Consider the following 109745-nt stretch of genomic DNA (forward strand, 5'->3'; position numbering starts at 1 on the left):
TGTCGGGCGGGCCATTTTTTGCAACCGACATTGGTGGTTTTTACAAAGACACCCGCGACGCAGAACTTTACGTGCGCTGGGCACAAGCCTCGGTATTTAGCGCACATATGCGCTTACATGGTATTGGTCCTCGCGAACCTTGGTCTTACACAGAGCAAGCAAGTGATGCGGTATTTGCAGCACTTAAATTGCGCTACCAACTTATTCCTTATTTAGAGCAAAGTGCCATACAAGCACAGCAAACTGGCTTACCAATTCAGCGTGCAATGGTTTTAGCATTTCCTGATGATGTGCTAGCGCATAGTTTTGATCAGCAATTTATGTGCGGTGAAAAATTGTTAGTAGTGCCGTGTGTCGTGCCAAACGGTAAAGTGAAGTTTTATTTACCACAAGGCAACTGGATTCGCTTTCCTGATAAACAATCTTACGAAGGTGGTAAGTACTACGAACACACACTCGCACTTGAAGAAATGGCAGTATTTGTACGCGAAGGCGACAGCCTAATGCTTGGCCCAGAGGTTCAACACACAGAACAAGACATGAGCCAATTAACAGCATGGCCTAAATAAATCTCGGCTTAATAAAAAACACACACTACACACATACAACACACAATAATAAAGATATTAGCTTACTTTTTACCGAGTAAAGTGAGCTAAAAGGGGCGCAAGATGGAAGGTATGAACATTACCATGACACTGCTATCGTGCTTGGCGTTTATGGCGCTGGTGGGATATATCTCGTACCAAAAAACCAAAGGGGAAGTTAACACCCAAGATGGCTACTTTTTAGCGGGTCGTGGTTTAACGGGTACGTTTATAGCAGGGTCGATGATCCTCACAAATTTATCAGCAGAGCAACTAATTGGCCTCAATGGCTCAGCCTATGGTTACAACCTAAGCTCAATGGCTTGGGAAGTAACCGCGGGAGTATCAACCATCATTATGGCGTTGATCTTTTTGCCTCGTTATTTAGCGGGTGCGTTTTCTACCTTGCCTGAATTTTTACGAGATCGTTTTGACGATACCGTACGCCGCATGACGGTGATCTTATTTATGGTAGGGTATTGTTTTATAACGATCCCTTCGGTTTTGTACTCAGGATCAATAGCCGTACTTAGGCTGTTTGATGTTCCTACCTTATTAAATATGAGTTACGAAGCAAGCCTGATTGTGACCATTATTACAGTGGGCTCAGTTGGCGCTATATACGCTGTTTTTGGCGGTTTAAAGGCGGTTGCGGTATCAGATACCATTAACGGTGTTGGGTTATTAATTATTGGTATTCTAGTGCCCACACTAGGTTTGATAGCACTAGGCGACGGTAGTTTTTCAGAAGGGTTAAGCACCCTTGTAAACACCGATACAGAAAAACTCAACGCTATTGGTAGCGAGGATGATCCCGTGCCATTTGGCACTATTTTTACAGGTATGATCCTCGCTAATTTGTTTTATTGGGGTACTAATCAGTACGTGATCCAGCGTACGCTGGGCGCTAAAAACTTAGTAGAAGGGCAAAAAGGCGTGTTGTTTTCAGGGTACTTTAAAGTGTTAGTACCGTTTATGATGATGATCCCAGGCGTTATTGCTTACCATCTTTATAAACACGAAAGCCTACCCACTATCGATTTAGCTTACCCACATTTAGTGAAAGAAGTGCTTCCACAGTATTTATCTGGGTTCTTTTTGGCCGTATTGCTAGGTGCTGTATTTAGCTCATTTAATTCACTGCTCAATAGCGCGGCAACCTTATTTTGCTTAGACGTTTATAAGCCGATGAAAAAAAATAAGGTAACAGACAGCCAACTTATAAAAGTAGCCAAAATTACTAGTATTGTTATTGCCATATTGTCGTTTATAACTGCGCCATTATTGATGTTTGCGCCTGAAGGTTTATGGCACATAATTCGTGTGTTTACAGGCTTTTACAACATTCCGGTCATCACAATTGTATTGGTAGGTTTGTTTACTCGAAAAGTGCCTGCACTGGGCGCTAAAGTCGCGATTATATTCCATATTATTGCCTACACCTTGCTTAAATTTGTATGGGATGTAGACATTAACTTTATTCATATTTACGCCATTTTGTTCTTAATTGAATTGGCGATAATGCTGGGTATTGGTTACTACAAACCACTTAAAACACCATGGCAATTTACACGCAAAGCTGAGGTAGACCTTAATCCTTGGAAATATGCATTACCTTGCGCAATTGTATTAGTAAGCTTGATTGTTAGCTTATATATATTATTTTCGCCACTCGGATTGGTTGGTGGAACCAGTGTGTACTTTGCACCAAGTTTAGCTGCTGTATGGTCTACAGCCTTAGTGCTTAGCTGGTGGAGTGTACGTCGTTGGCAGGTTCGTTACGAAAATAGCTTAGCGCGTATTGGTGCTAAAAACGCCGCATAACCTGCGGCTATATTCTGTATTCCAAACTTAAATCACATTTAATTCACATAATGTTTGCATTAGTAAGATAGTTTGTTTAAATTTAAAGCTCTTATATAAGATATAAGAGCTTTAAGGAAAGTACCACACACTGACACCGCTTTATTAGCAACACACACAATTGCTAGCGCGGTACCACACAGCACACACGCACAATATGGAGAATGACATGAGAGCTAAAAAGTCCGTCTTAAGCTTGGCAGTCACGTTAGCAATGACAACCGGTTTAGCGCTTAGCGCGCAGGTACATGCGCAGCAAGAGCAAACCGAACAAGAACAACAAAAAACAGAAACAGCTAAAAACGATACGTTTGAAAAAATAGTCGTTACTTCACAAAAAAGAACGCAAAGTTTAAACGAAGTACCTGTTGCGGTATCGGTACTTAATAGCGATCAAATTAATTCAGCTTTTGCTAATAACATGGAAGGCTTACAGTCACTTGTTCCTTCGGTTAGCTTTAGAAAAGGCACCACAACCCGTAACTCAGCGCTAACAGTGCGCGGTATTGGTACTATTTCATTTAGTATTGCTGCCGAGCCAAGTGTAGCAACTGTTGTTGATGGCGTGGTGCTTGGGCGCTCGGGTCAAGCATTTGCCGATTTATACGACGTAGACCGCATTGAAGTATTACGCGGGCCACAAGGTACATTGTTTGGTAAAAACGCCTCAGCAGGTGTGGTAAACATAACAACAAAAGATCCCTCGTACGACACAACAGGCAGCGTAGAAACCTCGTTTTATCAAGATAACGAATACCGTTTTAAAGGCGTTATAAGCGGCGGTTTAACCGACGACCTAGCGGCAAGCCTAACGGTATTTAAAGGTAAATTTGACGGTTACATTGATAACGTTTACAACAACGAAAAAGTAAACGGTTACGACCGTGAAGGTGCACGTGCTGTATTTAAATACGAGCCAGAGGATGACTTAAGCGTAAAATTTATTGCTGAATTTTATAACGCTGACGATGATTGTTGTGCCGACTTAGAAGCACTACCAAGTGGCCGTAATCCAGATTCAAAATCAGTACCAAACAGTAACGGTATAGTTGATGGCGCAGCCGATATTGATTTAGACCAACGCAGCGTTGATCACGATTACGAGTCGCGCACAATTGACGAACATAGCGCGTTTTCGGTACAGGTTGATAAAACAATTGGCGACTATACATATACTTCAATTACAGCGCAGCGTTCGTGGGATAATACAGAGTACCGTGAAGGCGACTTTACCTCTATTGCAGGCGACAGCAGCGAGCCGGTATTTGACGCGCCGTTTCAATTACACGATTTAGGTGCACAGCAATGGGATCAGTTTTCGCAAGAATTTAGAGTTACATCAAACCTAGCTGGGCCATTTAACTATGTTGCTGGCTTATTTTATTGGAACATGGATTCACAACGTAACTTTACTCGCGATGCTAGTTGTCAAAATAATGGTGGCCAGCTTGATAGCGCAATGGTTTTTTACGCGCAAAATAACTTATCGGGCGCTGAACTTGATACAGCGCTTGCTGATTTAGAAGGTTACACACAAGGCCTAGGTGTTAGCTGTAACGCAAACGATATTGTATCGGCCACTGCTTTTATGAGCACAGAATTTAACAACTGGGCCGCTTTTGCCGACGGTACTTACGATTTATCTGAAGATTTACGCGTATTATTTGGTATTCGTTACACCGACGATGAAGTGTCGTACACGCATCGTCGTGTAAGTAATGATGTATATGGCCGCACCGGTGTAGGCGTGCGCCCAGCAACACTTAATACAGATGATGAAGGCAAAGCCGAAGAAACCAACGTATCGGGTCGTTTAGGTATGCAATACGATTTAGGCGATGGCCAAATGGTATACGGCACTTACTCGCAAGGCTACAAAGGCCCTGGTTTTAATATTTATTATAACTTTAATCCAGACACCGACAGCCGCGAAATAGCACCTGAAGAGTCTGACGCTTATGAAATAGGCTACAAATACGCAAGCCGCGAATTTGTATTTAACATGGCTCTTTTCAGAACCGAAATTGAAGGCTTTCAAGCTAACAACTTTGACTGTTCAGACGGCACTTGTATTACGCGCTTAACCAATGCGGGTGATGTAAGTACGCAAGGTGTTGAAGTTGACTTTATGTGGGCTGCAACAAAGTCGCTAACACTTACCGGTGGTGTTGCTTACATTAAAGCTGAAATTGACGAGTTTAATTGTCCGGCAGAGGTAGCCGCAGGTTCATGTACTGACCGCTCAGGTTTAGATGTACCATTTTCGCCAGATTTAAAATACTCACTAACGGCTGACTACTTTATTGAAACCGACCATGGCTTTAACGTACATATAAATGGCTCTTACATTTACACCGACGAGCAATACTCAGACCTACCAGACAACGTAGGCGAATTTAACCCAGCCGCTTTGTTACCAGATTACGGTATTTTAAATGCAAGTGTGGGTTTATCGTTTAAAGATGACGCGTTTAGAGTGTCGCTTATTGCTAAAAACTTAACCGACGAAAGCTACGTAACTACCTACAGTGGCGATAACTTCCGTTACCAAATCCCACGTGATGCAGAGCGCTACTTTGGGGTATCGTTTAAAGCACGTTTTTAATATTTAAATAATTCTCTTAATAATTTCCCTACAAGCGCAACGTTTTACACGTTGCGCTTTTTTTGATTAAAACAATCCTTTTGTATGCTTTTTAGGTTTTTTTGTAAATTAATTGTACAATTAGGTGTTGCTGTTCTATCTTTTTTGTACCTATTTAGGTTCAATTATTAAGGACAAAAAATGAAAACTATATTAATTTCAACAGGTATTGCTTTAGCGTCTATGTATTCTGTGCAAGCAAGTGCGGACCAAATGGAATGCTATGTTGACACTCAAGCATACGATCAATTTACAGCGAATCATTGTACAGCTCTTATTTATGGTAAAAGAGAGGCAACTGCAGTATTTAGAGTGGTAGGTGATGGTTCTGATATTGACAGTGTGATTTGGTCTAATGCAGCGTCTTCATGTGGTACATCAGGAACATCTTGTTCTTTTAAGATAAGATCTTTTAGAATCAATAAAGCTGAGGCAACGATCTTATACACTGATGGGCGTTGGAGCAAAGTTTCTGCAACAGCTTCGTTTGAAGATGGTCGTTAATAAAAATAATAACGTTTATTGAATGAATAAGCGCAACGTTTTACACGTTGCGTTTTTTTTGTGACTTATCTTTGTAATAGTTTAGTCATTTTACTTTCATTAAAATTACCTTTATCAGTCACATCTGTTTTCTATAGTGCAGCGGTTGATCTTTTTTGTGTTTACACATTTCAAAAAAATAACCACTAAACAATGGGAATTACGGATGAAAATTAAAAAAGTCGCTGCGGCAATCGCGCTAACGTTAACGTTTAGCGCAGTGAGCCATGCTGATGTACTACCGCAAAGCCAAACAGACAGCAGCTGGTATAGCGCTGCGCAAACTAAACTAACAACAAAAACAGCACAAGCGCAGGCTACACAAGCCACTAAAGCTAAAAACGTCATTTTATTTGTGGGCGATGGTATGGGTATATCTACTCTTACTGCCGCGCGCATTTTGCAAGGGCAGCGTAATAACCAATCTGGCGAAGAAGGTTATTTAAGCTTTGAAGAGTTCCCATACTCTGCACAAGTTAAAACGTATAACGTAGATGCTCAAACGCCAGATTCAGCAGGCACGATGACGGCTATTATTTCGGGTGTAAAAACCGATGTGGGCGTTATTGGTGTAGATGAAGATATTGAACGCGGCGTGTGTTCAACAGTAGCAGGTAATGAGCTAATTACCGCGACCGAATTAGCTGAAATTAAAGGGCTATCTACCGGTATTATTTCTACAGCACGTATTACTCATGCAACTCCTGCTGCAACGTATGCTAAATCGGCTGACCGTAACTGGGAAGACGTATCAGATATGCCAGAAGATGCCGTAACGGGTGGCTGTGAAGACATTGCATCGCAACTGGTTAACTTTGAAAAAAACCTAGAAGCACGATTTGTAGGTACCGACGTAGACGGTCTGGATTTTGTAATGGGTGGCGGTCGTCGTCACTTTTTACCAAAAGACGAAACAGCTAACTCAACAGACGCAGTAAGTGCTATAGAAGGCGACCGTACTGACGAGCGCAACTTAGTAACTGAGTGGCAAACACAATACCCAGATGCTACGTACGTAATGGATCAAACAGGCTTTGATTCAATTGCAGATGACGCAACTAAAGTATTTGGTTTATTTAACGAATCCCACATGCAGTACGAAGCTGACCGCGCAAACGATGTAGCGGGCGAGCCTTCGCTTACCGATATGACCACTAAAGCAATTGAAGTGCTTGGTAAAAACGATAATGGATTTTTCTTAACGGTTGAGTCGGGTCGAATTGACCACGCGCACCATGCGGGTAATGCATACAACGCGCTTAACGACACCATTGAGTTTGCTAAAGCCGTGAAAGCAGCGGTAGATAACACCAATCCAGAAGAAACCCTTATTTTAGTAACCGCCGATCACAGCCATGTATTTACTATTGCAGGCTACCCTAAGCGTGGCAATCCAATTTTGGGTCAAGTAGTTGCAGTAGGCGAAACGACACCAAGCCTAGCTGCCGACGATATGCCGTACACCACAGTAGGTTACGCAAATGGTTTAGGTTTTAGAAACTTGGGCAGTGAGACTGATGCGGATGCAAGTTACACAAGTGCTGCTGTTGCAGGGCGTGTTGAGCTAAATGGCGTTGATACAACGACCCCAGGTTTTCACCAAGAAGCAACTGTACCAATGGGCTCAGAAACACACGCGGGTGAAGATATTTCACTGCATGCAAAAGGCCCCGGTGCTCAGCTAGCACAAGGCGTAATTGAACAAAACGTAGTGTTTCATCTAATTAATCAAGCTCTTGAACTAACTCAGCAATAATGGCGGCTAACATGAACAAATTAACGGTACTTTCTTTGGCAGTAATGGTCGCGCTAGCAGGTTGCTCGAGTGACGATAACAAAAATGAAAATAATATTATCGCAGTAGATAACGCTATTGCAGTGGGCTCTGAGCAGTGCATTAATGGCGGTGTAGAGACTCAAGTAGGCGCAGATACCAATAATAACGACGTGCTAGACAGCGACGAAGTTAACTCAACTAATTTAGTGTGTAATGCACCTGCAACGTCGCTCACAAACGAGCAATTAGCCTCGCTTACTAGTAATGCATGGTTTAGTGAAGCACAAACAAAATTAGGTGCTGCACAAACAGCAAGTAGCAACATTGTTACTGAATCAGGCAAAGCTAAAAACGTTATTTTATTTGTGGGCGATGGTATGGGTATTTCTACCATAACCGCAGCACGTATTTTAGCGGGTCAGTTAGAAGGCGAAATGGGTGAAGAGCACCAGTTAAGCTTTGAAACTATGCCTTTTTCGGGCTTTGTAAAAACATACAACGTAGATGCGCAAACGCCAGATTCGGCAGGCACTATGACCGCAATGGCATCGGGTGTTAAAACCGACGCGGGCGTTTTAGGTATAGATGAAGCGGTTGAACGCGGTAATTGTGCTTCAGGCAAAGGACACGAACTTGTTACCTCGTTAGAGCTTGCTGAAATTGCAGGCAAAGCAACAGGGATTATTTCTACAGCGCGTATCACTCACGCAACCCCAGCTGCAACGTATGCTAAATCGGCAGAGCGCAACTGGGAAGATATCTCCGATATGCCAGAAAGTGCCGCAACGTGTGAAGACATTGCATCGCAACTGGTTAACTTTGAAGCCAACCTAGAAGCACGCTTTAGTGGTGTTGATGTAGACGGTATTGACGTAGTAATGGGCGGCGGTCGTCGTCACTTTTTACCAAAAGATGCCACGTTTAATTCAGCCGATGCAGTAAGTGCTGTTGAAGGGGATAGAACCGATAACCGCGACTTAACTGCAGAGTGGAAAACGCAATATCCAAACGGCACTTACGTAATGGATCAAACCGGTTTTGATGCAATAAGTGACGACGCCACTAAAGTGTTTGGCTTATTTAACGAGTCCCACATGCAGTACGAAGCTGACCGTGCAAACGATGTTGCAGGCGAACCTTCGCTTTCACAAATGACCGAAAAAGCAATAAACGTGCTTGATAACAACGAGCAAGGTTTTTTCTTAACGGTTGAGTCGGGTCGAATTGACCACGCGCATCATGCGGGTAACGCTTATAACGCGTTAAACGACACTATTGAGCTTGCTAAAGCCGTTAAAGTGGCGATGGAAAACACCAACCCAGAAGAAACTTTAATAGTTGTAACAGCCGATCACAGCCATGTATTTACCATTGCCGGTTACCCTAAACGCGGTAACCCAATTTTAGGTAAAGTGGTTGCCGTGGGCGAAACTGAGCCAAGCCTCGCCGCCGACGATATGCCTTATACAACTGTTGGCTACACTAATGGTTTAGGTTACAGAGATTTAGGCGATGAAACCAATGCCGATGCATCTTACTTAGCCGCACCGGTAACAGGGCGTGTTGACTTGAGCGATGTTGATACAACAACACCGGGTTTTCACCAAGAGTCGTTAGTACCACTTGGCTCAGAAACACATGCCGGTGAAGATGTTGGCGTTTATGCAATGGGACCAGGTGCACACTTGGTAACAGGCACAAACGAGCAAAGCTTTTTATTCCATGTAATGGACTTTGCAGCTGACTTTGTAAAAACAGCAGACGAAAAACTAGCGCAATAAATACGGGCTAGTTATAAATTTAGTTAAATATATCTAAATAAAAAACCCCGCCTACTTTGCGGGGTTTTTGTCATTAAACTGACATTTATAATCGTTATGTTATTGCCATAAACTTGAAATATAAATAAGAGATAGCTAAATGAAAAAAGCGTTATTAATAATTGCCACGCTTGTAAGTACAAGTAGCTTTGCCTCGCAATGTGATATTGATGCCAAGCATTTAAAAGCGGATTATAAAATTACCAACAGCCATAAAGCGCAGCAAAGTAGCGAGTCACTTACCCTTTGGCGAAACAACCAGCAAGTAGCGCATCAAAGTGAAGTAATAACCGAACTTTGGCAGCACTTAGCTAATAATCAAATACGACCAATACGTTACTTTAACGCCCAGCAACGCGGTATTGAATACCAACCATCTGAGGTACGCGGCGTACAAAACTGGAGTGCTAAAAACCAGCTGGTGGATAACCACCTAATCGAAAAAATGACCCTAGTAAGCACACAAGGCACAGGCTGTGATGAGGTAAAAAACTATACACTGAGCGAAAATGGCAACGACTTTAACCTTGCCTTTTTTACGCATTCAAAATTAGTAAAAACATTTAGTATTAGTAACAAAAAAAGCCAAACAACTACCTTACTTAGCCTTAATAATGTAAGCACTGAGATGCCATTAATTACTGCTCAATTTGCACAGTGGGATCGTTTTCAAACCACCGATTACGCTGACATTGGCGATAACGAAGGTGACCCATTTTTAGCTAAAATGATAAACCTTGGTTTTATAGAGCACAGCGCCACAGGTTTTTACAACCAGCAGGGCGAGGCTATTCAAGGCGGGCATCACCACTAGGTTTTAGCGTTTTTAAATGTAGTAGCTCATAGCTGAAAGAATGACAGGCTATGAGCTACAAGTAGTACTGAAAGAGCTTCCCTAAATTCCTGCCACAGATATAACCTAATCAAATACCTTTTTTCGTATTTTCAAAGTTAACATATCGCCGGAGGTTCTTTTTTGATAAAACATACGTTACTTAATATCGGTACGCGACCAAGACTTAAAGCATCTTTATAATAAAAAATAAAGCTAGAGACTCATTCATTAATTGAGTTAATGGCTTTTTGCTTCTTTAAACGGACAATCATTCAGTATCCTGTCCGTGACTATATTTAGTCAAGCATCATAATGGAAACTAATCCAATATAAAGAGGCTAATTAGTTATGGAAAAGTTGATTATGAAACTATTAAGCGTAGTGAGAGTTGAGAATGTTTCAACAGTTACTGTTTGTATTTGTCTTGTTTTATTAGTGTTTAAATTAGGGTGAAAAAATGGATATTGATGAGTTGACTGAGTTAGTTCAAGGGAAATGTTTTTTTGCAGGCGCTTATAAAAATACACTTGAAGATGTAGTGGAAGTGAGAGAAATTTTAAAAGCTTCCTATAAACATAATGAGTTTCCATACTATTCAGAGTTTGAACATAGCTGGAATATGCTTAGGGAAAACTCATCACATAATGTAATTGAGTGTGAACAAATAGATAGTAACCCGTTAAATAGTTTTTTACATCTTATAGAGTCAGGGTTCTACCCCCCTCCTGAGTTATTAATTGTTGTCGCGAGTTGTTTTAGAGCTCATATGATTAGCGGAGGAAAAACTAATTTATCTGAAGATTTCTTCGGAAAAGATAAGCAGTTCGATCATTGTATAAACGTGTCTAAGATTACTAAGTACACGGATTTTGAATTTAAATGGGTTATAGATAAAAAGGAATCATTGCAGGCCGTTGCGGAAAAATACTTACTAGAATGCTCAGAAAAAAATAATAACACATTCGGCGAAAATACTGATGCTGAAAGCTTCTTAAGAGGTTATCGTCGTTGGAAAAAGGATTTAACAAAACAAAAATATTATTAAAAATTATTTAGGGATTGAATGTTCGTCGCAGTGATAGCTACAGGCTTAATAGAGCGTTTAACAATCATATCCCAAGTTTATGTGCTGCCAGCTATTGCCAACAGCACAAATATAAAAGCCTTAACACTACTCAAGATGAGCATCATCAGGCTTTTTGGGTCTATCAGCTAGCTCTGTTAGGCCATCTTCACAATCACCGCTATCGCAGGTATTTAAATCGCTTTGTGCTTGTTTATCTTGTTGCAGCACTTGTTTTAAATCTTCCATGCGTTGGCGCACTGCTACGCCGTAGCTGGCGTCGTCGCCCCATAATGCAGCAAGTTGCAGTACTGCAGCGCGGTCGTGGTCTCTAAATAGCTTACCAGCACGCTCTGCATCTTGCTTAGTGTTACCTAGTAACTCGAGTGCTTCTACGGCAAGGTTAATAGCTGAGTCGACGGTTTCGCGGTTAAACGCATCTACTTTTAAATTAAGTAACTGATACGCATGGCGGCGGTCGATTGCGCGAGCAACTATTTTAAGCTGCGGGTAGTTTTTATGCGCGAGCTTAATTATCTCAATAGTTTTATCGGGGTTATCAATTGCAATTACCAGCATTTGCGCAGTGTGCGCGCCTGCGGCTTCAAGGAGTTCTTGGCGTGCGGCATCGCCATAAAATACGGTATTGCCAAAACGGCGTAGTAATTCTATTTGGCTAGGGCTGTGATCAAGTACGGTTATTTCGTAGCCTTGCGCGTGCAGTAAACGCCCCATAATTTGGCCAAAACGTCCGTAGCCCGCAATAATTACGTGCTTAGCGGTGCTAATTTGCTCTGGCTTATCAAACTCAGGCAGAGCACTGCTGCTGCGTTTTTGTATTTGCTCATAAACCATAAGTAATAACGGCGCTATTAGCATTGATACCGCCACAACTAAGGTAACAAGGCTGGTTTGCTCGGGCGTTAAAATACTGAGCGTAGTGGTTACGCTTAACAATACAAAGGCAAACTCACCCCCTTGGGCAAGCGCTAAGGCAAATAATAACTGCTGTTTGCTGTTAATTTTAAAGGTAACGGCAAGGGCAAATAAAATGCAGGCTTTAACTACAATAAGTAAAACTACTAAGCCTATAACGGTACTAAACTCGTTAAATAGCAGTTCAAAGTTAATTGATGCGCCTACAGTTATAAAAAATAATCCTAAAAGTAAGCCTTTAAAAGGCTCTATATCGGCTTCTAATTCGTGTCTAAATTCGCTCTCGGCAAGTACAACGCCGGCTAAAAAAGTCCCCAAAGCAGGCGATAAACCAATACTTTGCATAACCAGTGCAATAGCGACCACTAAAAACAGTGCAAAAATAGTAAATATTTCACGCATGTGTGTTTGGGCAATGTATCTAAATAACGGCGCCGATACATATTTACCGCCGGCAATAATAGCGGCAATAACCGCAACCGATACACATACTTGTTGCCATACAGGCCAGCTTGCAATAATCGAGTCGCTGATTTCTTTTGTGCTAGTTTGCGGGGCAAATGCAAGCAGTGGCAATAGGGCTAAAATAGGAATAATTGCGATGTCTTGAAACAGCAATACCGAAAACGCGTTTTGTCCGGCTTCTTGCTTTAGCCAGCCTTTTTCTTCAAGGCTTTGCAGCACAATAGCGGTAGAGGAGAGCGCGAGCATTAAACCAATGGCGAGTGCGGTTTGCCAATGCATGGCAAAAAACCAATAACAAAATGCAAATATAGCCGCTGCCGATAGCACAACCTGTAAGCCGCCAAGCCCTAAAATAGAGTGGCGTAATGTCCATAAACGCGAAGGTTGTAGTTCAAGGCCCACTAAAAACAGCATCATTACTACGCCAAATTCAGCGAAGTGCATTACATCGGTTTGATCGCCCACAATACCCAGCGCATAAGGGCCAATGAGTATACCGGCAATTAAATAACCTAATACAGAGCCAAGTCCGACTCGTTTTGCAATAGGGACAGCTACAATGGCTGCTGCTAAGTAAATTAAAGCAATTTCTAACACGCGTTTATCCTAATAACATCAAGGCTTTTAGAATGGCTTAGCTGCTTATAAAATACAATGGATTATATGGCTCAAAGTTGCTTATTTATCAGTAGTTATAACACTAATGGTTATAACTACTGGGCTAAAAATAGCACTTTATGTTGAAGGGCTTGTTGGAGACTAAATATTACAAACACTTATAATTGCTGAGCTTGGTTGGCCTGAATCAGAATGGTAAATAGTAATGTTTGAGCTTATTGTATTTTCAACGTTTGTTTCAATTACTGTTACTTCAAACTCTGCTGATGCAGGTAGGTCGATATCCAATTCGCTATCGAGGTAAGTACTTCCGCTTTTTTGTAAAGTAAGCGGTTTTGTTTGATCAAAGCTAAATTGAAAGCTATCTGACGCTAAAAGTGTATCTACCATGTTAAAGCGTAAGTTAACGGTGTCGGGGCCTGAAAACTCAGCACACACAAATACCGAAACCTCAACAGCTTGTAAAACGGGCATGCTATTTTGGCCTATATCCACAGTAAAGTTGCTTTGCGTAATTGCTACAGAGTTATATACCCCGGTTGCGAGTCTTTCGTCTGCGGTGGTTATGGTGATTTTTTCACCTTGTGCTAAATTAACCTCTTCATCAAAAAAGCCGTTTGTGTTGGTAGTGTACTGCAGTCCATTAATTGTTAGCTGTGCATTACTTATAGCCGCTTTTTGCACATTAGTGAGTAGCCCTTTAATGCGACCGGTAAGTTGTGCAGAGTTGGTTACTGTAATTGAAAATTGCACACTTTTTGAAAATCCATCAGCATCAGTTGCGACAACGGTTAACGTGTAACTACCTGTCATATCGGCGATAAATTCGGTAATACTTTGGTTTGTATTGCTTAAACTGGTGCTCGAGCCTGAAGGCGCTGATAGTGTCCAGGCGTAATCGAGAGTGGTTCCCTCAGGGTCGTAACTTTGGCTTACATCAAATTTAACTGCATTGCCCACTACATCGTAGCGTGATTGCTCCCCTGTGAAGCTAATTACTGGCAATGCGTTTTGTATTACATCAATTGTTAGGGTTTTTGTGTCGGAGTACTGCACGCCATCGTTAGTGCGTAACGAAATAACAACTTGCCCCTCGACTGATGAGCTAAACGTTGGTTTTGATATTGTATTACTGCTAAGCATTGCTTGGCCTTGCGACGAAATGATTTCCCATTGGTAGCTTAGTGGTTGGCCTTCTGGATCGTAACTAGTCGAGGCATCAAGTAAAACTTGTTCATCAACCGTTATAGAGGTTTCATAAGTTACCAAAGTGATAGGCTTTTTATTGCTACTGGCATGCAGTGCTGAGGTTGCTTGGTTTGAGCTTAATTGCCCATCAGACACTGTAAGCACTACAACGTAGTCGCCTTCTTTATCGGCAACAATAGAGGGTGTTGCTGATGTGCTGTTAGTCAGTTGTGATGCACTATTTACAGGCTTAGCTTGTAACTGCCAGTTATAGCTCAGTGTATCTCCGTCAGGGTCGCTACATTGTTGGCACTGCAAAGTGGTAGATTCGTTTAACGTAATATCACGTTCGGATTCAAGTGTTGCAACGGGGGCTTTATTACTTGTGGTAACAGTTAAAGTAACTGATGCGGTATCACTTTCGTTTTGTTGATCGGTAACAGTGAGTGAAAGCGCGTAATCTCCAGCTGTTGACGCTGAAAACCCAGCGGTATGATTTTGCATGTTTGAAAGAGCTGGCGTGCTGCCCTGGGGTTTTGCTGTAATTGCCCACGCATAATTAAGTGTATCGTTTTTATCGGGATCAGTGCTTTGGTTACCATAAAGTGTAACAACTTCATTTGGGGCAATTGTTTTATTTTCTACGTTTATAACCGCTTGTGGCGATGAGTTAGAATTAAGCGATTCACTTTTTATGAGTACGACAGTACTTGCTGTATCACCTTGTGAATCAGTAACGGTAAGCTCAACTTTAAACTCGCCTATTTCGTCGGCAACAAACTGGCTTTTTACTTGAGTCGCATTTTCAAGCGTTGCATTACTTGCTACAGGCTTAGTAATAAACTGCCATTTGTATTGATTAATTGCGCCGCTGGTTGTGCTACTTTGCGCGGCATTTAAAAGCACAACATCACCTTGCTTAACGGTTTGTGTGCTACCTGCGTTAGCTATTAGTTGGGTATTTGCAGTAACGGTGAATTGTTTTTGTGCCGGTGTGCTGGAAAGCTTACCGTCACTCACGGTTAATACTAATTGGTATTCTTGTGCATCAGATACTGAAAACTCAACGGTACTTTCGTTATTAACCGTAATCGGTATTTCTACTTGTTCGTTTTTGCTGGTTAATTGCCATTGATAGGTGAGTGCATCGCCATCGGGGTCGCTACTTTGTGCAGCGCTAAAAACGTGGGTGGTATTTACTTTAAACCCCGATTGTTCGGTGGTAATAACCGCAATAGGTTTTGTGTTAGTGCTGACCGGTTTAGCTACTGTTTTAGAGTCTGATCCTCCAGAGCCACATGCTACGAGGGTGAATAAAGCAGTAATTAAAATTAATAACTTCCATTTCATAATATCAATATCCTTTTAAAAAGTTGAATATTAATATGTACCCAAATTAGCTATTAAGCAAAAAAATAAATCAAATAAGTACTTTTGTATTGTTTTGGGAAATAGTTAATGCGAAACAGTGCTACTTTTGAATCATTTATACTTTGAGAGGAGTGTTTTATGCCCTGATTGATAGGGCATAAAGTATATTAAAGGGTAGTTGAATAACGGTTAAATAGAGTTAGTCAGCTACTTTTACTGAACCGCTAATATTATCGATACTTACATCGCCCGAGCCCGACTCAGTAATAGTCAGCCCCTTTGCATGGTTAACGCGAATATTACCCGAACCGTCTTCAATTGTTACGCTTGAGCCAATATGCTCAATAAGCAGGTCGCCAGAGTTATCATCAACATTAACTGCACCGCTTATATGGCTTATCACTAAATCACCCGATCCATCTTCAACGTTTAGCGAACCGCTTATGTTGCTCACGTGCATTTCACCCGAACCATCGTCAATAGTTGCATTGCCGCTTACGTTGTTAATATGAATACTGCCAGAGCCGTCGGTTAGTTCTAGATTACCCGCGATATTTTCAAAGTTTACTTCACCTGAGCCATCGTCAACAGTTAGGTTTTTAGCACCGCTTATAGTTAAATTCCCTGAGCCGTCTTTTACATCAATATTGCTTTGCATAGCATTTATTAAAATGTCGCCTGAGCCATCATCAATATCTAAATTTAGATTACTTGGCACAGTAACAACTAAATCAATATGTGGAGACTGACCATTGTAAAAGCTAATACCATTACGGCTTTTATTTTGGGCAACAAGCTTTGCCTGTTTACCGTCTTGCTCGAGCGTTAGCTCGTATTCGTCTTCAATATCGGCTGTGTAAATGGTGGCATCAACACTAATGCTGGTGGCTGTTTTTGAGCCTTTTATTTCAAGGCTACCCGCACCGCTTAATACGTTTAAATATTCAAGATTATTGCTTGGCAGTGATAGCTGTTGAGTTTGCTTTACTGAGGCAACGCTTGGCGATATATGAAATACACAGCCACTTAATAATAAAATGCCGCCAATAAGCGAAAGTGGTTTTGTAATGCTAGATACAGTTGATGAGCTCATGTTTAGTCCTTTGTGTTTGTTATTTATGCTTGTTTTGTATAAGCATAGTAGAGCAAAAACGAGACCAACTGTAAGTTGTTGATTTTATTGATTTGATGGGTGTGTTTAAAAAGCCGGTTTACTAATGATTGGTTAAAAACACTAAAAGTTAGCAAAAAGGATGCACATGGCATCCTTTTTAAGTGTTTGCTTTTAGGTTATTTATTAAAAGCTGTAAGTAATGTTACCGTATAGGAAACGCCCGTCTAATCCGTACGGTGCATATGGCGTGTACGGGAATATTTGGCCAAAGTCAGAGTAACCAATGTTATCCACGGTTGCTTGTGGGTACTGATCGAATAAGTTGTTTGCACCAACGGCAAACTTCCAATATTCGTCTGGACGGTATGCCACTTCTAGGTCGGTGATCCACTTAGGGTCTAGGTATTCATCGCGGTCAGCTGTAGTTGAAATATCAGCGACTTCACCATAACGTGTGGCACGCAGGGTAGTTTGCCATTCGTTAAAGTTCCACACTGCTGATAGGTTCCATTTGCTATCTGGCGTGCCTTCTTCAAAGCGACCTACTTCACGACGTGCAAACACTACGTAGTCGTCACCTAGTGAGTTTAGCTCGCTTGGGTTGTCGTTTACGTGCGTTACTTCGGTGTCGTTAAAGTTAGCTGCTACGTTTAAACGTAAATCACCTAAGTTGTCTAAATCTAGGTTATAAGTGGCAACTATATCTACACCTTGCGTGCGTGAGTCGATAGCGTTGGTAAAGTAACGTACGCTTTCGGTATTTAGCTCACCGGCATTTTGTAGTATTTCTACTACGGCATCGCCCTCTAAGTTTTCAGACAATACAATACGGTCATCAATATCAATACGGTATGCATCAACCGTTAAGCTAAAGCTGCCTTGCGTGTACATAAAGCCCGCTGTAACGTTTACTGACTCCTCAGCATCTAACGGCTGAGCACCAAGTGCTTGCGCTGCGGCTGAATCGGTCGGGAATAAACCCACTTCAAATGGTTGGTTGTTTTCAAGTACTGTTGATATTTGGCGGTACGAGCTTTGCGCTAAAGATGGTGCACGGAAACCTGTGCTAATTGCTCCGCGCAGTGATAGGTTTTCAGTAATGCTGTAACGCGAGGCAAGTTTAGAGGTAAACGTGTCACCAAAGTCGCTGTAATCTTCATAACGACCCGCTAAAACTACGTTCCATTTTTCTGTTAAGTAGGTATCAAACTCAACAAATAAAGCGATGTTATGACGGCTTTCGTCAGTCGCACTTTCTGGTCCAAAGCCAGCAAGTACTTGGGCGCCACCGGCTGCAATTGGGTTACCGTCGCTATCAAGGGCTGTGATGTAAGACGCTTCTTCGCCTTCTTCAATTTTGTAGCTTTCGTGGCGGTATTCAGTACCTACGGTAAAAAATACGTCATCAGGTAAACCTAAATCAAGTGTGGTATTGGCCGTTGCGTTTACTAAAAACTGATCGTAAACCAGTGCACCGTTGTCAAATTCGGTTGGGCTGTCGGCACCTAGTGATGTGTTAATACTATTTACAACACCGAAACCAAAGTCGTTGCGGCCGTAGTTGGTACTTACATCCCATGTCCAGTCGTTAGTTTCGCCTTGTAAGCCCAGTGCAAATGAGTAGTCTTGTACGTCTGTTTCAATTTGCGGCAAAAAGCCATCTGGGTACACTTCTAAAACGTTACGGCTGTCTTTTGCTCGGCGGTAAAAACCACCTGAATTACCTTCACGCTTTGAGTAGCTACCAAATGAATAAAGGTTTAAGCCGTTATCTAAATCGTAACCCATGTTGTAAAACAACGCGTAATCTTCAAGGTCGGCTTTACCAAAACGGTGGTTGTAACGATCGATAGTAAATTCGCGTGGGTCTAGGCTGCCATCATCAAGGCGGCTGTATTGTTCGCGTGGGTCAAAGCCAGAGCGCTGCGTTGAGTCGTTATCACGGTACTCAATTGATACGTTTACAAAGCCGTTATCAGATAACGCAAAACCAGAGTTTGCGCTAACAGTGCGTGTTGCACCGTCGTTTACTTCTCTGTCGCCACCGGTATTAAAGGCTAAGTCGCCGTTTGCATCTGCATAGGTACTTTCTAGCTGAGATACACCAGCCATTTGAGTATCGTATTTACCGTACGTTACACTTACGCTACCGCCTTCTGAGGCATCTTTAAGTACAATGTTAATTACCCCAGCAATTGCATCAGAACCGTACTGTGCGGCTGCGCCGTCACGTAGCACTTCAACACGTTTAATTGCAGAGGTTGGAATCATGTTCAAATCAACAGCTGTAGAGCCTCGACCAACAACACCCGCTAAGTTTAATAGTGCACCTGCATGGCGGCGCTTACCGTTTATAAGTACTAATGTGTGATCGGGTGCTAAACCACGTAAAACTGCTGGTTTTGCATGGTCAGTACCATCGCCCATAGTGGCGCTTGGGTAGTTAAAGCTAGGTACTTGGTTTGCTAGTATTTGGCTTATTTCTAGCTGACCCGTACTTTGCATATCACCGCTGGTAATAATGTCTACGGGTACCGTACTTTCGGCAATACTTCGTAAGCTTCTGCGAGTACCGGTAACCGAAATTACTTCGATATTCTTTTCTGCTTGATTATCTTGCTCTGCGGCAACGGCCATAGAGTAAGGTGTGCTAAGTGCAGTGGTAACGGCCAAGCTAAGTGCTAGTTTATTTGCAGATAAACGCTTAAAAGTCATTAATTGTTCCCCAAGAGCTGCTAGTCGAAAAGGAGCGCATCATATAGAAGCGACTACCCTAGTGCAAAGATAAAAACTATCTAAGATATTCTAAGTTGTTAACATATAAGGTCACTGTTTACGCGCGATATAAGCGTTTGGATCGTTGTAGTTGCAATCTTGTGTCGAATGGTTGCGAATTCAAGGGAATTTTAGATAAAAGTTAGTAAGACGTAAAAAGGCCAAGCAAATGCTTGGCCTTTCAATTTTTTAAATTTAGTAATTTAAATTATTCAGGGGCAACTTCAAGCGTTGTAAATAATGCATAACGTCCTGCATCTACGCCTTCTTCATTTACGGTAACCTTGTTAGAAGTTTCGATTAGGTATAGGCCTGGTTCTTTCCATGTAATTGTAAACATACCTTCTTTATCGGTCGTTACTTTTACTTCGCCACGGTTGTTACGGTAGCGTGTGTCGCCTTTTAAAATGCTTACTTCAATGCCTTCACCTGCAGATTTACCATCTTGTAGTAATTGAAAACGTGCTTGTTCACCTACAAATAAATCGTTTGGATGCGTTGGGCCACTAAGCTCTAAGCCTAAACCTAACTGTGCTGGCTTTGTGGTGCCATTTCGGCTTACAAATGTATCTACTGTTGAAACAACCTTTGTTGTAGTTACATCTTTAGCGTTACTAGGTAACTTAGCGTCTGTTTTTTTACCAAATACACGCTTACGCTTACCTTCTTCATTTTTGTAGAAGGTCATGTACATTGGCTTTTGGGTCATTGCAATGTGGTAAGTGCCTTGCTCTGTTAAGCTTACCGCAGCTGAGCTTTTACGTTTTAAGTAATAAGCACGGATCGTTTCAGATACTGGCTCACCATTAGGCGCAAGTGCCATTAATAACGTATCGTCGTACTCTGCGCCTTTTTCTTTAGGTTTAAAGGCTTTGTCTGGTGCAAAAATTTCGTTTGAAATACTGGCGTCAATCATTACGTAATGCGCGTTATCGCCTGATAAAGATGTATGCGAAGGTAGTAACCAACGTCCGTGTGCACTTGCTGAAGTTGACACTAAAGCAGATAAGCTCAATGCGCCGATTAATGCCGTTTTTAATAAATTAATTTTCATTGTATTTCCTTAAATTCAAATGATTAAGTAGCAGCTACTTAGTGCTTACAGTGACGAAACTTGTAGAAAATTCTTTTTTACCATCGATGATAATTTTACCTGGCTTTGTTAAATCGAGCTCTAGGCGTGTGTAATCTCTGCCGCCTTCTTCGCGTACAACTTCAATATTTAATAAGTATTTACCTGGTTTTACTGGGTTACCGTCTAAATCATTACCTTGCCAATTTATGGTGTAAGTACCCGCGCGCTTTGTTGCGCCGCTAATGCCGTCAAAGTTGGCATCGCTTTTACCGGCTTTACGCCACCATTGGCGTAAGTCTTTAAACCATTCTGCTTTTTGCACCCAAAGTGCAAGCGTAGTTACGTGTTTGCGCTCTGGTGTTTCAAGCCAAACTGCAACGTACGGACGGTGGTACGGTTGTATTTCTAAGTCGGGAAGCGTTAATTCAACCTCTAGCTGTGGTGTTTGCGCATGCGCTGATGTTTGAAAAAACGCAGCGATGAGCAGTAATGCGGCGCTTATAAATAATTTAAATTTAACCATTAAGACACTCCTTTTATTTGTGGAACCCAACATAAATAAATAACCAGTGGAGTTGCGACTCCCAGTACGGTTATCCATATTCCTGCTAAGCGTTTTTTTCTATTTTGAAACAAAATAATCATGCCGGTGATGGCAAATAAAATCATTAGTACGGCAGATATATCGATTACCCAGCTCCATACTTCACCGGTGTAGCGACCTTTATGTAAGTCGCCAATAAGGCTTAAAAAGCCGCCTGTTTGGTAATCTAGGTTTAACTCGCCGGTTGTAAAGTCGAGCTCTGCGTAGGCAAACCCTGCAGGCAATGGGTAGTCGAGCATGACGAGCGCGTCTTCTTTTTCCCACTCAATGCTTTTTACTTTTGTAAGTGCATATTGCTCGGTTAAGTAAGCTTCTATTTCTGGATAAAGCGTTGGTAGCGTATTTAGCTGTTCATTTGCTTTAGTAACTAGCTCTGCTGGAATTGTTGCAGTTACTTGGCCGTTATTTTTATCGTTTTTAAGCCAGTCAACATGGTTAAGCACAATGCCGCTAACGCAAAATAAAATAAGCAAAAAAAACAAAGCTGTAGAAATATAAATATGTAGAGCACGGCTTGTACTATACAAAGCCCGCTTATTAATAAACGACATAAAAACAGTTAATAAATTAAATTTACAACATGATAATGATTTGCATTAGCTATTACAAATTTACTTACTTATCTTTACATAAAAACTTTAAAACAAAGGTGTATGCAGGTAAAAATGAACATTTAATGCTTAGGAGGGCAGGAAGGTCTTAAAATAAGATAAATCATTACCGATACTTCTACTACTGCAACGAGGCAAATAACCCAGATAGGAGCGGCTGAGTACAGTAAAAATATAAAGCCAATTAACATGCCAATGGCGGCGTAGCATTTGGCTTTAACAGGCACTACTTTATAAGCTTGCCATTGCTTTAGAGTTACACCGTAACGAGGGTGGTTTAACAGCCATTGTTCAAGCGCGGGTGATGAGCGAGTAAAGCAGGTGAGCGCTAAAATAAAAAATATAGTGGTAGGCATGACCGGTAACACAATGCCAATAATACCCAAGGCTACAAGTATTAAGCCAAGCGCTTTAAACCATAAGTTTTTATAACAAATAAACACCGCTTTTATATTCACTTAGGCTCTTTTTAGGCGTGTTATGGTATCTCTAATTGTAGGCTAAATAGCTATTAATTCGAAGCTTAAAATCAATAAAAAAGGGCAAACTAAGTTTGCCCTTTTAAAAAATAAATGCGGTTAACAGTTTAGAAGTAGTAACCTACGTTAATGTTAAAGCGACGCTCTGTATCGCCTTCACCAATAATTGAACCGCCAATAAATGGCTGGTTACGTGCTTGAATAAAGTCAAAGTACGTAAATAATGGGCCTGCTGATACGCTCATACCGGTTACGTTCATCCATGTGTCTGCACTGTCGTCAGATTTATCGTAAATGATGCCGTAATCGTTGTAAAACTGCACGCCTGTTATTGGGCCTAAATCAACCGATAGGTCATAAGCTACGTTAAAGTTAGTCATAGTCGCTTCGCTTGATACGGTATCGTAGTAGTCAAATGCACCTACAACAAAGCGGTTGCTGTTGTCGTCTAGGTCGTAGTCGTACTCACCGTGCTGAAATTGAATATTCCAGTTATTAATTTGGCTGTTTACGTGGAACGCCCATGCGCCATAGTTACCTGCACTATCGTTACCATCATGTAGGCCACCACTTAATAGTGATACACCCACATCTGTTTTAGCGTTTTCGCCATGCTCAATTTGATACACTGTGCGGGCTGCAAACGTGTTGTATTCACCAAGGCGAGAACCTGGGGCATCATATGTGCCTTCGGTGGTTGCACGGCTACCAACAATATCGAAAGAGTAACGTTCGTTAACTTCAGAGCTGCCATCAACGCCGCCTACTTCATCATTTTTGAAAAAGCCTAGGTCTAGCTTCCAGTTGTCTTTTAGTTTACGGTTTACTGTTACACCCAAATCAAAGTCGTCTTCTAGGCCAACATAGTAGTTAGTACTAAAAAAGTAGCTGTGTGAGTTGTAAGGACCATTACCAAAAGGCACGGGAGCAATACCTGCTTGTGCTTCCCAGCCATCAGTGAATTCGTAGCCTAAATAGGCGTACTTAACCACGGTCATGTAGTCGTAAAAGCGAAAATCACCATTTACAGAAATATCGTTTATTTCGCCAGATAAGTTAATACGAAATACTTCAAAGTCTAAATCGCCGCTACGATCTTGAGTGTCTTCATCGTATGAATTAGTGCTGTAGTTAAAACGCACTGCTCCACCTACTTTAATGCCTTCATCTTTTTTCTCAGGCTCTGCTGCGGCAACTTCAACCACTTTTTGATCAGATTTTTTACTGATGTTTGCAACTTGTTGTTCGTGTTGCTTGTTAATTTGTTGCTGTTTTGTTTTTTCATCAGCTAGCTTATTCTCAAGCAACTGCATTTGTTGCTTAAGCTGTTTAAGTTGGCTTTGTAGTGTGTCTAGATCATCAGACGCATAAGAAGTGCTTGTAACACCACCTAAAACTAGTGCTAGTGTTAATTTTGAGAGTTTAGTCATAATAGCCGCTCTGCTTGTGATTAAAAAATAAAAAATTCAAGACGTCAAAAGACGCCTTACGTTTAGAGTAAGTACAAAACTATGTATTTTTTTTATTGTTTATTCTTTAGGAGCTTGAGTAAGTGCACCAACTTCTAGAAGGGGCGATGCATCTAATTTATCTGCATCCATCATCGCGGCTACACGCTGCATTGATGAGAGTAAAAGGCTCTGTTCCCACTCAGCAAGCGCAGAAAACTTTTCAATAAAGTGTTCTTGCAATGGCTGAGGTGCTTTATCAAGTAACTCTTTTCCTTTCTCGGTGAGGTATAAGCTCACTCTGCGTTTATCCATTTGACTGCGTACGCGTGTTACTAAGTTTCTGCTTTCTATTCTGTCGAGAATATTGGTGACCGTTGCTGGGCTTAAATTTACGTTTTGAGCAATACGGCTCGCCGTTATTCCATCGGTTTTTCTAACTTCTTGCATTATAAGCAATTGTGGGCCTGTTAAACCCGAAGTTTTATTTAGCTGCTTAGAATGTAAGTCAATCGCGCGGATCACTTTACGTAAAGAAACCAATAACTCGTCATATTTTTGCATTTGCTTATCTCGTCGATGGGGCGGTAGCTTGCCGTAATCGCGAAATGTTACACATCAAATAAATTGAATTCAAACAATATATTGCACATTAGGCCGCTTTTATTGGTTTTTAATAGTTAGAGCAGTAACTAATGTAAAATTATGTTGTTTAAATTATAGTAAATTTTCTTAGCATCTTGTGTGCATTAAGTTGCGCACAGTACGTATGTTGTGAATAATTGGCAAGTCTTATTGTATAGACTTTAGTATTATTCATTTACAGCTGTTAGTACAAAGTAATTGTTTGTGAGTTTACTGTATATGTATTAATCGGCAATGAACAAATTCAGCAATCAATATTTAATATCAATAGCGTATACTTTAAGCATGCATTATTGTTTCTGTACAAATATTAAAAATCTTTAGTATCAGTATTATAGGGGAAGGTATGAAATTATCGCCATCAGTTAGCATTGAGCAAAGCGAAACCGGTCTTGAGTTTATTAAAATAGCTAGTGCAAAGTGCGACGCAAAAATATTTTTGCAAGGTGGGCAAATTACCGAGTATATCCCTAAAAATAACAAGCCACTTATATGGGTATCACAAGACGAAACCTATCAAGAAGGGGTAAGTATTCGAGGTGGTATTCCTATTTGTTGGCCATGGTTTGGTACACACGCTAATGATGGGTGGCCTGCCCATGGTTTTGCGCGCACAAGCGTGTGGCAAGCTGATGAAGTACACGAATCTGATGAGCAAATTACAGTTAGTTTAAAGCTACCCATGAAGCTTGTTAATACGACGTATTGGCCACATCAGTCAGCATTAAAAGTTGAGTTTGTATTAAGCGATAAATTACAGGTTCGCTTAACTACGACTAACTTAGGGAGTACGCCGTTTAGCTTTACTCAAGCGCTGCATACCTATTTTCCTACATCAGACATTACAAATACCCATGTTGATGGTTTGCAAGGCGCGCAATATATTGAGTTTGGTGAAGGGCCATTTGTACAAAATGATGTTGTAAGTTTTGAGCGCGAAACCGACATGGTTTATACACAAGCAAATACAATTCAAACTATTAATACGCCAGAGGGTGTTATTAATGTGAGCCGCGAAAATTCAAGTTCGTGTGTACTGTGGAACCCATGGATAGAAAAATCAAAACGCTTATCTAACTTTGCTGACGATGAGTATAAAACGATGCTCTGCTTAGAGGCTGCTAACGTATTGACAGATAAAGTAACGCTTGAGCCAAAACAAAGCCACACCTTAATAACCACCATTAGTTGGTAATTAATTAAAAGCAGTAATAGGGATAAATAGTGTTTAACAATCAACAAATAATGGATTTACCAAAGCATAGTGATATTAGCTTTAAGCCATTGGCTGATAAAGCCTTACTACATGCACAGCTTAGCTCGCTTCTGTTTTATATACCGCTAATTGGTGCGCTGATTGCGGTTTGTTATTTTAATGAAGCCTTTGCTAATAATGCACAAACGTATTTGCTAATTGGTATGCCTATTTTAGTGGCCGTATCTATGCTGTACAACATGATAAGTGTGAGGTTGCGAGGTTTCGCAGTGCGAAATCATGACATTGCTTTTAAAAAAGGTGTTATTTGGCAACAAGTGACAGTATTACCTTTAGCACGTGTACAGCATATGGAAATACACCAAGGACCAATAGAGCGAAAACTCAGCCTTGCGAGCATTAAATTATTTAGCGCTGGCGGTGTAAGTGCCGATTTACAAATTAGTGGATTAACCCATGATGATTGTAAAAATATGCGCCAATTTGTACAAAACTACCGCCAAGACGACACAACACCTCAGGCAACTTTAGTCGATGAGTAATACAACTATCGAAGATCAAGTCAGTCCTATTTACTGGCAAAAAGTATCGCCTTGGGCGCTTTTATATTTTGTTGTGCACTTTAGTGTGCGCTTTGTAAAAGATGGCCTTTTAAACTTACTACCTATGTTTGTAGTGTTTGTTACTCAAGTGGAAAATAAGTTGTTTTGGGCGCAGGTGGCAGGCGGTATTGCACTAGTTTTATTATTTGTTTACTCATTTTTATATTATTTAAATTTTAAGTTTTGTATTAGTAGCGACAACGAAATATTGCTTAACAAAGGTGTATTTAAAAAAGAGCGACTTACGCTGAAATTTGGCCGTGTGCAAAACGTTAATATTGCCGAACCATTTTATTTTACCCCTGTAAACTTAGTTAATTGTATTTTTGATGCTGCTGGCAGTGTGTCACAAGAAGTTGTTTTACCAGGCGTCACCAAAGATTACGCACAGCAAATGCGTAAACAAATATTTGATTTTAAAGCGCAGCAACAAGAAAAAATACAAAATACTGAACAAAGCGAAACAGACACTATCGAAAACAAGCTAAGCATTAGCAATAAAGAAATAGCTAAATTTGGTTTAATGTCGAATATGGCTATTTTAGCAATCGCTGCTCTTGCCCCTTTTATAAACCTGATTGTTAATTTTTTAGAGAAGCAAATTATTACCAAAGTAGAAGGCTTTTATCAGCAAGAGCTGGGTATGCTGGCCAGTGCTGCTACCTTTGCAATGATCACCTTAATTATTTTGTTAGTTTTGGCTGCTGTGATGCTATCGGTGACTATGTCGCTTATTCGTTTTTACAACTTTGAGCTTTATTTTAAAGGTCAAAAGTTTAAACGTATTGCTGGCTTGTTAGAGCGCCATCAGCTTTCGATGAGCATGGATAAAGTGCAATCTATTGTTATTAAGCAAAATCTAATGGGGCGATTATTAAAGCGATTTACCGTTGAGTGTTTACAAGCAAGTAGCGGCGGAATAGCAGCNCAGCCGGTGCTGCGGCTAAAAAAAATAAACAAACCTTAGTATTACCTGTATTAAATAGCGAACAAGTTGATAGTGTATGCCAATGGATTTACCCTTGGTTTAATAGTAAAAAACTCGCTTTTAAGCGCGCAGAGCGAGCGCTTTTGTATAAAAATTTAGGCTTTTATTCACTGTTACCCAGTGCATTAGTGTTTGGCTTTTGTTTTATTGCTGATATTAATACTTTGATAAGCCTTGGTGTTTTGGTCGTATTTTCTGGCTTGGTAACTTTATCGTATCAGCGTTATGGTTATTACATGCATGAGGATAATGGCCGATTTTACATGGTTGTACGCAAAGGTATGATTGGGGTTCATTACCGTGTTTTTGAGCTTTATAAAGCGCAAAGTGCACGCAGTATAAGTACCTACTTAATGAGAAAATCAGGCTTAAAAAGCCTGTATATACAACTTGCTTCAGGCTTTGCATTTATGCCCTACATAAAGCAGCAAGATGCTGACTTTATTATTGATTTTACAATCAAACAGATTGAGTCAGATACCCGCAGCTGGATGTAAACTCCCCTAATAAAACATGTGTAAATACACATTTGCACATGCTTTATTACACTTTCTTACTGCCCATGAAAGACATTTAATAATACCCTAGATGGTATTAAGGAATTCTTTTAGGGACGCTCATGAAAAAAACACTCATCGCATCAGCTTTATTACTAGCAGCACCAAGCTTTGCAGCCGATTGGCAAACTATTCATACTGAACATTTCAACATTCACTACAGTGTTGAGCATGCTGATTTTGCTAAATCAACTGCAGCAGAGCTTGAAATAGTTCGCACCAAAGTGTTTGAGCAGCAAAACCGAGCACTTGATAAAACAGTTGATGTAGTGGTGTTTGATCCCCTAAATGCAGCAAATGGCTTTGCGCTACCTACCTCAAGTAACCCTGTGATGGCACTTTTTACTACGCCACCACAATCTGACACAGTTATATCAAACAGCTCTGGCTGGCAGCAGTTACTTGTACTGCATGAATATATTCACTTAGTGCATTTAGCACAGCCTACACGCAATGACTGGCAGCAAAAAGTACGTGGCATATGGGATCTATACGACTTAACTTACAGTGATACACCGCGCTGGGTAGCCGAAGGTTATGCCACATTGATTGAGTCTAAAATGACGGGCCGTGGGCGTTTATTTGATAACTACTCAGAGTCAATACTGCGAGAATTTGCTCAGCAAGGTGCTTTGCCAACCTATGGGCAATTAAATGGCGAGCAGGGCTTTATGGGCGGCTCAATGGCTTACTTAATGGGTAGCCGCTTTTTAAATTGGCTAGAGCAAAACTATTCAGAGCAAACACTCGATAGTGTTTGGACGCGAATGCAAGGCGTAAAAACGCGTGATTTTGATGAGGCATTTAGCGGTGTGTTTGGGCAAAGTGCAGCCAAGCTATATCGCCGATTTATAGCTGAATATACCTATAAAGCAATGCAAATAGAGCAAGGGGAGCCGTTACTTAATAGTGAACTTTGGCTTGAGCTTAACTTATATGCAAGTAACCCAGCACTTTCAAAAGATGGTAGTAAGATTGCGATTGTTGAGCGAGATATAGAGAGTAATACCAAGCTTATAATTTATAGCACGGATGACAACATTAAAGCGCAAGAAGAGTTTACTAAAGCGCAAAAAGAGCTACTCGAAAACGATGCACAAGATATTCCAGATACAGCGCCCAGTGTGTTTAAGCGCGAACAAAAACAAGTGCTTAATCAAATTAACCGAGCCGGTATTGCAAATCCTCAATGGGTAAATAGCACAACGTTGTATTTCAATGCGTACAGCAATGAAGAGTCGGGTATTTATAACAAAGTGTCTGACATATTTAGCTATAACACTGACACTGGGAATATTACACAGCTTACAGAACTTGCTGGTATACGACGATTTAGCGTAACCAGTAACGGTGAAACCTTGTATGGCGAGCAAATAAGAGATGGTTACTCTGAATTAGTGAGGGTTGATCTTAATACGCAAACCATCACACCATTATTTACAAAAAGCCTTGAGACAACTTACGATTACCCAATTCTCAGTCCTGATGAAACTAAATTGGCTTATTTATCAACGTCATTAAATGAAAATTGGCAATTGTATATACAAGGCATAAACGGCGAGCAACAGCTATCAGTACCTATGCCAAACGGGTATCAATATTTAAGTCAGCCAAGCTTTAGCCATGATGGCGAGTCACTTTACTTTGTTGCAGGTTTAAATAGCGCCACCGATATTTATAACTACAACATAGAGAGTAAAACACTCACCAAGTTAACCCAAGGGCAAGAGGCCGTTGCCCACCCAATTGAAATGGCTGATGGCTCGTTACTCTATTTTTCGATAACCGCAGATGGGCCAAATGTAAAAACACTGCCAAAAGCTATAAAAAGCACTGTAGTTACTGAGTTTGCAGCTAACAAAAAAGCACCGCTGCTAATAGTAAACGACCATACACTTCCAAAAGCTAAAATATATAAGCACGAAACTACAGAGCAAACAAATTACAACGTGCTCGACCAGCACGCTACTTTCGCGATTGGCTCTCAGTATTATTCAGCTTCTACCAGTTTGTTAGATTTAAGCATTAAAAGTAGCGACTTATTAAAGCAGCTCGACTTACAGGCGGGGTATAGCACTGATTTACACGATGGGGCATTGCACGGTGGTTATGTGCAGGCAAAATATAATGCGCTTGATGTAAAACTGAAACTTGCACTGTTTGACTATGATTTAGATACATCGCGCCAGTATGAGCAAAGTCTAAGTGCAGACATGGATGCCCGTGGTGGTTTTGCCGCAATAAGTTACCCCGTTAAATTTGGGCAGTTAAGTTTAACGCCAGAGCTTGCCTACAATTACACTGATTATAGGCAAAGCCATAAAAATTGGACGCGTTTAGGCATTGCTCAAAATTGGCAATATGATCGTCAAGATTTTGCAATAGGGCAAAGTCTTTATGCCAGTTGGTACGATGGCAGTAGTAAGAGCAATAGTTGGCAAGGTTACGATTTAGCCGCCAAACTTTTTGGTAAAGCGTTTGGTATTCCTCTTTATGCAAACTTTGATCAAAAACAACGTGATGACAGGAGCCTTGCATTAGGTGGCTTTAGCTCAAATCTTATTAATCAGCAGCAAAATAGTGAATATGTACTTTCATCTGAGCTGCCTTTTTACAGTGCAACTGCAAAGCGCTATCAAGGCTACGGTGGCGGCTTTAGCTTTAAAGAAGGTATGCCGTGGCTTTATTATAAGCAACATCAACTCGACGACACCGTATACGCACAAAGCTACGGCTTAAAATACCAAGGTGATTTTAGTTTTGGAATGGGGCCTGCAGGCGTAAATGATTTAACATTTAATATGGGACTGTCGCGAGTAGAAGGCGACAGTTTTGAAGATGAAATGCGTGCTTGGCTGAGCTTTTATTATTCGTTATAAATATTAATTGGCTAAGTTACTTATCCATTTGCAAGGATAGTAACTTAGCTTGATATACATCGAGTTTTTGATTATCACGTTCTAGTTCAATTACTTTCTCAAGTAAGGTTTGTGTTTGTTTAATATTACCTTGTTGATAGCGAACTTTTGCGAGTTCCAAGTATAGCTCAGCAATGTAAGGCGCTTTAGTAATCGCTTGCTCAAGGTGTGCTTTAGCCTGATGAGCGTGGCCAGCTTGTAAGTTGTTTTTAGCGATCACTAGTAATTCGTATGGGTCTTTTTCTTTATTAACTAATTGTGAGGTGAGCTCTTTAACAAGCTCTTTGTCGCCTAACTCTTCAGCTAAAAGCTGATAGTTGCTGATTAAATTAATATTTATTTCGTTATTACTAAGTGCTGTTTGATAGATGTTTTTAGCGCTTTGTAAATCACCAGCTCGACGATGTAAAATACCAGCTATGTTAAATAGTTCTGCATCATTTGGTGTAAATTTATTCGCTTGTAAAATAAGAGAGTAAGCAATATCAAGCTGTTTGTCTGCTAGTGCTGTGGCAGCTAAATTACTATAAAACTTAGAAACTAAATCGTTATAGTCTGCGCTGCTTGAATAAAAACTGCGATTGGTAGGGAAGTAATCAATTAAGGTACCCGCTCTGAAAAACTCAATAATATTATCATCTTTTTTCTCTACTTTTGGAGCATATACTTTTGTTCTAAAGTGATTAGCGACATAAACAACATTATTTTCTTTTGCGTATATGGGCTTACTTGTAACTTCTTGAAAGCTTGTTTCTAACCCAAGAGCTTGTGCGTAGCTTTGCGTTAAAATGGCTAAACTAATGCAATTACCTTGCGAACGCTTTAAGGTTTGAGCTGAAGTAAGTGTATCGCCATGGTATTTAAAGTTAGCTATCTGGCTTTCGAGGTAGTTGTAAATTATGCGGTCATCACGGATTTGGGATAGCTTTTGGTTTTCGGCGTAAGCTAAAAACATTTCTTTTTCAGCATCCGGTAACTCAAAAATACTGTGCTCAGAAGGTGTGTCGAGTTCATTAAACAAAGAATGATTTAATAGTTGTTCAAGTCCTACTTGTTGTTCTACTTGCTGAACTTTGGTTGTGTTACATCCAACTAAAAATAAAAAGGTAATACTAATAACTATTTTGATAAATATCATAACCCACTCCTTTGTTAATTTTTACATTACAATGTGGTGGGTTTTTAATCAAGCCCTTGCTGTGCTGCGTTTATTAAAACGGTTTTTTTGTGAATGTTTTTTACGTCTACGGCGAGTAAACCATAAGTAAAAACCAGTACCTGCTAGCCACACTGGGCTCAAACCAATTACGCACCACAGTATTTTACTTATTAGCCCTGCAAAGTAGCCAAAATGAAGTTTTCTAAAACTATCAATTGCTTGCCAGCCAATGCCTACTTCGCGAATATCCCAGTTAGTTAAATGTTCGCCTGTTTGCTTGTCGTAACTAACTGTATTAGCGTATTCGCTTGCAAGCGGGTTGCTTGTGTCTACTTCGCCAAATAAAGTAATATTTTCGTCAGGCTCGAGTGGCATAACTAAAAACGTACCGTTAAAAGTGGGTATTTGTTTTTTACTGTCATCAAGTATGTGTTGAAAAGAAATATCGCTGCTGTGTAAGTTTTTGGTTAGTACAAAGTGCTCTTCTTCAGCGTGTTCAATAACTTCGTGATACCACACCGCCCAGTTAAAGTAGCCACCTGTGATAGCTAAAATAATAATGATGGGAGATCCTATAACACCTGTCATTTTATGAATGTCGCTAAGTACTATTTGCAGTGTTGCACGCCAGCGCACACTAAATAGACGCTGCCAAAATTTACGATAAATAATAAGCCCAGTTACACCTAACACCAATAAAAACAATGCAAAAAAGAAGCCTAATACAGTACCTGTTTGCCCTGGTAGATTTTTAAAGTCGTTAAGTAAAAAGGTGTAGTGCAGTTCTAAAAACCAATCGGTAAAATAATGACTGGTACCAACAGGTTCAGATAAAATGTCACCTGTATATTGGTTTAAATGAAACTTATACCATTGCTCTGTGCCGCGTTTTACTAAGTAAACCCGATCAGCAGTATCATTGTTAAATATTTCCCAACTACCTACTACATATTCAGGGTAAGCATGCTCTGTTTTTGCAATTAACTTGTCGATTGGCATGCGCTCTGGCAGTGCTTTTACAACAAAGTGGCTGCTTGGCATAAGTAGGCCATCTATCTCACTTTTAAAAACTAATACGCTCCCTGTAATACTAATAACAATCAACGGAATGATGGCTATGAGGGCGATCCAACTGTGTATTTTAAAAAGAGTTTTTCTCATAAATAGTTTTATATAGCAGCTAATGACTTGCGCATGATAACAACTATCATTTTTATTTAATAGTTTGTGAGTGGACTTTCTATTAAATAGGTAAACTGTTAACTTAATTCTACGGTTTTTGTATACCTAGCTTGCCAGTACCTAAAACAAGAATGTCTTATTTAGTTGAGTTAAATCTACGCGGCTCTACAATGCCGCGCTCATAGTAAAAGCCTTTTAAAACAGATGTTTATTAAATGTTTTTATTTCCATATTTAATTAACATTTATGTAACGAGCGAGGTTGTTTTGGCGCATTATTTGCCTATATTGTCTTCATTTATTTTGGTTTTTAGTTTTTTACCATTACTAAGCAAAATTCGAAAAAACCGTAGTGTCTCAGGTTTATCACTATTGATGATGACGTTTGGGTTAGCACAAAGTCTTTACTTTATAACCTACAATATTTATTTTGAACGCTTTTATATTGCGCTACCATTTATAGTAACAGGCGCGCTAAGCGGACTTATTTTGTATTTTTTTGCACGTTATAACGCAGCCAAACGAGAACGCGTGCAGTTGGTTACTATGTTAGGCTTTTCGTTACTGCCTTTTTCACTGCTTTTGAATTCAACCCTCGATACTGCAATGGTATTAAGCGCCTTAACGTATGTTGGCCTGGTGATGAGTTCGGTACGTGTTATGCCACAAACCTATAAAACATTGCGTACGGGTAATGTAAGTAATTTAAGCGCGCGCTACTTTAGCTTGCAGTTTATTGCTGGTATTTGCGGCTTAGTTGTTGAGCTTACAACAGTTGCTCCAAGCACGGCGCACTTACTTATGTTTATTATGCTATTGCTTACCAATGCTGTGCAATTTGGTTGTATGCAATATTATAGAATGCGGCCTGTAATGGCTTAAAGCCAAAATAAAAGTGCTAATTTAGTTTAGATATGGCAGTTTTAAACTATTAATCATTACAAAGTTTAAACAATGCAATTAGCCATTCATCAAATAGATGCGTTTACGAATGAGTTATTTAAAGGTAACTATGCGGCAGTGATCCCACTAGAATCGTGGTTAAGCGACGATTTAATGCTAAAGATTGGCGCTGAAAATAACGTATCTGAAACTGCTTTTACCTGCCTGCAAAACGATGGAAGTTTTATTATTCGCTGGTTTTCGCCGTTAATGGAAATCGATTTTTGTGGTCACGCCACACTTGCGGCTGCTTATGTTTTATGTGAAGAGCATAATATATCGCAAATTCGCTTTATTGCTGATGCGGTGGGCGAGCTAATCGTTAATAAAAACGCTGATGGCAGCTTTGCAATGACCTTTCCAAAACAAGCACCGGTTGAAGTGCAAAATGTGCCGCAGCAACTGCTTGACGGCCTGTCTATACAACCGAGTAAAGTGCTTAAAAATCGCCAAGCCTACTTTGTTATTTATGAAAGCGGTGACCAAATACTTGAATTAAAAACTAGCTCAGAGCTTTTAAAAACGCTTTATCCACTTGATGTAGTGGCCACTGCTCCAAGTACTGAATATGATTTTATATCTCGTTATTTTTGGCCTGCAAGCGGTGGCGATGAGGATTACGTAACAGGTTCTATTCATACTGGCTTGGCACCTTACTGGGCGCAGCAGTTGGATAAAACTACGTTAAGTGCTTATCAAGCTTCAAGCCGAGGCGGGCATTTACTATGTGAAGTGGGTGATACAACCGTTACCTTAACAGGGCATGCTGTAAGGTATTTAAAAGGCACTATTTATATTTGATCTGTGAATTAGGTTATAAAAAAGGCCACGTTAAACGTGGCCTTGGTTTACTCAATTAGTAGAGTTATTTTACGCTTCTAGCGCTTTTGCTATTAAGCGGTCAATATATTTTTTATGCGCTTTAGTTGCTGTATCTGCACCCCAAGCAACACTGGTATCGGCTATTTGAGTTAGCTGATATAACGCAGCTGTTTTAGCTAAGTTATCGTATTTACTTGCTTTGCCAAGACCTGCAATTGCGATTAGCTGATTAACATACTCAATTTGTAAGTTGTGACTAATAGAATTTGCGTCTTTGCTTTTCACAAAAATATTAGCGGTTAAATCTTGCATAAACTGAGTTAGGCTATATTTATTACCGTACAACGCAGTATCAGAAATACGCAGTAATACGGCTGGGTGTAATAGCTGTGCAAGTACAGATTTTTGCATCCCTAAAATCATTTGGTGTGCTTTAGGGTCTTCATTTTTGCCATAGTGATTAAAGCCACGACGTTGCAGCTGTAAGTAGCTATAAAGAGGTTGCATGTTTTGTAGTACGTCTGGTGCAAATACAAACTTTGCGAGTATATCCATCGCTTGTGTTTGGCGCTCAAGCGATACAGGTGTAAATGGTTTATCTGCGTTTGCATCACCCACTACAGCACGCTCAACGTACACACCACCAATCTGGCGAGAAACAACACCCGCTTGAGCTCGGTACTGACCAAATAAGCTGTTAGCAGAGGTAACAAGCTGTTGGTAAGACTCACCTTTAACTGTTGCTTTATCTTTTAGCTCAGTAAATAATTTATTAATTAGCGCCATACGATCTGCGCCATAGGCCGCAGGGTTTGATGACAAATCACCAATCATTACACGTGGATCGATATGGCGACCTGGTGCGCGCATATCGTCTGCGTCGTTACCAAAGGCAAGGGCATGTTCACTTGAACGAGCAAGTATTTTTTCAAGTCTAGCTTGTTCAGCAGCTTCATCTTCAAGCGCTACGCTGTAGCCATAGTTAATTGCCCAATCATCGTAAGGACCTGGTTTTGTTTGAAAAATATCACCTTGCTGCACACCAATTGGGGCAATGTTAGCCGGTGCATAATCCATAACAGAGCCGGTTACTATGCCTTGGGTTTTGTTTTTGTCGTGTACTTCTTTTTCATCCCATAAAATAGATGATTTCATATTGTGGTTAAGACCTAAAGTATGGCCTACTTCGTGAAGTACCAATTGTGTTAGACCTTGGCGAAGCATTTCTTTATCTTCAATTTTTCCGCCGCTAGCAAGGCCTTTGGCAAGCATTAGATTTTGTTGAATTTCATGCCCTAGTGAACAATTTAACTCGCCGGTATGTGTTGTTTCACCGTGGCTCATTGTTCCTTGAGTGAAAAGTGTGTCGTAAATCCAACGGTTTTTCATAAATACAAACTCAAGCATAATGTCTGAGCCCAGTATTTCGCCTGTTAATGGGTTAGCAAGTGCAGGTCCGTATCCGCCAAATGGAGGCTTAGGTGACGAAGTCCAACGCAGTACGTTGTAATTAATATCGCCCGCATCCCAATCTGCATCATCTGGTTGTACTTTTACCTCTAAGGCATTTTTAAAACCAGCTTTTTCAAAAGAAGTATTCCATGTTAAAACAGCATCACGAATAGTATCGCGCCACTCAATTGGTGTGGTGTTTTCTATCCACCAAGTAATTGGTTTTACTGGCTCTGAAAGTGCTGCACTAGGGTCTTTCTTTTGTAGATCCCAGCGTTTTATAACATCTTCATAAGGTGCCCAATCGGTAGATGTCATTTGATCAAATTGATTAGTAAAATAACCAATACGGGCGTCGTCCATGCGCGGCTGGTAATCGTTTTTAGGTAGAGCAACAAACGAGTGCTGTACTTTTACCGATACACTACGTGGGTCGCTTACTGCATTTGAGCCACGTACCGTTGGGCTTGGGTTAGTAAATACGTAATCAACAACCACGTCTAAGTTATTAGGATATGGACGCTGTTTAATAATGCGTGATTTTTTATCGTCTAGCTTGCCTACTTTAAAGCGCTTTTTAGCGTTTTTATCAGCTGGATTTGGCGTAGGTGATACTTTATGAAGTGCTTCGCTTAAAAATAACTTATTTACGTTGAATGCTATTTTACCGTCTTCTTCTTTTTCTATTTTAATGCTCGCAAGTACCGCTTCACTAATATTGGCATCACTCGCTTTTGAAATTGCACTGTTTTCGTCAAATTTGTAGCGAGGAGTTTTGCTAATGATATCGATACGATCAAAGTATTTTCTAAATTCAATTAACTTAGTTTCGCGGTACGAACCACGATAATGGCCTGCATCTGTAACGCCATCAACGGTATGCGCAAAATATACAAACGGCGTATTAAGTTGGGACTCGTTAATCACCATAAGGTGCTTACCGGTTTTTTCGTCTTGATAAAGGTTAAATATACCGGCAAATTCGGTTTGTCCTTTGATCATTTCGCTAAGTGTTTTTGGCTCTTTTTCGTCTTTTTTATCGGCTGCAAATGCATGGCTGCCAAACGCTAAGCTAAGCGCAAGGGTGATGGTCGTTAATTTCATTTTGAGACTTTTAATATTTGTTAATTTAATTGGACTGTACGTAAATTAATTTGATTTCGCACATCTTCGCGACGAAATTTAAGTGTACAACGCTAATTAACTGATATTAATAAATAAAAGTTTGTAACAAAATATAACGAATGAGATGAACTGCATGCAAAGTTATTTTTTATAACCCGGAAAATCGGTGTTTCATATGCATTTGCAACAGTTGCTTACAAATGTCACCTTAATGTTTCATATGGCTCTGGTATTATGACGTTAATAGAATTTTGGGGATAATCGGATATGCAAACAAATTCACTTAGATGGGTTTTTCCATTTGTAGCACTAGTTGTTGGTGTTGTTGGCTTTATGGGAATAAATGCCATTGCACAAGAGCCAGAAAAAAAAGAAGTAATTGATACTCGTCCAACAGTGCAAGTTGAGCCAGTGGCTGCAAACGATCATCAAGTTATTATTAATAGCTACGGTGAAGTAAAGCCACTTGAAAATACACAACTCTCGGCGCAGGTGTCGGGTGAAGTGCTAAGTTGGCATCCTAATTTTGTAGCCGGTGGAATCGTTGCTCGCGGTGAGACGTTGTTTACTATCGAAAAAGATAACTATGAAGCAGCAGTACTTGTTGCTGAGGCCGAAATAGCTCGCGCACAGGCAGGCTTAATTGAAGAACAAGCCCAAGCCCAAGTAGCCGAAGATGAAGCAAAGCGTTTTCCAAGTAAAGCGCGTACCGACTTATTTTTACGTAAGCCTCAAGTGCTAAGTGCGCAGGCGTCTGTAAAGTCGGCGCAAGCTGCATTAAAACGTGCACAACGTGACTTAGATAATTGTGAAGTAACAGCCCCTTACGATGCATTGGTTATTAGCCGAAATGTAGGTGTGGGTCAATTTGTCACTATGGGTTCGCAAGTTGCTGAACTCAATAATATTGAAACTGCTGAAGTGATTATTCCTATAGCAGGGTTCGATAGCGTTTTTTTGCCAGAGCGTATTAAAGGTATTACCGCAACGATTATTCAAAAGGGCCTAAACAGCTTCACCCGTGAAGGTGTAATTGACCGTGACTTAGGGATTGTTGATAACGCTACACGTATGAGCAGTTTAGTAGTACGTATAGAAGACCCATACGGTCTTAAAAACATACAACCAGCCATTAAGTTTGGCAGCTACGTACAGGTAAATTTTGCAGGTGCAATGCTTAATAATATTTACCGTTTACCGCAAGCTTTGGTTAACAATCAAACTGTGTGGGTAGTAAACGAAAATCAAGAACTAGAGCCTCGCAAAGTAACGGTTATTCGTGAAGAGGGTGAGTATTTTTATATTAGCAGTGGTTTAAATGCCGATGACAAACTCGTTATTACTTTACCTGAATACCCGCAAAAAGGAATGCAGGTTAAAATTGCAGGTGTAGCTGCAAAACCAGAAAGCTCAGAAACGAGCACTTCAAACACGCAACAGCTGTAGGGTCTAATAATTATGAGCGAGTCAATACAACAAAAACAAACAGGGCTAATTGCCTACTTTGCTAATAATTCAGTAGCCGCTAATTTAATGATGTTTTTTATCATTATTATGGGGGCTATAAGTTACTTTACGATTCAGCGTCAAATGTTTCCTAATGTAGAGATTAACTACATTAATATTGAGGCTAATTACCCAGGTGCCTCTCCTCAGGAAATAGAAGAAAGTATTCTTATAAAAGTTGAAGAGTCACTTAAAGATATAACCGAAATTAAAAAAGGCGTGTATCGCGCATTTAGAAATGGCGGTACAGCCAGCCTGGAAATAAACACCGATGCAAAACTTACCGATGTGCTTGATAAAGTAAAGTTGCGTGTTGATGGTATTGCGACTTTTCCGGCGGGTATGGAACCGGTCACCATAAGTCAGGTTGAGTTTAGGCAAGACGTAATAGGTATGACGCTCGTTGCTGACTTACCACTTACAGAGCTTAAGCCTATAGCAAACCAAATAGAAGATGAGTTACTACAGTTATCTAACGTGTCGTTAGTGGTAAACGATGTTCCTCTTGATGAAATAGCAATTGAAGTAGAGCCCGATACGCTGCGCCAATATAATCTAACCCTTAGTGATGTGATGAATGCGGTACGCCGTTACTCAGCTAACTTTTCGGCGGGGCAGCTAAAAACAGACGCAGGTGTTATTTCTGTTCGCGTCGAGAATCAGTTTTACTCAGGTGATGAGTTTAGGCAAATTCCGGTAAAAATTGGCGAGTATGGCGCTAAAGTTTTACTGCAAGATATTGCAGTTATTAAAGATCAATTTACCGAAGGTGAGCGCTACTTTAAGTTTAATGGCGAAAACGCGGTGTATTTATCGGTAAAAGCAACGCAAGAGCAAAACATGATTCCCGTTGCGGATTCGGTTAAAGCGTTTATTGATCAAAAAAATAAGCAGCTACCGCCAGGTATTCGATTAGAGCCATTAATGGATATGACCTACTACCTAAATGCTCGCCTTGATATGATGAAAGCTAACCTGTTTCAAGGTGCCATTTTGGTGGCAATTATGTTGTCGTTATTCTTGCGTTTTAAACTAGCGCTTTGGGTAATGATTGGCTTACCTGTTTGTTTTTTAGGGGCCATGATGATGATGCCACTATTTGGCATTAGCATTAATATTATTTCGTTATTCGCTTTTATAATGGTGCTCGGCATAGTGGTGGATGATGCCATAGTGATAGGGGAAGCTGCCTACACCGAAGTTGAAAAAAGCGGCGGTGGTGTAGAAAATGTTGTGCGTGGCGCTAACCGAGTCGCGACCCCTGCAACCTTTGGTGTATTAACAACAATTGCTGTATTTGCACCATTCACAATGTCGAGCGGGCCAGAAAGTGCCTTCTTTTATGGTATAGCCGTTGTAGTAATGCTGTGTTTAGTATTTAGTTTGATTGAATCAAAGCTGATACTGCCAGCTCACATTGCTCATACGCACTTTTCGCCGATCAAAAAAGGTGGTTGGCGCGATCGCTTCAATACACGCTTTTTTGGTTTCGTAAATGGTCCATATAAACGTTTTATTGCTAAGTGTGTTGATTGGCGTTGGACTGTTTTGTTTGCTTTTATTGCAATGTTTATAATCAGTATTGCACTTATTACGTCTAATAAAGTACGTACAGTTCCAACTCCTAAAGTGCCGCATGACTTTCCACAAATACAAGTTGAAATGAACGACAACGTTTCTGATTTACAAACCATTGCCGCTATTCGCGAAATAGAAGCTATGGTACTTAGAGTCGATGAAGAAACAGAACGTGAATTTGGCCAAAAAATTATTCGTGATGTATTGGTATTTAACCAAGGCAGAACTGAGTCGCAGTTACTAGCTCCATTAGTTGACGAAGATTCACGTCCATACAATGCATTTGAGCTTTCTCGCCGATGGCGTGAGGCTATGCCGACTATTGCTGGTATTAAGTCGTTAACTATTCAAGACGATGTTGGTGGCGGCGGTGGTAATGGTGGCGGCGAGTTTGGCTATTTACTGTATGGCTCAGATATAGATACTTTAAATCAAGCGGGTCGTCGTTTTATTCAATTACTTCAACAGCAAAAAGGGTTGTTTGATATTAGCTCAACCATAGATCCTGCGAGCAAAGAAGTGCAAATGAGCCTTAAACCTGTTGCTTATGATTTAGGCTTAGATTTAGCAGGTATTGCAAATCAAGTGGGAGCCAGTTTTTATGGTGGCGAAGCGCAGCGCGTAATCCGAAACGGCGAAGAAGTACGCGTAATGGTACGCTACCCTAAACTGACTCGTGAGGCATTTTCATCACTTAAACACACCGTGGTTACCACCCCACAAGGGCGAGAAGTACTTCTTGGTGATGTAGTAGAATTAACAGAAACGCCAGGTATTAGCTATATACGCCGCGAAGGTGGCTACCGTACCGTGTATGTTTATGGCAATATTGATGAAGAGCAAATTGAGCCGGGCGAAGTGGTTAAGCAAGTAAAAGAAAACTTACTGCCACAGCTAATAGAAGAATTCCCAAGTGTTAAATCAGAGCTTGGTGGCGCAATAGAAGAGCAGCAAGCTCAAGCTAATGAGCAAATAATGTTTTTTATTGGCGGAATGATTTTAGTATACATACTGCTAGCTGTGCCGCTTAAAAGCTATTCACAACCGCTTATTGTAATGTCGGTTATTCCATTTAGTTTAACCGGGGCTATTTGGGGTCATTACTGGTTTGATTTAGATATGAGCTTAATGTCGGGATTTGGCTTAATTGCCGCAGCAGGTGTTGTTATAAATGATTCACTTGTAATGACCGATTATGTAAACCAAGTTCGCCGCGAAGGTGTTAGCGTTAAAAATGCGGTAATAGAAGCTGGTTGTGCTCGCTTTAGAGCAATACTATTAACGTCTATAACAACCTTTGCTGGTGTATTACCTATTATGTTTGAAACAAGCCTGCAGGCTAAGTTTGTAATACCTATGGCGGTAGCACTTGGCTTTGCTGTTATGTTTGCAACGTTAATAACGCTTATATTAGTACCGTGTTTATATATTATTTTGGGTGATATTGGTGCGATGTTTAAGCGCCCATTTAAAGGCCGAGCTGCTAAAGTCTCGTAGATAAAAAGCATAAAAAAAAGCACTGACCGTTATTAACGCTCAGTGCTTTTTTAGTATCTATTTATTGTCGTTAAACTGGCTACAACAATAATTAATCTTTAAATTGCTTATGGCAATCTTTACAGCCTTTAGCCCATGCGCCAAAAGCTTTACCAATTACGGCTTTATCGCCCGATTGAGCAGCTAACGCTAGCTTATCTGCATTTGCTGCAAAAGCATTCGCTTTTTCAACAAAGGTTGCATTTTCGGCCCAAACAGCAGCAAGTGCAGCTGTGTCGCCTTTATCTGTCCCTTCGTAAAACGCTTCCCATGGCATTTTTGAAAGTGCAGCAGCGTTGTTAGCACGCATTTTAAATTGCTCTGCGTCAAAAGGTACTTTACCTTTTAGCATTGCGCCCATGTCACCAATTTGTACTGAGATCATTGAAAACGCTGCTTGGCGGTATTCAATCGCGTCACTTGGTTCTTTAAATGCAGAATTTGCCGATACGCTAAGTGCACATGTAGCTAATGCTATACCTGCTAATACTTTTTTCAATTTCATAGTTTGCCCCCTTTAAAGTAATTGTTAATCCTGTTCTATATTAGCTTCTTTGAATGTTCAAGTTAATATATGTGCTTAATAATTGTTTCTTTAACTAAGCATACAACGATTACTCTATCGTTACATCTATTGTCTTTATTGTTAATGACTGTAAACACCTCGTTGTTATTTTTATTCCTGTTGTGTAACGTCACACCATCATAAAAATAACTAACAAAGAGAGTTTATGAAAAATAATATTTTTAAAATGTCAGCATTGTCTGCTGCAATAGTGGTTTCACTTTCTGGTTGTGGAAGTAGTGATGACGATAATAAAAACAGCGTACCATTAGTTACTGACGTAGCGCCTAAAGCGAGCGATGTAGTTGTTGTAGATTTAAAACAATGGATCCCTGTTACTGCAGAATTCAAAGCCAGTGATAACGATGGCGATGCACTTACATTTAGCTTCACTGAAAACGGTGAAGAAGTGGTTGCAGAAGATGGCGTATTCACATTTAGTCACGGTACTCTAACTGTAGAGGGAACATCATTTACTTATGTTCCAATGACGGATGATGATGCAGTTATTGATTACACTGTAAACGCAAATGGTAAAACGGCTTCTGCGCAAATAAGCATTTCAGGAGTTGTTGGTGACCCATTAGCAAATCAACAATGGCACCTAAATAATACAGGCCAAAAAGCATACTCATTAAGCGATGAAATGAAGCAGGGCTTAGTTAATTTATATGTAAATCTATTTGGCGATACAGAAGAAGAAGCGCAAGCAGATGTTGATGCTAGTTTTGCTAATGCAGAAGCTACAGGTTTGGTTGCTGGTGAAGATATGAATGTAACAGCCGCTTATGCTCAAGGCGTTACAGGAGCTGGTGTAACTGCTGTTGTTGTTGATTCGGGTATGGAAATTCGCCACGAAGATTTAGTAGATAACGTATTACCAAATCGTTCTTTAAACCTTAACGCTGAAGCGCTAGATCGTACAGACCCTACAAGTACATCAAACAGTGGTGACCACGGAACAAGTGTTGCCGGCTTAATTGCAGCAAAAGGTTGGAATGGCAAAGGCGGCCGTGGTGTTGCACCTGATGCAGGCTTAATCGGTATGAACTACCTTGGTGGAGATAAAGTAGCACAAACTGATTTACTTGCTCATGGCTTCCCTGGTAGTGGTATTAGTACGTCTGAAAATATTTCAGCCTTTAACCGTAGTTACGGTATTACGTTCCCTACGTTTATCGGTTATTCAGAGCTAGATGAAGCAATTGAGTCTTACCCTAACCTTAACCTTCGTGACGGTAAAGGTGCGCTAAATATGAAATCTAGCGGTAACTCATTTGAAGATGGTGGCGATGAAGGTTCTTTATGTGCTGACAATGGTGCAAATGACTTAGGTTTAACTTGTTATAATGGCGCTTTTGAGCCAAGCCAAGGCCACCCTTATTATTTAAGTGTTGCTGCAGTAAATGCTAATGGTAAACATACTAGCTATTCTACAGCGGGCGCTAACGTAATGGTGTCGGCTCCAGCGGGTGAGTATGGTCGTTTTGCTCCTGCAATGGTAACAACCGATCAAATGACTTGTATTAATGGTTATTCAGGTTTTAATGGTGGTTCTATTGCAGCATGGGCTGCTGCTTACGGTGAAGAGTTTGCTGCAAGTCAATATCCATTTAACTACCCAGGCCATGCAGACAATGCAAGCTGTAACTATACTTCAACGTTTAATGGTACATCATCTGCTGCGCCAAATGCATCGGGCGTGGTATCGTTAATTCTTTCGGCTAATCCAGATTTAACATGGCGTGACGTTCGCCATATCCTTGCATCAACTAGCACTTTAATAGATGCAGATAATGCTGCTGTTAAATTAACAGTTGGTGAAGGCGAATTTGTTGCTCACGACGGTTGGATTGAAAACTCTGCCGGTTATAACTTCAATAACTTATATGGTTTTGGTCGTGCTGATGCTGGAGCTGCGGTTTCTATGGCGAAGGCTTACGATGTTTCTTTAGGTGAACAAGTTATTACTCAGTGGAGCGGTGTTGGTTCAGTAATTGCTGAAGATGCACTTGCACTAGAAATTCCAGATAACAGTGCAACGGGTCTTACACAAGAAATTGAAGTGACTGAAGAGCTAAGCATTGAAGCAATGCAATTTAAGTTTGATGTAAGTAATGCTGAAATGGGCTTTGGCTTAAGCGATGGCACACAAACTTCAGCCGGAACAGATTTAGCTATAGAAGTTACATCGCCAGCGGGTACAAGAAGTGTATTACTGTCATCTAAGCAAGCTTTATTCTACCCAGCATATAGTTTCACTAGCAGTTGGAGTGTTGGCTATATACTAAAAGATGCAGTAATGCTTTCAAATGCGTTTTATGGTGAGTCGACTAAAGGCACTTGGACAGTTCGTTTACTAGATACGAGCGCAGATAGCTATGCACTTAGTAAAGGTGATGACAATGGTTTAGGTGTAGTAGGTATTAGCAATAATAGTTCAGCAAGTGTTTTAGAGGGTGTGTCTTTACGCGCATTCGGTCACGCAGGTCAAGAGTAAGGATTATGAAAATGAAAGTTAATAAATTAATCGTATTAAGTGCTGCTGCGTGTATTTCTTTAAGCGCTACGGCAAACACAAGCTTTGATAAAGAGCTTCAACTACCAAAGAAGCAAGCATCTAGCTTAAAGTATACTAAAGCTGATTTTGGTTCTTATAAAGTAGAGAGAAATTTGAGCCTAGTACCATCAAGTGTTGCTGCCGATGAGCATGTAGTTATGCAAAAAGGCGACATGGCGGTTGTTAATGTTGCAAGTACATCTGATGTAGTAACTAAAGGGTCATTAGTTCGTAATATTCTTACTAATAACTTAAGTTCTTTATCGGGTAATATTACGGTACTTTTAAAAGATGGTATTACTGCTAGCGACATTGCTGCAGCGGCTGGATTAAAAGTAGTGTCTGTATTTCCTGGTACTAAGATTGCCGTTTTAGCAGTGAATGATGGACAAGATATTTTAATTGCAGCAGAGCAGTTAAATGCTTCAGGTTATGCTAAAGAAGCTAGAATTGAAGTGCTAGAGACTATTTATACTGCACAATAAGTTATTTTATTAAATAAGCTTATTTAATAAAAACCCCGAGTAACATTAGTTGCTCGGGGTTTTTTATAAAAAATTAATCATTTATATCAATATCTGCAAATATCATCCCGCGACGCATGCTGCGGGTTGCTAAGAATACCTCACCAAGTAACGACATAAATGCACATATAAGCAATGCCATCGCTGCTACAAAACAACAAGCAATGGTCACGCTTAAGTTAATTGATTGAATGTGCGACAAGAATAAAAACATAACCACAGCACATACAAGTAAGGCGCTTAATACGCTTAAGCTGAAAGCAATATGTATACATCGAGATCTTTTTAATAAGGCGCGCAGCTCTGTTGCTAGCGACTTATTAAAATCGTCATCTGTATTTACTTTTAATCTTCGCTCAAGTAAGCGCGCTCTGTCGGTAATTCGTGCTAAGCGATTAGATAAAACACCTAAAGTTGCTGCTATACCTGTGATTAAAAATACGGGAGCAACGGCCGTTTGAATTACTTTTGCCATAGTTAAAATGTTAATTACTTCGCTATTCATTACTACCCTTAATCAGTTGAGCTTAAAAGTGATTTATATACTTACAGAGTACCTGATGTAGGCTTATTAAGAAAAGAGGAATCACGTTGATTTATTTTACATAGCTTCACAAACTAAATCACAACACAGGTTATTTTTAGGTATATTTAATTACTTAATAAAAAATAAAAATATAACAAGGACTTTGACTGATGAAACGTACCCCATTCGCACTCGCTGCACTATCACTCGCTATTTTAAGTGGCTGTAACCAAGCCCCAGAAGAAACTCAAAAAAATAATACACAAGTTAAAACAGTTCAAGTAGTCCAAGCTGTTGCCCCGGTTGCTAAAAAAGTGCCACATGAAATGACTATTCATGGTGATACACGTATAGATGATTACTATTGGCTGCGTGATGATGAACGTAAAGCGCCAGAGGTAATTAACTATTTAGAAGCTGAAAATACATACACTGATGCAATGCTTGCACATACTAAAACGCTACAAAGCGAATTGTTTGAAGAGCTAAAAGGGCGTATTCAAAAAGACGATGATTCAGTCCCAGTTAAAAACGGTGATTATTTTTACTCAACGCAAACACGTGGCGATAACGAATACACTACTTACTTACGCAGCAGCGATTTTGCAGGTACCGATCAGCAAGTTATTTTAGATGTAAATGAGCTTGCTAAAGGTCATGATTATTATGCGGTAAGTGGCTTAGATGTAAGCCCGAATGGCAATTTAATGGCTTATGGCGAAGATACTGTTAGCCGTCGTATTTATAGCATAAAAATAAAAGACTTAACTACCGGTAAATTACTCGAAGACACACTTGAAGGCACTAACGGTGGCATTGTGTGGGCAAACGATAATAAAACGGTTTACTACATTAAAAAAGATTTACAAACTCTACTAGGTTACCAAGTTTATCGTCATACATTAGGTACACCGCAAGCTGATGACGAGCTAATATACGAAGAGACTGATACCAGTTACTACATGGGTATGAGTAAAAGCAAAGATGAGTCAGAAATTTATATTTGGCACAGCAGTACGGCCGCATCAGGCGTATCGGTATTAAGTGCTGATGATACCAAAGCAATGCCTAAACGCTTAATTGAACGCGAAGCAGGGCTTGAATATGATATTTCGAAGCTAGGGAATACTTACTACATTGTAACTAACTTAGATGCTGTAAATTTTCAGCTGATGAAAGTTGATATTGATAAAGCAAGCGACAAAGCAAATTGGCAAAGTGTGATCCCAGCGCGCGATGATATTAAACTAGAAGGCATTGATTTATTTAATGACTACTTAGTTTATCAAGAACGTGAAATGGGCCAATCAAAGTTGATTGCGCGTAATTTAAAAACGGGTAAAGAGTTACCACTGAGTTTTAACGACAGCGCTTATACAATTGGTACTTATGGCAATAACGATATAGATAGCAGCACGCTACGTGTTTACTACACAAGCATGACCACTCCAAGCTCATCGTACGATGTAGATTTAACGACTGGCGATAAAACGCTTCTTAAGCAACAGGTTGTATTAGGTGATTTTGATGCTGACAATTACGCTTCAGAGCGTATTTTTGTAACAGCACGCGATGGCATTAAAGTACCAGTAAGCTTAGTTTACCGTAAAGATACGTTTAAAAAAGATGGCGCTAACCCGCTACTGCAATATGGTTATGGGTCGTACGGTGCAACCATGGATCCAACGTTCTCAAGCTCACGTTTGAGCTTGTTAGACCGTGGCTTTGTATTTGCAATTGCTCATGTTCGTGGCTCGCAAATGTTAGGTCGTCCTTGGTACGAAGATGGTAAGCTACTCACTAAAAAGAATACGTTTAACGACTTTGTTGACGTAACTAAAGCATTGGTTTCTCAAAAGTATGGCGCAAAAGATGAAATATTTGCGTTAGGCGGCAGTGCTGGTGGCTTACTAATGGGCGCAGTGGCAAACCAAGCGCCTGAGCTTTATAAAGGCATGGTTGCTGCGGTACCGTTTGTAGATGTAGTTACAACGATGCTTGATGCAAGTATTCCGCTTACAACAAATGAATACGGTGAATGGGGTAACCCAAACGAAAAGGCGTATTACGATTACATGCTGTCTTATTCGCCATACGACCAAGTATCTAAGCAAGCGTATCCTAATATGCTAGTAACGACGGGCTTGCACGACTCACAAGTTCAATACTTTGAACCTGCAAAATGGGTTGCTAAGCTGCGTGACTATAAAACTGATGACAATAAGTTATTGTTTAAAATAGATATGGAAGCAGGGCATGGCGGCGCATCGGGTCGCTTTAAACGCTTAGAAGATACCGCGCTAAACTATGCATTTATGCTTGATTTAGCGGGTATTAAAAAGTAATTAATTTATATATTTAAAATAAATAAAAAATGTAAGGTGCTTTTTAAGAAAGCACCTTTTTTTGTGGCAAGTTAAAGCTAAACATAGTGCCTTTACCAATTTCACTTTGTACGTAAATTTCGCTATCCATCAGTTTTAATAACCCTCTGCAAATAGCCAATCCTAAACCACCTTGCTGGCGCCCTTCTTTATTAGAATTACTTGCTTGGTAATGCGGGTCAAAAATAGCATTCAGCTCATCTTCTTTTATGCCTACACCAGTATCGGATACATGCACAAATAGTTGATTATCGTCACTGCGTTTTACATGTACGGCAATGCTGCCGCCGCGAGGAGTATGCCTAATTGCGTTATCAATTAAGTTGCTTAGCACACGCTCTAATTTAGCTATATCGGCAACCACAGGAAAATCACAAATCGCAGGTTCTACCGACAAACTAATGCCTTTTCTATCAACGGCTAAACTAAATTTTGCCATGCAATCGTAAATGAGTTCACCTAAATTAAAGGTTTCTTTATTTATACTTATTTCGCCATTTTCTAAGTGAGCAAGCTCAAATATTTGCTCTATGAGTAGCTTTAATTGCCCGCAATTATTAAGCGATACCTGCAAGTATTCTTGCTGCTCTTGTTTACTTAGTTGTTCACCCGACTGATTTAATACTTCTAAAAACCCCTGCAAGGAGGCAAGTGGCGTACGTAGGTCGTGCGAGAGATGAGTTAGCAACTCTTTGCGTTGTTTATCGCCTTGCTCAAGCGCTTTAAACTGCTCGTTAATACGCGTTAGCATGGCTTGAATACTTCGCCCTAAACTATGCACTTCGTTACTTTTTTGCGTTGAATAGATACTTAGCTTGGTGTCGGTAAGGCTGTAGTTTGCGGCTTCAATATTACTAACATCGCGTGCTAAACGCTGAATAGGGTTGGTAAAAAAGCGTAGCAAAATTAGCATCGCAATAAATAAAAATGCGAGTGCAGAGCCAAGCCATAAAGCGGCTAGCCATAACTTATCATTATTTTTTACAGTGCTTAGTGAGGTGTCGTAAGCCTCACCACCAATAATTACATATAAATAACCTTGTAACTTATCGTGATTAAATACTGGCGCGGCTGAAAATATTTTTTGTTGCTCTTTATTACGAGGGTTATCACCATAAATTGGTGCTGTGCTTGGGTCGTTAATCAGTCTTTTTAAAGGCGTTAAACTAATATGTGTGCGCTTAACTTTCCCTGGTTCTGCTGAATAAGTAAGAATTTTTCCGGTTTCGTCTACAAAATAAAATTCAAACGCCGGGCCTAATAACATTAAGGTATGAAAAAGATTTTCAAGCGCTTTATAGTCGTAAACACCTTCTTTTATTAATGGATTATCTTGTACTAAATGCTCAGCTAACGCTAAGTGCAGGTTTTGTTCTGCATGGTGCTTTGAAGTCAGTTCTAATTGCTTGCTCCAACCGTAAACAAGGGCGCAAATAAAACAAAAAATTACGACGAGCGATATAGCTAATTTTTGATACAAAGATAATTTCATAATAGGTGTCTTAATTGAGTTGGCTAGGGTTTAGTTTGTAACCAACACCCCAAACTGTTTCGATGATAGGCGCTTGTTGATGTTCTTCTAGCTTGGCACGTAAGCGGTTTATATGTGAATTAACCGTGTGCTCGTAACCACTGTGTTGATATCCCCATACTTTATCGAGTAATTGTTGGCGACTAAAAACATGATTAGGGTGGCGTGCAAAGTAAACGAGTAAATCAAATTCGGTGGCGGTAAGGTTAAGGGCTTGTTTGCCTAAATACACTTGGTGCGAACTAAATTCTATATTGAGTGAGCCTACATTTAGTGTTTGTTCGCTATCAACGGGAGAGTTGTCGTTATTTTGGCTAGCGAGTAGCTGTGCTCTGTGGCGTAATTGGGTTTTTACTCTGGCTTGTAATTCGCGTGCAAAAAATGGCTTACAAATATAATCATCAGCGCCCATTTCAAGGCCAATAACTCTGTCCATATCGCTACTAAGCGCGGTGAGTAAAATAACGGAGGTAGTAGGGTAATGCTCTTTTATTTTTCGGCACAAACTCAAACCATCCATTTGCGGTAAGTTTATATCGAGTAAAATAAGTCCGTAGGGATGCTTGGCTATTTTTTTTAAGGCAAGTTCTGCGCTTACAACATGATCAACATGTAAGTTAAGCGACGTTAGCTGTGTGGTAATTAATTTACCTATTTCTCTATCATCTTCTACTACTAATATTTTTTCGTGACGCATGTATTACCTCGTAAAAAGGGGGGCATCCGTGCTCCCTTACTTCCCCATTACAAGCTGGAACGTTACTGCGTGCGCGTAATTACTATTTTCGATACCGGGTTATCAAACTTATGTTCAACACCGAGTGCTGATGTTGATAATCCATCTTGATTTGAAACAATGCCTGGGTGCATTGTTATTATATCGGCAGTATCGTCACGAATTTCGTTAAATCCTTCGCCGCTAGCGGCAGGACCTGGCACAGTTTCAGCTGTTTCTGTATTTGCTTCCGTACCAGCATCATAAGCAACGGTTGTACTCATTAGCGAGTCACCTACTTCTAATGAAGATACATCTACAAGACTAAGACCGGTAAATGTGTCATTTGTATTCCCAAGCATTGCAGCAAATGACAAATTAAGCGTTTCTTGGTCTTCAACAGAGATGATTACTGTGGTTGTCTCACCAGGACCAATGCCTCCTTCAGCTGAAACAGCAGCAAGTGCACTTTCGTAACTTAGGTATTCTTCATTTGCGCCGCTTTCTGCAAGCATTTCTAAACCAACAGAGGCTGTTGTACCGAATGTCCAAGGTGCTTCATCTTCAAAAGCAATGACAGAGAGTGGTGACAAAGGCTGTCCTGCAGTTAAGTTACTAAAAGTAATAGTAAACTCATTGATTACAGGTTCTACAACAATAGGTTCAACAACGACCGGCTCTTCAACCACTGGGTCGTTATCATTATCGCTACACGCTGCAAGTGTGGTTGCAAGTGCAAGCACTAGTAGACTTTTTTTAAGGTTGTTAGCAGATAACATAGTCATGCTCCTACTTAACTGTAACGGTTAATTGCGCCACTGGGTTTAACCATCTGTGTACTGTATTACTTAAATCGCTATTGCCCGCTTCTAAATCGTCATCACCTAAGCTACCAGGGTGAATATGGATGCTTGTATTTGTATCGCCACTTAATATACCTGTACCGCCAGTGCCAGCGTCGCCACCTGGAGCCGCAGGAATACCCGGCGTACCTGGAGCCCCAGAGCCCTCAACTACAAGCTCATTGTTTTGTTCTGTGCCTGCATCGTAAGCATTTAAATTAATTGTGTAAGTGCCTGCTTCTGTTGGGATTTTCCAGCTGTTTAAACCTACAAAGCCATCATTAGTTGGCAGCATCATTGCAGTTAAAGATAAGTACTCGTTACCGTCGGTTGTTGTCAGTGTTGCCGTTGTAGATGCGGCTGGTGCAAGTAAACCTTCAGCTGGATTTGCAGCCATGTCACTACCTGCAGCAGTAGCTTGTGCAACTAGCTCTGCAATATTGCCGCCTTCAGCCATTGTTTGTAATGCTGTAGAAGCTTCTGTTGCTACTTCAAATAGTGTGTCTTCGTTGTTGTGTGCTGTAATTAATAACGGGGTAAAGTGAATACCCTTGGTTAGGTTAGTAACTTTTAAGTCTAGTTCTGCGGCCACAGTCGATTGGCTAGCNCTGCCGCTAAAAGAATTGCGATTGTTAATGTAGAAGCTTTCATTATTATTTCCTGTAAGTGATGATTCGAGCTAAGTATTGAATAATCGTCTCCAGAAACTCTCACAAACTTATCACTTTTTTATCACAAGGTTTCACGCTGTGATTTTTAAAGGTAAATACGTTGGTTGATTAGTAGACATTTGTTTAGTTAAGAGGCAACATACATAAAACAAAAAGGAGCGTGTTATGGAAGAAAATCAACAGGTTGAACCAGTTAATAAAGATGAACGCATGTGGGCTATGTTATGTCATTTAAGTGCACTGGCAGGTTTTGTTATGCCGTTCGGCTCAATTATTGGACCATTAATTGTGTGGTTAATTAAAAGAGATGAAATGCCAGTTGTTGACGTGCACGGTAAAAAGGCGCTTAACTTTCAAATAACGATGGCAATTGCATATGTAGTTTGTTTTTTACTGATGTTTGTAGCGATAGGCTTAATATTACTACCTATAGTGGCAATATTTTCGTTTGTGATGGTAGTGCTAGCAAGTATTAAAGCTAACGAAGGTAAAGAGTTTAATTACCCGCTGAGCTTAAATTTGATAAAATAAACATACAGTTTATTTTTATACCAATTGAATAAATTAGTGAGTTATTTAATACGCTAGAATGATTATGTTTTTAATAAAATTGGTATTATAAACCCAGCTATAGGCTGGGTTTTTACGTTTAGCCATAAGGGCATTATGCTTTATCTCACGTTATTTATTAGCGCATTTATATCTGCCACATTATTGCCCAGCTCTTCTGAGGTGATAATGGTGGGAATGATTGCCCAAGGTAAAGTTAACTTATGGCTTATGTGGTGCGTCGCAACGCTTGGAAACGTGTTAGGAAGCTGTGTTAATTACTGGTTAGGCACGCAGGTATTACGTTTTAAAGATAAAAAATGGTTTCCGGTATCGGAAAAAGGGCTTGATAGCGCACAAAAGCAATTTAATAAATACGGTGTGTATAGTTTGTTGTTTGCTTGGTTACCCGTTGTAGGAGACCCATTAACGGTGATTGGGGGAATATTTAAAGTACGCTTTAGTATGTTTTTATTACTAGTAACACTAGGCAAAGGCGCGCGCTATTTAGCGGTTATCGCCCTTGCCGTAGGATTCGAAAAGCTTTTTTAAATAAATTTTTAAGGCCTTATTTAGCCCAATCGAGCGTTAACGACACTGAGTCGGCAAAACGCAGTGCATGTGGTTTATCAACACGTGCTTTAGCGTAATGAACACTTGGGTGTGAGTGACAAACCGCAAGAATTTCAGCCACTAATTTTTCGAGCAGTAAAAAGTGGCCTTGTTCTACTAAGCTAATTACTTCTTTCGTGATCACTTTATAATTAAGTGCTTGGTCTACTTCATCTGTTTTACACGCGTCATCAGCAGGGTAATGAATTTCTAGATTGATCACTACATCTTGCTTTTTCTCACGCTCATCGGGGTTAAAGCCAATAAATGTACGCAGGCGCAAATTAGTAACGTTAATAATTGCATTAGCCATAGGGTTAACCTTTTATAAGCTGCAAAAATTCGTTACGTGTTTTAGGATCGCTTCTAAAGTTACCTAACATTACTGATGTACGCATGCTTGAATTTTGCTTTTCTACACCACGCATCATCATACACATGTGTTTTGCCTCAACAATAACGCCAACGCCTTTAGCGCCAGTAACTTCTTCGACTGCTTTAGCGATTTGATGAGTTAACTGCTCTTGAATTTGAAAGCGACGTGAAAACATATCAACAATACGTGCAAATTTAGACAAGCCTAATACTTTACCGTTTGGAATATAAGCAATATGGCAACGACCAATAAAAGGCAGTAAATGATGTTCACACATAGAGTAAAGCTCTATGTCTTGCACTAAAACCATATCGTCAGCATCAGACGTAAATACTGCTTTATTGGTTATCTCATCAAGCGTTTGGCGATACCCTTGTGTTAAATATTCCATTGCTTTTGCGGCACGTTTTGGCGTATCAAGTAAACCTTCGCGGTTAGCATCTTCACCTACAGCAGTAATTATTTTTTGGTAACTTTCTTTTAACTCGTCATGCATAAGTTTCTCAGTCTAGTGTGTTCTACTTTAAATGGCGTCCGCCATCAACAGGCAAGGAGCGTCCTGTGATGTAGTGGCTTTGTAATAGTAAATCAATACTATTGATAATTTCTTGGCATCCGGGTTCAATGCCCATTAATGATTTTTTAAGGGTTTTAGCTCTATATTGCTCGTCATCATGTTCATTAAAAATAATGAGTGATGGAGCAACCGAGTTTACCTTTATATTTGGTGCATATTTAGCGCTGAACGATTTAGTTAAGTTATCGAGTGCCGCTTTACTTGCTGCATAAGCTAAGTGCTTAGGGCTACCTGTTTCAACTACATAATCAGTAAGGTGAATTATATCAGCAGGTGCTTTAGCACTTTGTTGATAGCTTAAAAGCAGCTCAGCGCACATTAAATTAATTAAATACGGTGTTTTAGCATGTATACGCATCATGTTATCAAACAGTGCTGCAAAGTCAGGATTGTTAGCTTCGCAGTCCCAGCTTGATGCATTGTGAACAATAGCGCGCAGTGATGTTGTGTGCTTTTTAAGCGTATGTATAAATGTGTTTATACCGTCGTCGGTACTAAAGTCGGCATAAATACACACAGCACCTTGTTGCTCTAATGCATCAACAGCGTCGTGGCGAGTACGATACGTAATAACAACAGCTTGCCCTTGAGCCATATAATGCTGAGCAAGTGCTAAACCAATACGTTGGCCTGCGCCGGTAATTAAAATGGGCGATGTCATATAAGGCAGTGTTCTCTTTGGCGGGTAACTTATACCAATATTATTAAAACATGATCGATCTATCGCTATTTTCTTAGGGCTATAATAGATCACTAATTTAACGCAATTGGTATTATAAAATTCAAAGCGTTAATTTATTAAAATATACGCAGTTTATTAGTCTGTCGATCAAAAAAGCAATTAATCCTCAAAGGGTTAATTGCTTTTCTTATTTACTAAACATTAATCGTAAATTGTTGGAATTGGTTGGCGCTTATGTTGTGTACGCGTGTAAATACTTACAAGCTTTTGTTCAACTTCTTTAGAAACAGATTTACCTTCTAAAAAGTCATCAATTTGCTCATAGCTCAAACCAAGTGCTTCTTCATCTGTTAAGCCTGGGCGGTCACTTTCTAAATCAGCTGTAGGTGCTTTATCTACTAATAAAGCTGGAGCACCGAGCGCAGTAGCAAGTGCACGCACTTGGCGTTTTGATAAACCAAATAGCGGAGCTAAATCGCACGCGCCGTCACCAAATTTAGTATAAAAACCAGTAATATTTTCAGCACTATGATCGGTACCTACTACTAAACCTTGGCAAAAACCGGCTATTTCGTATTGAGCAACCATACGTTGGCGTGCTTTAACATTACCTTTAATAAAATCTATTTGCGCTTGCTCAGGCAGTGCCTCACCACAGCCAACTACGGCAGCTATCGCTTGCTCATGCAGTGCATCAACAGCAGGTTGTACGTTTACGGTCATACGTTTACTTGGCTGAATGAAATCAACAGCTAGTTGCGCTTCGTCTTCATCGGCTTGTATGCCGTAAGGCAGACGCACAGCAATAAACTGATACTTGTTTGTGTTTTGCTCTTTATTTAGCTCGTTTACGGCAAGTTGACATAAGCGACCGCAAGTTGATGAGTCAACACCACCACTAATACCCAGTATTAATGATCGTGAGTGAGCAGCTACTAAACGTGCTTTAATAAAAGCAACTCGACGAGTTATCTCAGCATTTACATCAATCGTTGACTGAACCTTCATTTCAGCCATAATTTCGGCGCGCATTGCCAGCTCCTTATAAAATTTAATATGTGATACGCAATAAACTTATTATGTGATTTAGTTTTAATTAATTAAAGTTTTAAATGAGCTTTTATTCTGCGAAGCTCTACTTTTAATTCTTCTACTTCTGCAAGTAAATCACTCAACTCTTTGTCTTTAATTACTTCGCTTGGTAGAGCAACAAAGGCATCAGCGGGATTATTTCGTTGTTCGCCAAATAAATGAATGTATCGGCTGTCGCGTTTACCAGCTTCTCGCTCTAATTTACGCGTGTACTCGCTTTCAATCAGTTTATTGAGTGCTGTTTCTACTTCATTTACGTTATTAAAATCAGCAAGCCTAGCGCTGCGGGTTCTTAATTCACCAGGGGTTTGGGCGCCGCGTAAAAGTAACAAACAAACAATGGCACGTTGCTGAGCAGAAAATTGCAGGTTACTAAACTCAGTGTTGCAAAAGCGGTGGTCGTATTTATTTACGCGACCAGAAAGCCCTTCATCTATAGTCACCAAACGCATGTCTATTAGTTCATCAAGTGCGTTTTGCACGTCACTATCTGTAAGATTTAACACAGGGTCGCGATTAGACTTTTGGTTACATGCGTTCACTAGAGCGTTTAACGATAGCGGATAATGCTCGGGCGTTGTGCTTTGTTTTTCTAGTAAGCAACCAAGAATACGTTGTTGATTTGCTGATAACTGCATAAATAATCTCAAATTAGTAAGCGTATTTTATTAGCTTACACCTTTATTGGATACCAAGCCATTGCTGGAGTTTAGGTTTTAGGGCAGCTAAATCGAGCGGCTTACTTAAATAGTCGTTCATGCCTGCGGCTAGGCATTTTTCTTTATCGCCCTGCATGGCATTGGCTGTAAGTGCAATAATAGTAATATTTTCATTACCCTTACCCGCATCGCCTTCTCTAATGGCTTTAGTGGCTTGGTAGCCATCCATTTCGGGCATTTGGCAATCCATTAAAACTAGCTTATATGGCTTACCTTGTTTTGCATTGAGTTTTACAATTGCCTCAAGCCCATTTTCAGCAATATCAAAAGTCACACCTGCTTGCTTTAATAGCGCCGAGGCAACTACTTGGTTTATTTTATTGTCTTCAACGAGTAGTAGTTGTGGCTCTGATGAATCGAGTACCGGTGCTTTAGTTAGTTTGTTTTGCAGCTGTGCTTGTTGCTGCTGTTGTTCAATGTATTTATCGTTCGTGAGTGAGTCAAACAAATCAGAAGGTGTGAGTGGTTTGAAAATCATACAGTCGACTTCCATACCTACTTTAGACTCCTCAGGTGAATAACTCATTGGCGCCATAAGAACTAACTTGCAACTATGCATATTTATAAAGTTTTTAAGCGCAGTTATATGCGTTTGCGGCGCTTTTTCAAAAAAGTAGTAATCAACTAAAATAGCTTCAGGGTGGGTGGTTACATTATTTAAATAATCATCAACCTCGAGATAGTCACGTAAGCAATTGACCTTTGCACCCCATACCGTGAGTTGTTTGCTGGCTGTATTTGCATTTAACGAGCACTCATCAATAATTAAAATATGTTTGTTTTTAATTAAATGACTCGGTAAATCTTGTTCTTTGCTTAAGCGAGGCTGTATTTGTATTGTGAAAGAAAATGTACTTCCTTCACCTTGCATACTGTTTACGCTTACTTCTCCGTTCATTAGCTCACACAGTTGTTTTACTATGGCAAGGCCAAGCCCTGTGCCTCCAAACTGGCGTGTAGTTGAGGTATCTGCTTGTGTAAACGAATCAAATAGCGACGCTTGTTTTTTAGGGTCAATACCAATGCCAGTATCAATAATCGAACATTGTAGGAATGAGCCATCAGTTGTTTCATCCACTTTGGCAGTAATAACGACTTCGCCATCAATAGTAAATTTAACGGCGTTGCCAATTAAGTTATTCAAAATTTGGCGTAAACGGTTAGGGTCACTAATTATTTCGCTAACTGTAATTTGAGTGGCATCTAAAATAAGTTTTGTATTGTTTTGCTCTACTTTTAAAGCAAACGATTCAACCACTTCTCCTAATAACCGAGGCAGATTAAATTGCACGTTTTCAATATCGAGTTTACCGGCTTCAATTTTAGAAAAGTCTAATATGTCGTTAATTATATTAAGTAAAGATTGGGCTGATGACTGAGCAAGTTCGATATGATGCTTTTGCTGCAGATCTAATTGAGTTTGCTTAATTATATTAAGCATACCTAAAACCCCATTCATGGGGGTGCGAATTTCGTGACTCATACTCGCTAAAAATTCACTTTTAGCTTCAACCGCTTGTTCAGCAGTTTCTTTGGCGGCAACCAGCTTTTGTTCGGTTTCAATTCGTTGCTGGCTGGAGTGCAAGCTGCCTATTAGCGCAGCAACGGCAATTAAAAAGCTTTCTTCATTTTTAGACCAGTAGCGCATAGATTGGCACTGCTCTGCAGAAACGACCCCTATGGCACCACTTCCTGCTGGAATGATTACGCACAGCATTGATTTAATCTCGAGTGGCATTAAATACTGCTCTTTAATTGGTGCAAGTATTGGGTGCTCTAGTGCATCGGGTGCATTAAACACTGCTTGATGATCTATTGCATTAAAAAAGCCGGGATTGTTTTTTCTTAGCCAAATAGAGTCAATTTTGTCACTGGGCGAATGTTTGCTATGTATAGCAAAGGGACTTAGTTGAGACTTGTCTTCGTTAAAAAACCAAATACTGGCACGTTTAATATCGAATGCTTGGCAGATTGCCTTAGTGATAATATCTTTCGATTGGCTAAGTTGGCCATTTAATATTAATTTATTAACGGTGAGAGAAGCTAAAATTTCGTTATGTAATGCGGTTTTATTGTTTTCTAATTCAATTTTTTTACGGGTATCAATATTCTGTAGTGAGCCAAAAATACGTGTGCATCGTCCATTTTTTCGTTCTGCTTCACCATGTACGAGTACCCAAACAGATTCGCCTTCTTCATCCATTACTTCTAATTCAACTTCGTAGCTTTCACCATACTTTATGGCTCGCTCAATTAAAGGCTGAATTGTTTCTCTGCTGGTGCCTTTTTTAAAGTAATTTAAATCTTTAGGCCATTCTGGTTGGTTATTTAATGGGTGTTTAAATAGTTTTTTGGTCATATCAGACCAATACACTTGTTTAGTTTCTAAGTTAAATGACCATGCGCCTATTTGGGCTAGATCACTCATTGCTTCAAGCATTTTTTCATTTTGTTGCTGACGATTAAGCATTTTTAAAAAGAATAAAAAGGCCCAAATTAATAACCCGCAAATAATAATAATCGATAACCGAAGTGGCCATACAGCTGAGTTTGGAGGGCTCCAACCTATTTTAGGTGCAACATAAAGTTGCCAGTTTCCACCTTGAAAGCTTAATGTAAACTCAAGGGGGTCTTGATCTGTTATATTTTGATCACCATAAAAAAACTCCCCTTTTTTGCCTAGCCCATGTCTGCCTTGTAAAGCGACGTTATACTCTTTTTCGAGCTCATAAATACCCGAATTTTTGTAGACTTTATCAATATTAAGAACAACTGAGAGTAATCCCCAAAAGCGATTCTCTGGAGGTACGTAAACAGGAACTCGGGCAATAAGTGCAATGTCACCTTGAATTAATTTTAATGGACCAGCCATAACTATGGTATTTGTATCGCGGGCTCTAATTGCATCAGCGCGTTGGTTTTTTTCTTCTAAGAAGTTTAAACCGAGTGCTTTTTCATTACCTTTTAAGGGGTAAGTCATGCGAATTACCATATCGGGAGCGCCACCAATATTACGAAGCTCATTTGAGGTTTTAAATAGCGGTTGAGCAATTTGTTCAAATTGTTTTTGCTTTAAATTAGGCTGTGCTGCGACGGCAACCCCTAAGCCTCGAACTAGTTGGATATTAGAAACTAAAATAGATTCTAATTGAGCACGATAGGTACTTACTTCAGAGAGTATCTGTAATCTATGTGCATCTTTTACACGATTATAGTTAATACGATCAAGAACAACACCAACTAGTACAGTTAGCGTAAGCGATAACCAAAAGGTCAGCTTAAAGTTATGAACATTTGTTTTGTTATTAGTAGACGGTGGCATTAGCTACATCGTGGCGTTAATTTAGGCAAATTAACTATAGCTAATTTATGGCATAAATGAAAACGGCGCATTAACAAATGCGCCGTTTTATTTTTATAATTAGTAGTTTAGCTATCGCTAACTTCACGCGCCCAATGATTTTGCTTTGCTACATGTAGCTTGCGGTAACCATCAAGTAGTGCCGCATGCTTTTTAAAGCCTTCAAGCGATAAACCAGGGAAAGTTAAACCGTTAAATTGTTTTTCACCTTCGGCAATTTCAATAGCGAGCGTTACGTTATTAGCGCCAAACATTAAGCCTAACGCATCTTGGTAATCAGCGTATTGGCGCTCGTCATCATATTTTATTTCTAAAATAGCTTTTAAGCAGCGAAAATGACGCATTGCATCTTCATTTACTTGGCCTGTATGAAGTATCCAATCTACCCAATCGATTGCCTCTTCACTGCCTGCAGCTAAGCAAAGGTGCGCTTTAAGCTCACCTATACGCAGTGTGTGCCATGGCGTGTCGGCATCAGTTGCTAAACCAATAAATTCTGCGGCGCGAATAATATCGCTGTGACCGGCTTCTTCAAGGCTGTCGTAAATCTCCATCCATTGCTCGGCATCGTACTGATCAAGCGATAGGAATGTTTCGCGGAATTTAGCGCCTTCATTGTTATTACGCCAAATTAGTTCATCAACAGGGTAAATGTCTGACATGCCCGGTACTAAAATACGACATGCATATACGTTTAGGTGCGTGTAATCCATGATGTAGATATCATGATCCATGCTGTGAATTAGGTCAGTACAGAAATTATATTCTTGCTCTGTTGTGCCGCTAAAGTCCCAGTGTACAAATTCAAAGTCAGGTTTTGCACGGAAAAAATCATGTGAAATCAAACCACTTGAATCAATAAAGTGCAGTTCAATGTTCTCTGGTGTTGCTACTTCATCGTTATCAAATGTTGCTGGTTGAAATACATCTAACTGATCTAAACGGCGACCTTGTAGTAACTCGGTAACGGTACGCTCAAGTGCAACTTCAAATGATGGGTGAGCACCAAAAGAGGCAAATACAGAACCATCTGTTGGGTTAATAAGCGTTACGCTCATTACAGGGTATTTGCCACCAAGTGATGCATCGGCAATACGTAAATGAAAGCCATGGCTGCGAAGTTCTTCACACGCTTCGTGAATTTTAGGGTATTGCTTAACAACATCTTCAGGCACGATTGGTAAACAAATACCTTCGGCGATGATGCGGTTTTTAATAGCGCGTTCAAATACTTCTGATAAACCTTGTACGCGTGCTTCAAATTTTGTGTTACCTGCACTCATACCGTTAGATACAAAAATATTACCAATAACATTTACTGGAATGTATACGTCTTGGTTATCGCGTTGACGCGTGTACGGCAGGGTACAAATGCCACGATCAATATTGCCTGAGTTAAAATCAAAAAGGTGTGATGCGGTAAGTTCGCGCTCTGGGTCAAAGTAATCCCATAAGCTCTCGTCCATAATGCCTTGTGGTACTTCATCGCCTTCAACTTTAAACCATTTTTCGGTTGGGTAATGAGTAAACTCGCCATTGGCAAATTCTTCACCTAAATAAAAGTCTGCAAAAAAGTAGTTACAGCTTAAACGCTCAAAGTATTCACCTAGCGCTGAGGCAATAGAGGCTTTGTCGGTTGCGCCTTTACCATTGGTAAACATAACACCGCAATCACTGTCTTTTATATGAACCGAATAACAGTTAGCTACAGGGTTAAGCCAAAGCGCTTCTTCAACATTAATGTTTAGGGCTTTAAGCTTGTTTTGCATGGTAGAGATTGACGATTCTAGGTCGCGGTCTTTACCTTTGATAAATGTTTTTTCAGTCATATTTTACTCAACTAGTTCTGCACGATGTGTGGAGCAGACATTATCGTGGATTTTGATGTTTATTTCACCCTTTGCGAGCAAGAACATTATTATTTAATAAAACTATGGTTATTATATGCCCTTAACGCTTGGTCAAAAACGTGCAAAGGAAAGGTTGATGTTTAAAGTAATCAAACGCTTGTTGTTATTAATTGTGATTTTAGGACTGGCAAGTACCGCCGTTGTTTATGGTGTACTTACTTTAAGTTTACCCGCCCTTGATGGAAACGGACGTAGTAACGCAGTAGTAGAGCCTGTAAAAATTTCGCGCGATGCACTAGGGCAAGCAGTAATAAACGCAAATAGCCGAAACGACGCCGCCTATGGTTTAGGTTATGCGCATGGGCAAGACCGCTTTTTTCAAATGGATTTATTAAGACGTAATGCCGCAGGCGAGCTAAGTGAATTATTTGGTGAAGCGGCGCTGGGGCTTGATAAAAAAATGCGTTTTCATCAATTACGTAAACGCAGCCACACTATTTTACAAACGCTGCCTGAATCCGATAAACAATTACTTAAAAGTTACGCTCAAGGTGTAAACGAAGGATTGGCGCAAGTAGGGTATTCAAGCTTTGAATATTTACTAACAGGTGCAACACAAAAGCCATGGCAAAGTGAAGACAGCCTATTAGTTATATTTAGCATGTACCTTGATTTACAAAGCGCCACATTTGAGCGTGACCAAGCACTTATTCAAATTGAGCAAGCGTATGGTAAGCAAATGGTTGATTTTTTAACGCAACCAAGTCAATACCAAGCCGCGCTTGATGACAGCAAATTAGCGGCTTATAACGGCGGCATACCTACTTTGCCAACTCAAACAAAACAGACAGTTAAAAGCATTGACGCTAACCAAGAGCGCGGCAGTAATAACTGGGCAGTTACGGGGGCGCTTACTAAAACAGGTGCGGGTATGGTGTCGGATGATATGCACTTATCGATGGCAGTGCCTGTAATTTGGTACAGAGCGCAGTTAAATTATATAAAAAATGGAGAGCCTGCTCAGGTAACCGGTGTATCGCTGCCCGGAGCGCCCGCCATTGTAGTGGGCACTAACAATAATGTTGCATGGGGATTTACTAACGGTTATTTAGATACCGCCGATTGGATTGCATTAAACGATAACAGTAAAACATGGCAAGTTGATGAGCCAATTGCATTACCCGATGGGGAGGTCGAAAACTACTCATTAATACTCAGCGAATACGGTCCTGTAAAATACATTAACGAAAAACCTTATGCACTTAGTTGGGCGGCACACCAGCCTTATGCCGTTAATATGCAGTTATTAAAATTAGAGCAAGCCAAAACAGTAGAAGATGCACTTGCTGTCGCAAGCGATGTGGGAATACCGGTGCAAAATCTAATGGTGGTCGACAGCCAAGGCAGCGCAGCGTGGAAGCATATGGGCGGTATACCAGCGCGTAAAACGCCTAGCGAACTTGGCGTAAATGCCGATGACTACTCAGCGCTTTGGCAGCAAAGCGAGTTACAACGCCCATTTGTTAAAAACCCACAAAGCGGGCGATTATGGACTGGTAATTCTCGCGTGGTGTCGGCTGAAGATAATACCCGTTTTGGTAATGGTGGTTATGCACTTGGTGCGCGTTCGAGTCAAATTCGTGACAGATTATTTGAAAAACAAACATTTGCAGAGAGCGACTTTTACGCACTACAGCTCGATAACCAAGCTCGCTTTTTAATGCCTTGGCATGCTCTGTTATTAAAGCAATTAAACACCGAGCAAACTAAAAATCAGCAATATATAACCGCGCTCGAAAATTGGCAGCAATGTGCGTGTTCAACCTCCATAGGGTATACCTTAGTTAAGCGCTACCGCGATGAAGTGATTAATATTTTATTTAGTAATATTGAAAGCCAACTAAATAAACAACAAGGCACACTAAAATACGTAAAACGAGATTTAGAGCCCGCAGTTTGGCAGCTTATTAACAACAAACCCGACACATGGTTAAACCCACAATTTAAAAGTTGGGATGCGCAATTACTCGGTGCATTTAGCCAAACTGTTACTAAGCTTACCGAGCAATTTGGTAATAACGTACAAAGTTGGCAGTGGGGCAAGGTAAACGAGCTAGTAATAGAGCATCCGTTTGCAAAGCAAATTCCCTTACTTGCTAAGTTTTTAAATATGCCTACAGCACAAGGTTTTGGCGATAGTTACATGCCCGCCGTACAAGGGCGTAGTTTTGGCGCATCGCAGCGCTTTATTGCTCAACCAGGTCATTTAGAACGTGCAATTTTAGCTATTCCGGGAGGGCAATCGGGGCATCCGTTATCTGAATTTTATAGAGCGGGTTTTAGTGACTATGTAGAGGGCAAACATACGCCTTTATTACCTCAAGAATTAATACATCAAATAGTAATAGAGCCTACGCGATGAACTAAAGTATAGCTAAACACGTTCTATATAATCACTAATAAAACAACAGAGAACTAAAATGAAAAAAATACTACCCGCATTAATAACAGGTTTATTACTAAGCACTACAGCGCAAGCCGATGAAGGCCCAGTAACAGCACAAAAATTAAGTGACCATGTATACGTACTATTTGGGCAAGGCGGTAATATTGCAGCAAGTGTAGGCGATGATGGCATTTATATTATTGATGATCAGTTTGCCAAGTTATCAGATGATATTAAAAAAACGATTAGCGATTTAAAACCAGGCAGCGCAGAGTTTGTTATTAATACGCATCATCATGGCGATCACACCGGCGGCAACGAAAATTTTGCTAAAGCGGGTGCGCACGTTATAGCACACGACAATGTACATAAACGTTTAGAAGAGCAGCATGGAGAAGGGTCAGACTTTTTACCGCGCATTAGTTTTGGTCACGATTTAAAACTGCATTTTAATAACGAACACGCCCATGTGGTGCATTATGAGCATGCACATACCGATGGCGATTCAGTTATCTTTTTCAGTAACGACAACATAGTACACATGGGCGACATTTACTTTAATTTTGGTAGCTTACCGTTTGTTGATGTAGATAGCGGCGGTAGCGTTAATGGTATTTTAGCGGCAGTAGACGATGTAGTTAAACAAATTGACGACAACACTAAAGTAATACCAGGACACGGTAAGGTAAGTGACCGTTCAGGACTAATAGCGTATGGTAAGTTAGTTCAAAGCGCGAAAGATGTGATGCTAAAAGCAATGCAAAATAATGCAAGCTTAGAGCAAGTACTTAAAGCCGATCCATTGGCTGAACTTGGTCTTGAATACGCTGGCTGGTTACCAAAAGAGAAAGTAACCACACTCTTTTACCGCAGCTTAAAGTAGTACATCTAAAGTAAAAAACATGATACAAAGCTGAGTGTATTCTTGATTTAATCGAGCGTACATTCGGCTTTTATTTTCTTATGCCTAAAGGAGTTGTGTATGTCGGCAGAAAAAACCCATCTTGAAATTTGTAACTTAACCAGAGAGCAATATCCGCAAATTAAAACCTTGATGGATCAAGCGTATCCCGACTTAGGTGGTGCGTGGCCAAGTCATACCATTTTTAGATTAATAGACCAATTTCCTGAAGGACAAATAGGTATTGTAGATGACGGCGTGCTGGTGGGCTTAGCGCTGAGCGTGCAAGTTGATTACACACGCTTTTCAAACCCGCATACCTACGAAGATATTGCAGATGGCCACGACCGTGTATTTAGCGATACCGACGGCGATGCGCTATACGGCTTAGATGTTGCTATTAGCGAAACTCACAGAGGCATGCGCTTAGGTCGTCGCCTTTATGATGCCCGTAAAGAACTGTGCCGCCAATATAACCTACGCGCTATTTTAGCGGGTGGGCGTATTCCACGTTATTTTAATCACAGTAGTGAAATGACGCCAATGGAATATATTGCAAAAGTAGATCAGAGAGAGTTGTACGACCCTATTTTAAGTTTTCAGTTATCTAACGATTTTCAGGTAAAGCGTTTACTTAAAAAGTACTTACCGGAGGATCAAGAGTCAGTTGGTTACGCCACTTTACTTGAGTGGAATAACATTATGTATGAACCAACCGACACGGTACTTGAGTCAACTAAATCAATCGTGCGTGTAGGTGCTGTGCAATGGCAAATGCGCTGCGTTGAATCGGTTGAAGAAATGCTAAAGCAGGTTGAATACTTTGTAGATACCGTATCTGACTACAAAAGTGACTTTATATTATTCCCTGAGTTTTTTAACGCACCACTAATGGGTTTAGGAAATCAAAGCAACCAAACTGAAGCGATTCGTTATTTAGCCGAATACACCGAAACGTTTAAAAACGCGATGTCGCGTATGGCAATAGAATACAACGCCAATATAATTACCGGCTCTATGCCACTTGCCGAAGACGATAAAATTTATAACGTGAGTTATTTATGCCACCGCAGCGGTAAAATAGACGAGCAACGTAAAATACATATTACCCCGCATGAACAAAACGATTGGGTTATTCAAGGCGGCGACAAAATTGCCGTATTTGAAACCGATGCTGGGCGTGTAGGTATTCAAATTTGTTATGACGTAGAGTTTCCTGAGCTTTCACGCATATTAGCAAAACAAGGGCTCGATATTTTGTTCGTCCCATTTTGGACGGACACTAAAAATAGCTACTTACGGGTTCGCCATTGCGCGCAAGCGCGTGCAATCGAAAACGAATGTTATGTTGTTATTGCAGGCTCAGTGGGTAACTTACCTCAAGTAGAAAGCCTTGATGTGCAGTACTCACAATCGGCAGTTTTAACGCCATCAGATTTTTCATTCCCGCACGATGCAACACTTAACGAAGCCACACCTAATACAGAAATGCTATTATTTAGCGATCTTGATATGGATAAGCTAAAAATTCTTCACAGCGAAGGCACGGTGCGTAACTTAAAAGATCGCCGTGAAGATTTATACGACGTAATTTTGAAAAAGAGAGATGCTTAATGGCGTGGATGTACTTAATTATTGCTGGTTTACTTGAAATTGGCTGGCCGATTGGCTTGAAAATATCGCAAAACCCAGAAACCCGATGGCAAGGCATAGTAATAGCGGTGGCATTTTTAGTTGCTAGTGGTTTTATGTTGTGGCTCGCCCAAAAGCAAATATCTATGGGCACCTCATACGCCGTATGGACAGGTATTGGCGCTGCAGGTACGTTCTTAGTGGGTATATTGTTTTATAACGATGCCGCTACGTTTGGTCGTATTGCGGGAGTATTAATGATTATTAGTGGTGTGATAACGCTAAAAATCAGCTCTTAGAATCAGTTATTAAAACTATAAAAAATTATAACAGCGCAGGTGTAAAAGCCTGCGCTTTTTTATGCTGCCATTAATACGGTAACATTACCAAAATAGCGGCAATAGCAATGAGTATTAAGCCTGCAGTATCTTGTTTTTTAAGTGGCTGTTTTAACCAAAGTACGGCAATTAGCATGGTAAAAAATACTTCAACCTGTCCAAGTGTTTTAACGTAAGCAACATGTTGTAAGCTCATTGCACTAAACCAACCAATAGAGCCGACACAACTAAAAACACTAATTGCGGCTGTAGTGCCTTTGTATTGCCACAGTTTACTGAGTGTTTGCGGCTCTTTTAATAATAAATAGCCAAGTAGTATTAGCGTTTGTAGGCTGATTACAAACAGTAAAACCCAAGCGGCAGAATGTGGGAATAGTAACCCTGAATTTAAACTCGCTTCTCGTACCCACAGTGAGGTAAGTGCAAAGCAAGTACCACAAGCAAGGCCTAGTAATGCAGTTTTAGCATTAAAGTGTTTAACGCTTGTTATGCCGCTGAGCAGCAATACGGCAATAGCGCCAAAAAACACACCAAGCCAACCAAGCAAAGAAAGTGCCGAGCCAAAAAATAATACACCTAAAATGGCAGCTACTAACGCCTCGCTTTTGGCAAGACCAGCACCTACAGCGTAATTATTCATTTTAAACAACTTAACCATTAAACCGGTAGCAAGTATTTGCATAACACTTGCGCCTACAATAAATCCCCAAAAGGCATTATTAAATGTAGGCATGGTGGTATCTTGATATTGATACAAACCATATAAATACACGGCAGCAATAGGGCCTGCAATAATAAAGCGGGAGAGGGTTACGCCAGCAACACTCACATCGTTACTTAATTTACTTTGCAGGGCATTACGCCATGCTTGCATGAAAGCGGCTAAAAAAGTGAAAAATATCCAGGTCATGATTGTCATCGTTAAAATGTAAGGCAGTAAAGTTAACAAGCTTTGTGAAGTAAAGCGATGCATTAACCGTGATGTTGAATATTCATCATCTGCGACATTATGTCGCACGGGTTTGAGGATAAATTTAGCTATAGTAGGTCTGATGTTATTGTTAGCCGCCAGAGTTTGTCATAAACGTATCTGGCGGCTTTTTTATTGCGCTTATGCTAAATTATCCGAAACATTAAAAGGATAAATTATGACAACATTAGTTGTATGTGCATTACTTGCGGTATTAATGCCTTACTTTGCAAAAGTGCCGGTTGCTATAGCAATGGCAAAATTAGGTCGATACGACAATAAACACCCAAGGGCGCAACAAATAAAATTAACCGGCTTTGGTGCACGGGCGCTCGCTGCTCATCAAAACTGTTTTGAATCGCTTGCTGTTTTTGCTGTCGCTATTGCAGTTGTACTCGGCACTAACTCTGTAGGTGCAGTGACCGAAATGTTAGCGGTTACGCATATTGTGTCGCGTATTTTGTATTGCGTATTTTACTATATGAACCTAGATATAATTCGCTCATTAGTGTGGTTTATTGGTTTGGGTACGGCGATTGCCATGATTGTGGTGAGTTTATAACTTTATAGCGTAAAACCACAAAGCAAGCAGCCTAAAAGGGCGCTTGCTTTGTAGTCTTGAACAACCCGGTGGCGTTAATGCGATACTTTAATTCGCTCAATTAAATCGGTAGGTGCCACTTCACTATTAATCGCAAAATCTAGTTGTACAAGTACATCTTCAAAACCTGAATCAGATGCTTTATATTTCCATTTTGCTAGTGCCTCTTTCGCTGATTTATCAAAAACATCTTTAGGTTTAGATTGAATAACACTAATGTTTTTTGTTTTACCGTTTGCTGCAATATCGTATTTTAATACAACAGAGCCGCTGATCCCTTGTTGAGCTGCTTTTATTGGGTAAGCAGGTTCAATGCGTATTGTTGGTGAAATATGTTCCTCTTGCGTTTTATTTACTTCTGGTTGCTTTGCAATTGCTAAGCCGCTTAGCATGCTTGCGGCTACAAGTAATAAGCCACCTTTAGCAAACTTTGAACGCTCCCCGCTGTGTTTTATATTAGTAAGTCGTTGTAACATGGTTTTTTTATCTCCGTAGTGTGAATAAGCCATAAGTCCTGTGGGCGCATTTGCCGCACAGCTTATTAAGGCTTTGCTGTATAAAATGTGTTGTTGTGTGGTTTTATTGGCAAGTACCCGTTCATCACAAGTCAGCTCTTGTAGACGGCGCATGCTTGCGTAACAAGCCCAAGCTAGTGGGTTAAACCAAAGTAAAATAGTAGGCAGTAATATAAGTGCGTTTGTTAGGTTGTCTTTGCGTTTAATGTGTACGTTTTCGTGCTCTAAAATAAGTGCTAATGTGGCTTTATCGAATTGCGCATTATAGTTACTCGGTAACACTAGCTTGCTGTTTAAAATCCCGATCACCATTGGCGTGGCCACATATTGGCTGGTATAGGCATTAACACCAGCGGTAAGAGTGCCTTCAAATTGGGTTAACTCAGTTAACTGCAGGCTTTTAACAAAACGGGTATGTGTAATAAAGCTAGCTATTAATAACCCTGCGGTAATAAGTAGATACATGAGCGCCCAGCTAATACCTACCTCGTTTGTAAAAGATTGGTTGGGGGTGATTAAGTAGTGACTAATATTACTGTTTTGCAGTGGTTTAATTGCGTTTGGTAAATTAGCAATAACCAATGCCGCAGGTAATAGCCATGCTAATTTATATACAAATCGCGAGCCAAGGGCTTTTAAACCAAATCGCTCGAGTAAAATAAATCCACAAAACAAAATACTTAATAGTAGTTGCTGCTCAATCAACCAATTAAACCCAGTTTGAATAACCATGTTAATCCCTTACTTTTGGTTTTTTTCCCAGTCATCTATAACTTTTTTAAGCTCGTTTATATCTTGCTGAGAAAGCTGCTCCGATTTAGCAAAGCCACTTACAAGTGGCGCAATACGCCCACTAAAAAATCGCTCAATAAAGTTTTGGCTTTCTTTTAGGGTGTAGTCGGCGCGCTCCATACAGGGAGTATAAATATACTGGCGACCTTCTTTTTCAAATGTAAGTGCGCCTTTTTTTACTAGTCGACCTAGCAGGGTTTTAATGGTTTTTTCGTGCCATTGCTTATCGTCGCTTAAGCGCTCAATTATTTGGCTCGCGGTGGCGGGGTAGTTAATCCAAAGTGCGTCGAGCACGTCAAACTCTGCTTTTGATAATTCAATCATGCTATTGCCTACAAATGTAATCTTTAATTTAAGACTACGCCTGTAATCTATTTTTGCAAGTTTATTTTTAACTTTTTGAGATGTAGTTAAGTGACTTGGTATTAGATTTTTGAAATGTCGGTTTTATTAATTTGTATATATTGGTTTTCAGGTAGGTTTAGTTTTGAAAGGGTGAGGTCACTAAATTGCGATCTATATAAATCAATAACTTTGTATCCGCAGTAATGCGCCATTTTACGTATTTGTCTGTTTAGCCCTTGTTTTAAAACAATACTAAACTGATTACTGGCTATTTTATTTACTTCACAAGGCAGGGTTATGTGTTTATCAACGGGTACGCCTGCTGCCATTTTGCTACAAAAAGCATCGTCTAAAGGCTTATTTACGGTGACTAAATAATGTTTAGGCTGGTGGAAATCAGGATGTATTAGTTGGTTACAAAAATCCCCATCGTTGGTCAAAATAAGCAAACCACGAGAGTCTTTATCTAATCGACCAATAGGGTAAACACGGGTAAGTGTAGGCAAGTGGTGAATAAGGCTGGCAGGGTCATCAATATTTAATTTGCAGTCAATGCCTACCGGCTTGTGATACGCAAAATAAACTAAATCGGCCGCGCCTTTAATTTCTTTTTCGTTCACTATTATCGTGTCTTGCTCGTCAACGTGATCTATATGATTCGCTGGGCGATTATTTACAGTCACAACACCTTCATCAATTAAACGCGATGCTTGTTTACGAGAACAAATACCCGCATGGGCAATATATTTAGCGAGTCGGATTTTTGTGCTCATAACGTGTGATGCCAGCGGCTAATAAAAATTTGATCGCGATTATAGCAAAGCTGCGTATCGATACTGTTAAATTTAATTAAGGCAAAAATTATGGGTATTAAATTTTCACAGTTAAAGAAGCATGAGCCGCTACAAAAAGTTATTGTTCACTCGTTAGATATGGCGCTTTATCAAGTATCGGTAATGATTAATAACGTTGAATATTATGTAACAGAAGACAGCGGTAAGTTTTTAAGAGCGCTAAGCCCACTGCATGTTCAAAAGCGTTTTGACAAAATAGCATATGCACAGATGATATTAAGGCAAACTAGTGCTTATGACGAAATGTGCGGTCAGCCAGAAAAAACCGGCAGCAATATGCTTGAAGTACCTTATGGTAAAAATAATCTGTATTGATGGTATGAGTTTGCTAACATTCGCTTTTTGAGAAGCGCAATATGTACCAATTACAAGCAGATCACTCCGACGTATTAAGCTCTGTACTACGTAGTAAAATAGTTGAATTTAACGCCCAGCATTTTGATGCGCAAAGAGTGCCATTAGGCTATAAATTTACTGATGAGCAAGGTGAGCTTGTTGCCGGTATTAGTGGGTGTGTGTTTGGAAATTGGCTGATGGTTAGTTGGCTATGGTGTAGCGATAGTGCGCGAGGTAAGGGGCTTGCAGGTAAGTTGCTAACGGCACTTGAGCAAGCTGCTATTGAATTAGGTGCAACAACTGCTCAGCTTGATACACTTGATTTTCAAGCAAAACCCTTTTATGAAAAGCGGGGTTATAGAGTTAAGTATCAACTTAATAATTACCCACGCTCAGGTACGCGTTATTTTATGGAAAAGCCACTTTAATTTTGCTGGCTATTTTTCTTTTAGTGGCTCGCCTTCAAAGGTAACACCTAAAAAAGGTGTTGCCTCTGGTGCTAACATAAACGTGCGAATGTTCATGTGATCATCCCCTTTTGGGTTTTGCAGCACGTCTTCTCGGTAAAACTTACCAAAACAATCCAACGTATTTTGTTTACTTAAGTCGTTTAATTTAGCAAACGCAAAAATTTTACACGAGCCGTTGTTCTCACTCGCAGCGCTAAGTAATCCATGGTTATTAAAGCCACATGCAGTAAATTCGTAATTTGCTTCAATCACCGCCATTGTATCGGTAAATTGAATGCTTTTTGGGTTTTCTGCGAGGGTTTTTAAATAGTCATTTAGTGTCATGTGTTACCTTTGGTTTTTTAATTATTTAGCGCTCAACTCTAGCTCATCTGTTTGCTGATTTATATTGAATTTAAATCGCGATAGAAAGTTCATTCCTAGCAAACCTTGGCCGCGGGTGTTTTCAATACTCAACACTTCAAAACCATAAATAATTTGCGAGCCCACTTTAAATGATTCAATTTGATAACGCTTTACAATAATTTGACCGTTAGCTGTATTTACCGTTACATCGCCTAAATATAAAGGTTGTGGCGAAATTTGCTCAATTATACTTGTAGGTAGCGAGGTCACGCTTGCGCCAGTATCAATCATTAGTTCGGTCGATAGATTATTATTTATTTCGGTGTTTATTAAGTAATGTGCGCCGTAAGGCGTTAAAGCAACGAAGTCGTCTTGCGATTGTGCTTTATTGATCATCGCTTGCAGTGTTTGCACTTGGCTTTTTAGATTGTGCTGGTTTGGCATTCGATCAAGCGTTGCTTGTGCGCTAATTAAATCGCCTTGCTGATAGTAGGCGTACGCAAGCGGGTATAAAAACTGTGCGTTATCACTTTTATAATCAAGCCAAATTTGTGTTTGCTCAATAATAGCTTGCCAATTTTGTTGCTCAGTTAATGTGTGTAATTCGTTTTGAGTGAGCGTATTTAAGCGTGTATTTGCATTGCTTTGCTGATCAGCAGATAGCAACGGAAACAACTCAAATAAAGCAATAATGGCGTTTTGTGTTTGCTCGCTACTTATTAAATACTCAACCTGAAAGTTAAGTAATTCTACGTTATAAGGGCTGTTATTTAATAGCGCATTGAGAAATGACTCGCTGAGTAATAAATTGCTTCTTAGCCATGTTTTAAGCTGTACTAGCCACGATGAATAAAGTTTTTTTGCACTTTCTGGATTGCTGTTTTTTAACTGTTGATAGCTATTAAGTGCGGCTTCAAATTGGTGTTTTTTAAATTGCTGCTTTGCTGTATTTAGTAACGTATTTTGTTGTTTAGGTAATACACTTTGCTGGGTACTTTGCGTTTTTTGTACTTTAGTTAACGCGGGCTGCGGCCATAATAAATAAGCGTTAAGGCTAAGTGAGCCAATTAATAGTAAGGTGATTAGCTTGGCATAGTGGCTCATTATTACCTCTTATTTAATGCAATTGGTATTATTTAATAAAGTGCGTTAATGCATGAATATTGGCTATTTCAATATCAGCCAGCCCTTTATAGCTATAATTAGCACCTTGGTCGTTTAACCATACCGATTGGCAACCGGCATTATTTGCGCCTTGCACGTCGGTATCTAGGCTATCACCAATATGTAAAATATCGCTTTTAGCAACGTTTAAATGTGCGGCTGCTTTATCAAATAAAGTGGTATGCGGTTTTGCTTTACCGTGCATACCCGCTTGCAGTACTAGCTCAAATTTATTGTGTAAATTAAAGCGTTCAATTTCTACGTTACCGTTAGTAATTGCAATAAGAGTGAAATGTTTTGCCAAGTTATCCAGCAGGTTAAGTATGTCATCGCTAACCACTATGTTGCTACGTGCATCGGCAAAGGCGTTATACGCTGCATTTGCATGAAGCTCTACATCATCGACGTTTAAATTTAACTTGGAAAGCGCTAAACGCAGTGTATGTTGGCGCCATTTAGTGACGTTATCGGCAAGTTCTGGTGATTGTAATACGGCTTCGTTACGGCATAGTTGCCAGTACTTTGGACCTTGTTCTTGGTAGCGTGGTACTGCGTTTAAATAATTTTGCTGGGCTTTAACGGCTGCTTTTATAATAGGATGGTTGCTGTATAGCGTGTCGTCTAAATCAAAGCTCATGACAGAAAATGGCTTAATAGCACGATTAAATCGGATCATATTACTTCCTAATCAGTTCGTTTTTTTGCGCGAGGATGAGTATTGTCGTACACCTTGGCTAAATGTTGAAAATCTAAATGCGTATACACTTGTGTAGCCGACAAACTACTGTGCCCTAGTAACTCTTGCACGGCGCGTAAATCACCAGATGATTCTAAAATATGTGACGCAAACGAGTGGCGTAACTTATGCGGGTGAACCTGCGAGCTAATGCCTTGTTTTATTCCCCACTCTTGCATACGCAGACGCACTTGGCGAATTGAAATACGATTTTTTTGGCTACTTAAAAATACGGCTATTTCATCGGGCTTTGCAAACTGAGGGCGTATTGTGAGCCATTTTTTTAGTGCGTCTAACGCTTTTTTACCCACCGGAATTAACCGCTCTTTATTGCCTTTACCACGCACTAAAATTTCGCCATTGGCAGCGCTAATATCTTGCATGTTAGCGCCAACTAACTCGCTTATACGCAGCCCTGATGAATACATCAACTCCATCATCGCTTTATCTCTAATTGCGAGAGGTTCGTCGTCGGGTATTTCGAGTAAGCGTGCCATTTGATCTACATCGAGATTTTTAGGTAGAGGCTTTGCAAACTTAGGGCCTTTTATACCTATTGCCGGATTATGGTAGTGCGATTGCTCGGCAATATTTTTTGCTTTTAAAAACTTATACAAGCTGCGAATACAACTGAGCTTTAAGCTAATTGTACGGCCACTTAATTGTTTTGAGCGCAGCGCCATGCTGTAGCGGCGAATATGCTCGCCTTGCACGCCAAACCAGTCGTCACACAATTTGCTAAAATAAAGGGCAGCAAAGCCAAGTTGGCTTACGTATTGGTTAACTGTATGCGCTGAATATTGTTTTTCAAACTTTAAATAATCGCTAAATAGCGTTATGGGTGTGCGCCAGTTGTCGCTTAACTCAGTGGTATTAGGCGCATCGTCACTCATGCTAGTTTTTGCAACCGCAGATGTAATGCGTTTATAAAGTCGAGTACAAAAAGATTATCTTGAGCGGGCTCAAAATGGTTTACGTTACTGCTACCAAACGCCAAAATAGCGATAGGGTGCTTAGTGTCGCCAATTAAATAAATTGCGGCAGATTGTGTATCTTCACTAAATAATTGTTCGCGTTCTTGCTGATTAATACGTCCTAAATAATGTCCTGAATGGGTCAGGCGATGCGCAATAAGCTCGCCGTACTCGGGGTTATATTTTACTAATTTGCAGTCGTTAACATCTTCACTTGAGCAGATTATATTACGTAGATTATTTGCAAGAGTGTCAAAATTGTCATGATTCCAAAGCTGGCGATGGCACTGGCTAAACAAACGATATACAAGCTCGTTTTGCGTTGCATGCTTGCTCATAGCGTCTATTTGGCTTTTTAAAAGCGTATTGTGCTCGCGTAATTGGCGTTGCTGAATATGTACTAGTGACGTTGCACCTTGAGCTTGCTGTTGCAGCTCAAGTTGTGCAAGCAGCTCAGGATGATGAACTAGAAAATCAGGATGTTGTTGTAAGTAAGCAATAACCTGTTCTTTACTTAGCTCGCTCATAGCGCTACTTGCCCGTCGAACACATGCTCTGCGGGGCCTGTCATACGTACAGGATGACCTTCACCACTCCAACGTACTTGTAAGCTACCGCCTGGTAAATCTACTTGAACGGTTGTTGATAACTTATTTTGCATATGACCAATAACCATTGCTGCACACGCACCTGTGCCACAAGCTAGGGTTTCGTTAACGCCGCGCTCCCACACTCTTAATTTAATATGTTCTTGCGATACAACCTGCATAAAGCCAATGTTCGCTTTTTGTGGAAAACGTTCATGGTTTTCAAGTAATGGACCCAATATGCCAACTTGTGCGGTGGTTACGTCGTCAACCTCTAGCACACAATGCGGGTTACCCATAGATACCGCGCCACTAAATACAGTGTGTTCTTCGGTTCTAATAATATAAGTAAGCTCGCGTTTACTGGCTTTTAACGGAATTTTACTTGGCTCAAAATTAGGATGACCCATGTTAACGGTTACTTGACCGTCTTTTTCAATGTAGAGCGTTAAGTTGCCCGACTTGGTCGACACCGTAATTTTATGCTTGTTAGTAAGACCCTTCATACGTACAAAGCGGGCAAAACAGCGTGCGCCGTTACCGCATTGTTCTACTTCGGTACCGTCGGCATTAAATATTCGATAATGAAAGTCGAGATCAGGAGAGTACGGCGCTTCAACCATCAGCAATTGGTCAAAGCCAATGCCAAAATGGCGATCTGCCAGTTTTTTGATTTGATCTCGCGACAAAAAAACATTTTGTGTAATGTTATCAATCACAACAAAGTCGTTGCCTAAGCCGTGCATTTTGGAAAAATTAACTAACATAGCGCTCTAATTCGGTTTTGCTCTGTGCTAATCATGCCACAGAGCAGCTAGTAGACAAAAACGTTTATGGTAAAACTTTCTCACCTTGATAAAGGCTTTCAATAGTTTCGCGTTCACGAATAAGGTGATGCTGCTGACCATCTACCATTATTTCTGCAACACGCGGTCGCGAGTTGTAGTTTGAGCTCATGGTAAAGCCATATGCACCAGCACTTCGTTGTGCGAGTAAATCGCCTTGTTTAAGCGCTAGTTCACGATCTTTTCCTAAAAAGTCGCCGGTTTCGCACACAGGGCCCACAATATCAAAGTTGTGAGTAGGTGTTTCGTCATCGCGAACTGATACCGGAATGATTTTTTGCCACGCTTGATAAAGCGCAGGGCGAAGCATGTCGTTCATACCTGCATCTACAATGGCAAAAAATTTGTCTTGGTTTTGTTTAATAAATTCAACTTGAGTAACTAAAATACCTGCGTTAGCTGCAATAGCGCGTCCTGGTTCAAAAATTAGTTCAAGGTGTTTATAGTTTGCTAAGCGCTCGGTAACTTGCGCTGCATATTCACTTGGGTGTGGTGGTTGCTCATTGTTATATGGTACGCCTAAACCGCCGCCAATATCTAAGTGAGTTAGCTCAATACCGTTAGTTTTTAGCTCATCAATAAGCGCCATTAATTTATCAAGTGCTTCTAAAAATGGTCTTACTTCAGTTAATTGAGAGCCAATGTGGCAATCAACACCAATAATTTTTAAACCAGGTAAAGCCGCTGCTTGTTGATAAACACTTACAGCCGTTTGAATATCAATACCAAATTTATTTTCTTTTAAACCAGTAGAAATATACGGGTGTGTTTTTGCATCTATGTCTGGGTTTACGCGAATAGAAATAGGCGCTTCTAGGTTAAGCTCGCAAGCCACTTCAGAAATACGCTCAAGCTCAGAGGCTGATTCAACGTTAAAGCATTTAATACCTAACTTTAATGCGTACGCTATTTCGTCTGCTGTTTTAGCCACGCCCGAAAAAACTACTTTAGAGGCATCGCCTCCCGCTTTAATTACACGTGCAAGTTCGCCTTTGGATACAATATCGAAACCCGAACCTAAGCGCGCTAATATATTAAGCACAGCTATATTTGAGTTTGCTTTAACGGCGTAACACACCAAGCTTTTATGATTTTTTGTGGCGTTAGCAAACGCTAAATAATGGCGCTCAAAGGTAGCACGCGAGTACACATAACACGGCGTACCGTATTGCTGCGCTATGCTTGCCACACTGACGTCTTCGGCAAATAATTGGTTGTTTTTGTAGTTAAAATAATCCATTTATTACCCCTGACTTTGCTGTGTTTTGGCTTGCTCAGCGGTAGTGACTGGCTGAACTGTATTTTGAGGTTGGTTTTGTTCTGTTTGTTGCTCTGGTAAATATAACGGACCGCTTTGTCCGCAGCCAGCTAAGGCGCTTAACAGTACAGTGCTTATTAATAGTCTTTTTAATTGTATGGTATGTGTCGCTTTCATTAGATTAATATGGTTGCTGGCTTTATAATCGCAGAGTAACAGAATATCTAAAAAATGCAGCTATTCGCGGATGATTTTATTCCTGTTACACTAGCTGCACACTTTTAAAGCTAAAACGTACCCAATATTAGGCGGCTCGCCTGCAAAGGAAATAACAATGACTGAACACGAATATCACCAATTAGCCGAAGCTCTTATGTTCACTATTGAAGAGCAGGTTGATGATTGCGAAGCTGATTTAGACTATGAATCGGCACAAGGTATTTTAGAAATTATTTTTCCTGATAAAAGTAAAATAGTGATTAACAAGCAAGCACCTTTACATCAAGTGTGGGTTGCGACTAAGTTTAATGGTCATCATTTTGAATTACGTGGTGATAAATGGATAGATAACCGTTCTGGCGCAGAGTTTTGGGAATTTATGAACGATGCATCTACACGTCAAGCGGGTCAAGAAGTTAAGTGGCAATCAACACTATGAGTTTAGAATTTGTAGAATATGCAGCTCAAAGTGAGCACAAAGCAACGGTTATTTGGTTACATGGCTTAGGTGACTCTGGGGATGGTTTTGCACCAGTAGCACCACAGCTAAATTTACCAAGCGAACTTGGTATACGGTTTGTTTTTCCGCATGCGCCAGTGCAACCGGTCACCATAAATGGCGGCATGGAAATGCGTTCTTGGTACGATATTAAATCTATAGAATTAGATAAACGTGCCGATGAACAAGGTGTAAGGGATTCTGCTGCAAAGGTAGAAGAATTGATCAACCAGGAAATTGCTAATGGTATTGCTGCAAATAAAATTATTTTAGCTGGGTTTTCACAAGGCGGTGTTGTGTCTCTGCATTTAGCGCCGCGCTTTGAGCAAAAGCTTGGGGGTGTTATGGCGCTTTCTACTTATATGTGTGTGCCGCAAAAATTTGCTGATGAAGCAAAGCATACCGATTTAAATGTATTTATGGCTCATGGCAGCCAAGATAACGTTGTACCGCATAGTGCGGGTAAAAGTGCGTTTGAAGTATTAACAGCACATAACATGGATGTAAGCTGGCAAGAATATCCAATGGCTCACCAAGTTTGCGCAGAAGAATTGCAAGCTATTCGCCAATGGTTAATTGCTCGTTTAAGCTAATTTTGGAACCGCTGAGGTCAATATGAGTCAAAAAATAGTTATTAAAGCAAATGTTAAACGCGAACTACAAGAGAGTGTACCAACGGTAAGCTACGAGTGGAATTGGCGTCGTATTGTGAGTATTGCTATGTTGGTATTAATGACCTCTGCAGCAGTTGTGTATGGCTTAACAACGTCAGCCAGTGCAGAGCAAGGTGAGCATCCAAATGAGCAGGAACAATTTTTAAGCTTTAGTAGTAACGCTCAAAACCAGACAAGCGTTGAAGTTACCGATGTTGAGCCTCAATCATCAGTAAACAATAGCCCTAATGAGCCTGCAGAGGTAATGCAAGCTCGGATTGAACCGTTGTCAGCTGAGCAAAATGAGGTTGAGCAAAACATATCAATTAATGCACCGGCTAAAGCGGATCCTGTAAATACTGATACAGTTTTACTAGCTAACAACGATATTGTGATTGATCAAAGTGAGAGTATTAATACTGAGTTAAACTCAGACCTTGATAATGATCTACAAGAAGAAACCGAAGAAGCTCAAAACGTAGCTGAACCTGCTAATCAAACAGAGTTACTTTTAGATTTAGAAAGTGATGATGGTGCATTGAGTGGCACTGAAGGTTTTTCACCGACAGCACAAGTGGCAAGTGTGGCATTGGGCGCGCAAATAGACACAGGTAAAATTAGCCGTGCAGTACTGACTCGCAAAGTAAGTAAGCGTGAACCTACTAATGTGTTTGCTGCTGATATTAGATTAAGTCAGTTTGATGAAGGACTATCGTTTTTTAGCGAGATTAAAAATCTTCAAGGCCAGCAAGTTAAGCATATTTGGTCGTTTGAAGGTGAAATTATGGCTGAAATTACACTTGATGTTACTTCGCCTCGCTACAGAACGTACTCAACAAAAAATATCATGGACTCACAAACAGGCCATTGGCGTGTTGATGTAGTTGATGAGCAAGGCAATTTAATTGCCCAAAAAGAATTTAGAATTTTAGCTGAATAAAGCTAGCTAAACGCAGTAATTAATTGGATACCCCTATGATAGAAAAAACAAAATTAGTACGCATTGCAACGCGCAAAAGCGCCTTAGCACTTTGGCAGGCCGAATTTGTGAAAGCAGAGCTTGAGCGTTTTCATGCAGATGTGCGCGTAGAATTAGTCCCAATGTCGACGCAAGGGGATATCATTTTAGATACGCCATTGGCTAAAATAGGCGGTAAAGGCTTATTTGTTAAAGAGCTAGAGCAAGCAATGTTAGATGGCCGAGCTGATATTGCCGTACATTCTATGAAGGACGTGCCAGTAGAGTTCCCAGAAGGATTAGAGCTGTATACTATTTGTGAGCGTGAAGATCCGCGTGATGCGTTTGTATCAAACAATTTTGCTAATTTAAACGAGCTACCACAGGGCGCCATTGTGGGTACTTCTAGCTTACGCCGTCAGTGCCAAATTAAAGCACTTCGCCCTGATTTAGATATTCGTGATTTGCGCGGTAATGTAAATACGCGTTTAGGTAAATTAGATGACGGCCAATACGATGCTATTATTTTAGCGGCTGCAGGGCTTATTCGTTTGAAAATGGAGTCGCGTATTGCTGACTACATTGAGCCAGAAGTGTCATTACCGGCAAATGGTCAAGGTGCTGTAGGTATTGAATGCCGTATTGATGATGAAGTAACAAAAGCATTACTTGCACCACTTGAGCATACCCAAACACGTATTCGCGTAAACGCAGAACGTTCAATGAACCGCTATTTAGAAGGTGGTTGCCAAGTTCCTATTGGTGCTTATGCATTAGTTGATGGCGAGCAGGTACATTTGCGTGGTTTAGTTGGTGCTGTTGATGGCAGCGAAATTTTACGTGACGAAGTAACAGGTCATGTAAATGATGCAGAAGAACTAGGTATTGAGCTTGCTAAAAAATTATTAGCTCAAGGCGCAGACAAAATATTAGCTGAAGTTTATAGAGACGCATAAATGACACATATTCTGATAACTCGGCCCGAAGGAAAAGGCGCAGCCCTTGCACAGCAATTAGAGCAAGCGGGTTATCAGGCGTCTTTATTTCCGGTATTAAAAATAACGCATTTAACACCCTCCAGCACTGAACTTAGTCCGCTGTTAAATGCAGATAAAATAATATTTATATCGCAAGATGCAGTCAGTGCACTTTCGCAATTAAAACCCGATATAAATACCAAAGCGCAGTTTTATGCAGTTGGACAACAAACAGCCGACATTATATATGAGCAATTTGGTGTGCGCGCAGCAGTACCGAAGCAGTATGATTCAGAAGGATTACTTGCGCTTAAATCACTCGCCGAGGTTGATGGCAGTAATATAGTGTTAGTTAAGGGGCAAGGTGGCCGCCCTGAGTTAGCTAAAACGCTGAAAGAGCGCGGTGCTTTTTTAAATAATTGTATTGTGTATAAACGTGAACCCACAGAGAGTATTACTCCTAACTGGACAGACCACTGGAAAAGCCAGAATGTACACGGTATAGTCATAACAAGTAATGCAGCAGTTGATGCTATATTTAAAAGCCTTACTGCACACCAACTACAATGGTTACAACAGTGCCGATTTTATGTTGCAAGCGAGCGGATAGCCGCTTATTTAAAGTTGCAACAGGTAAGTTCGGCTAATATACACATTGCAGCAGGGGCAAGCGATAATGCTATGTTTACCTGCATAAATCAGCAAGGTAGCAACATGAGCGAACAGTCAAAGCCAGTTACGGCAGAAAAAGCCACACCAACAATAGCTAACAAGGCCTCAGCTAAATCAGCTAAGCAAGAGCCAGCAGCCGCTAAAAACACTGCAAATAAAAATAAACAAAAAGTTAGCAAAGTTGCAGTGCTTGCACTTCTTATTTCGCTAATTGTGGCCTCAGGCGTGGGTTACGAGTTTTATCAAAAATTAAATGCTGGTAAGGCTCAAAACCTGGCCGCGAATGAGTTGAGTGAGCAAAATAAGTCACTCGCCCAAGAGCTGCAAGCACTTAAGTCAGCACAATCTAATTTGCAGCAAGCGCTATTTAATAGTGAGAAAAAAGTTGCCGCAGCACTCAGTGAAAGTGCAACTCAAAATCAGCAAGAACTAAAAGCAGCTTTGCAAAAAGCGCAGCAACAAGGTTCGTCTTTAAATCCACAAGAAGTGACCAGTTTGCAGCGTATGGCTGAATTTAAACTATGGGCTGAAAAAGATTACCAAGGCACTAGTGCTGTTTTAAAGCGCTTAGATGCATTACTTAGCGAACATCCAGGAACAGTTGAAGTTCGCCAAGCTATTATGCAAGACATACAAACACTTGATAGCCTTAAACCTATAGCAACAGAGGCTATTTATTTACAGTTAAATAGTGTGTTAACTAGTGTTGATAACTTAGCTTTTAATGCGGTTAACTTGCCAGAAGAAGCGGCTGCAATAGATGAAAACGCTTTAAGTGATGACGTGAGTGATTGGCAGCAAAACCTGAGTAATAGTTGGAATAAAATTGTGGATAGCTTTATTACTATTCGCCAGCACGAAGGTGTTTCCATTGAGCCATTACTTACGGATCAAGAGCGCCATTTAATAAATCAACGTATAAAGCTTAATATAACTCAGGCACAAGATGCACTTATGAGTAAGCAGGCGAGTATTTTCTTTAGCGCCTTAAGTGAAGCAAAACGTTTAGTTGGTGAGTACTTTAAGCAAGACGATGATACAACTAAAACGGTACTTAAAGCGTTGTCTAAACTTGAAAAAGAGCAGCTTAACTTTAATCCAAAAGTAACCTTAAACAGTACACAAAAGGTTAAGGAGTGGGCGCAATGATAGGGCTAATTATTTTAATTGTAGCTATTGTTGTTGTATTAGCGGTTACTCCATTTGTGCTAGATGAAAAAGGTTATGTACTTATTTCATTTAACAACACGACGATAGAAGGCACGATAGTATCGTTTTGTATAATGGCGGTCATTACCGCTGTTGTTTTATATTTAACATATAAATTAATTCGTTATTTATTATCGATTTATCATAATACTAAGCATGGCTTTTTTGCACGTAGCCAAGAGCGCAAACAAGCAGCTATTGAGCAGGCTCTGTGGAGTGCTATTAATGATGATTACGAGCACGTAGAAAAGGCTCTATCGGGTAATAGCGTACCAGATAAGTTTGAAGATATTCGCTTAGCATTACTTGCAAAAGCAGCGCTTGCTAATAATCAAACAGATAAAGCACTTGAGCGTTTATTTGAAATAAGCCCAGAACATCAATTAAAAGTAGCAAAGCTATGGTTGGCAAGTGGCGACAGTAGCGCGATTGAATCACAAATGCGTATTAGCGCAGAAGCTAAAAAAGCCACCGCACTTGAGTTAAAACTTTATGCAGAAGTATTGGTACAGCAACAACACTTTAGTGCGCTTGAAGAGTTTTTACCGCGTTTACTACGCAAAAAAGCACTTACTGATGCACAGTGGACGCAGTTATTTAGTGCTTACTTTAATGCGTTAGATGCAGGTCAACTGAGTGAAAAATATAAACAGCTACCTAAAAAACTGCAAGTTCATGCACACACTGCTTATTTAATGCAAATGGCGCAAGCGGGTCAATTGGTTGTTATTGAGGGTGACCTAATTAAAATGGTTAAACACAACGAACAGCATGCGCAACTGGCTAATATATTAAGTAAAGCGACGTCTGCCGATGCAGCTAAACTGCAAGTAAGCATCCAAGATCGTCTTAAAAAGGATGATTCAAATAACTCATTATTACTTGCATTGGCTTGCCTGGCCAACGCGCAAGGTGATTATGACTTAGCAGCTAGGATTTTTGATAAAGCACTGAATAGTGACAATAAAAAACAGTTCTCTGAACAAGCTGTTTTAAGTTATAAAAATAGTGCACAGGCAGAAAAGGCGCTCGTTTTATATCAATAAATGACTACACTATAACTACTTAGCATTTTGTAGTTCAGGAGCACAAGCATTGAGAAAGTTTTTAATATTAACCCTTAGCTTGGCTTGTGCTTACTTCTTTACTGGGTATTTTAGCAACTCACTTCTTTCTGTAGATGGCTATGCGGTCGCCTCTTGGCCGCCCTCAGGAATTGCTTTAGCGAGCTTTTTAATTTGGGGACGTAAGTCATTTATTGGCCTTATTCTTGGTGCTTTCTGTACTAACTTAATTCATCTTGATAACACTGTAGATATTCTTCATTTTAATGTGCTTTTACAAGCTATTTGCGTCACTTTAGCCTCTGTTTTACAGGCTTGGATTGGTCGTCAAATTATAGTAAATGTTATTAAGGCGCCGCTAGATTTATCTTCTTTAAAACACAGTGTGCAGAGCCTAATAGTAGCAGGGCCAATATGCTGTGTTATTGCAGCAGGTGTGGGAACTAGCTTATTAGCATTGAATAATGTGATCCCGACCAATGCTATTTTTGATAATTTTGTCGCATGGTGGATTGGCGACAGTATTGGTGTACTTATATTTACACCGCTAGTACTGGCTGCTTTTAACTACACGCAAGTACGCCATCGTATGCTGGTGATTTTACCTTCACTATTAATTTATATACTAATTAGCGTTAGTTTTTATGGTGCTGCCAGTGTTAAAAAAGAAAAAGACATTCAAAAGCAAGAAGCCAAAATACTTGTTGTGCAAAATGCTATAAGCCAGAAGCTCGATGGTATTACTGCTCACTTAGGATTGTTAGCTACATACTTTGCTAGTAGTGATAACGTGAATTTTAAAGAGTTTAAACAGTTTACTTCAAAGCAATTGGACTATAGCCAAGAAATTTTAGCATTTGAATGGATACCTTATGTATCAGCAAATAAACTCACTGATTTTGAAACACATGAAAATACAGCCACAGGCAAACCTTTATACATAAAAGAAAAGTCACTAGATGGAGCTTGGCAACCTGCAGGTGATCGTAGAAATTACTTTCCTGTAAAATATGTATATCCATTAGAGGGCAATGAAGATGCTTTAGGATTTGATTTGGCTTCAAGTAAAGTAAGAGGAGTAGCGCTTAGCAAAGCGAAAACACTCAATGAGCTAGCACTAAGTGAGCCAATTAATTTAGTCCAAAATACATCAGAGAAGGGAGTGCTCTTTTTATATCCTGTTTTTGGTGAATCATCTACCGAAGATGATTTTCAAGGTTTTGTGGCCGCTATTGTTAGCCTTAAGCGCTTATCGCAAACATTGTTATTTGATCACAACAATTCAATTTCAGCCAATTTTTTTGATACAACGATACCAGGGAAAAAGCAGGCAATTTATATTGCCGATACCGATAACTCGCAAATGCTGTTTAAAGAATATCAATTGTTGATTGGCAAACGCATGTGGCAGGTCGAGTTATATGAACCAATAGTTAGAACGTCTTGGTTAATGTATTGGCTTGCACAAATAGTAGGGATGTTGTTTGTGTGGCTATTGATTACATTTTTGATTTCAGTTACTGGTACAAACATACAAATTCGCGAACAAGTGGCTAAGCAAACACATACTTTACGTAAAGAAAAACAAAAAGCAGATGAAGCGAGTCATATTAAGGGACAATTTTTGGCAAATATGAGCCACGAAGTCCGCACCCCTATTAACGGTATAAAAGGGCTGCATTATTTAGCGCTACAGCAAAATGATTGGCAACAAGCAAGAAGTTACATTGAACAAGCAGATGGGGCACTTGGTGTTTTACTGCGGGTATTAAACGATGTGCTCGACTTTTCAAAAATGGAAGCAGGCAAGCTAGACTTAATACAAGAGCCCATTAATGTAGCGAGTTTAGCGGATGAAATGCTCAATTTACTTCAGTTTGAAGCTGACATTAAATCAATAAAGTTAAGTCTCGATTTTGATAAAACATCAAATTTGGTTATTAATGCCGATCCAATCCGCTTAAAACAAGTGCTGCTGAATCTGCTCAATAATGCGGTTAAATTTACAGGAGCAGGTGAGATAACTCTGAAAATTTGGCAATCTAAAAAAATGACTTACTTTAGTATTAACGATACGGGTATTGGTATTAGTAGCGAAGCACAAAAACAATTATTTAAACCGTTTGCGCAAGCCGATAGCTCAACCTCTCGTCAATATGGTGGCACTGGCTTAGGGTTAAGTATTTGTAGAAAATTGGTTGAACTAATGGGCGGTGCAATTGATTTAGTTAGTTATGAAGGAAAGGGCTCTACATTCACATTTAGTTTGCCGCTCATCTCGCCTTTACCAAAAGCAGAGCAAATACAGCAGCAATATAACGAAATAGATGTAAGTACTTTATCATTCACAAACTATAAATTACTTTTAGTCGAAGACAACCCGCTTAATCAGCATGTTGCCAATGCCATTTTAAAAACGAAAGGGTGTATTGCCGACATTGCTAACGATGGTTTTGAAGCCATAGAAAAGCTAACCGAAAATAGCTACGACATTGTTCTTATGGATATTCAGATGCCAAGAATGGATGGACTCCAAGCAACAAAAGTAATTCGTTGTGATTTAGGGTTAATTGATTTACCCATAATAGGACTATCGGCGAACGCCCATGACGATGATGTTAAAAAGGCATTAGCCTCGGGAATGAATAGTTATATTACTAAACCTATTGATGCAAATACGCTTTTTAAAACTCTTTGGCATTATTTATCAAATAAATAAGTAACGCTATTTTTTGCACAAAAAGCAGACATATGACCGCTTAAACTTAACGCAAACCATATACACTTGAAAAATAACTATATCTGCGTATCATGCGCGCAAATTTAACTAAACTGGGTTGCTATTATGATCAATAGAAAATTACCTTTGCTAGATATTCACCGTCATTTAGACGGTAATGTACGTGCGCAAACCATATTAGAACTTGGTCGTCAGTTTAATATAGAGTTACCTGCAGATAACGTTGAGGCATTAATTCCTCATGTTCAAGTTATTGACCCTGAGCCAAACCTTATGGCTTTTTTACAAAAGCTAGATTGGGGTGTCACTGTACTTGGTGACTACGATGCGTGTAGACGCATAGCGATTGAAAACATTGAAGATGCACAAGCGCAAGGCCTTGATTATGTAGAGCTTCGCTTTAGCCCTTACTACATGGCGCAGAGCCAAGGTTTACACCCTGAAGGGGTTGTAGAAGCGGTTGTTGATGGTATTAAATCAGCAACAAAGGGTGCAAATATAAAAGCTAACTTGATTGGTATTTTATCGCGTACTTATGGCGTAAAAACATGTCAAAAAGAGCTTGATGCATTACTCGCATTTAAAAATGATTTAGTGGCTGTTGATTTAGCCGGTGACGAAATTGGTTTTCCGGGGGAGTTATTTGTAGATCACTTTAAGCAAGTACGAAATGCTTATTTAGCTTCGACTATTCATGCTGGAGAGGCACTTGGCGCCCCAAGTATTTGGCAAGCAATTAACGAGTTAGGTGCGAGCCGAATAGGGCATGGCGTTAAAGCAATTGAAGATCCAAAATTAATGGATTACTTACGCGATAACCGTATTGGTATTGAGTCGTGCTTAACAAGTAATATTCAAACTAGCACAGTGAACGACTTAGCTAAACACCCACTTAAACAGTTTTTAGATCACGGTATTTTAGCGTGTATTAATACTGATGACCCAGCAGTTGAAGGCATTGAAATTGAGTACGAATATACTGTTGCAGCACCTAAAGCTGGTTTAACACAAGCTGATATGGAAAAAGCGCAAAAAAATGCGTTAGAAATAGCATTTTTAAGCGATGGCGATAAAAAAGAACTCTCAGCACTCGTTAGCGCACGTTAATTTAAGAACATTAAAAATGCCGCTTTATAAGCGGCATTTTTGTATCTGTAATTTAGTGTGTTTGGCAGCTCATGTAATTATCGTAGAGTGCTTTAAGTACATCTGCTCGGCTGATCATGCCGATTACTTTAACACCCTCTACAACAGGGTAGTTTTTTGGTTTACCAGGCTGCATCTGCTGTGCAAGCTCGATAATGTTGGTATCGCCGCTAACAGTCACTACCTCTGTTTGCATAAGTTGCGATACTTTAACCATCCCATCACAAAAATAACTGCTTTGCGTAAGCGGTTTTAAAAGTTCATGCTCTGAGATAAATCCGACTAGGCATTTATCTTTATCAAATACTGGTGCGCCAAGTAGTTTAAATTTTTGTAATTCTGCTATGGCTGTCGTCATTTCTGTATCTGGTGTGATATTTGGCAACTTGCGTTGCATAAAATCTTTTACTTTTGTATTTAGCATTTGGGTCTCTCCCGCTGATGTTCTATACAAAGTATGGTTTATAGATAGGGATTTAGGAAATTGTTTATATTGATGAGGTTGATAGATTTTAACTATTAAATATTTTTTGCTATATAAAATAAAAGCACCGATTAGGTGCCTTTATTTATAACTGAAAGTAAATTTCAATTATTTGATAAATGCGAATGCATCTGCGTACATGTTTTCGCGTATTGCACCATGAGTAATAAAGTCATCACGCACTATACCTATCATGTCAAAACGACCGGCCATATAAATATCGTACGGTTCAAGCGATACAATATCTTGCATTACTGCTTTGTGTACATAGCCAGTATGACCTTGCCAATTAGCAGATGGATTTTCTACCACAGGGATAAACTCAAAGTTTTTGTGGCTATCGGCCCATGTTTGCATTTCTGTATGTGCGTATAAAGCAGATTCTTCTTTTACACCCCAGTAAAATAATACAGGGCGGTCGCACTTAATTTCAGCTAAGTGATCAGCCATTGATTTTGCGTATGAAAAACCAGTACCGCCGGCAAGTAAAATAATAGGGCGCTCACATTGCAGGCGCAACTGTGAAATACCCAGGCCAGCTTCAATGTCTACTAACTGCCCTGTGGTATGGGCGTTTCGTAAATGTTCCAGCGATTGCATTGCATACGAATCGGCACCTGACGCGCCAATATGCAGTTCTATTGCATCGCACTGTGAAGGGCGGCTAGCTATAGAAAAAGCACGTTTGTCTTTTTCGCCCAATACGAGTTGCATGTATTGGCCAGCTTCAAAGGTCACAGGTTGTTGTGGCTTTAAAATTACTTTATGAACAAATTCTGTAAGTGGGCTGATAGCTACAACTTCAGCTTTTAATGTTTGCATTTTTTACCTTTTAGCAGCGCTTTTAACAGCAGATACGCAATCGAATGACTCGATTCTAGCATATCTGCAGGGTTATTTTATAGCCTGTTATGTACTTACATATAAACACTTAAAGAATATTAAGGCTTTCCCAAATATCATCTACGCGGTCTTTGGTGTCTTTATCCATAACAATAGGCTCGCCCCATTCGCGGGTGGTTTCGCCAGGCCATTTATTGGTAGCATCCATTCCCATTTTTGAACCAAGGCCAGAGACTGGCGATGCAAAATCGAGATAATCAATAGGTGTGTTTTCTATTAATGTTGTATCGCGCGCTGGATCCATTCGGGTTGTTATAGCCCAAATAACATCTTCCCAATCGCGGGCGTTAACATCGTCATCGCACACAATTACAAACTTGGTATACATAAACTGACGTAAGAACGACCAAACTCCCATCATCACGCGCTTGGCATGACCAGGATATTGTTTTTTCATTGTTACAATCGCCATACGGTACGAGCACCCTTCGGGCGGCAGGTAAAAATCAACGATTTCAGGAAATTGCTTTTGTAATATCGGCACAAACACTTCATTAAGTGCTACACCTAAGATCGCAGGCTCATCAGGCGGACGACCAGTAAATGTGCTGTGATAAATAGGGTTTTTACGATGCGTTAAGTGAGTCACGGTCATAACAGGAAAGTCGTCTACTTCATTATAGTAACCAGTATGATCGCCATAAGGGCCTTCTGGCGCCATTTCACCTGGCATAATGTAACCTTCAAGTACTATTTCTGCACTGGCAGGGACTTGCAAGTCATTGGAAATAGATTTAACAACTTCGGTTCTGCTACCACGTAATAAACCAGCAAACGCATATTCGCTTAATGTGTCGGGTACAGGCGTTACTGCACCTAATATAGTAGCAGGGTCGGCACCTAGTGCTACCGAGACAGGGTAAGGTTGCCCTGGATTTTCTTTACACCATTCTTGAAAATCAAGCGCGCCACCGCGGTGTGATAACCAACGCATAATTATTTTATTTTTGCCTAATAGCTGCTGGCGATAAATACCTAAATTTTGGCGCTTTTTATAAGGCCCTTTAGTTACGGTAAGGCCCCAAGTAATTAATGGTGCTGCGTCACCTGGCCAGCAATGCTGAATAGGTAATTTAGTTAAGTCTACATCATCACCCTCTAAAACTACTTGCTGACAAGGCGCTTTTTTAACTTCTTTTGCTGGCATATTAAGCACTTGCTTAAAAATCGGTATAGCGCCTAGAGCTTCTTTAATGCCCTTTGGTGGATCTGGCTCTTTTAAAAAAGCGAGTAGCTTACCTACTTCGCGCAGCTCACTAACATCGGTTTGGCCCATGCCCATTGCTACGCGTTTTGGTGTACCAAATAAGTTTGTAAGCACCGGCATATCGTAGCCTTTTGGGTTTTCAAATAATAACGCGGGACCTTTAGCACGCAATGTGCGATCAGATATTTCGGTCATTTCAAGATACGGGTCGATTTCTTGGGTGATACGTTTAAGTTCGCCTTTTTTTTCAAGCAAATCGATAAAATCACGTAGATCTTTATATTTCATTGTGGGCCGCTATTAAGCAAAAGAGTTGAAGTATTATACCCAGTTCATACAAGGCAAGTCATTATTTGCACTCAAAACTTAGAGTACCCTCAATACAGTTTAAATATGTATGAGTTAATTAGTTTTTAACTTGGCTTTATAGGGTGGTTATTCTTTTAGTACGCTTTATTACTTTATTTAGTTCAGCATTGAATTGGATATATTATTTTTTACTCTGTAACGCATTGGTATTTTTTTCCTGTAATTATTAGCATTGCGTTGTTACCTTTCCCCCAAAATAAAACATCTTCATTTATATATTTATTACCGGATGCACTTCTTTCGCGATTAAGTAAATAAGTATGATTATTGAAAGTAAGCTCAGCATTGCTCTGATTAATAACATTAAGATTAACAGTGCTTTTATCACATAAGTAGGTGGTACTTATTTGCGGGTCGTTACATGCCGTTAAGCTAAGTAAACCGGACACTATAGCCAAATATACTTTCATCATTCCTCCATTTACTTTTAAGCCACGATTTTTAGATGACTTATCTGTTTTGTTTGTATGAGAATAACAAAGCAAAATTAACCGTTGGTGAAAATTACGCTTTACGTTATGTTTATAGCAATATTTTTTGAGCTCGGAAGCTTTATGGCAGGCACTAACCTTTTAACGTTATTAGACGATATAACCACTTTACTTGACGACATTGCGACTATGAGTAAGGTAGCAACAAAAAAAACGGCTGGTGTACTAGGCGATGACTTAGCACTCAATGCCCAGCAGGTTACAGGTGTTGCAGCAGAGCGTGAATTACCTGTTGTTTGGGCTGTAGCAAAGGGCTCATTTTTAAATAAAACGATACTCGTACCCGCCNTTAATAAGCGTATGGCTGCCTTGGTTAATAACACCTCTGTTAATGATGGGTGGTTTGTTTTTATGTTTTGAGGGAGCTGAAAAAGTATTTGCTAAGTTTTTGCCTCATCACAATGAAGTGGTAGATGAGGATGAAAAATTAGACTTAGTCGAATACGAAAAGCAAAAAATAAAAGGCGCAATAAGAACCGACTTCATTCTTTCTGCCGAAATTATTGTTATTACTTTAGGCACAGTGGCGAGTGCTACATTGCTTAACCAAGCTTTAGTGCTTTGTGTTATCGCAATTATAATGACGATTGGCGTTTATGGCTTGGTGGCCGGTATTGTAAAGCTGGATGATGCTGGGCTTTATTTACTTAACCAATCTAAAGTGTCAGCAAATAAATTTAAAGAGTTACTCGGAAAAGGCTTACTAGCTGCTGCACCTAGATTAATGCAGTTTTTAGCTTTTGCAGGCACCATTGCAATGTTTTTAGTAGGCGGCGGGATTTTAGTACATGGCGTTGAGTTACTACATCATACTCAGTTGGATGTAACAAGCTATGCTCAGTCTGTTGCTGGCGGCACAGGAGAAGTATTAGCGCCTCTCTTGTTTGATGGTTTACTAGGCGTTATTGCTGGCTTAGTTGTTGTGCTTGTACATGTAAGTTATACAAAGTTATTTAAAAAACAATAGATACAAAAAAGCATCATTTTGGTTACATTCTATTTAATTTTATATATTATGGCTTCTTGTTGTTAATACAGGGAATTATGATGAATTTTTTTTTAAGATATAGCTTGTTGGTACCTCTGTTATTGGTAAGCTTCTTTAGCTTTTCAAAGCAGCCCCAAATCCCCGTGGAGCACTTTAGTAAAAATAAAGAGTTTAATCACGCTACTATTTCTCCTGGCGGCGAATATTTAGCCGTTATAAACAAAGTTGCTGGTAAAGATGCACTTGTTATTTTTGATACTAAAAACTTTAAAATGCTTCACGCAGTTGCCTTTGAAGGAAATGCCCAAGTTGGTGATTACCATTGGGTTAATAATGAGCGAGTTGTCGTTACTAAAGAGTACCTAAAAGGATGGCAAGACCACCCAGAATATCATGGTGAAATATTTGGCGTAAATGCTAACGGGGCTAGAGGTAAATATTTAATTGGTTACCATGGTGAAATGCAAACAGGTACACGCCTTAAAAGGCAGACCCCATTGTACGGAACTTCATTTGTATTAGATCCCTTAGTTACTAACAAAAGAAAAATGTTGGTAGTTACCTACCCTTGGACCTCGAGTAATGAACCTCATACTATTGTATATGAAGTAGATGTATATACTGGCAAAAGAAAGCAAGTCACTTTGTCTCCATCACGTATGGCCGAATTTTTAACTGACCACGATGGTAATGTTCGTGTTTCAGTATCTACAGATAACTATATAGATGCAAAAATACATACTAAAGAAAAAGAAGGTGGTGACTGGAAGAAATTAAATTTAGGAGAAGTTAATTATGGCGATATTAGATTAAGAGCTTTTGATAAATCTGGTGACAGCATTTATATGACTGCTTCTGTTGGTGGCGAAGCTGAAGGGTTGTATAAACTAAATCTAAATACTAAGGAAATAGAATTAGTCCATCAAGAACAATATGTATCTCCAAAAAGAGTATGGGTTGATGAAGCTTCAAAAGAGTTATTTGCAATAGAAAGTGAGTTAGGTTACCCAAACTATGCTTTTATAGATAAAGATTCTCATAAGAGTGTTCGCTTAAAATCTTTGATAGAAGCATTGCAAGGCGACCAAGTGCAGTTAGTCAGTAGCACCTCTAATGGCGATATTAATGTTATTTACGCATCAAGTGATACCAATCCTGGTAAATATTACTTATACGATGGGGTGCAAAATAAGCTAAGAATATTATTTTCAGCGCGTGGCTGGCTGAACGAAAATGAGCTTTCAAAAACAAAACCTGTTCAATATAAAACTCGGGATGGTCTAACTATTTATGGTTATTTAACTGTTCCTAATGGTGTTGAAGGTAAAAACTTACCTCTAGTTGTAATGCCCCATGGCGGTCCACATGGTCCTCGTGATTATTGGGGTTATGATTCTGAGGTACAGTTATTAGCAAGCAGGGGAATGGCTGTACTAAGAGTTAATTTTAGAGGTTCAGGTGGCTTTGGTCGAAACTTCGAAGAAGCAGGCTATCAAAAGTGGGGTTCTGATATACAGTTTGATATTATTGATGGTGTTAAGTTTTTAATTTCTAATGGCACAGTAAACAAAAATAACATTTGTATAATGGGATCAAGCTTTGGTGCTTATTCAGCTTTGCAGAGCGCTATTTTAGAGCCTGAGATGTTTAAGTGTGCCATAGGCACTGTTGGTATTTATGATTTACCGCTAATGTTTGAAGAAGGTGATATCTCAGGGCGTAGTACAGGACAAAATTATCTTGAAAACGTTTTAGGCACTGATGAAGCTGTTTTGAAGGCATTTTCACCTAGTTATAATGTAGATAAGCTTAAAGCCGCTGTGCTCATAGTTCACGCAGGTGAAGATGCGCGAGCTCCTATTGAGCAAGCCGAATNGTGGCTGCATTGAAAAAAGCTGACCACCCTTATAAGTACGTGTTATTGGAAGATGAGGGCCATGGTTTTTACAAAGAAGAACACAGAACTGATTACTACAAACAAGTACTTAGTTTTTTAGATAAACATTTAGAGTTATAAAAGAATAAAGCAGTAAGTAAGAAACTTACTGCTTTATTCACATATAATTGTTTTACAAAGAGATTCCAATTCAAATTGTGCTTTAGTATTTTTTTGCTCTATGGCCCTTTTATACCAGTAAATAGCTTGTTGATGATTTTGAGCTATTCCTTCACCATCACGATACATCTGCGCTAAATTTAATTGCCCCCACTGAGAGCCTGCTTCAGCAGCTAATTTAAAGCTATCAAATGCTTCAACAAATAATCCATCTTTAAAATAAATAATGCCTTGTTGATTATTTTTATCGAGCTTTAAGCCTTTATATAGTGGCTTAGGTTTAGGAGGAAACATCACAAATCCGCCATAAAGGCTGTTGGCATATGGGCGTAGTACGTCGTAAATAACTTCGTCATTATATAAGCGCTTTATTTCATTGCGAGGGAGAGTAATGGTGTTAGTTGAAAAATAGTTATTTTGTACCAATTGGCTAGTACGCATTGCCAGCGTAACACTGTTGTTTCGTTTATAGCTGTAGTTACTTACTTGAAAGGTAGTAAATTGCGCGTCAAAACTTATCACCTGAGCAATTTTTAGGTTTGTAAGAGTCCAAGGTTCATGGGTAAATTTATCAGCCTGTACTAAATAGGTATCGTATAGTTTTGGCGTGCTTAAGTAATTTTGCTTTTGAGCTTCGTTATCAAGATACTGTTGATAAAAGAAGGTGATTATCCAAAGCAATAAAAAAGCGCCAATAAAGTACTTAGGTAGGCTTAGTTTTTCTATTAATGGTAGCTGCGTTATTTTTACAGGTTCGTTTTTTCCGCATTGATAGCACTCGCGTTTGTAATTTAATTTTAAGGCGAGCATGGGCAAAATACTAAATCGTAAATAGCGGCTTTTATTTACTAAATGGTAGGCGTCACTTTGGCAGTGTGGGCAGCGTATTGTTTGTGCAAAATGTGGAAATGATTCACTCGTGTTGAAAAGTAACATAAAGCACGCTCCTTGTTTAATTACCTAAAGGTAAAACAAGGAGCGCATTAATCAAAGCTGCAAACTGTAAGTAAGTATGTCTGATTATTTAGTTTGCGCCTTAGGCTTGATTGCTGTTTTAGCATCGGCAGCCATTAAAGCAAATACGGCGTATGCTGCGGTATTTTGACGAAGCTTAGCAGGTGTTACTTTATCAAGCGTATCGTCAGCTGTATGGTGGTAATCAAAGTAATCAGTTCCATCTTGAGCAAGTTCAAAAATAGGTGCTGACGTTGCATTCTTAAGTGGAATTAGATCCGGGCCTCCATTCGCTTGGTTTTTACCAATGTATTCAACATTTAATGATGCAAGCTCTTTTGCTATTGCGCGTACTACAGGAAGCGAAGCGGCATCTACATTTGACTCAAAAGCGTATACTACATCGGCACCAAAGTCAGACTCAGCGGCTGCAACAATATTGCTTAACTCGTTTTTATGCTCTTCAAAATAAGCTTTTGCACCCCAAAGACCTAGCTCTTCAGCTGCAAAAAGTACCACACGAATACTGCGCTTAGGACGTTTTACATCACTAATATGTTTAGCGGCTGNGCCATTGTTAGTGCAACGCCTGCGCCGTCATCTAGTGCGCCAGTCCCTAAGTCCCAAGAATCTAAATGCCCGCCAATTAATACATATTGCTCAGGGTTTTCGGTACCATTAAATTGGCCAATAACGTTATAACCTGTTCCTTCACCTAGATTTTCGGTTTGCACATTAATATTTACCGACACGTCTTTATTTAATGCAATAAGTCGTGCGATTTGGTCTGCATCTGGGTTAGCAATTGTTACGTTAGGTATTTTTGTAACACCTTCTTTGTAGTAACTACCGCCAGTGTGTGCAAAACGATGATGGNCAGCCGGTCCGTAACCATTGCCGTCTATATCGCGGTTCATGCGGTAATTAATATACGCAATTTTACCTTTTAAGCTGTTATCTGGTGCAGCAATTAACTCATCAAGTGTTTCGAACAAGACTACTGGTGCTGTGATCCCATCTTTTGGTGTACTTATACTGTTACCTAATGCAGTTAAATGAAGAGGTTGCTCGCTTGGTGTTAGTATTTTTCCGCTTTCGCTATAACGGCGCCATTCAGGGAAGGTCGCTTCTTCAAGCCATACTTTATCAAAACCTAGCTCATTAAATTTAGCTTTAGCCCATGCAACCGCTTTTTTGTCGTTTTCGGTTCCAGGAAGTCGTGGGCCAACTTCAGTTGTTAATGACTCTAGTAATTTATAGCTTAAATCACTATTTAGAGCAGAAGTGCGTACTTCGTCTACTTGTTGTAATTGTTTTTGGGTAAATTCGGCGCTATTAGCGTTTGCAGCCATACTGCTAGTAAGCAGCAGTGCGGTAATTAATTTGTTCATTTTGGTAGGCCTTTTTAATAATTAGCGCTATTAGAGCATGTAACAAACATGATAAAAAATAGATGAGATGAATAGACTTTGTAATAGGTTTAATGCAGTTAGGTATAAACGTTTAGATATAAAAAAGCCCGCGTAAATGTACGCGGGCTATATTTTAAAACTATTATTTTAAGTTATTATTTTAAGTTATTATTTTAAGTTATTATTTTAAGCGTTTAATTAAAAGCTAAATTGCGCAGCTAAACGAAGATTTGTGCCTTCGCCAACAGTTACATTACTAGTACCGCCACCACCTAAATAGTTTTTATCAAATAAGTTTTCGATATTAAGGCGTAAATTAATATCGGTATTACTTAAGTTAAATTTATAAGTAGCACCTACATCAACGCGAGTGTACGCATCTTTAGTAATTGTATTGGCGCTATCAGCAAAACGCTCGCCTTCGTAAAAAGCACCTGCATTAAGTGCAATTGCGTCGTTTAATTCATAACGAGTCCAAAGTGATGCCGACCATTTTGGTGCATCGGTAGGGCGTTTGCCTTCAAGTTCTTCGTCACGCTCAAAGTTTGCATCGAGGTACATAGTTGACGCCATAACAAATAAACGGTCAGTAGCGGCACCTTGAGCGCTTAGCTCAACACCTTTATGACGTTGTTCACCTACTTGGTTTGTTTCACTTGTGAATGACCCAATAGGAACTTCAAGTTGTTCGCTAACAAGAGTACCTTCTTTGCTAATATCAAAAATAGCACTGGTAAGCATTAGGCGGTCATCAAATAACTGCCATTTAATGCCAATCTCTCTTTGCTCAGACGTAATAGCATCTAATTTCATACCGTTATTTACATCTGTTTCATCAATTAAGGTTTCACTACCTTGAGGCTCGAAACCTTCTGAGTAACTAGCGTATATAGTTGCAGAAGCATTTGGGTGATAAAGCACGCCTACTTTTGGTACAAATGATTCGTTATCTGCATCTTCTCGCGTTTGCTTATCGTAACGTCCACCTAGCGATAATTGCCACTCTGGCGAAAACGAAATTAAGTCTTGAACGTAAATACCGTAGTAGTCGTATTCAGTTTCACTTATTGTATCATCTGTTTTATAGCTTACTGATGGGCGAGATGGTTCTGCTTGCCCTGCTGAAAAGTCGAAGTAGTCGGCAGACGTGCGGCGTTGTCCATAGTAGTAATCCAATGAGTTTGCGCCAATTAATAATTGGTGTTGAATACCAGCTGTTTCAAATTCACCAATAAAATCAATAAATGCGGTTTTAAACTGCCAATCATCAAAACGATCGTAAGGGCGAGATTCATAGCTGTCACCTTCAGCAAAGCCGCCTGGCATACGCGGTGCTGACTCAAAGCGTTGGCGCTCAAACGTTTGTTCGTTATAGCCAAGCTTTACCTGCCAGTTATCGGTTAAAAATACCTCTAGGTCTAAACCTACGTTTTCTACCGTTATATCGGTAAATGCCCAAGACATATCACGAATTGTTTTGTCGCTACCAATTACTTTGGCGTTATCGTCTATCCATGCACCCGTATCTAAACCTGCTTCGTCGTCTGTACGGTCGTAATGCACGCGTACTAATGCATTGTCGCTAATATCGTAATCTACAACTAAAGCACCTAAAAAGCGGTCACGCTCACGGTTTTCACCATTTTGATATTCACGCCAGTAATCTACGTCTTGCTTTACTAATATGCCACGTGCACGTAAATCTTCAGATTCAGTCAAGGCACCACTGGCATCCATCATAAAACGAGTTGAGCCATGCTGATCTACATCGGCACTGGCATTAAACAGTGTAGTTACAGTTGGCTTTTTGGTTACCATGTTAACCAAGCCACCAGGGCCTGACTGACCGTATAAAATGCTTGATGGGCCTTTAATTACTTCAACTTGTTGTAAAATTTCGATTGGTTGTTGATAGTGAGACCAATGCTGATGGCCGTCACGTAAATAACCTGTTGATGAGCTTAGCTCAAACCCACGTAGGTTAAATACTTCACGGTTTCGTTGCTGTGAGCCTGCCGTTAAGCTGGCGTCATTTGTTAGCACTTCGCCAAGTGTAGTGGCGAGCTGTTCGTTAACAATAGTGTCTGTTATTACGGTTACAGATTGTGCGGTTTCAAGTAATGAAGCTGATGTTCTCATTGCGCCATTAGCGTTGTCTACTTTGTAGTCGTTAAAGTAGCTACCTTTTACTTCTATACGTTCAAGGTCGGTAGAGTTTGCATATGCGTTTGTTGTAATGCTTGCCAGTAGTGCTAGGTAAAGAGAATTCAGTTTCATTGATTGCTTCCAGCGCAGTTATGTAAAAAACAATCGCGATCTTAATGCAAACTACTATCATTTTCAACACCTTTTGTTAACGTACTTTATTATGTGTTTGTTAATGGTTGCTAATTACGAATTCTGCTATTATTAGCGGCATATTTAGTGGGGCTTTCCCCCACGTTATTTTTATTGCTATGGAACTTACTGTGACTTCAACTGCTTTTTCATCTTTGGCTTTACCGACTGGACTCGTTGATAATTTATCAACACTTGGCTATGCCCACATGACACCCGTACAAGCACAAAGTTTACCGCCTGTACTTGCTGGTAAAGACATCATTGCTCAGGCAAAAACCGGTTCAGGTAAAACTGCTGCGTTTAGTTTAGGTGTACTCGCTAAATTAAACGTAAAACGCTTTCGTATTCAGTCGTTAGTTTTATGCCCAACCCGAGAGCTTGCTGAGCAGGTTGCGGTTGAAATGCGAAAATTAGCGCGCGGTATCCACAATATTAAAATATTAACGCTATGCGGTGGTGTATCAATTGGTCCTCAAATTGGCTCGCTTGAACATGGTGCGCATATTATTGTTGGCACGCCTGGGCGTGTTGACGACCATATTCGTAAAGGTACTTTACGTTTAGATGATGTTGAAACATTGGTGCTTGATGAAGCCGATCAAATGCTTGATATGGGTTTTCAAGACACACTTGATGCAATTATTGAGCGTATTCCACAAAATCGTCAAACATTGTTATTTAGTGCTACATTCCCAAGAGCTATTGAAGCAATTGCTAAGCGTGTACTTAAAAACCCAGAAATGGTTAAAGTAGAAGAAGAACAAGCCAAAAGTACAATTAAGCAGTACTTCTACAAAATGGATAATAATAAGCAGCGCTACCCAACGCTAAAATTATTACTACTTAAATTTACACCACAAAGCTGTGTTGTATTTTGTAATACCAAAGTAGAAACACAACAAGTGTGTGACGATTTAGCTGACGAAGGCTTTAGTGCTGTTTCGCTACACGGTGATTTAGAGCAGCGCGATCGTGAACGTACGTTAATTCACTTTTCAAATAAAAGTGCTTCAATACTTGTTGCTACCGATGTTGCTGCACGTGGTTTAGATATTGATGATATGGATATGGTTATTAACTACCATTTGGCACATGATACGCAAACACATGTTCACCGTGTTGGTCGTACTGGGCGCGCAGGTAAAAAGGGCATTGCATGCTCTATTTACGGTGAAGCAGAAGCGTTTAAAATTGCTCAAATAGGCGAACATTACGAGCGTGATATTACGCCAGAGCAAATGCCACCATTTAATTTATTAGACAAGCCGCCGTACCGCCCTGAAATGGTTACTTTAATGATTGATTCAGGTAAAAAGCAAAAAGTGCGCGCTGGTGATATTTTAGGTGCTTTAACGGGGAAAGATGGTGTTGCAGGTCGTCAGGTAGGTAAAATTAACGTACTTGATAACGTAGCATTTGTTGCTGTTGAACGTAATTCATCAAAACCAGCGCTTCGTAAATTAACCGAAGGTAATATTAAAGGGCGAAAAATCCGCGCTCGTCGCCTTACTCGTTAATTTAAACTTCTAAATTAATAGATTAACGAGCAGCTACCTTTAGCTGCTCGTATTGTAATTTTATTTTTTTAAACTTCACTTCACACCCACTTGGTTTATCTGGGTGCATTTGTAATGCAAGTTGTCTCCAGCGCTTTTGAACGTTTTTAAGAGTAAAATTTTCAGGTAACTTCCATTCTAAAGCCAACTCTTTAAATTCATTTTCATTTAAAGCCTGTTGTGGCGATGTCGTTTTAAACTGACGCCAAAAGCTATTTAAAAGCTCATCAATCTGCTCTTCACTAGTATCGTAATTATGCCAATCTAAATAATAATCTCGCAAATTCTCGTTTGTTGTTACTAAACTATTATCTCCTTTTTCTAAAAGCTCGATATGCAGAGCTGAAATGAGTAAACTCTGAGGGCATAATTGTGCCTGCAGTTGGTACAGTGCATTCATAATTAAAAAGTTACGTTTAAATAAATCACGTTCAGGACTTTTATCGAGAGTGGTCATAGCGCTACGGGTGGTCAGTTCTGCTGCTAAAGTATGAACTTGCCAAACCTGCTTTGTTAGTATTAGCTCAAAAATCTCATCAATCAGTGGGTTAAGCATTGTTTAGGCCCTAGTAGTTGGTGTATCTTCAATAAAGATTACACTGATATAAGTAACGGTTTGAAGGATTAAAATTATGCTGGGCAAGTTAAAATGCCTCTTATTTACTATATGCTGTGTACTAATAGCTCCTGGTTATGCCCAAAATACTGATTCTTTATTTGAGCAATTCAAAAACGAAGTACAGTGGGAGCCTAAATTACAATTAGCAAACATGCTACTTACTAATAAAGATGCCTCCAAAAAAGAGCGTGTCGCTGTTTATTCGGCATTGGGTAATAGTGCGTTATCGGCTGATAATTTTAAAGAATCTTTACACTATTTTAAATTACTAGAACAACATACTTCAGATACATTCTTTCCTGATGAGCACTTTCGTGCAATTAAAATGCAAGGTGTGGTGCTCTTCTATCAAGGTTTATTTCAAAAAGCCATTATTGAATACAGCCGTACCCTAGTATTAGCTGAAAAAAATGAGCAATTACTTGAACAAGCAAATTTACTAAATAATATTGGCTTGGCCTATTTTAATATGAACAAGTTAGGCGATACTCTAGAGTTTTATTTAAAAGCAAAAGCTATTTACGAAGCGCACGGCAGTGAACAAGATCAAACCGATATACTACTTAATATAGCTGGCGTTTATATACGCTTATCACGCTACGATAGTGCGTTTAGTCTTTATCAAGATGTACTTAAAGTTTATCAGCGATTAGATGATAAAAGCGGTATTGCGCAGGTATATAACAATATGGGTGTTGCTCATATGGAGAGCAACCAATTTGATTTAGCACTACATTATTATCAGTTAGCGCTGCGATATTATATTTCAGCTAATGATTACAATAAGTTATCTACACAATATACTAATTTGGCAAATACTAATTTAGTATTGAAAAAAGTTGATGAAGCATACGAGCAAGCTAAATTAGGTGAGTACTATGCGCTTAAAATAGATAACCATAATTTAGAGCTTAATGCGTTACATGCGCTGGCTAAGATTCAGTTTGTTAAGGGCAATTTAGATGAGGCTCAAATAAATTTAGATCGAGCTATTTTACTTGCCCATGAATACGGCAGTGAGCGAATAATTAGGGAAAGCTTGGGGGCCAAAGCACTTCTTGAAGCGAGTAAAGGCGATTATTCAAGTGCAATGGCTTTGCAACAAAAATACATTAGTGAGCTGCGAAAACTCAGAAGTACGGCAATTATTAACGCGCTAGCGGTGCTTCAGCATCAATTTAAAGCAACACAATTAAACCAGGAAATAGAAAAACTTAAACAAGATCGCCGTGTGCAAGAACTGAAAATGTCGCAGCGTTCTCAGCTTACTTTATTCTCTTTTTTACTATTACTGTTAGTTGTAGTAACAGGTATTGCACTTTACCGTCGTGGTGCAGAAAAACGCGCTAAGCAGCAGTTAACAGAACAAGTTACGCAACGTACTGCAGAATTGCAGGCAATTGCACAAGAGCTCAGAGAGGCCAATGATGTTAAAAGCCAGTTTTTAGCTAATATTAGTCACGAAATTCGCACTCCACTAACTGCTATTTTAGGGCAAACAGATGCCTTAATTAATGAATTATATGAGCCTGAGTCACTTAAAGATGAATTAAGAGTAATTCAGCGTCACAGTGACCATTTAAAAAGCTTAATAAATGATGTACTTGATTTAAGTAAAATTGAAGCCAATAGATTAGAGTTAAATATTTCGTGCTTTGATATTGTCGAGCTCGTAAGTGATGTACATGCCATGTTTATTACCCAAGCAAAAGCAAAAAATCTACACCTTATTTTAGACAATCAAGTGGGTAATGAGTTTTACACTAAGCTCGATTTGATTCGCGTAAAGCAGGTTCTTATAAACCTGTGTGCCAATGCTATTAAGTTTACTCACGCTGGCCGGATCATCATTGCTTTAAATAAGAGTGATCAAGGGCTGGTTATTATTATAAAAGATACCGGTATTGGTATGAGCTCTAAACAGTTAAAGCTTATTTTTGAATGCTTTAGCCAAGCAGATAACAGCATTAGCCGTCGCTTTGGTGGTACAGGGTTAGGCCTTAGCTTATCGCAACAATTAGCCGCGATGATGGGCGGTTATATTAGCGTACAAAGCGAATACAAAAAGGGCAGTCAGTTCTCGTTCTTTTTACCGTGCGCAGAAGTAAATAAATCGCAAAGCATGATTGAAGCTCAAAGTACTTCTAAGGAAAATAAGCGATTGGCGGGTCGTGTTTTACTTGCGGAGGATCATCCTGATAATCGTAGGCTAATAAGCCGCTATTTACGCTCAATGGGACTCGAGGTTATTGCTGTTGAAAATGGTGAGCAAGCGGTAGAGCAGTGCTTAAAAGAATACCCTGACTTAGTATTACTCGATATTCAAATGCCAGTGATGGACGGGCGTTCTGCTTTCCAACTATTGAAACAGTGTGGTTTTGAACGGCCTATTTTTGCTTTAACAGCAAATGCTATGAGTCATGAAGTAGATAGTTACTTAGAGTTAGGGTTTACAGGTTACTTAGGTAAACCGATAGACAAAGAGTCATTTTATAAAGCGCTCTCTAATCACCTACATAATGCAGAAGATCAGCCAATTATAAAGCAAAATGAAGTTGATATGAGCGATCTTGTGATTAGTTTCAAGCAGAGCTTTGCTTTGGAGAGTGAAACGATTACCCAGCATTTTATAAGCGAAGATTTAGGTGCGCTACAAAAAGATAGCCATCGCATTTTAGGGGCTGCACAAATGTTTGGTTTGGATGAAATTGCGCAATCGGCTAAAAATTTAGACAGAGCACTTCTATACAGAACCCAAAAAAGCAGTGCAAATGATTTTAAAGCGCTCGTTGATACACTGCAGAGTGTACTTAAAAAGTATAATGAGAGTTAAACTGTATTTAATCCAGACATAAAAAAAGCGCCTTAGGCGCTTTTTTTATTCAATTAAAACGCTTTTATTGGCGTCTCATCGAATCAAAAAATTCATCATTGGTTTTGCTCATCGATAGTTTATCGATTAAGAATTCCATTGCATCAATTTCTGACATGTCATGAACAATTTTACGTAAAATCCAAAGCTTTTGAAGTTCATCTGGTTTTGTTAGTAATTCTTCACGACGAGTACCTGAGCGGTTAAAGTCGATAGCTGGGAATACACGTCTTTCCGCAATTTTACGGTTAAGGTGAAGTTCCATGTTACCAGTACCTTTAAACTCTTCGTAGATAACTTCATCCATTTTAGAGCCAGTATCGATAAGAGCTGTAGCTATGATTGTTAAGCTACCACCTTCCTCAACGTTACGTGCAGCACCAAAGAAGCGCTTAGGTTTATGTAATGCGTTAGCGTCAACACCACCAGTAAGTACTTTACCTGATGAAGGAATAACGGTGTTATAAGCACGTGCTAAACGAGTGATTGAATCCAATAAGATAACAACATCTTTTTTATGTTCAACTAGGCGTTTTGCTTTTTCGATAACCATTTCGGCAACTTGTACGTGACGAGAAGCTGGCTCATCGAACGTTGATGCAATAACTTCACCTTTAACTAGGCGTTGCATCTCTGTTACTTCTTCCGGACGTTCATCAATAAGTAAAACCATTAATGTTACATCAGGATGATTGTGCGTAATTGATTGTGCAATATTTTGAAGCAGCATTGTTTTACCCGCTTTTGGCGGAGCTACTAACAAACCACGTTGGCCGCGGCCAATAGGAGATGCTAAATCAAGTACACGGGCTGTAATATCTTCTTTACTGCCGTTACCACGTTCCATGCGAAAACGTTCGTTTGCATGTAATGGAGTAAGATTTTCAAAAAGAATTTTAGTTCGAGAGTTTTCAGGTTTATCAAAGTTAACTTCATTTACTTTAAGTAAAGCAAAGTAACGTTCACCGTCTTTAGGTGGACGAATAAGACCTGAAATTGAATCGCCAGTACGCATGCTGAAACGGCGAATTTGGCTAGGTGAAACATAAATGTCATCTGGGCCAGCTAAGTAAGAGGCTTCTGATGATCTTAAGAAGCCGAAACCATCTTGTAAAATCTCTAATACACCGCCGCCGAAGATATTCTCTCCGCCTTTGGCATGGGATTTAAGAATGGCAAAAATGATATCTTGCTTTCTTAAGCGGGCTACGTTTTCGAGCCCCATGGACTCAGCTAAGTCTACAAGCTCTTTAATGGACTTGTCTTTTAATTCGCGTAAATGCATATTGGTGGGTTCTTTATTACAGTTGTCATACTCAAAATCGCTTTGATCGTTGAGTGAGGTTTGTTGAATATAACTAAGGATTAGTTGGCTTTATAAACTAGCAGTTCACTGGCAAAGCGTCCAGTCTTTATACAAAATAAATTTAAAAAAGGGCAAAAAGCCCTTTTTATTGTTCTAGCTTACAGTTAGATGTTGTTTTCTAAAAACTCGATAAGTTGAGTTTTTGAAAGAGCACCTACTTTCGTTGCAGCTACTTGGCCATCTTTAAAAAGAAGTAAAGTAGGAATACCACGAATACCAAATTTTGGTGGTGTGCCAGCATTTTGGTCGATATTTAATTTAGCAACAGTCACACGGCTGTCGTATTCATCAGCAACTTCGTGAAGAATAGGGGCGATCATTTTACAAGGTCCACACCATTCAGCCCAGAAATCTACTAGTACTGGTTTGTCTGATTGTAATACGTCAGCTTCAAAGCTATCGTCAGTAATTTGGATTATTTTCTCGCTCATTGCGCTCTCCGATTTAGTTAGGCGAAATATTTAGTGCGTATTTAAACACTCTTGTTTCTTATTGCAAGTTTAAACGTTATGCTTAAACGCTATGACTAAGACACATTTAACCGATAAAAAGTTTTCAGACTTTGCTATCGCACCGGAAGTGGTTGCCGGTTTAACCGAGAATGGGTTTGAATATTGCACACCTATTCAAGCAAAATGCCTACCTTTTATTTGTGATGGACGCGATATCGCGGGCCAAGCTCAAACTGGTACAGGCAAAACGTTGGCATTTTTAACTGCCACGTGCCATCGGTTATTACAATCTAGCAAAGCACCTAGTAAACATCCAAGAGCCCTGATCATGGCCCCTACTCGGGAGCTTGCGATTCAGATACACAAAGATGCTAAAATTTTAGCGCCGCACTGTAATCTTAACTTAGGTTTAGTATATGGTGGCGAAGATTACGAAAAACAACGTGCACAACTAGAAAAAGGCGTTGATATTTTAATTGGTACTACAGGTCGTCTAATTGATCTGTATAAGCAAGGCTGTTACACCCTTAATGAAATTGAGGTAGTCGTGCTTGACGAAGCTGATCGTATGTTCGATTTAGGTTTTATCAAAGATATTCGCTATATGTTCGATCGTATGCCAGATACATCAAAGCGTTTAAACTTATTATTTTCTGCCACATTATCATATCGCGTACAAGAATTAGCTTTTGAGCACATGACAAACCCAGAACATGTTCAAATTGAACCTGACGTTAAAACGGGTAAACGTATTCAAGAAGAGCTATTTCATCCTTCGCAAGAAGATAAAATTAAGCTGTTGTTAACCTTAATTGAAGAAGAATGGCCAGAGAAAGCAATCGTGTTTGCAAATACTAAGCACAGTTGTGAAACTGTTTATGCTTGGCTTAAGTCAGACGGTCATCGTGTAGGCATGCTTACTGGTGATGTTAACCAGAAAAAACGCCAAACTATATTAGCGCAGTTTAGCAAGGGCGACTTAGACTTTTTAGTTGCTACAGATGTTGCTGCGCGTGGTCTTCATATTCCAGAAGTAAGTCATGTATTTAACTTTGATTTACCTGACGATTGTGAAGATTATGTACACCGTATTGGTCGTACTGGTCGTGCTGGCGCATCAGGCCACGCAATCAGTTTTGCGTGTGAGCAATATGCTTATAACTTACATGAAATTGAAGAATATATAGAGCACAGCATTCCTTTATCTCATTATGATAAAACAGCATTGCTAGATGATTTAACTCAGCCTATTATTCAAAGAAAGCGCAACTATTCAAATGGTCCACGTAACCGTAGTAATAACAGCGGACGTCGCCCAAATAATAGTTACCAAAAAGGACGGTCGTAAGCGACCGTTTGTATAAGTAGTAGTAACTAGAGGTTTTTGAACGGTGGGGCAACTTAAACCGCAAAAAAATGTATACGCAGTTATTGATTTGGGCTCAAATAGCTTTCATATGCTTATAGCCAAATCAATTGCTGGCGGTCTACAAACAATTGGACGTGTTAAACGCAAAGTCCGATTAGCCGCAGGGCTTGATAAAGATAACGTATTGAGCACTGAAGCAATGCAGCGAGGCTGGGAATGCCTTGCCCTTTTTGCTGAGCGTCTACAAGATATCCCAGATAAAAACATCACCATAGTAGCAACAGCTACCTTACGGTTGGCAACTAACGCCGAAGTATTCAAAAACCATGCAGAAAAGATTCTTGGCCATAGCATTAATGTTATTAGCGGAGAATTAGAAGCGCGCACAATTTATAAAGGTGTTGCTCATACTTCATCTTGTACTGGCAAACAGCTTGTTATTGATATTGGTGGTGCAAGTACCGAAGTTGTAATTGGTAAAGCATTTGATGCCTTACATTACAAAAGCCTCAATATGGGGTGTGTTACCTATCTTGAACGCTATTTCAAAGACTGCCAATTAAGTAAGGGTAACTTTAACGCAGCTATAAAGGCAGCTCGTACAGTCATTGATGAAATTTCTCCAGAATATAAAACAGCGGGATGGCAAATTGCATCTGGTGCTTCTGGCACAGTGCAAGCAATTCAAGAAATTATGGTCGCTCAAAATCTTGACGATTTACTCACGCTTGAAAAGCTCAACACTATAAAAGAGCAAGCAATTGCATTTAGCACCATTGCAGCGCTAGACCTTCCTGGATTAAGTGAAGACCGTCGACTGGTATTTGTATCAGGACTCGCAATTTTAATCGCACTTTTTGAATCTCTTGAAATAGAAAAAATGGGATTGGCGGGTGGAGCACTGCGTGAAGGTGTTTTATATAGCATGGTTCCGGAGTTTCATAATAACGACATTCGTAAACGCACAGTTGATGGGTTTATGAGTCGTTATCACGTTGATCAAAAACAAGCGTGTCGAGTTTCAAGCTTGGCTATGCAGTTAGCGATAAGTATTGATAAAGATTGGCCAATTGAAAGTTTAAATGGGTTACCACTATTAAAAGCGGTAGCGCAGCTTCATGAGATTGGATTACTAATAGAATATAAGCAGTATCATAAACACACCGCTTATATTTTGGAAAATACTGATATGCCTGGTTTTTCACAGTCAGAGCATAAATTAATAGTAGCGGTAGCGGATGCGCATCGTTCTGATTTTCCAAAAGGCTGTTTTAATTCACTCGGCGTAAATAGTCTATTAGCGCAATATATAGTGAGATTACTACGAATAGCAGTCATCTTATCAATGCGCAGACAAGATGATGTACTGCCTAAGTTTGAGTTAACTGCTAAAAATGAAGTGTTAGACCTTAAGTTTAAAAGTAACTGGTTAAAAGATCATCCATTAATGGCTAGCGAGCTACAACAAGAGTCTAAACAGCAAGGTAAACTTGGGTGGAAGCTCATAGTAAACTAATTAAAAAGGCCCATCAGGGCCTTTTTAGTGTTTAAAGTAACCATTTCGATGTAAATGTGTGCGAACAGCACATTATTTCAAGTTTCCTTCAAAAAAGGGTTGATCTGTTTTCGGATCTCCCTATAATGCGACCCCACTGAGACGGGAAACGTCAACGCATAGCGAGGCGTGAACAACTCAGGGTGTTAAGTAAAACTTAGTTTGAATCTTTTTAGAAAGTTCAAATTTAAGTATTGACAAAAAAATAGGAACGCGTAATATGCGCAGCCCTAGCGAGATAAATTTTAACTTTAATCGCAACGTTCTTTAAAAATATAAAGCAATCATCTGTGTGGGCACTCGTACAGATTGAGTTCTAACAGCCAA

At 39.8% G+C, this 109745-nt stretch carries 85 protein-coding genes and 5 pseudogenes; 42 read left to right on the forward strand and 48 right to left on the reverse strand.

Going from position 1 to position 109745, the window contains the following annotated elements; translation table 11 throughout:
- From L656_RS0107785 to L656_RS0107820, 8 genes are all read left to right on the forward strand, one after another.
- On the forward strand, nt 1-569 hold a 569-nt coding region (locus tag L656_RS0107785; RefSeq protein ID WP_029750688.1), incomplete at its 5' end, for a TIM-barrel domain-containing protein.
- 102 nt (nt 570-671) lie between these two features.
- Nucleotides 672-2411 (forward strand): solute:sodium symporter family transporter, encoded by a 1740-nt coding sequence (locus tag L656_RS0107790; protein ID WP_024598768.1) that lies wholly within the window; start codon nt 672-674, stop codon nt 2409-2411.
- 208 nt (nt 2412-2619) lie between these two features.
- Nucleotides 2620-5055: a TonB-dependent receptor gene (locus L656_RS0107795; RefSeq protein WP_024598769.1), complete on the forward strand. Its 2436-nt coding sequence runs from the start codon at nt 2620-2622 to the stop codon at nt 5053-5055.
- 180 nt (nt 5056-5235) lie between these two features.
- Nucleotides 5236-5598, forward strand: a complete 363-nt coding sequence (locus tag L656_RS0107800; RefSeq protein ID WP_024598770.1) for a hypothetical protein — start codon at nt 5236-5238, stop codon at nt 5596-5598.
- Nucleotides 5599-5803: 205 nt separating this feature from the next.
- Entirely contained in the window at nt 5804-7393 is a 1590-nt protein-coding gene (locus L656_RS0107805; protein ID WP_024598771.1) for an alkaline phosphatase, read from the forward strand.
- An 11-nt stretch (nt 7394-7404) separates the two neighbouring features.
- Nucleotides 7405-9195 (forward strand): alkaline phosphatase, encoded by a 1791-nt coding sequence (locus tag L656_RS0107810; RefSeq protein ID WP_024598772.1) that lies wholly within the window; start codon nt 7405-7407, stop codon nt 9193-9195.
- Nucleotides 9196-9334: 139 nt separating this feature from the next.
- On the forward strand, nt 9335-10048 hold the full coding sequence (locus L656_RS0107815) for a hypothetical protein (RefSeq protein ID WP_024598773.1): 714 nt from the start codon (nt 9335-9337) through the stop codon (nt 10046-10048).
- Between the two features lie 478 nt (nt 10049-10526).
- Nucleotides 10527-11114 (forward strand): hypothetical protein, encoded by a 588-nt coding sequence (locus L656_RS0107820; protein WP_029750689.1) that lies wholly within the window; start codon nt 10527-10529, stop codon nt 11112-11114.
- A gap of 126 nt (nt 11115-11240) precedes the next feature.
- Here L656_RS0107820 and L656_RS0107825 read toward each other — a convergent pair whose 3' ends face one another.
- The 10 genes from L656_RS0107825 to L656_RS0107870 all read right to left on the reverse strand — a co-directional run bounded on the left by L656_RS0107825 (nt 11241) and on the right by L656_RS0107870 (nt 24380).
- A complete protein-coding gene (locus tag L656_RS0107825; RefSeq protein ID WP_024598774.1) occupies nt 11241-13130 on the reverse strand; it encodes a monovalent cation:proton antiporter-2 (CPA2) family protein in 1890 nt (629 codons plus the stop codon).
- Between the two features lie 162 nt (nt 13131-13292).
- Entirely contained in the window at nt 13293-15689 is a 2397-nt protein-coding gene (locus L656_RS0107830) for a PKD domain-containing protein (protein ID WP_024598775.1), read from the reverse strand.
- Nucleotides 15690-15909: 220 nt separating this feature from the next.
- Nucleotides 15910-16803: a hypothetical protein gene (locus L656_RS0107835; protein WP_024598776.1), complete on the reverse strand. Its 894-nt coding sequence runs from the start codon at nt 16801-16803 to the stop codon at nt 15910-15912.
- A gap of 204 nt (nt 16804-17007) precedes the next feature.
- Entirely contained in the window at nt 17008-19539 is a 2532-nt protein-coding gene (locus tag L656_RS0107840) for a TonB-dependent receptor plug domain-containing protein (RefSeq protein ID WP_024598777.1), read from the reverse strand.
- Between the two features lie 268 nt (nt 19540-19807).
- Nucleotides 19808-20653 carry a DUF4198 domain-containing protein gene (locus tag L656_RS0107845; RefSeq protein WP_024598778.1) on the reverse strand — a complete coding sequence of 282 codons (846 nt, stop codon included), beginning with the start codon at nt 20651-20653 and terminating at the stop codon, nt 19808-19810.
- 34 nt (nt 20654-20687) lie between these two features.
- The gene (locus tag L656_RS0107850; protein ID WP_024598779.1) at nt 20688-21197 is read right to left on the reverse strand and encodes a DUF2271 domain-containing protein; all 510 of its coding nucleotides are present in this window, start codon (nt 21195-21197) and stop codon (nt 20688-20690) included.
- Nucleotides 21197-21829 (reverse strand): PepSY-associated TM helix domain-containing protein, encoded by a 633-nt coding sequence (locus tag L656_RS0107855; RefSeq protein ID WP_024598780.1) that lies wholly within the window; start codon nt 21827-21829, stop codon nt 21197-21199. The genes L656_RS0107850 and L656_RS0107855 overlap by 1 nt, the downstream gene beginning before the upstream one ends.
- Before the next feature lie 122 nt (nt 21830-21951).
- Nucleotides 21952-22347 (reverse strand): YbaN family protein, encoded by a 396-nt coding sequence (locus L656_RS0107860; RefSeq protein ID WP_024598781.1) that lies wholly within the window; start codon nt 22345-22347, stop codon nt 21952-21954.
- Nucleotides 22348-22475: 128 nt separating this feature from the next.
- Entirely contained in the window at nt 22476-23798 is a 1323-nt protein-coding gene (locus L656_RS0107865; RefSeq protein ID WP_024598782.1) for a hypothetical protein, read from the reverse strand.
- Nucleotides 23799-23897: 99 nt separating this feature from the next.
- On the reverse strand, nt 23898-24380 hold the full coding sequence (locus L656_RS0107870; RefSeq protein WP_024598783.1) for a MarR family winged helix-turn-helix transcriptional regulator: 483 nt from the start codon (nt 24378-24380) through the stop codon (nt 23898-23900).
- A gap of 427 nt (nt 24381-24807) precedes the next feature.
- On the opposite strand from L656_RS0107870, the gene L656_RS0107875 reads away from it, so the two are divergent.
- From L656_RS0107875 to L656_RS0107890, 4 genes and pseudogenes are all read left to right on the forward strand, one after another.
- A complete protein-coding gene (locus tag L656_RS0107875; RefSeq protein WP_024598784.1) occupies nt 24808-25656 on the forward strand; it encodes a D-hexose-6-phosphate mutarotase in 849 nt (282 codons plus the stop codon).
- 29 nt (nt 25657-25685) lie between these two features.
- Nucleotides 25686-26219, forward strand: coding sequence for a PH domain-containing protein (locus L656_RS0107880; protein WP_024598785.1), 534 nt, complete (start codon nt 25686-25688; stop codon nt 26217-26219).
- Nucleotides 26212-27764: pseudogene (locus L656_RS01000000122050) on the forward strand (PH domain-containing protein). Before L656_RS0107880 ends, L656_RS01000000122050 begins: the two are co-directional and overlap by 8 nt.
- A 122-nt stretch (nt 27765-27886) precedes the next feature.
- Nucleotides 27887-30703 carry a TolB family protein gene (locus L656_RS0107890; protein ID WP_024598786.1) on the forward strand — a complete coding sequence of 939 codons (2817 nt, stop codon included), beginning with the start codon at nt 27887-27889 and terminating at the stop codon, nt 30701-30703.
- 16 nt (nt 30704-30719) lie between these two features.
- On the opposite strand, the gene L656_RS0107895 is transcribed toward L656_RS0107890, so the two are convergent.
- The gene (locus tag L656_RS0107895) at nt 30720-31880 is read right to left on the reverse strand and encodes a tetratricopeptide repeat protein (protein ID WP_024598787.1); all 1161 of its coding nucleotides are present in this window, start codon (nt 31878-31880) and stop codon (nt 30720-30722) included.
- A 48-nt stretch (nt 31881-31928) separates the two neighbouring features.
- Nucleotides 31929-33062: a PepSY-associated TM helix domain-containing protein gene (locus tag L656_RS0107900; RefSeq protein ID WP_024598788.1), complete on the reverse strand. Its 1134-nt coding sequence runs from the start codon at nt 33060-33062 to the stop codon at nt 31929-31931.
- 287 nt (nt 33063-33349) lie between these two features.
- Between L656_RS0107900 and L656_RS0107905 the strand changes: the two genes are divergently transcribed.
- A complete protein-coding gene (locus tag L656_RS0107905; protein ID WP_033036764.1) occupies nt 33350-33964 on the forward strand; it encodes a SemiSWEET family transporter in 615 nt (204 codons plus the stop codon).
- 72 nt (nt 33965-34036) lie between these two features.
- A complete protein-coding gene (locus L656_RS0107910) occupies nt 34037-34825 on the forward strand; it encodes a PhzF family phenazine biosynthesis protein (RefSeq protein ID WP_024598790.1) in 789 nt (262 codons plus the stop codon).
- Nucleotides 34826-34894: 69 nt separating this feature from the next.
- Here L656_RS0107910 and L656_RS0107915 read toward each other — a convergent pair whose 3' ends face one another.
- Nucleotides 34895-37402, reverse strand: coding sequence for a zinc-dependent metalloprotease (locus L656_RS0107915; RefSeq protein WP_024598791.1), 2508 nt, complete (start codon nt 37400-37402; stop codon nt 34895-34897).
- A 288-nt stretch (nt 37403-37690) separates the two neighbouring features.
- Here L656_RS0107915 and L656_RS0107920 point away from each other — a divergent pair, with 288 nt between their 5' ends.
- A complete protein-coding gene (locus tag L656_RS0107920) occupies nt 37691-38869 on the forward strand; it encodes an efflux RND transporter periplasmic adaptor subunit (RefSeq protein ID WP_024598792.1) in 1179 nt (392 codons plus the stop codon).
- A 12-nt stretch (nt 38870-38881) separates the two neighbouring features.
- Nucleotides 38882-42004: an efflux RND transporter permease subunit gene (locus L656_RS0107925; RefSeq protein ID WP_024598793.1), complete on the forward strand. Its 3123-nt coding sequence runs from the start codon at nt 38882-38884 to the stop codon at nt 42002-42004.
- A gap of 91 nt (nt 42005-42095) precedes the next feature.
- On the opposite strand, the gene L656_RS0107930 is transcribed toward L656_RS0107925, so the two are convergent.
- Nucleotides 42096-42548: a c-type cytochrome gene (locus L656_RS0107930; RefSeq protein WP_024598794.1), complete on the reverse strand. Its 453-nt coding sequence runs from the start codon at nt 42546-42548 to the stop codon at nt 42096-42098.
- Nucleotides 42549-42774: 226 nt separating this feature from the next.
- Between L656_RS0107930 and L656_RS0107935 the strand changes: the two genes are divergently transcribed.
- Together L656_RS0107935 and L656_RS0107940 are read left to right on the forward strand one after the other, a co-directional pair.
- Nucleotides 42775-45108, forward strand: coding sequence for a S8 family serine peptidase (locus L656_RS0107935; RefSeq protein WP_024598795.1), 2334 nt, complete (start codon nt 42775-42777; stop codon nt 45106-45108).
- An 11-nt stretch (nt 45109-45119) separates the two neighbouring features.
- Nucleotides 45120-45653, forward strand: a complete 534-nt coding sequence (locus L656_RS0107940) for a S8 family serine peptidase (protein WP_024598796.1) — start codon at nt 45120-45122, stop codon at nt 45651-45653.
- A 73-nt stretch (nt 45654-45726) separates the two neighbouring features.
- Here L656_RS0107940 and L656_RS0107945 read toward each other — a convergent pair whose 3' ends face one another.
- A complete protein-coding gene (locus tag L656_RS0107945) occupies nt 45727-46197 on the reverse strand; it encodes a DUF2721 domain-containing protein (protein ID WP_024589627.1) in 471 nt (156 codons plus the stop codon).
- Nucleotides 46198-46388: 191 nt separating this feature from the next.
- On the opposite strand from L656_RS0107945, the gene L656_RS0107950 reads away from it, so the two are divergent.
- Complete coding sequence (locus tag L656_RS0107950) at nt 46389-48563, forward strand: S9 family peptidase (RefSeq protein ID WP_024598797.1); 2175 nt, start codon at nt 46389-46391, stop codon at nt 48561-48563.
- A gap of 43 nt (nt 48564-48606) precedes the next feature.
- Here the strand turns inward: L656_RS0107950 and L656_RS0107955 are convergent, their stop codons facing one another.
- The 4 genes and pseudogenes from L656_RS0107955 to L656_RS0107970 form a co-directional block, all read right to left on the reverse strand.
- The gene (locus L656_RS0107955; protein ID WP_024598798.1) at nt 48607-50094 is read right to left on the reverse strand and encodes a sensor histidine kinase; all 1488 of its coding nucleotides are present in this window, start codon (nt 50092-50094) and stop codon (nt 48607-48609) included.
- Nucleotides 50095-50104: 10 nt separating this feature from the next.
- Entirely contained in the window at nt 50105-50830 is a 726-nt protein-coding gene (locus L656_RS0107960; protein ID WP_007580488.1) for a response regulator transcription factor, read from the reverse strand.
- Nucleotides 50831-50892: 62 nt separating this feature from the next.
- Nucleotides 50893-51627 (reverse strand): spondin domain-containing protein, encoded by a 735-nt coding sequence (locus L656_RS0107965; protein ID WP_024598799.1) that lies wholly within the window; start codon nt 51625-51627, stop codon nt 50893-50895.
- Between the two features lie 10 nt (nt 51628-51637).
- Nucleotides 51638-52341, reverse strand: a pseudogene (locus tag L656_RS0107970) (spondin domain-containing protein).
- Nucleotides 52342-52526: 185 nt separating this feature from the next.
- On the opposite strand from L656_RS0107970, the gene L656_RS0107975 reads away from it, so the two are divergent.
- Nucleotides 52527-52892, forward strand: a complete 366-nt coding sequence (locus L656_RS0107975) for a DUF4870 domain-containing protein (RefSeq protein WP_024598801.1) — start codon at nt 52527-52529, stop codon at nt 52890-52892.
- Between the two features lie 135 nt (nt 52893-53027).
- Complete coding sequence (locus tag L656_RS0107980; RefSeq protein WP_024598802.1) at nt 53028-53462, forward strand: YqaA family protein; 435 nt, start codon at nt 53028-53030, stop codon at nt 53460-53462.
- A 16-nt stretch (nt 53463-53478) separates the two neighbouring features.
- On the opposite strand, the gene folX is transcribed toward L656_RS0107980, so the two are convergent.
- The 7 genes from folX to ycaO form a co-directional block, all read right to left on the reverse strand.
- Nucleotides 53479-53835 (reverse strand): dihydroneopterin triphosphate 2'-epimerase, encoded by a 357-nt coding sequence (gene folX, locus L656_RS0107985; RefSeq protein WP_007377309.1) that lies wholly within the window; start codon nt 53833-53835, stop codon nt 53479-53481.
- 4 nt (nt 53836-53839) lie between these two features.
- Nucleotides 53840-54394, reverse strand: a complete 555-nt coding sequence (gene folE / locus L656_RS0107990) for a GTP cyclohydrolase I FolE (RefSeq protein ID WP_024598803.1) — start codon at nt 54392-54394, stop codon at nt 53840-53842.
- Nucleotides 54395-54416: 22 nt separating this feature from the next.
- Entirely contained in the window at nt 54417-55136 is a 720-nt protein-coding gene (gene folM, locus L656_RS0107995) for a dihydromonapterin reductase (RefSeq protein ID WP_024598804.1), read from the reverse strand.
- Between the two features lie 222 nt (nt 55137-55358).
- Complete coding sequence (gene nadE / locus L656_RS0108000; RefSeq protein ID WP_024598805.1) at nt 55359-56189, reverse strand: ammonia-dependent NAD(+) synthetase; 831 nt, start codon at nt 56187-56189, stop codon at nt 55359-55361.
- A gap of 68 nt (nt 56190-56257) precedes the next feature.
- Nucleotides 56258-56887, reverse strand: coding sequence for a YceH family protein (locus L656_RS0108005; RefSeq protein ID WP_024598806.1), 630 nt, complete (start codon nt 56885-56887; stop codon nt 56258-56260).
- Nucleotides 56888-56930: 43 nt separating this feature from the next.
- Nucleotides 56931-60290 carry an ATP-binding protein gene (locus L656_RS0108010; protein ID WP_024598807.1) on the reverse strand — a complete coding sequence of 1120 codons (3360 nt, stop codon included), beginning with the start codon at nt 60288-60290 and terminating at the stop codon, nt 56931-56933.
- Nucleotides 60291-60397: 107 nt separating this feature from the next.
- Entirely contained in the window at nt 60398-62158 is a 1761-nt protein-coding gene (gene ycaO, locus L656_RS0108015; RefSeq protein WP_024598808.1) for a 30S ribosomal protein S12 methylthiotransferase accessory factor YcaO, read from the reverse strand.
- Nucleotides 62159-62315: 157 nt separating this feature from the next.
- On the opposite strand from ycaO, the gene L656_RS0108020 reads away from it, so the two are divergent.
- From L656_RS0108020 to L656_RS0108035, 4 genes are all read left to right on the forward strand, one after another.
- Nucleotides 62316-64601: a penicillin acylase family protein gene (locus L656_RS0108020; RefSeq protein WP_024598809.1), complete on the forward strand. Its 2286-nt coding sequence runs from the start codon at nt 62316-62318 to the stop codon at nt 64599-64601.
- 58 nt (nt 64602-64659) lie between these two features.
- Nucleotides 64660-65508, forward strand: a complete 849-nt coding sequence (locus tag L656_RS0108025; RefSeq protein WP_024598810.1) for an MBL fold metallo-hydrolase — start codon at nt 64660-64662, stop codon at nt 65506-65508.
- 99 nt (nt 65509-65607) lie between these two features.
- Nucleotides 65608-67140: a carbon-nitrogen hydrolase family protein gene (locus tag L656_RS0108030; protein WP_024598811.1), complete on the forward strand. Its 1533-nt coding sequence runs from the start codon at nt 65608-65610 to the stop codon at nt 67138-67140.
- Nucleotides 67140-67457, forward strand: coding sequence for a DMT family transporter (locus L656_RS0108035; protein WP_024598812.1), 318 nt, complete (start codon nt 67140-67142; stop codon nt 67455-67457). Before L656_RS0108030 ends, L656_RS0108035 begins: the two co-directional genes overlap by 1 nt.
- A gap of 70 nt (nt 67458-67527) precedes the next feature.
- On the opposite strand, the gene L656_RS0108040 is transcribed toward L656_RS0108035, so the two are convergent.
- Complete coding sequence (locus L656_RS0108040) at nt 67528-68406, reverse strand: DMT family transporter (protein ID WP_171972337.1); 879 nt, start codon at nt 68404-68406, stop codon at nt 67528-67530.
- Nucleotides 68407-68644: 238 nt separating this feature from the next.
- Between L656_RS0108040 and L656_RS0108045 the strand changes: the two genes are divergently transcribed.
- Nucleotides 68645-69028 (forward strand): MAPEG family protein, encoded by a 384-nt coding sequence (locus tag L656_RS0108045; protein ID WP_024594607.1) that lies wholly within the window; start codon nt 68645-68647, stop codon nt 69026-69028.
- A gap of 74 nt (nt 69029-69102) precedes the next feature.
- Here L656_RS0108045 and L656_RS0108050 read toward each other — a convergent pair whose 3' ends face one another.
- The 3 genes from L656_RS0108050 to L656_RS0108060 form a co-directional block, all read right to left on the reverse strand.
- Nucleotides 69103-70314, reverse strand: coding sequence for a M56 family metallopeptidase (locus L656_RS0108050; protein ID WP_024598814.1), 1212 nt, complete (start codon nt 70312-70314; stop codon nt 69103-69105).
- 9 nt (nt 70315-70323) lie between these two features.
- Complete coding sequence (locus tag L656_RS0108055) at nt 70324-70698, reverse strand: BlaI/MecI/CopY family transcriptional regulator (RefSeq protein WP_007377323.1); 375 nt, start codon at nt 70696-70698, stop codon at nt 70324-70326.
- Nucleotides 70699-70799: 101 nt separating this feature from the next.
- Entirely contained in the window at nt 70800-71492 is a 693-nt protein-coding gene (locus tag L656_RS0108060; protein WP_024598815.1) for a pseudouridine synthase, read from the reverse strand.
- 90 nt (nt 71493-71582) lie between these two features.
- Between L656_RS0108060 and L656_RS0108065 the strand changes: the two genes are divergently transcribed.
- Both L656_RS0108065 and L656_RS0108070 read left to right on the forward strand, forming a co-directional pair.
- Entirely contained in the window at nt 71583-71888 is a 306-nt protein-coding gene (locus L656_RS0108065; RefSeq protein WP_024598816.1) for a DUF6482 family protein, read from the forward strand.
- 41 nt (nt 71889-71929) lie between these two features.
- Nucleotides 71930-72337: a GNAT family N-acetyltransferase gene (locus tag L656_RS0108070; RefSeq protein ID WP_024598817.1), complete on the forward strand. Its 408-nt coding sequence runs from the start codon at nt 71930-71932 to the stop codon at nt 72335-72337.
- 9 nt (nt 72338-72346) lie between these two features.
- Here L656_RS0108070 and L656_RS0108075 read toward each other — a convergent pair whose 3' ends face one another.
- The 8 genes from L656_RS0108075 to lptM form a co-directional block, all read right to left on the reverse strand.
- Nucleotides 72347-72703, reverse strand: a complete 357-nt coding sequence (locus tag L656_RS0108075) for a HopJ type III effector protein (protein ID WP_024598818.1) — start codon at nt 72701-72703, stop codon at nt 72347-72349.
- A 21-nt stretch (nt 72704-72724) separates the two neighbouring features.
- Nucleotides 72725-73828: a retroviral-like aspartic protease family protein gene (locus L656_RS0108080; protein ID WP_024598819.1), complete on the reverse strand. Its 1104-nt coding sequence runs from the start codon at nt 73826-73828 to the stop codon at nt 72725-72727.
- A gap of 28 nt (nt 73829-73856) precedes the next feature.
- Complete coding sequence (locus L656_RS0108085; protein ID WP_024598820.1) at nt 73857-74564, reverse strand: HAD-IA family hydrolase; 708 nt, start codon at nt 74562-74564, stop codon at nt 73857-73859.
- Nucleotides 74565-74572: 8 nt separating this feature from the next.
- On the reverse strand, nt 74573-75517 hold the full coding sequence (locus tag L656_RS0108090; protein ID WP_024598821.1) for a tyrosine recombinase XerC: 945 nt from the start codon (nt 75515-75517) through the stop codon (nt 74573-74575).
- Nucleotides 75514-76125, reverse strand: coding sequence for a DUF484 family protein (locus L656_RS0108095; RefSeq protein ID WP_024598822.1), 612 nt, complete (start codon nt 76123-76125; stop codon nt 75514-75516). The genes L656_RS0108090 and L656_RS0108095 overlap by 4 nt, the downstream gene beginning before the upstream one ends.
- Entirely contained in the window at nt 76122-76952 is an 831-nt protein-coding gene (dapF, locus tag L656_RS0108100; protein ID WP_024598823.1) for a diaminopimelate epimerase, read from the reverse strand. The genes L656_RS0108095 and dapF overlap by 4 nt, the downstream gene beginning before the upstream one ends.
- Before the next feature lie 64 nt (nt 76953-77016).
- Complete coding sequence (lysA, locus tag L656_RS0108105; RefSeq protein ID WP_024589650.1) at nt 77017-78270, reverse strand: diaminopimelate decarboxylase; 1254 nt, start codon at nt 78268-78270, stop codon at nt 77017-77019.
- Between the two features lie 3 nt (nt 78271-78273).
- A complete protein-coding gene (gene lptM / locus L656_RS0108110; protein ID WP_024598824.1) occupies nt 78274-78465 on the reverse strand; it encodes an LPS translocon maturation chaperone LptM in 192 nt (63 codons plus the stop codon).
- 157 nt (nt 78466-78622) lie between these two features.
- Between lptM and cyaY the strand changes: the two genes are divergently transcribed.
- From cyaY to add, 8 genes are all read left to right on the forward strand, one after another.
- Entirely contained in the window at nt 78623-78946 is a 324-nt protein-coding gene (cyaY, locus tag L656_RS0108115; RefSeq protein WP_024598825.1) for an iron donor protein CyaY, read from the forward strand.
- Nucleotides 78943-79599 (forward strand): alpha/beta hydrolase, encoded by a 657-nt coding sequence (locus tag L656_RS0108120; RefSeq protein WP_024598826.1) that lies wholly within the window; start codon nt 78943-78945, stop codon nt 79597-79599. Before cyaY ends, L656_RS0108120 begins: the two co-directional genes overlap by 4 nt.
- 22 nt (nt 79600-79621) lie before the next feature.
- The gene (locus L656_RS0108125) at nt 79622-80599 is read left to right on the forward strand and encodes a DUF2914 domain-containing protein (RefSeq protein ID WP_024598827.1); all 978 of its coding nucleotides are present in this window, start codon (nt 79622-79624) and stop codon (nt 80597-80599) included.
- A gap of 35 nt (nt 80600-80634) precedes the next feature.
- Nucleotides 80635-81573, forward strand: coding sequence for a hydroxymethylbilane synthase (gene hemC / locus L656_RS0108130; RefSeq protein WP_024598828.1), 939 nt, complete (start codon nt 80635-80637; stop codon nt 81571-81573).
- Nucleotides 81574-83415: a uroporphyrinogen-III synthase gene (locus L656_RS0108135; protein WP_024598829.1), complete on the forward strand. Its 1842-nt coding sequence runs from the start codon at nt 81574-81576 to the stop codon at nt 83413-83415.
- The gene (locus tag L656_RS0108140; protein WP_024598830.1) at nt 83412-84521 is read left to right on the forward strand and encodes a heme biosynthesis HemY N-terminal domain-containing protein; all 1110 of its coding nucleotides are present in this window, start codon (nt 83412-83414) and stop codon (nt 84519-84521) included. Before L656_RS0108135 ends, L656_RS0108140 begins: the two co-directional genes overlap by 4 nt.
- A 49-nt stretch (nt 84522-84570) precedes the next feature.
- On the forward strand, nt 84571-87258 hold the full coding sequence (locus L656_RS0108145; RefSeq protein WP_024598831.1) for a CHASE domain-containing protein: 2688 nt from the start codon (nt 84571-84573) through the stop codon (nt 87256-87258).
- A gap of 126 nt (nt 87259-87384) precedes the next feature.
- Nucleotides 87385-88386, forward strand: a complete 1002-nt coding sequence (gene add, locus L656_RS0108150; protein WP_024598832.1) for an adenosine deaminase — start codon at nt 87385-87387, stop codon at nt 88384-88386.
- Nucleotides 88387-88438: 52 nt separating this feature from the next.
- Here the strand turns inward: add and L656_RS0108155 are convergent, their stop codons facing one another.
- The 4 genes from L656_RS0108155 to L656_RS0108170 all read right to left on the reverse strand — a co-directional run bounded on the left by L656_RS0108155 (nt 88439) and on the right by L656_RS0108170 (nt 91798).
- Entirely contained in the window at nt 88439-88849 is a 411-nt protein-coding gene (locus L656_RS0108155) for a CBS domain-containing protein (RefSeq protein ID WP_024598833.1), read from the reverse strand.
- 168 nt (nt 88850-89017) lie between these two features.
- Complete coding sequence (fre, locus tag L656_RS0108160) at nt 89018-89731, reverse strand: NAD(P)H-flavin reductase (protein ID WP_024589658.1); 714 nt, start codon at nt 89729-89731, stop codon at nt 89018-89020.
- A 109-nt stretch (nt 89732-89840) separates the two neighbouring features.
- Nucleotides 89841-91307 carry a 4-hydroxy-3-polyprenylbenzoate decarboxylase gene (gene ubiD, locus L656_RS0108165; RefSeq protein WP_024598834.1) on the reverse strand — a complete coding sequence of 489 codons (1467 nt, stop codon included), beginning with the start codon at nt 91305-91307 and terminating at the stop codon, nt 89841-89843.
- Nucleotides 91308-91516: 209 nt separating this feature from the next.
- Nucleotides 91517-91798, reverse strand: coding sequence for an MliC family protein (locus tag L656_RS0108170; protein WP_024598835.1), 282 nt, complete (start codon nt 91796-91798; stop codon nt 91517-91519).
- A gap of 144 nt (nt 91799-91942) precedes the next feature.
- Here L656_RS0108170 and L656_RS01000000122055 point away from each other — a divergent pair.
- Both L656_RS01000000122055 and L656_RS1000000123440 read left to right on the forward strand, forming a co-directional pair.
- Nucleotides 91943-92846, forward strand: a pseudogene (locus L656_RS01000000122055) (DUF808 domain-containing protein).
- Between the two features lie 1367 nt (nt 92847-94213).
- A pseudogene (locus L656_RS1000000123440) lies at nt 94214-94884 on the forward strand (alpha/beta hydrolase family protein).
- A 33-nt stretch (nt 94885-94917) separates the two neighbouring features.
- Here the strand turns inward: L656_RS1000000123440 and L656_RS0108185 are convergent.
- The 3 genes and pseudogenes from L656_RS0108185 to L656_RS0108195 form a co-directional block, all read right to left on the reverse strand.
- Entirely contained in the window at nt 94918-95859 is a 942-nt protein-coding gene (locus tag L656_RS0108185; RefSeq protein WP_024598836.1) for a tetratricopeptide repeat protein, read from the reverse strand.
- Between the two features lie 84 nt (nt 95860-95943).
- Nucleotides 95944-97268: pseudogene (locus L656_RS01000000122065) on the reverse strand (M20/M25/M40 family metallo-hydrolase).
- Nucleotides 97269-97487: 219 nt separating this feature from the next.
- A complete protein-coding gene (locus L656_RS0108195) occupies nt 97488-99566 on the reverse strand; it encodes a TonB-dependent siderophore receptor (RefSeq protein WP_024598837.1) in 2079 nt (692 codons plus the stop codon).
- Nucleotides 99567-99757: 191 nt separating this feature from the next.
- Here L656_RS0108195 and dbpA point away from each other — a divergent pair, with 191 nt between their 5' ends.
- Nucleotides 99758-101146 carry an ATP-dependent RNA helicase DbpA gene (gene dbpA, locus L656_RS0108200; RefSeq protein ID WP_024598838.1) on the forward strand — a complete coding sequence of 463 codons (1389 nt, stop codon included), beginning with the start codon at nt 99758-99760 and terminating at the stop codon, nt 101144-101146.
- A 22-nt stretch (nt 101147-101168) separates the two neighbouring features.
- On the opposite strand, the gene L656_RS0108205 is transcribed toward dbpA, so the two are convergent.
- Complete coding sequence (locus L656_RS0108205; protein ID WP_024598839.1) at nt 101169-101741, reverse strand: DNA-J related domain-containing protein; 573 nt, start codon at nt 101739-101741, stop codon at nt 101169-101171.
- Nucleotides 101742-101817: 76 nt separating this feature from the next.
- Here L656_RS0108205 and L656_RS0108210 point away from each other — a divergent pair, with 76 nt between their 5' ends.
- A complete protein-coding gene (locus L656_RS0108210) occupies nt 101818-104637 on the forward strand; it encodes an ATP-binding protein (RefSeq protein WP_024598840.1) in 2820 nt (939 codons plus the stop codon).
- A 64-nt stretch (nt 104638-104701) separates the two neighbouring features.
- On the opposite strand, the gene rho is transcribed toward L656_RS0108210, so the two are convergent.
- Together rho and trxA are read right to left on the reverse strand one after the other, a co-directional pair.
- Nucleotides 104702-105961: a transcription termination factor Rho gene (rho, locus tag L656_RS0108215; RefSeq protein WP_002960945.1), complete on the reverse strand. Its 1260-nt coding sequence runs from the start codon at nt 105959-105961 to the stop codon at nt 104702-104704.
- A 185-nt stretch (nt 105962-106146) separates the two neighbouring features.
- Nucleotides 106147-106473 carry a thioredoxin TrxA gene (gene trxA / locus L656_RS0108220; RefSeq protein WP_002960942.1) on the reverse strand — a complete coding sequence of 109 codons (327 nt, stop codon included), beginning with the start codon at nt 106471-106473 and terminating at the stop codon, nt 106147-106149.
- Between the two features lie 91 nt (nt 106474-106564).
- On the opposite strand from trxA, the gene rhlB reads away from it, so the two are divergent.
- Both rhlB and gppA read left to right on the forward strand, forming a co-directional pair.
- Entirely contained in the window at nt 106565-107842 is a 1278-nt protein-coding gene (rhlB, locus tag L656_RS0108225; RefSeq protein ID WP_024598841.1) for an ATP-dependent RNA helicase RhlB, read from the forward strand.
- A gap of 43 nt (nt 107843-107885) precedes the next feature.
- The gene (gppA, locus tag L656_RS0108230) at nt 107886-109379 is read left to right on the forward strand and encodes a guanosine-5'-triphosphate,3'-diphosphate diphosphatase (RefSeq protein ID WP_024598842.1); all 1494 of its coding nucleotides are present in this window, start codon (nt 107886-107888) and stop codon (nt 109377-109379) included.
- The last annotated feature ends 366 nt before the right edge of the window (nt 109380-109745 follow it).

This window comes from Pseudoalteromonas sp. TAE56 (assembly GCF_000497955.1).
GTDB lineage: Bacteria > Pseudomonadota > Gammaproteobacteria > Enterobacterales > Alteromonadaceae > Pseudoalteromonas.

What these genes read in the sequence shown, in the direction of transcription:
- L656_RS0107910 (WP_024598790.1), top strand. Translation starts at nt 34,037, where the DNA reads ATGCAATTAGCCATTCATCAAATAGATGCGTTTACGAATGAGTTATTT.
- L656_RS0108135 (WP_024598829.1), top strand. Translation starts at nt 81,574, where the DNA reads ATGACACATATTCTGATAACTCGGCCCGAAGGAAAAGGCGCAGCCCTT.
- L656_RS0108205 (WP_024598839.1), bottom strand. Translation starts at nt 101,741, where the DNA reads ATGCTTAACCCACTGATTGATGAGATTTTTGAGCTAATACTAACAAAG.
- L656_RS0107965 (WP_024598799.1), bottom strand. Translation starts at nt 51,627, where the DNA reads ATGTTATCTGCTAACAACCTTAAAAAAAGTCTACTAGTGCTTGCACTT.
- L656_RS0107935 (WP_024598795.1), top strand. Translation starts at nt 42,775, where the DNA reads ATGAAAAATAATATTTTTAAAATGTCAGCATTGTCTGCTGCAATAGTG.
- L656_RS0107980 (WP_024598802.1), top strand. Translation starts at nt 53,028, where the DNA reads ATGCTTTATCTCACGTTATTTATTAGCGCATTTATATCTGCCACATTA.
- L656_RS0107815 (WP_024598773.1), top strand. Translation starts at nt 9,335, where the DNA reads ATGAAAAAAGCGTTATTAATAATTGCCACGCTTGTAAGTACAAGTAGC.
- lptM (WP_024598824.1), bottom strand. Translation starts at nt 78,465, where the DNA reads ATGAAAGCGACACATACCATACAATTAAAAAGACTATTAATAAGCACT.
- folE (WP_024598803.1), bottom strand. Translation starts at nt 54,394, where the DNA reads ATGCATGACGAGTTAAAAGAAAGTTACCAAAAAATAATTACTGCTGTA.
- ycaO (WP_024598808.1), bottom strand. Translation starts at nt 62,158, where the DNA reads ATGACTGAAAAAACATTTATCAAAGGTAAAGACCGCGACCTAGAATCG.
- L656_RS0107940 (WP_024598796.1), top strand. Translation starts at nt 45,120, where the DNA reads ATGAAAGTTAATAAATTAATCGTATTAAGTGCTGCTGCGTGTATTTCT.
- L656_RS0108010 (WP_024598807.1), bottom strand. Translation starts at nt 60,290, where the DNA reads ATGCCACCGTCTACTAATAACAAAACAAATGTTCATAACTTTAAGCTG.
- L656_RS0107925 (WP_024598793.1), top strand. Translation starts at nt 38,882, where the DNA reads ATGAGCGAGTCAATACAACAAAAACAAACAGGGCTAATTGCCTACTTT.
- L656_RS0107870 (WP_024598783.1), bottom strand. Translation starts at nt 24,380, where the DNA reads ATGCAAAAATATGACGAGTTATTGGTTTCTTTACGTAAAGTGATCCGC.
- L656_RS0108120 (WP_024598826.1), top strand. Translation starts at nt 78,943, where the DNA reads ATGAGTTTAGAATTTGTAGAATATGCAGCTCAAAGTGAGCACAAAGCA.
- L656_RS0108095 (WP_024598822.1), bottom strand. Translation starts at nt 76,125, where the DNA reads ATGAGCGAGCTAAGTAAAGAACAGGTTATTGCTTACTTACAACAACAT.
- L656_RS0107875 (WP_024598784.1), top strand. Translation starts at nt 24,808, where the DNA reads ATGAAATTATCGCCATCAGTTAGCATTGAGCAAAGCGAAACCGGTCTT.
- L656_RS0108005 (WP_024598806.1), bottom strand. Translation starts at nt 56,887, where the DNA reads ATGCAGTTATCAGCAAATCAACAACGTATTCTTGGTTGCTTACTAGAA.
- L656_RS0107840 (WP_024598777.1), bottom strand. Translation starts at nt 19,539, where the DNA reads ATGACTTTTAAGCGTTTATCTGCAAATAAACTAGCACTTAGCTTGGCC.
- L656_RS0108075 (WP_024598818.1), bottom strand. Translation starts at nt 72,703, where the DNA reads ATGACACTAAATGACTATTTAAAAACCCTCGCAGAAAACCCAAAAAGC.
- L656_RS0108060 (WP_024598815.1), bottom strand. Translation starts at nt 71,492, where the DNA reads ATGAGCACAAAAATCCGACTCGCTAAATATATTGCCCATGCGGGTATT.
- fre (WP_024589658.1), bottom strand. Translation starts at nt 89,731, where the DNA reads ATGCAAACATTAAAAGCTGAAGTTGTAGCTATCAGCCCACTTACAGAA.
- L656_RS0107975 (WP_024598801.1), top strand. Translation starts at nt 52,527, where the DNA reads ATGGAAGAAAATCAACAGGTTGAACCAGTTAATAAAGATGAACGCATG.
- L656_RS0108080 (WP_024598819.1), bottom strand. Translation starts at nt 73,828, where the DNA reads ATGAGCCACTATGCCAAGCTAATCACCTTACTATTAATTGGCTCACTT.
- lysA (WP_024589650.1), bottom strand. Translation starts at nt 78,270, where the DNA reads ATGGATTATTTTAACTACAAAAACAACCAATTATTTGCCGAAGACGTC.
- L656_RS0108195 (WP_024598837.1), bottom strand. Translation starts at nt 99,566, where the DNA reads ATGAAACTGAATTCTCTTTACCTAGCACTACTGGCAAGCATTACAACA.
- L656_RS0107805 (WP_024598771.1), top strand. Translation starts at nt 5,804, where the DNA reads ATGAAAATTAAAAAAGTCGCTGCGGCAATCGCGCTAACGTTAACGTTT.
- L656_RS0108155 (WP_024598833.1), bottom strand. Translation starts at nt 88,849, where the DNA reads ATGCTAAATACAAAAGTAAAAGATTTTATGCAACGCAAGTTGCCAAAT.
- folM (WP_024598804.1), bottom strand. Translation starts at nt 55,136, where the DNA reads ATGACATCGCCCATTTTAATTACCGGCGCAGGCCAACGTATTGGTTTA.
- L656_RS0107835 (WP_024598776.1), bottom strand. Translation starts at nt 16,803, where the DNA reads ATGAGCTCATCAACTGTATCTAGCATTACAAAACCACTTTCGCTTATT.
- L656_RS0108210 (WP_024598840.1), top strand. Translation starts at nt 101,818, where the DNA reads ATGCTGGGCAAGTTAAAATGCCTCTTATTTACTATATGCTGTGTACTA.
- L656_RS0108035 (WP_024598812.1), top strand. Translation starts at nt 67,140, where the DNA reads ATGGCGTGGATGTACTTAATTATTGCTGGTTTACTTGAAATTGGCTGG.
- L656_RS0107950 (WP_024598797.1), top strand. Translation starts at nt 46,389, where the DNA reads ATGAAACGTACCCCATTCGCACTCGCTGCACTATCACTCGCTATTTTA.
- cyaY (WP_024598825.1), top strand. Translation starts at nt 78,623, where the DNA reads ATGACTGAACACGAATATCACCAATTAGCCGAAGCTCTTATGTTCACT.
- L656_RS0108085 (WP_024598820.1), bottom strand. Translation starts at nt 74,564, where the DNA reads ATGATCCGATTTAATCGTGCTATTAAGCCATTTTCTGTCATGAGCTTT.
- L656_RS0107945 (WP_024589627.1), bottom strand. Translation starts at nt 46,197, where the DNA reads ATGAATAGCGAAGTAATTAACATTTTAACTATGGCAAAAGTAATTCAA.
- L656_RS0107810 (WP_024598772.1), top strand. Translation starts at nt 7,405, where the DNA reads ATGAACAAATTAACGGTACTTTCTTTGGCAGTAATGGTCGCGCTAGCA.
- L656_RS0108125 (WP_024598827.1), top strand. Translation starts at nt 79,622, where the DNA reads ATGAGTCAAAAAATAGTTATTAAAGCAAATGTTAAACGCGAACTACAA.
- hemC (WP_024598828.1), top strand. Translation starts at nt 80,635, where the DNA reads ATGATAGAAAAAACAAAATTAGTACGCATTGCAACGCGCAAAAGCGCC.
- L656_RS0108055 (WP_007377323.1), bottom strand. Translation starts at nt 70,698, where the DNA reads ATGATTGAATTATCAAAAGCAGAGTTTGACGTGCTCGACGCACTTTGG.
- trxA (WP_002960942.1), bottom strand. Translation starts at nt 106,473, where the DNA reads ATGAGCGAGAAAATAATCCAAATTACTGACGATAGCTTTGAAGCTGAC.
- rhlB (WP_024598841.1), top strand. Translation starts at nt 106,565, where the DNA reads ATGACTAAGACACATTTAACCGATAAAAAGTTTTCAGACTTTGCTATC.
- L656_RS0108045 (WP_024594607.1), top strand. Translation starts at nt 68,645, where the DNA reads ATGACAACATTAGTTGTATGTGCATTACTTGCGGTATTAATGCCTTAC.
- ubiD (WP_024598834.1), bottom strand. Translation starts at nt 91,307, where the DNA reads ATGAAATATAAAGATCTACGTGATTTTATCGATTTGCTTGAAAAAAAA.
- L656_RS0108030 (WP_024598811.1), top strand. Translation starts at nt 65,608, where the DNA reads ATGTCGGCAGAAAAAACCCATCTTGAAATTTGTAACTTAACCAGAGAG.
- L656_RS0107845 (WP_024598778.1), bottom strand. Translation starts at nt 20,653, where the DNA reads ATGAAAATTAATTTATTAAAAACGGCATTAATCGGCGCATTGAGCTTA.
- L656_RS0107850 (WP_024598779.1), bottom strand. Translation starts at nt 21,197, where the DNA reads ATGGTTAAATTTAAATTATTTATAAGCGCCGCATTACTGCTCATCGCT.
- L656_RS0108020 (WP_024598809.1), top strand. Translation starts at nt 62,316, where the DNA reads ATGTTTAAAGTAATCAAACGCTTGTTGTTATTAATTGTGATTTTAGGA.
- add (WP_024598832.1), top strand. Translation starts at nt 87,385, where the DNA reads ATGATCAATAGAAAATTACCTTTGCTAGATATTCACCGTCATTTAGAC.
- L656_RS0107915 (WP_024598791.1), bottom strand. Translation starts at nt 37,402, where the DNA reads ATGAAATTAACGACCATCACCCTTGCGCTTAGCTTAGCGTTTGGCAGC.
- L656_RS0108025 (WP_024598810.1), top strand. Translation starts at nt 64,660, where the DNA reads ATGAAAAAAATACTACCCGCATTAATAACAGGTTTATTACTAAGCACT.
- L656_RS0107900 (WP_024598788.1), bottom strand. Translation starts at nt 33,062, where the DNA reads ATGAGAAAAACTCTTTTTAAAATACACAGTTGGATCGCCCTCATAGCC.
- nadE (WP_024598805.1), bottom strand. Translation starts at nt 56,189, where the DNA reads ATGCGCGCCGAAATTATGGCTGAAATGAAGGTTCAGTCAACGATTGAT.
- L656_RS0107895 (WP_024598787.1), bottom strand. Translation starts at nt 31,880, where the DNA reads ATGATATTTATCAAAATAGTTATTAGTATTACCTTTTTATTTTTAGTT.
- rho (WP_002960945.1), bottom strand. Translation starts at nt 105,961, where the DNA reads ATGCATTTACGCGAATTAAAAGACAAGTCCATTAAAGAGCTTGTAGAC.
- folX (WP_007377309.1), bottom strand. Translation starts at nt 53,835, where the DNA reads ATGGCTAATGCAATTATTAACGTTACTAATTTGCGCCTGCGTACATTT.
- dapF (WP_024598823.1), bottom strand. Translation starts at nt 76,952, where the DNA reads ATGTTAGTTAATTTTTCCAAAATGCACGGCTTAGGCAACGACTTTGTT.
- L656_RS0107795 (WP_024598769.1), top strand. Translation starts at nt 2,620, where the DNA reads ATGAGAGCTAAAAAGTCCGTCTTAAGCTTGGCAGTCACGTTAGCAATG.
- L656_RS0107955 (WP_024598798.1), bottom strand. Translation starts at nt 50,094, where the DNA reads ATGAAATTATCTTTGTATCAAAAATTAGCTATATCGCTCGTCGTAATT.
- L656_RS0108140 (WP_024598830.1), top strand. Translation starts at nt 83,412, where the DNA reads ATGATAGGGCTAATTATTTTAATTGTAGCTATTGTTGTTGTATTAGCG.
- L656_RS0107930 (WP_024598794.1), bottom strand. Translation starts at nt 42,548, where the DNA reads ATGAAATTGAAAAAAGTATTAGCAGGTATAGCATTAGCTACATGTGCA.
- L656_RS0108040 (WP_171972337.1), bottom strand. Translation starts at nt 68,406, where the DNA reads ATGACCTGGATATTTTTCACTTTTTTAGCCGCTTTCATGCAAGCATGG.
- L656_RS0108065 (WP_024598816.1), top strand. Translation starts at nt 71,583, where the DNA reads ATGGGTATTAAATTTTCACAGTTAAAGAAGCATGAGCCGCTACAAAAA.
- L656_RS0108170 (WP_024598835.1), bottom strand. Translation starts at nt 91,798, where the DNA reads ATGAAAGTATATTTGGCTATAGTGTCCGGTTTACTTAGCTTAACGGCA.
- L656_RS0108185 (WP_024598836.1), bottom strand. Translation starts at nt 95,859, where the DNA reads ATGTTACTTTTCAACACGAGTGAATCATTTCCACATTTTGCACAAACA.
- L656_RS0107960 (WP_007580488.1), bottom strand. Translation starts at nt 50,830, where the DNA reads ATGCGTCACGAAAAAATATTAGTAGTAGAAGATGATAGAGAAATAGGT.
- L656_RS0107920 (WP_024598792.1), top strand. Translation starts at nt 37,691, where the DNA reads ATGCAAACAAATTCACTTAGATGGGTTTTTCCATTTGTAGCACTAGTT.
- L656_RS0107865 (WP_024598782.1), bottom strand. Translation starts at nt 23,798, where the DNA reads ATGACTAAACTCTCAAAATTAACACTAGCACTAGTTTTAGGTGGTGTT.
- L656_RS0108090 (WP_024598821.1), bottom strand. Translation starts at nt 75,517, where the DNA reads ATGAGTGACGATGCGCCTAATACCACTGAGTTAAGCGACAACTGGCGC.
- L656_RS0107830 (WP_024598775.1), bottom strand. Translation starts at nt 15,689, where the DNA reads ATGAAATGGAAGTTATTAATTTTAATTACTGCTTTATTCACCCTCGTA.
- L656_RS0107800 (WP_024598770.1), top strand. Translation starts at nt 5,236, where the DNA reads ATGAAAACTATATTAATTTCAACAGGTATTGCTTTAGCGTCTATGTAT.
- L656_RS0107790 (WP_024598768.1), top strand. Translation starts at nt 672, where the DNA reads ATGGAAGGTATGAACATTACCATGACACTGCTATCGTGCTTGGCGTTT.
- L656_RS0107890 (WP_024598786.1), top strand. Translation starts at nt 27,887, where the DNA reads ATGAAAAAAACACTCATCGCATCAGCTTTATTACTAGCAGCACCAAGC.
- L656_RS0107855 (WP_024598780.1), bottom strand. Translation starts at nt 21,829, where the DNA reads ATGTCGTTTATTAATAAGCGGGCTTTGTATAGTACAAGCCGTGCTCTA.
- L656_RS0108050 (WP_024598814.1), bottom strand. Translation starts at nt 70,314, where the DNA reads ATGGTTATTCAAACTGGGTTTAATTGGTTGATTGAGCAGCAACTACTA.
- L656_RS0108070 (WP_024598817.1), top strand. Translation starts at nt 71,930, where the DNA reads ATGTACCAATTACAAGCAGATCACTCCGACGTATTAAGCTCTGTACTA.
- L656_RS0107820 (WP_029750689.1), top strand. Translation starts at nt 10,527, where the DNA reads ATGGATATTGATGAGTTGACTGAGTTAGTTCAAGGGAAATGTTTTTTT.